Here is a 114,643-nt window from a genome sequence, read left to right as displayed (position 1 = left end):
TACACAATCGCTGTATTGCCGGGATGAATATTGTTTGACAGCTCTTCGATGAAATCAGCGACAATCTCTCCCTGCTCCACAGTAAGGCCGATCGATGTAACGGTCGGCAGCACCCTTTCAATGATTTCAAATTGCTTTTCCCTCATTTTAAAATAATGGTAGTAGGAGTTTTCATTGCGCAGGAAGTGATTTTCAACATCCCTGAAGGCAAGGGTCTTGGCTTCCGAGATCAGCCTCTCTGTACCGGTGATCTCCCTGCCGTCCCAGTCGCTTTCATTGGTTCGGAGATAGGTGATGATTTCATCAAATATCCTTTTGAAGTTATCTTCAATCTGAAGCTGATATTTTTCAAGCTTTCTGTCAAGGCTTGGCATATACAGATTCGCCAGCAGCGCCACTCCTATCCCGACAGTTATGATTCCAAGTTCATTCAAAAGCAGGCTGCCAGTAACCTCGCCCGCAGAATAAATATGCAGGGTGATTACACTGCTGGACACCACCCCTTCACTTGCCTTCAGCATCACAGCCGTGGGGATGAAGAATAACAGCAGCAGCCCGATCACAGCCGGATGATATGCAATGCCTTCAAAGAATACGATGGAAAAGACCATAGAAAGCAGACAGGCCAGGAATCTGGCCCAGGAAGCTGTAAGCGACCTTTTTTTTGTCACTTGGATGCATAAAATCGTCAATATGCCTGCAGATACAAAGTTATTAAGCCCAAGCATTTGTGCAATGATAATGGAAACAGCTGTCCCGGCAGCAGTTTTAATCGTTCGGTATCCTATTCTGAATTTCATATCATGCACTCCTATACAAAGCAGCCATTCAGCGGAAATGAATACCCCTGAAGGCTGTAAATAAACTTATGTAAAGCCTCCCCGATATGCCGTGGGAAAAGCCGGCCAATTGAAAAAGAAGATGATCTGGGACCATCTTCTTCCTAATTATACGTTTTAAAGCACTTTTTGCAAGAAGTCTCTTGCCCTTGGACTTTTAGGACTCGAGAAAAATTCTTCCGGAGGAGAATCCTCTACAAGAACCCCTCCATCCAGAAAGAGGACCCGGTCTGCCACTTCCTTGGCAAAGCCCATTTCATGGGTCACGATCACCATGGTCATACCGCTGTGGGCAAGGGATTTCATGACGTCCAGCACTTCCTTGACCATTTCGGGATCCAGGGCAGATGTCGGCTCGTCAAACAGCATCATGTCCGGCTGCATAGCCAACGCCCTGGCAATGGCCACCCTCTGCTTTTGTCCCCCTGACAGGCGGTTCGGATATTCATTCGCCTTCTCTGAAAGGCCAACCTTCTGCAAAAGCCCGGTGCCGATTTTTTCAGCTTCCTGCTTGGAAACTCCTTTTACTTTCATCGGGGCATATGTGAGGTTCTCCAGCGCTGTCATATGCGGGAACAGGTGGAAGTGCTGAAAAACCATGCCTACTTCCTGCCTCACCTTCATAATATCCGTTTTCCGGCCGGTTACTTCCTCTTTGCCGATGAATATCCTGCCATCCGTTGGCTGCTCAAGCAGATTCAGGCACCGCAGAAATGTTGATTTCCCGGAGCCGGAAGGGCCGATGACCGCCACCACTTCACCGTCCTGGACCGTTGTGCTGATCCCTTTCAGCACCTCCAGGCTGCCGAAATTTTTGTGCAGATTCTCTACCTTAATCACTTCGCCTCATCCTCCTTTCAACCGCTTTGCCGATGATCGTCAATGTGATGACCATTACATAATAAATCAGGCCCGCAATCAGAAGAGGCTCAAAGAAGGAATATTTCTCGGCGCCCACCTGATAGGAACGGCGCATAATATCCATGACTCCTATTGTTGTAACGATCGCTGATTCCTTCGTAAGTGTGATAAATTCATTCATAAGGGCTGGAAGGATGTTTTTCAGTGCTTGCGGGAGGATGATATCCCACATCATCCTTTTATAAGGAATCCCAAGGGCCATTGAAGCTTCCCGCTGCCCTTTGTCCACCGCCAGTATCCCGGCTCTGATGATCTCTGATATATAAGCTGCGGAGTTAAGTCCGAAAGACAGCACTGCTGCTGCATAAGGCTCTATTTGAAAGCCGAGGATCTGGGGAGATCCATAATAGATGAGCATCAGCTGAAGCACGAGCGGCGTTCCCCTGAAGATGGATGTATATGCATCCGCAAGCCAGCCGAGATACTTCATGGAGCTTATTTTAAATAGGGCAAGTATGATTCCGAGTGCAAAACCAAGAAGACCTGCAAGCAGCACAATTTGCAGGGTGACGCCAATCCCTTTTAATATATATGGCATTGATGGGATAAACTGAGCAAAATCCAAATTCATAATCTGTCTCATTCCTCTCTTTCTGAGGCGCATTCAATGGCAGCCTGCTTATCTTCGGCAGCTTGTCCATTCGGTTCGCTAGCCCGGACTGAAAGGCTGTCCATTCCAGCGGATGCAAAATGTCCAGCAGGAATTCCTGCTGAACATCAGCCACAAAATTACTCTTCTCCGCCAAACCATTTCAGTACTAATTCTTCAAGCTCGCCGCTGTCCTTCATTTCCTGAAGGGCTTTGTTGAAATCGTCTGTCAGCTCGCTGTCCTTCGGAAGGGCAATAGCAGATCCAAGCTCCTCTTCATCTTCAATGACAAATCCATTGAGATCTTCATTTGATTCAAAATAGCCTGTTGCTACTGTATCTTCAATGATGGCAGCATCAAAGCGGCCGGTCATCAGCTCCTGAACAATCTCAGGGATACGGTTGCGGTTTTCAACTTTGATATCGATCTCTTCAGCAATGTCGTTTGCTTTCCCTTCCTGGATGGATCCCAGCTGGACGCCGACTGTCTTGCCTTTTAGATCCTCAAGCTTTTCGATCCCGCTGTCCTTCTTTGTCACAATCATATGTCTCGCTGTGTAGTAGATATCTGTAAAGTCAATATTCTTTTTGCGTTCTTCAGTCGGAGACATTCCCGCCAATACAATATCTACCTGGCCGGATTTCAGCGCTTGAACGAGCCCGCTGAATTCAATATCCTCAACCTGAACTTTATAGCCAAGCTTTTCTGCCAATGCATTTGCAAGATCAACATCGAAACCGATAATATCATCGCCTTTTGCAGTATCGATGTACTCGAATGGCGGATAATCAGCCGAAGTACCCATAATCAGCACCTTTTCATCATCTGATCCTGAATCTCCCGCTTCACCGCCGCTTGAAGCCGGCTGTTCACTCGCCCCGCAGGCTGCCAGGATTCCAGCTGCCAATATACTTACCAAAAACAGCAACATACTCTTTTTCATTTTACTTTCCTCCTATAGTTTTTAGAAAATTAATTATTTTCATAATTAGTAGTATTTTATAGTGTTAGATCCTGTTATTTCAAGTAAAAACACTAAGTTAATACTTATTCACTACAATGAATTTTAACACATATTAATATTTATGCAATAATATAATTAAATATTAATATATATTTTAATTATATTATTACTATTTAATAAAAGTTTTATAGCTTTTTTTCGGAGAAATCAGGGTTTGCCGGTTTACTGAACGAAAAAAAAACCCCTGCGTTCAGCAGGGGTTTTCTTGTATGATACTTAAACTTCTTCGCAATATTTATCAAAAGCATCCTGAAGCTTTTGGACTACTGCCATTGGTTCGTGCCCTTCAATTTCATGACGCTCCACCATTGTAATAATTTCTCCGTCTTTCATAAGTGCGAAAGATGGTGATGATGGAGGGAATCCGGTAAAATAAGACCGCGCCTTTTCTGTCGCTTCCTTGTCCTGCCCCGCAAAGACCGTCACAAGCTGGTCAGGGCGCTTATCATAATGCAGAGAGTGAGCTGCAGCAGGGCGTGCAATCCCGCCGGCACAGCCGCAGACAGAATTGACCATTACAAGCGTCGTGCCTTTCTGGGACAGCGCATGATCAACATCCTCCGGAGTGGTAAGCTCTGTATATCCGGCTGCCACAATTTCCTGGCGGGCCTGGCGAACGACATCGTTCATAAACAAATTAAAATCCATATTCATTCTTTATCGCCCCTCATATAAATAGTTAGACTTATATCTCTTCTAATAATAGCAATTTCATGCTGCTTTTTTCAATGCATTCAACTCAAAGAAGCCTGCTTAGGCCAAGTAACAATAAAATCCGCCCACTAAAATCCAATAAAATTCTAAAATAAAGTTTATTAGCCAGATATTGGGGAATGATAACAGTACAGCTAGATCCATACCCCTAAACTCCCTAGATATGGCCGGTGTTCCGTTGAACACCGGCCGCTTTTTTATTCTCTCGCCTCTTTAAAAAGAGCAAATAAATGCTCAACCGCAGAAGCAACCGTCCTTCCGCCGGAGATCACTTCATTTTCCATTTGCGGCAGCTCTTTTCTGACCTCTGGATGCTGGAAGAAGCTATATTGAAGCTGATCCATGATCATGCTGTTTATCCATTCCTTCGACTGCTCCCGCCTTCTCTGGCTGAACACGCCGGAATGGGAGGCAGAGTCCTTAAAGCTTTTAATCTCTTCCCAAATTTCCAGGATGCCTTTGCCGGTCAGGGCAGAGCAGGAATGAGCTTTCGTTTCCCAGCCCTTTGTAGCCGGCTGAAGAAAATGGACAATGCGTGAATATTCTTCTCTTGTCTTCAATGCCTGGGGTTCATTAGCACCGTCTGCTTTATTGACGATGATGGCATCTGCAATTTCCATAATGCCTTTTTTCATCCCCTGGAGTTCATCCCCGGCCCCGGTCAGGACCAGCAGCATAAAGAAATCGACCATTTCCCTGACAATGATTTCGCTTTGGCCAACCCCGACTGTTTCAACAATAATCACATCATAGCCTGCCGCCTCGCACAAAAGCATGGTCTCCCGGGTTTTCCGGTGCACGCCGCCAAGCTTGCCACCTGCAGCTGATGGCCTGATAAAGGCATTTGGATTTCTCGAGAGATTTTCCATCCGCGTTTTATCGCCAAGAATGCTTCCGCCGCTGATGCTTGAGCTCGGATCGACAGCCAGCACTGCCACTGAATGCCCCTGCCCGCAAAGAAGGCTCCCAAACGCCTCGATAAAGGTGCTCTTTCCTGCCCCGGGCACTCCAGTAATGCCGATTCTGATCGAATTGCCGGTGTGGGGAAGAACCTCCTGCAGCAATTCCTGAGCAGTTCTGAAATGGCGCTCTGCATTGCTCTCAACCAGCGTGATTGCTTTTGCCAGAAGGCTCCTGTTTCCTGAAAGGATCCCCTTCTTCAGCTCATCCGCCGACAGAGGGTCCGACTTCTTTTTTTGGAATTTCGGGCCTTTCTGTACAAAAGGCTGGGGAGCAGCCATCTCCTTCCCCTCACGAAGGGAAGTGGAGAAAAGGTCTGGCGGCCTGCCATCATGCCAGCTCGGCTTCTTGTCCTTCATTATTCAGCCACTTCCTCATAGCCAAGCTTTCTGTAAATCTCCTGCACGACTTTCTGGGCAGCGGCAGGAATGACCGTCCCAGGCCCAAAAATGGCGGATGCCCCGTTATCGTATAAATATTGATAATCCTGAGCTGGTATCACTCCCCCGATAATGACGAGTATATCCTCCCTGCCCAGCTTTTTAAGCTCTTCAACCAGCTGTGGAAGAAGTGTTTTATGGCCGGCTGCAAGCGAGCTCATGCCAATCACATGAACATCATTCTCCACTGCCTGAAGAGCTGTTTCAGCCGGAGTCTGGAAAAGCGGTCCGATATCCACATCAAAGCCCAAGTCTGCAAATGCCGTGGCAATTACCTTCGCTCCCCTGTCATGGCCATCCTGGCCCATCTTGGCAATAAGGATTCTCGGGCGCCTTCCTTCATTTTCAAGAAACCCGTCCGTAAGGCTCTTCACCTCGGCAATTTCTTCTTCATTGGTAAAAGCAGAACTGTACACGCCGCTGATAGAACGAATGACTGCTTTATGGCGCCTCGCTGACTTTTCGATAGCAAAAGAGATCTCCCCAAGAGTCGCTCTGGCCCTGGCAGCCTTCACGGCAAGATCTAAAAGGTTCCCTTCTCCTGTATCTGCAGCTTTCGTCAGGGCTTCAAGCGCCGCGGCAGCTTTTTCACTGTCCCTTGTGTTCTTCAGCTTTTCAAGCTTATCCAATTGCTTAAGCCTTACGGCTGTATTATCAATATCAAGTATGTCGATCGGGTCTTCTTTTTCAAGCCTGTATTTATTCACTCCGACAATGGTTTCTTTCCTGCTGTCAATCTGGGCCTGCCTCCTGGCAGCCGCTTCTTCAATCCTCATTTTCGGAAGACCGGTTTCAATAGCTTTGGCCATGCCTCCAAGGCTCTCAATCTCTTCAATATGCTGCCACGCCTTTTGGATCAGCTCATTGGTCAAAGATTCTACATAATAAGATCCTCCCCATGGGTCGATCACATCCGTGATGCCTGTCTCTTCCTGCAGGTAGAGCTGGGTATTGCGGGCAATCCTTGCGGAAAAATCAGTCGGGAGCGCGATGGCTTCATCCAGTGCGTTCGTATGAAGCGACTGGGTATGCCCCATCGCCGCAGCATGGGCTTCTATCAGCGTCCTTGTTACGTTATTGAATGGATCCTGCTCTGTGAGGCTCCACCCCGATGTTTGGGAATGCGTCCGCAAAGCCATGGATTTCGGATTTTGCGGATCGAAGGATTTCATCATTTTCGCCCAGATATACCTTGCTGCCCGCATTTTTGCCACTTCCATAAAATAGTTCATCCCAATTGCCCAAAAGAAGGAGAGCCGAGGGGCAAAAGAGTCAATGCCGATTCCGGCCTTCAGCCCGGTCCTGACATATTCAAGCCCGTCTGCAAGCGTATAGGCGAGCTCAATGTCTGCAGGTGCTCCCGCCTCCTGCATATGGTAGCCTGATATACTGATAGAGTTGAACTTTGGCATATACTGGGATGTATATTCAAAGATATCCGCAATGATCTTCATCGACATGTCAGGCGGATAGATATATGTATTGCGGACCATATATTCCTTAAGAATATCGTTCTGGATCGTGCCTGACAGTTTTTCCTGGCTCACACCCTGCTCCTCGGCCGTTACAATAAAGAATGCCATAACAGGCAGGACAGCACCGTTCATCGTCATCGACACAGACATCTGGTCAAGCGGAATCCCGTCAAACAGGGTCTTCATGTCAATGATTGAATCAATGGCCACCCCCGCTTTTCCTACATCCCCCACCACCCGCGGATGATCAGAATCATAGCCGCGGTGTGTAGCCAGGTCAAAAGCAACCGATAGTCCTTTTTGCCCCATGGCCAGGTTTCTGCGGTAAAACTGATTGCTTTCTTCTGCTGTTGAAAAGCCGGCATACTGGCGGACTGTCCATGGCCTGTTGACATACATGGTCGCATAGGGACCCCTTGTGTACGGAGGAAGGCCGGGCTTATCATCCAGATGGTCCAGTCCTTTAATATCCGATTCCGTATACAGCGGCTTGATCCCAATATGTTCATTGGTCTCGAACCGCAGGCTGCCGGCCTCCCCTCCAGCCAGCCTGCCGGCCTCCTGCTTCCACTCATATTCCGCTTCCTTTTGGCTTGCGCCGAACAAACTGATGCTCTTGAAATCCGGTTTGTTAGCCATTCATTTTCACCTCTGTTTCTTCTAGCAGCTTTCCAAGAATTGAACAGACATTGCTCTTGGCAGTTATGAAGTCATGAATGCCAAGCTCCCTCCATTCTTCCGCCGGTGAATCGGGATGCCCCGCAAGGTAAACAACCGATTCCGGATACCTCTCCTTTAATTCTCTTAGCAGCTGTTTGCCAGCCGTCTCATACTGCTGATTGGTTCCGCAAATACAATAGCAGGTATAATCCCTTTTCAGGAGCGCTTCTGCATCAGGGAATCCACTGACACCCGGGCTGTGTTCAGCAGCAATTCCCCCGGCAGCGAAAAAGCCGGCAGCAAAGTCGGTTCTTGTTTTATGCTCCTTTAATTCCCCGAGTGAAATCAGCCCCGCCTGCAATTGCCCGCCGCCGCGTCTCAATTCCTGGGCCTTTGTCCTGATATTCTCAAATGTGGCTGATAGCCTCTCCTGGTGAAGCGGCCTGATTGTCCAGCCGGAGTTAGCCCCCTCTTTAAGGCTGCCTCCCCTGTCAGGCAGCTTATCCTCAAGATTCGCATAAACATTTGTGCCAACTATACTTTTCTTCCTCGTCTCGGCATCATGCTTCTTTTTCTCCAGGATTTCTCTTGTCTGCTCCTGGATCCATCCTTTCTCCAGCGCATCAGCCATGCCGCCGAAGGATTCAATCTGAAGGAAGAGATCCCACGCTTTTTCCGCCAGTTCATTTGTCAGGCTTTCAATATACCAGGATCCCCCTGAAGGGTCTGCCACCTTCAGAAGATGCGCCTCTTCTCTGAGAAGCAGCTGTATATTGCGGGCAAGCCGCTGCGAAAAAGATCCTGAACTCCCCAAAACTTCATCAAATGCTCTCACCTGCAGGTACTGGACTCCTCCAATCACCGCGGCAAAAGCTTCATTTCCTGAGCGAAGCAGATTGACATAAGGATCAGCCATCGTTTTTGTGAAATACGATGTTTCTGCCGCAATGACCATTTTTTGCATGTCTTTTGGTGCTCCGAAGGCAGCTGCGATTTTCCCCCATATAATTCTGGCGGCCCTCAGCTTGGCAATCTCCATAAAGAAGTTTCCGCCTGACGCGAAGCTGAAAACCAATTTTGAAAGTATATCCTCCAGGGAAAGATGGCGGTCCAAAAGTCTGCTCACATGCTCTGTCGCTGCAGCGGCTGCAGCTGCCACTTCAAGCGCAGCATGGGCTCCCCCATTATGATAAGGGACAGCATCGGCAAGAATCGTCCTAAGCTTCGGCATCTCAGCCCCCGCTTTCTCCAATGTAACCGCCCAATCATCATAAAGCCCTTCCACCATTTGATCTCCCGGAAGACCCTCTGATGCAGCTTCAGCCAGCGGGTCCCTTCCTATATAACCGTGTATCTCCTTAGATTGCGGCAGGTTTTCCAGAACAGCAAGCATGCTGGATTGGCTGCCCGCAGCATTGATGGCAAAAGGGTATTCTCTATATGCTCCATCCAGTATTCCCGCAAAGCTTTCAAGGAAATGCTCTTCAACAGGAAGAACAATAGCATTCTGGCCATTCTCCAGCGCCCGCTTTAACTCCTGCTTCAGGTCTTCTGCAGTTTCTCCGGAAATCCTTTGGGCAATTTTCCAATCAGCTTTGCTGTAGCCGAGAGGTTCAATGCCCCGCCGGAAATCCTCCTGCCCCGGATATTGCGATTTTGGAGTAAGGGCTGATGTTTCTGCAGAATAAAGCGGTTTCAATTTTATGTTTTCATATGTAAGCCGGTCTAATGACTCTGCCGCCCTTCCTTTTAAAGCGGATTCTGCTGCCCGCTTCCAATCTTCCATCGTTTTTTCGGGAAATGATATTTTCTCCATCTCTTGATAACTCATAGAACGCTGCTTGTGACAGCAGCTTCCCTCCTCCCAGGAACTGAAATTCATCAATATTCTAAATTATTTTTCTAATATTATTGTAGTATACAAGAGCTAAACTGGCAACGAAGGACAAAGGACGTTCTCCCTTTTCAAATAAAGCCAAAAAACGCTGCAGCTTGATTAAACTGCAGCGCCTTTCGTTCTTCTTAATACACAGATGTATTTTCTTTTGATGTGTTCTCAAGTATCTCTTTAACCCTCTGCAGAAACCGTCCGCACACAAGGCCATCAAGGACACGGTGGTCCAGCGACATACAAAGGTTGACCATATCCCGGACTGCGATCATGCCATTGTTCATGACGACCGGGCGCTTAACAATCGATTCAACCTGCAGGATTGCAGCCTGAGGATAGTTGATGATGCCCATTGACTGGACAGACCCAAATGAGCCGGTATTATTGACTGTGAATGTGCCGCCCTGCATTTCTGCTGAAGTCAGCTTGCCGCTCCGCACTTTGCCGGCAAGCTCTGCGATTTCACGGCCGATGCCTTTGATCGTTTTTTCATCAGCATGCTTGATTACTGGCACAAAAAGCGCATCGTCTGTTGCGACTGCAATGGAGATATTAATATCTTTTTTCTGGATGATCTTGTCCCCTGCCCACATTGAATTAATCTGCGGATATTCCTTAAGGGCCTGGGCTACTGCTTTGACAAAGAATGCAAAGAAAGTCAGGTTGAATCCTTCCTTTGTTTTGAATTCATTTTTGATGGAGTTGCGGTAGTCGACAAGATTCGTAACATCCACTTCCATCATTGTCCACGCATGCGGTGCTTCATGCTTGCTTCGGAGCATATTTGCGGCAATTGCCTTACGGACACCTGTTACCGGAATTTCTATATCACCAGGCATGACTGGAACATTCGGCGCAGCAGCTGGCTGCTTTGCTGCCGGCTCAGCTTGAACCTGAGTCTGTGCAGCAGGCTCTTGTGCCTTCTGTGAGGCTGCCGGCTCTTCCTGCCTTGCCTCAGCCTGAGGAATATCCCCTGAATCAATCAGCTTCTGGAGATCCTTCCTTGTAATGCGGCCTCCTGCACCTGTTCCGTTCACCAGGTTCAGGTCGATGCCGTGCTCTTGGGAGAGCTTTAGCACTGCAGGCGAATATCTTGCCTTGGATGGACTGCTTTCTTCCAGCTTTGTTTCTGAAGATGCCGCTTTTTCTTCTGTCTTGAAATTCTCTTTTCCAGCTGCCTCGTCAGTATTCCCGCCTTCAACCTCAATCGTCAGGATCACTTCACCCACTGCAAGTGTGTCTCCCTCCCCGGCAATCAGTTCTTTTATTACACCGGTAAAAGAAGATGGGACTTCTGCATTCACTTTATCTGTCATGACCTCAGCTAAAGGGTCGTATTTATTTACTGTATCGCCGACAGAAACAAGCCACTTGGAGATGGTGCCCTCTGTCACACTCTCACCAAGCTGCGGCATTTTTATTTGTTCAATAGCCAATTGGCATACCCTCCATTGCTATAGATATTTTATGGGCGGCGCTGCTAAGGCAGCGCCCTCCGCTTTTCTTCCTGTCCAGCTCCGGCTCCTAGGTGCTCGAGTCATAACCCAATCAGGCCAGAAGGTTAAAGAACAACCTTCCGACCTGCTCGTCTTATGCTTGTCGCACCTGAACAGTCGCCTCCGCTTTTCTTAGTACTCAGCGAGTTCTCTCATGGCTTTTTCTACTTTGTCAGGGTTGACCATGAAGTATTTTTCCATCGTTGGCGCATATGGCATTGCCGGGATATCAGGCCCTGCAAGGCGCTTGATTGGCGCGTCAAGTTCAAACAGGCAGTTTTCGGCGATAATGGCAGACACTTCGCTCATAATGCTTCCTTCTAAATTATCTTCTGTAAGGAGAAGCACTTTTCCTGTTTTGGAAGCAGCTTCAATGATTGCTTCCTTATCAAGCGGATAAACAGTCCTCAAATCAAGGATATGTGCAGAAATGCCATCCTTCGCAAGTCTCTCTGCAGCCTGGAGGGCAAAGTGAACACAAAGGCCATAAGTGATGACTGTGATGTCTTCGCCTTCCCTCTTCACATCTGCCTTGCCGATTGGAAGCACATAATCATCATCTGGGACTTCGCCCTTGATCAGGCGGTATGCCCGCTTATGCTCGAAGAACAGGACCGGATCTTCATCCCGGATAGCTGCCTTCAGCAGCCCTTTTACATCATAAGGAGTAGAAGGCATGACAATCTTCAGTCCTGGCTGATTGGCAAATACGGCTTCAACTGACTGGGAATGGTAAAGGGCACCATGGACTCCCCCGCCGTATGGGGCACGGATGACCATCGGGCAGTTCCAGTCATTGTTTGAACGGTAGCGGATCTTGGCAGCTTCCGAAATGATCTGGTTAACGGCAGGCATGATGAAATCGGCAAATTGCATTTCTGCAATCGGGCGCATTCCGTACATCGCTGCACCAATTCCAACACCCGCGATGGCAGATTCAGCAAGCGGGGTATCGATTACGCGTTCCTCGCCAAATTTTTCATACAGGCCTTGAGTCGCTTTAAATACTCCGCCTTTTTTCCCAACGTCTTCCCCTAGAACAAATACTTTTGAATCTCTTTCCATTTCTTCGCGGATTGCCATAGTTACGGCATCAATATAAGAAATTACAGCCATTTTCTTTCCCCCTTACTTCTCAGCATAGACATATTTCATCGCATGTTCCGGATCAGCATACGGTGCGTTTTCTGCATATTCAGTTGCTTCATTAACCAGTTTCATCACCCGGTCATTGATTTCTTTTTCCAGCTCATCATTCATGAGGCCTGTTTCCTTCAGATAAGCGCCAAAAGTGATGATCGGATCCTTTGTCTTTGCTTCAGCCACTTCATCCGGTGCACGGTAGCTGCGGTCATCATCGTCTGATGAGTGCGGTGTCAGCCTGTATGATACTGTTTCAACAAGTGTAGGACCTTCTCCGCGGCGGCCGCGGTCAGCAGCTTCCTTCACAGCCTTGTATACTTCAAGCGGGTCATTGCCGTCAACAGTCACGCCAGGCATCCCATAGCCGACAGCACGGTCGGCAACATTTTCGCATGCCAGCTGTTTTTCAATCGGGACGGAAATGGCATATTTGTTATTTTCACACATGAAAATGACAGGGAGCTTATGGACCCCTGCAAAGTTTGCACCTTCATGGAAGTCACCCTGATTGGAGGATCCTTCTCCAAAGGTAGTGAAGGTTACAAGGTCCTTTCCTTCCATCTTTCCTGCAAGGGCAATTCCTACAGCATGAGGAACCTGTGTTGTAACTGGGGATGAGCCCGTTACGATTCTGTTTCTCTTCTGCCCAAAGTGGCCCGGCATCTGACGGCCTCCTGAGTTCGGATCTTCAGCCTTTGCAAAACCTGACAGCATCAGCTCTGTTGCCGTCATCCCGAATGTAAGCACTACGCCCATATCGCGATAGTATGGCAGTACATAATCCTTATCAGTGTCAAGGGCGAAAGCAGCGCCTACCTGTGCTGCCTCCTGCCCCTGGCAGGATATAACGAAGGGGATTTTGCCTGCACGATTTAAAAGCCACATCCGCTCATCAATCCGGCGGGCAAGCAGCATGGTCTCATACATTTCCAATACCTTATCATCGCTTAGCCCTAAATCTTTATGACGATTTTCAGCCATTTGTTTGCCTCCTCAAAATTCAATATGTAGCAGGAGCGCGAGACTCCTTTTTGCTGTTAATGATCTTATAAAATCAGATATAAGCGGGCAAATATCCTCCGCTTTTCTTTCTGTCCAGCTCCGGCGGCTAGAGCCTCGAGTCATAAGCCACCCAAGAATTAAAGGCAAAGAACGCCTTTTATTCTTGGGCGTCTTATGCTTGTCGGCTCTGGGCAAGCCGCCTCCGCTTTTCTCTCTGTCCAGCTCCGGCGGCTAGAGCCTCGAGTCATAAGCCACCCAAGAATTGAAGGCAAAGAACGCCTTTTATCCTTGGGCGTCTTATGCTTGCCGGCTCTGTGCAAGCCGCCTCCGCTTTTCTCTCTGTCCAGCTCCGGCTCCTAGGCGCTCGAGTCATAAGCCAATCAGGCCAAAAGGTTAAAGAACAACCTTCCGTCCTGCTCGTCTTATGCTTGAGGCCCACAGGATGTGGGTCATGCAGACGTTGCCACAGGACGTGGCGCTCTTAGTCTGCGTTCCTTTATTGAACAGTCGCCTCCGCATTTCTAGCCATGTATAGCTTTGCCGTCTACTGCGAGGGCTGCTTCTCCGATGGCTTCGGAAAGGGTTGGGTGCGGATGGATGGTGTGAGCTACTTCCCATGGTGTAGCATCCAGCACCTTTGCCAGTCCGGCCTCGGAAATCATATCTGTTACATGAGGGCCGATCATATGGACACCAAGGATATCATCTGTTTCTTTATCAGCGACAATTTTGACGAAACCGTCCGATTCCCCGAACACAAGGGCTTTGCCGATAGCACGGAAGGAGAATTTGCCTGTCTTTACATCATGGCCCTTTTCCTTTGCTTCATCCTCTGTCAGCCCCACACTCGCAGCTTCAGGTGAGCTGTATATGCATTTGGATATCAGGCTGTAATCCAGCGGTGAAGGATTTTCATTTGCGATATGCTCCACTGCAGTGATTCCTTCATGGGAAGCCACATGGGCGAGCTGCAGTCCGCCGATGACATCGCCAATTGCGTAGATATGCGATTCTTTTGTCTGAAAATATTCATTGACCGAAATAAACCCTTTTTCAATCTGGATGTCGGTGTTTTCAAGACCGATGCCTTCCGTATTAGCCTGGCGGCCCACAGAAACGAGGAGCTTTTCAGCAGAGAATTCCTTCTTCTCGCCTTTAATTTCAGCAGAAATTTTCACTTCTTCACCTTTTTGGAGCGTTTCTGGAAGGACCTTGGCCCCAACAGCAAACTTAACGCCTTTTTTCTTCATCAGCCGCTGCATTTCCTTGGAGATCTCCCTATCTTCTGTTGGAATGATGCGGTCTGCATACTCGATGACTGTAACTTCTGATCCGAAATCGGAAAGCATGGAAGCCCACTCAATGCCAATTACTCCGCCGCCTACAATAATAATAGACTTTGGAATCTCGGTCATCTCGAGTGCTTCGTCAGATGTCATCACCTGGGTTCCATCTATTTCGAGTCCAGGGAGCGTCCGCGGGCGGGACCCCGTGGATACGATGACGTTTTTTGGGATCAGCATTTCATTCTCGCTGCCATTGTTCATTTCAACTGAAATGGTTCCCGGCATAGGAGAAAAAATGGATGGGCCCAGGATTCTGCCAAGACCTTCGAAGACATCGATTTTCCCTTGCTTCATCAGATGCTGGACACCTTTATGGAGCTGGTCAATAATCTTGTTTTTCCTTTCCTGCACCTTGCCGAAGTTGACCGAAACATCTCCTGTTAAAACGCCGAACTCTTCAGCATGGCGGGCGGTGGCATATACTTCTGCACTTCTAAGGAGCGCCTTGCTCGGGATGCATCCGTTATGGAGGCAAGTGCCCCCCAGTTTCCCTTTTTCGACAACTGCCGTCTTTAGGCCCAGCTGTGAAGCGCGGATGGCGGCTACATAGCCCCCTGTGCCTCCGCCGAGTATGACTAAGTCGTATTCTTGTGCCAATTCTATTCCTCCTAAACCGTTGCTTTATTTTTTTCCGAGCCGGGATAATTCTTTTCTGCTTCCTCGCCGCGCAGCACCCTCAGGGCTCCTTCTGCCAGTGCCTGAAGCTCGTTCTCACCAGGCTGCACAATGACATCCGCTATCCAATTGATCCGGCTGCTTATATCCTTGATGAATTCCTTCCCGTAGGCTAGTCCGCCTGTCAAAATAATGGCATCCACCCTGCCGGATAGGGCTGCACCTGCCGATCCAATCTCCTTGGCGACCTGATAGGCCATCGCGGAGTAGACCAGCTTAGCTTCTTCACTGCCCTTTTCAATCATTTTTTCGACCTCGACCGCATCGTTCGTCCCCAAATAACCGACAAGGCCGCCCTGGCCAACAAGCTTTTTCATGATTTCATCGCGATAGAAGTCCCCTGAAAAACAAAGGTCCACCAGATCTCCTGCCGGGACGGTGCCTGCCCTTTCCGGGCTGAATGGGCCATCTCCATGAAGCCCGTTGTTCACATCAGCGACTTTTCCCATCTTATGGACGCCCACAGTGATCCCGCCGCCCATATGGGCAACGATCAGATTTAAATCTTCATATTTCCTGCCCAGCTTTTTAGCGACCCGTCTGGCTACCGCTTTCTGATTAAGGGCATGGAAGATGCTCTTTCTTTCGATCAGGGCAAATCCTGAAATCCTCGCAATATCTTCAAGCTCGTCCACTACGACAGGATCTACTATATAAGAAGGAATGTTAAGGCCTGACGCTATTTCGAAGGCAATGATCCCGCCGAGATTGGATGCGTGCTGGCCTGAATAGCCTTCCCTCAGATCGCGGAGCATCTCTTCATTTACCCCGTATGTGCCCCCCTCGATCGGCCGCAGAAGACCGCCGCGCCCGCAGACGGCATCAAGCTTGGAAATATTCATGCCTTCTTGGTCCAGTGCTTCGAGGATTGTCCTTTTCCTGAAGGCATATTGATCGATGATTTTTTCAAATGAATTGATTTCCCCGGAATCATGGCGGATCGTCTTTTCAAAAATGGATATATCATTATCGAATACTCCGATTTTCGTGGAAGTTGAACCTGGGTTGATTACGAGAATTCGATGGTTGTGTACCTGCAAGATTAAACCTCCAATTCAGATTGTCTCTTTCTATCATTATAGCCGCTGGATATGCTGCTATATCATTAAAATCAAAGAGGCTGAATAAATTATTCAGCGCTCTTGTTGTCCTTTTTCAGCAGTCCCCGGGTTAGCGCCTGCTAAGGATGTGGTGCCCGTTCTGAAGAAATTGGCTCCGTGAATTACGCATTCTTTCAATTCTTTCCTCAGCCATACGGTCAGCGGCCTTATAAGTAGGAATAGCGTCTCTTTTGGCGATTTCAATTACTTTTTCAATATTGTTGTAAATGGTCTCAACTTTTTTCATAGCCCTGTCGCGGTTATACCCGTACAGCTCGTCAGCTACATTGATGACCCCGCCGGCATTGATGACATAATCAGGGGCATAGACGATTCCCATTTCATGGATCAGATCACCGTGAGCAGTATCTTTCAGCTGGTTGTTGGCTGCACCGGCAATTACCTTGGCCTTCAGCTGAGGTATGGTTGAATCATTGATGACAGCTCCCAGGGCACATGGTGCATAGATGTCACATTCTACTCCGTAAATCTCATCCGGATTCACTGCCTTTGCACCAAACTCATCGACTGCGCGCTGAACTGCCTCTTTGTTGATATCAGTCACAATCAGACTTGCGCCTTCTTCATGCAGATGGCGGCAAAGATTGAATGCCACATTTCCTACTCCCTGCACGGCAATGACTTTCCCTTCCAGTGAATCGCTGCCGAAAGCTTCTTTTGCAGCTGCCTTCATTCCGCGATATACGCCGTATGCCGTGACCGGTGAAGGATTTCCGGAAGAACCGAAAGCCGGTGAAATGCCCGTGACATAATCTGTTTCCTCATGGATCATATCCATGTCTGCTACCGTTGTGCCTACATCCTCGGCAGTAATATAACGGCCGTTCAGCCCTTGGATATAGCGGCCGAACGCACGGAACAGCTCCTCATTCTTATCCTTGCGGGGATCTCCGATGATGACCGTTTTGCCTCCGCCCAGATTCAGGCCGGCTGCTGCATTCTTATAAGTCATCCCCCTGGCCAGGCGCAGGGCATCTTCAATTGCCGCCTCTTCAGACTCATACGTCCACATGCGCGTACCGCCGAGAGCCGGTCCAAGAGTTGTATCATGGATGGCGATGATTGCCTTCAGTCCTGATTGTTTATCCTGACAGAATACAAGCTGCTCATAATCATAAGTCTCCATATATTTGAATAGTTCCATTTTAATATTCCTCCCCTGTTTTTCAAAAAAATTAAGATGATGCAGAGCAAAGGGCCAAAGCGAGTGAGTTCAGCTTGCTATCTGCCGAATCAGCCCGTGATGTCAGGACGATCGGCGCTTTGGCGCCTGCAATGACTGCCCCGACCTTTGCACCTGCGAAATACATAAGCGATTTATATAAAGCATTGCCTGTCTCAATAGCAGGGACAAGCAGTATATCTGCATTTCCTGCAACTTCGCTGCTGATTCCTTTATGCTCGGCTGCCGCTGGCGAGATTGCATTATCCAGTGCAAGCGGGCCGTCAACAATGCAGTTTCTGATCTGGCCCCTTTTATTCATCATGGCCAGAGCGGCAGCATCCAAAGTTGCCTGCATAGAAGGATTGACCGTTTCAACGGCAGCAATCGGAGCCACCTTTGGATTGTCGATGCCTATGCTTCTCGCAATCTTGACTGTATTATTAATGATTTGCTCTTTCTGCTTCAAATCCGGCGCAATATTCATGGCTGCATCCGTAATGATGATGAGCCTGTCGTAGCCAGGCACTTCAAAAACAGCTGCATGGGAAAGGACACTGCCCGTTCTAAGCCCATAATCTTTATTAAGCACTGCTTTTAATATGATCGAAGTTGAAAGATTGCCTTTCATCAGCACACTGGCTTCTTTTTGGCTTACTGCCCTTACAGCCATTTCAGCTGCTGCTTCTGCTGTTCGTGCATGGATAACTTCTATCCTTCCACCCGCAGCCGCAAGATTTCTATTATAGATCAGTTCTTCAATTGCTTCTCCGTCGCCGAATAATTTAAAATGAGCCAAATTGCGCTTGGCCGCTTCCGCTACTGCGTCCATTACTTCATGGTCTTCTGCTGCGGCAACTGCGACTGTCTGTTTTCTGTTTCCTGCTGCTTTTTCTATGAGCGAGCTCAACCTCAATTTGTTTTCAACCCCTTTAATCAAATGCTGCGACACCAATATTATACTATGCAAGAAATGTGCCAGCCTACATTTACTGAAAACGCTTTATTCATCCCACTAAAGAACCTGCAGAATTTTTCACGCTATGAAAATTATTGCACGCCATTATTTGCAAGGTTATATTTTTCAAGCTTATAATACAAATTCCGGACAGACAATCCCAGGCTTTTGGCAGCTGCCGTTTTATTGCCATTATGCTTATCCAGGGCCCTTTTAATCATGGAGGCTTCAAAGTTTTCGACAAGCTCGGCAAGCGGGGCGTCATTCCCGCCATATTCTTCCGGAACTGAACTTGCTGGCGTTTCACCCTTATGCTGCTTCAAAATCATTTCAGGAAGATGCCTTACTTCAATTTCCGTTTCATTATAGCCCATAAAAATAATGGCGCGCCCCAGAATATTATCCAGTTCCCTTACATTGCCCGGCCAGTCATAGGACATAAGTGCTGATATAGCCTCTTCCGAAGCCTTATCGACATTGCGCCCATATTCCTGATTGATCTTCTGGATCAGCCTGCTGCAGAGCTGTGGAATATCCTGCTTTCTATTCCTTAAAGGAGGAATATGTATCGGCATCCTGTTTATCCGGTAATATAAATCCTCACGGAAAGTGCCGGCAGCAATCCCCTTTTCCAGATTTACATTGGTCGCAGCAATGATCCTTACATTTATCGGAATCGGCTTAGTGCCGCCAACTCTTGTGATCTCATTCTCCTGCAGCACCCTTAGCAGCTTGGCCTGTGTATTGGCTGTCATTTCGCCAATTTCATCGAGGAAAATGCTGCCGTTATGGGCCTCTTCAAACAGGCCGCGCTTCCCTCCCCGTTTGGCGCCGGAAAAGGCGCCCTCCTCGTAGCCAAAAAGCTCGCTTTCCAGCAGGGTTTCCGACAAGGCCGCACAATTGACCCTTATAAATTTATTGTATTTTCTCCCGCTAGCATTGTGGATGGCATGGGCAAACAATTCCTTGCCCGTTCCGGACTCTCCCCTGAGAAGAATGGTTGCCGGCGTTTTAGCCCCCAGCTTTGCCTGCTCAATCGCCAATGTCATTTCTTCGGATGTGCCGATAATATCCTCAAAAGAATATTTTGCTTCAAGCGTACGGATAATTTGCCGTGCCCTAGTAAGTTCCCTGTTCAGGCTTTTGATTTCTGACATATCATGGATGACACCTACGCTGCCCTTCAGCTTGCCGTCCACAATTACCGGAGCGACATTGACAACCACTTCCTTTTTGCCGGGGCCGACTCTCATCGCCGCCCCCCTTACTGCCCTTCTCGACTGAAGGACCTTCATATGTACACTTTCTCCTTCAGAAATATCTGCCGTTGCCGGCTGTCCGATTACCTGCTCCTCTGTCAGTCCAGTGATCCTTGTATAAGCCGGATTGATCAGCAGCCCCTTTCCATTTTCATCCACCACCGAAATCGCTTCATCGCTTGATTGGATGATAGCCTGGAGCATGGTTTGTATTTCTTTCAGGTTTGTGATTTCTTCGGCGAGATTGACTACTTCGGTAATATCCTTAAAAACAGAGAACGCACCGATCAGCTCTCCCTTTTCCCCAATCATCGGTATCCTGGTCGTTATGATTTCCAGTCCATTCGCAAGCACAAGCTCCTGATTCAGCTCTGTCCTTTTCGTTTCCAGTACCCTCGGAAGGCAGCTGCCTGGTATCACATCAAGTACGTGTTTTCCGATTGCCTTTCCGCCTGGGATGCCTGTCATCCTTTCGGCGCTTCGATTAAAGAGGATGATCCGGCCTTCTCCATTGACAACGACCATTCCATCGTCCGTAGAATTGAAAATCAGGTCATGCTTATATGTTTCATTTTTGAATTCCTCAATAAGCTCTTCTTTTTCCTCAAGCAGCTTGCTGATAAGAAAGGCTACACTTCCGGGAATAAGCACTGTATTTTTCGACCGTGCTTCCCTGAGATCGATAAAAACCTTCTCTTCACCCGTCACTTCAATGATGATATCTGGATCTTCTTTTATGTATTCTCTCCAATCGGGACCGGTCCGAATCCCTTCCAGGCGTGCAAGCTGGATTCCCGGAGCATTGTCATTGATATCGACAACTGCCGATACATCAAGGACCGCCGTTTCTCTCAGGAGCCGCAAAATGGCCGTTCCGCCTTTTCCGGCACCGACTATCATAACTGTCTGCATGGCTATCCCTCTCTTAGTACGAAGATTTTTTCACTGATAGTCTGCAAGATCTTTCAATACTATTGTAATAATTTTCTCCATGCTTGACAAATTTCTTCTATAATTTATCATTACCGATGAAGAGACTTTTTTAAATAAGGGGCAAAATATGATAAGAATCGCTGCATTAGTTGTTTTATTGATACCCGGCTTTATTGCTGCCATTGGTGTTAAACTGATGAGGGATATGGTATTTGGCATTCTCCAAAGCCCTTTCCCCTATTTATGGCTTCAATTCCTGGCCGGCCTGCTTTTCTTTTTGCTGGGGCTGGGGTTTGTCGCCGGCTTCATACTGTACCGCGACCGAAAAAGGAATAAGGTGCAGGACCGTTTTAGAAGAGAGAGGATCCAGGCTAAAAAGGCTGATTGATTATTTACACAGGCAACCCGGGAGCACAGAATATTTCATTCCCGTTATATAAAGAACAGCACCCCGTTCGCTGCCGGGGTGCTGTTCTTTGCAGATAAGTATTATTATTGGAAATTTATCATTTGCTGCTGATATTCAGAAAGGAGGGACGGAGATGAAGCCATTGCAGATTTCCCCCGAAACGGCAATCAAGCTTGCCGAGAAGCTCAATGTTCCACTAGAGCAAATCATGCACATGCCCCAGCATATTTTAATACAGAAGATGATGGAACTTGAAAAAAAGAATTGATTGAGGACTATTCGAAATGCATGCTGTTCCTGACAGCATAGAAGGTGCCCCTGACTGAAGTATCCAGCTTTCTTGATTGGCTTTTAATCTGGAGCTGTGTTTCCGGATATGCGACCTGCAGGATGGATACTTCCCCTTCACCCTTCGTCTCAAGCAGGCCCGTCAATATCTTCCTTTGATGGTCAAGTACGGCGATTTCCTCCATCTGCCTCTCAAACAGGCTTAATGTCTGTTCATACTGCTTCTGCTGCTTGTCGCTCAGCTGATTTATGTATTGTTCGAAGATTTCAAGCTGCTTTTTGCCTTTTTCCATTTCAGCGGCCCTTTTTCTGTATGCAAGAAGGAGTGTCTCAAGCTCTTCGTTGACTGTATTTCTGTCAAATCCTTCAATCTGTATAATCGTTTTCCTTTCCAGCCTGTTTCCGATGATGCCGGCCTGCACCCTTCCTTTAGCCTCTATCAGGCCTCCTATCAGCTTTCCTTTTCTTTCATCCGCAAAGATGTTTCTTCCTTTCAGGATTCCGCCGATCGAATAATAGCCGATATGAATATCACCGCCTGCTGTCAGGCTGCATTCATTAGAGTGCTTTATATAAATATTCTTTCCCGCCTTTATCATGCCGGATCCCTGGCCGAACGCGCCTCCTTTAATGAAAATATCCCCTTTTTCCGAAACGATTTCTTTAAACCCGCTGATGCCGAGTTCTCCTAAAATAGAAATGTCAAGAGAAGCATTGACGCAGTAGCCCGGCTTGACAATACCCCTGACTGTAATGCTTCCATCAAATTCGATATTGCCTGTTTCAGGGCCTGCATCGCCTTCTATGACTAGATGGCGGCCTACAGATACCTTGCCGCCCCGGAATGTGACAACACCGTCGCATAACGCCCTCAGCACCATTTTACCGTCCTCTTCACAAGCTTTTACCGTTTTTTTGTCATAAAGCAGTTTTTTATCTTTTCCTTTTAACGGAGGAACCGGATCTCCTGTCAGCGTTTCACCAAAAACCCCTTCTTCTGCAGGAATTTTCTCGCCGAGCCAATCCCCTTCCTGAACCTCATCAATGAAGTTCATATCATAATAATTCGCGGTGCCGTCTTCCCTTATGGCGGGCTTCCTTTCACTCTGCTCAAAATAGCAGATGACAGCATCGCTTCCATGCCGGGGAGGAAGGCCCTTTGCAATGACAGCTTCCTTTTGCACAGGGACGCTTCTCAGCACATCCTCCTCAATCGCATGTTCCACCCCGAGTTCCTGAAGCTGTAAGGCTATTCGATCGGCTATAGTCTTAAATTCTGCATTGAAATAAGCTTCCGTGCAGTTCAGCCGGAGCTTTGCTTCCATCATGTCCTTGCTAAGGCTTACAGCTGCCAGGGGTTTCAGTTCGCCAATAAGCTTCCTTCCTGAATCGGCCAGTTCAAGCGCCTCTTTCAGTACCATAAATTTTGTAATTGAAATTCTCGGAAAATTTAACAGTTCTTTTTCCAGACTTTTTAAAGAATAGCCTTTTCTGAGAACAGTTATATAAACTTCATCTTCTTCACATTCAATTCTTAGCGACTCATCAGAAAATATCTCCATAGGACTTTTCCCTTTCCAGCAGGCATTTGTATTCATTATAGCGGAAAAATAGGCATTTTGGCAGGTTCCTTCATAAACTAACAGAATATTTGCCATTATCCTGTCCTTTTAGCCAAAATAAAAAGCACCCCAGAATGGAATGCTCTCCTTTAAAAGTATATGATTTCATTTTTAAGGCCTTCTTTCAGGCAGTCGCGGCATAAATTAAAAAAACCTTAAAAATGCCTAGCCCTTTCAAGAAGCTTTATGCTCCAGGCGCAGTTTATCAGCAACCATCGCGATGAATTCCGAGTTAGTGGGCTTGGCTTTTGTCATGCTTACAGTGTAGCCGAAAAGAGAAGAGATGGAATCGATATTCCCCCTGCTCCATGCTACCTCGATCGCATGGCGGATTGCCCTTTCCACCCTGCTGGCAGTGGTATTATACTTTTTGGCGATATCCGGGTAAAGAACCTTTGTAATGGATCCGAGCAGTTCAATATCGTTATAGACCATGGATATTGCTTCGCGCAAGTATAAATAACCTTTAATGTGGGCAGGCACACCAATTTCATGAATGATGCTTGTGATGCTTGCATCAAGATTTTTAGGCTTGGATTCTTGGCTTCTGTAGGCGGATGACTGGGACTTGCGGATGACCGGGTTGGACTTGCCGCTTACCTGGCGGATATGGCCGGCGAGATTCTCCATATCAAATGGTTTGAGGATGAAATAGGAAGCCCCAAGATCCACCGCTTTTTTCGTAACATCCTCCTGGCCGAAAGCTGTAAGCATGATGACATTCGGCATCGATGATCTCCGTGATTCACGCAGCTTTTCAAGCACTCCAAGCCCATCCAGATGCGGCATGATTATATCAAGGACTAGAACGTCCGGTTCAGTTTCTTCCAGTACCTCCAGGCATTCCTGGCCATTATGGGCCACCCCGCTCACTTCCATATCATCCTGGGATGCGATATATTCCTCCAGAAGCCCGACAAGCTCGCGATTGTCATCCACGATACATACTTTTATTTTTCTCACGTATTGTTTCCTCCTCAAATCCATTTGTGGTCTCTTTTTCTATCTAGTTCTATTCTAAATGACAAATTCGACAATGCAAACGAAATTCCTTTTGTTTTTTGAATTTTTCTTAAAAACCTGATAAAACCTTTATTTTTCTTCTGTTTTCTTCCTCATTCGACTTTATTCGCATATACATTGATCATTTGGCTGGTTTTTGTCGATTTTTCTTTAGAGCTCACAAAAGAAAAAAGAAGGCCCCGTGCACGCCTTCTTCCTCCACACATTTCAGCTTGCTTTTTCTTCGCTTTTTTCATAAATATCTATTCCTGCTTCATTGAGCATCCACTCGATATGGACTCCGTACCCGCTGGTAGGATCATTCACGAATACGTGCGTGACTGCCCCGACAACCTTTTCGTTCTGAATGATCGGGCTCCCGCTCATCCCCTGAACAATACCGCCTGTTTTATCCAGCAGTTCAGGATCTGTCACTTTGATGACCATCCCTTTTGTTGCAGGGAACTTCTGTGGTATAGTGCTGACAATTTCAATATCAAACAGGTCTACCTCGTCATCATCTACAACTGTAAGAATCTGGGCCGGCCCCTCTTTCACCTGATGCGAAAGCGCTATAGGCATCGGCTTGTCAAGCACGCCGTTTTTCATGCCCCTGTTCAGTTCGCCAAAAATGCCAAAGGGACTGTTTCTTTTAATATTCCCAATAACCTTTTTATCTGAAGAAAATCTTGCGAGCTTTTCGCCCGGATTCCCGTTGCTTCCTTTTTCAATGGATGTAACAGTCGAACGGACAATTTGTCCATCATCGACCACGATCGGTTTTTTTGTATCCATATCACTTATAACATGGCCGAGGGCCCCGTACTTCATAGAACCTGGATGATAAAAGGTCATGGTGCCGATTCCGGCTGCAGAATCCCTAATATACAGGCCCAGTTTAAAATTATTTTCCGCCTTATCTTTAAGGGGTGTCAGTTCGGTGCTGATTTTGCCATTTTCCCTTGTAAGTGTGATCTTCATTGCCTTGCCCGTCTGTCCGGCTTCCTGGACAAAGGGTGCCACATCGGACATCTTCTCAATATTTTGTCCGTTTATCTGCGTGATGATATCTCCTACTTTAATCCCTGCGGTTTCGCCGGGGGAAGCTTTGCCGTCTTTTGCATCCACAAGGTGATGGCCGACTACCAGCACCCCGACCGTATTCAGTTTAACCCCGATTGACTGGCCTCCGGGAATGACCTTAAAATCCCTCAATACATTCACATCAACTTTTTTAACTGGAAATCCTGCCAGTTCAAGCAGCATTTCGTCTTTTCCAATTTTCTTTCCCTTTACGGCAACCTCGCTTCCCTCCTGCTTGAGAGCTGCCGCCGCTTCTGTTTTCATTGTTGCAGACACAGGTGCCGCCTTGCTGAAATTGTATGTTTCACCTTCAAATAGGGTAATCTCTTTGGGAATGCTGATATATTCTTGAAAGGGTTTGGAAAACCCTGCTGCAATTAATGAAACAAGGAGAATTCCACCAATTATTCTTCTTAGTAGCTCTAAATTCAAAACCTTCACTCTCCTCGCTTCTAGTCCACACGTCAAATGGCTACATCTTTAATTTTGCCTCCTTAGTGAGAACTTATAACCTTTGGCCATATAAAAAAAGCTACCCTCTTTGGATAGCTTTTCAAGTTATTTTTATTTGCTGGGCAAGCTGGAGCAATTCCTTAGCATGCTCTTTCGTCAAATCAGTGATTTCCACCCCGGATATCATCCGGCCGATTTCCTTGATTTTATCCTCGGAATTGAGCGGTTTCACTGTTGTTTTAGTTCTTCCATCACGCGTAGACTTTGCGATGAACAGATGTGTATCTGCCATTGCAGCAACCTGTGGAAGGTGGGAAATACAGAGAACCTGTGAATCCCTTGAAACATGGTGAATCTTCTCAGCGATTGCCTGTGCGACGCGTCCGCTGACCCCTGTGTCAACCTCATCAAAGATAATCGATGTGACCCCCTGATGCTTCGAGAAGATGCTTTTCAAAGCCAGCATGATTCTGGACAGCTCACCGCCCGAGGCGACTTTGGAAAGGGGCTTGAGCGGTTCGCCCGGATTGGTGGATATATAAAATTCTATCTTGTCAGCACCGTTGCGATGGTAGCCCCGGCTGGACAATTCCTCAAATTTCACTTCGAACACCGTTTTCGACATATACAGCTCTTTCAGTTCCTTATGGATGAGAGAGGTCAGCTTTTTGGCGCTCTTTCTCCGAAGCCTGCTTAATTGCTCGGCTTCAAGGCTTAAATCCTTCTGAAGGGAAGAAAGCTCCTTTTGAAGCTGATCAATATGTGTTTCCTTATTCTGCAATGTCTCAATTTCTTCTTCTATCCCTGATGCATATTCAAGGATTTCCTCGATTGTCTTGCCGTATTTCCTTTTGAGCTGATTGATTTCTGTCAGCCTTTCTTCAATCTCATTCAGCCTGGCAGGATCATATTCAAGAAAATCAAGCTTGCTCCTCAGACTGCTTGAAACATCCTCAAGCATATAAAAACTGTTGGATACAGCATCTGCCATTTCCTTATATTCAGGATCCAGTTCAGCTGCTTCCTGCAGATGGCCCATAACAAGGCCGATCCAGTCCAGCCCCTTTTGCTCCCCTTGAAGAGCAGTATAGCCAGCCTGCATGCTGTCATAAATCCTTTCGAAGTTCCCCAGCTTCGTTTTTTCTTCATAAAGCTCTTCGTCTTCGTTGATTTTCAGCCCGGCTCCCTCAATTTCCTCCAGCTGAAATTGAATCAAATCAAGCCTGTGGGCCATCTGCTGTTCGTTCTCACTCAAATTCTTGAGCTTTTTGGCTGTTTGTTCATAAGATTGGAATACTTCCCGGTATTCATGCAGGGCCGGCATGATTTCCTCAGAGCCAAACTGGTCAAGCAAAGATAAATGCAGGGTTTCATCCATCAATTCCTGGTGCTCATGCTGTCCATGGATGTCGATGATAGTAGATCCGATTTCCCGGAGTGCAGAAATGGTCACCAGCTTTCCATTGACCCGGCATACACTCTTGCCTGTCCGTGAGATATCCCGGCGAAGGACCACCATCCCGTCCTCGATGTCAATCCCAAATTCCCTTGATTTTTTATAACAGGGATGATCCTGGCCGTCTATTTGGAAAAGACCCTCGATCTCAGCTTTCTGCTCGCCGTGCCGGACAAACTCCGAAGACCCCCGTCCGCCCACTAAAAGGTGGATGGCATCGATGATGATCGATTTGCCTGCGCCCGTTTCCCCAGTCAATACAGTTAAGCCCTTTTCAAATGAAACAGAAAGGGCTTCTATAATAGCGAAATTTTTAATGGATAATTCACTTAGCAAAGATTTTCACCCCAATTTAAAGCATATCGATGAAGCGGTTGGATATCACTTCAGTATCTTCAGGTGTTTTGCAGATGATCAGGCAGGTATCGTCGCCGCAAATCGTACCGAGAATTTCTTCCCAGTCAAGATTGTCTATCAGTGCGCCGATTGCCATCGCATTCCCGGGCAGCGTTTTCATAACAAGCAAATGGCCGGCAGTATCAATCCGGACAAAAGCATCCATTAAATTGCGTTTTAGTTTCTGCAGCGGATTGAACCTTTGATCCGCCGGCAGGCTGTATTTATATCTTCCATCCATTAAAGGAACTTTTACAAGATGAAGCTCTTTTATATCTCTTGACACAGTTGCCTGGGTCACATTAAAACCGGCATTTTTCAGCTCGTCCACAAGATCATCCTGTGTTTCAATATCATTATTGGCTATGATGTCTCTTATTTTGATATGTCGTTGTCCTTTATTCACTTTATCACCTCTATAGGCAGTCGAAACCTGATTTCTATCCATATGTTAGCCGATTTTCTGCTGAATGTACAATTTTTTCTGCAATAGACAGCACGAATAGCCAAGAACCGCCATAATTCGATGGTCCAGCGCCGAAAAAAAGGAATAAGCATGATGCTTATTCCTCTTCTTTCTGCTGCTTTGATTTCAGCTCGGCATGAGCTTCCTTGACTATTTCATCCACGGAAGCAGAAAGTCCGTTTATGCCTGTTTCCTTTTCCCCTTCCCACCTCAGGTGAAGAAGGAACTCAATATTGCCGTCCCCTCCTGTTATCGGGGAATAGGAAAGGTTTCTGACATCATATCCCTGTTCCAGGGAAAAGCGGATCATGCGGTCAATGACGTCGGCATGGACCTTGGGATCGCGGACAATCCCTTTTTTTCCGACCTGCTCACGTCCTGCTTCAAACTGCGGCTTTACAAGCGCAATAACATCACTCCCGGGAACCAGCAGGGTTTTTAGAACAGGCAGAATAAGCTTCAAGCTAATAAACGATACATCAATCGACGCAAAATCTGGCATCTCCCCTGCCAGATCGGCAGGAGTCACATAGCGGAAGTTGGTCCTTTCCATTACCTCCACCCGCTCGTCCTGCCTCAGCTTCCAGGCAAGCTGATTATAGCCTACATCCAATGCATATGACATTTTCGCCCCATTCTGCAGCGCACAGTCAGTGAAGCCGCCGGTTGATGCTCCTATATCAAGAAGCACCTTGCCTGAAATGTCGACATCGAACTCTTTGATCGCCTTTTCAAGCTTCAGTCCGCCGCGGCTGACATAGGGGATCAGCTTGCCTTTTACTGTGAGCGGAATATCGGCGCCTACCTTTTCACCAGGCTTATCGAGGCGGCTCTCGTTCGTATAGACAAGTCCGGCCATGATGGCGCGCTTTGCCTTTTCCCTTGTCTCGATAAGCCCTCTTTCTACGAGCAATACATCTAAACGTTCTTTCTTACTTTTCATCTGTTAAGCCCTTTTTTGTTTTTTTCTCGCCAATTTTGCGAGCTTTTGTACGGCCATCTCAGAGGTCAGGCCGATTTCTTCGAGCAGTTCCTTTACGCTTCCATGTTCAATATACTCATCAGGGATTCCCATGCGTTCGACAGCTGCCTGATGGAACCCGTTTTCATGGGCAAACTCAAGGACGGCGCTTCCGAATCCGCCCTGCAGGATAGCTTCTTCTATAGTTAGTATCGGCATATTCAAACTTAATATTTCTGACAGCATCTTCTTGTCAAGCGGCTTGATGAACCTGGCATTGACGACTTTTATTGAGTAGCCCTGCCTTTCCAGCTGATCTGCTGCTTCCATCGCCATCGGGATCGTTGTACCAAAGGTAAGGATTGCAGCATCGTCCCCTTCCTTCAGCACTTCCCAAGTGCCGATAGGAATTTTGATCAGCGTCTCATCCATCGGCACACCGATTCCGTTGCCCCTCGGGAAACGCATCGCAATCGGGCCGTCATCATAAGCAAGAGCAGTGTTGACCATATGCTGGCCTTCATTTTCATCTTTCGGCATCATCATCACCAGATTTGGCACATGCCTCATGAAGGCGATGTCAAATACACCCTGGTGGGTTTCACCGTCAGCGCCCACAAGGCCTGCGCGGTCGATTCCGATGAAGACATTCAGGTTCTGGCGGCATATGTCATGCACCACCTGGTCATAGGCACGCTGCAGGAAGGTCGAATAGATAGCCAGGAACGGCTTCATATTTTGTGTGGCAAGCCCTGCTGCGACAGTTGTTGCATGCTGCTCCGCTATACCCACATCAAACATGCGGTCCGGGAACTCGCTGGCAAAGCCTTCAAGCTTTGATCCTACAGGCATGGCAGGAGTGATTGCAACAATCCTGCTGTCCTTCCTCGCCAGCTTCCTTACGGTTTCACTGACAAGCTTGCTCCAGGCAGGCGGCGGGTTGATCGGTTTAACAAAGTCGCCTGTATCAATTTTGTATGGGCCTGTCCCGTGCCAGGTCCCGACTGTATCCTTTTCAGCAGGGGAATAGCCTTTCCCCTTCTTAGTGATCACATGCAGAAGGACAGGACCTTCTGTTTTCTTTGCATAGCTGAGCGTTTCAAACAGCTCTTCAAAATTATGGCCATCGATCGGGCCTAAGTAGGTAAAGCCCATTTCCTCAAAAAACATGCCCGAAACCAGAAGATATTTCAAGCTGTCTTTTACTCTTTCAGCAGTTGAAGCAAGCTTTCCGCCGACAGCAGGGATTTTTTTGAGGAGAAGCTCGAGCTCATCCTTCACCCACTGATACTTGCCGGCTGTCCGGAGTTTCCCGAGAACATTGTGCAGGGCCCCGACATTTGGTGCAATCGACATTTCATTATCATTGAGGATGACAATCATATTCTTTTGCTCGTGTCCGATATGATTGAGCGCTTCAAGCGCCATCCCGCCTGTCAGTGCGCCATCCCCGATGATCGGGACGATATGGGAATCCTCTTTTTTCAAATCCCTCGCAATGACCATGCCCATGGCCGCTGATAAAGAAGTCGAGCTGTGGCCGGTCTCCCAAACATCATGTTCGCTTTCAATCCGCTTCGGAAAACCGCACAGTCCTTTATACTGCCTGAGGGTATCAAATTCACAGGCTCTGCCTGTAAGGATCTTATGGACATAAGACTGGTGGCCCACATCCCAGAGAAACTTGTCCTTTGGGCTTTCAAAGCATTTGTGGAGGGCGATCGTCAGTTCAACGACTCCTAGGTTGGGTCCGATATGGCCGCCTGTCACTGAAAGTTTTTCTATAAGAAAATTCCTGATATCCTGGCTGAGATCTTCCAGTTCTTTATTGGAGAGCCCTTTTAAAAATGAAGGGTCCTTAATCGATAATAGATCCATGTCTTGGATCACTCACTTTCATTTCTTTTTAAATCACTGTTATTATTAATTCTCTTTTATTATAACGATATGACAATTTTCCACAACAAAATATAGCACATTCCCTGCATTGTACCATAAGAGTAACGCATTGCAGGCGATTTTCCAACTGATTTCCCTTATGGGACATCCAGATCTGCTGGAGGGCAGGAACCGTTTCACTAAAGAAAAGCATAGCTGCTGAATGCAAAAAGGGAATTCTGTCCTGTCTATAAGCTGAAAATCAATCACTTCCTGACCAAAGAAAAAGCCGTTGGCCCGATGCGGCAAACGGCTTCCTTCTCATATCCGGCAGCTGCAGGATCAGCAGAAACTGCCAATTAATCAGTGATCCCTGTTCGCCACCAGATTGGTTATCTCTTCCAGCAGCTGGATTTCAAGGCCTGTTTCCTGCAGCCGGGCCTTTGCCATCCCTATATGATGTTCAAGCGCCTTGTTTGCTCCTTCCATAGTGAGAATGGATGGGTAGGTGCTTTTATTGTTGGTTTCATCACTGCCAACCGGCTTTCCAAGGACCTCTTCATTTCCTTCCAGGTCGAGGATATCATCCCTGATTTGGAAAGCAAGGCCCAGATGGTGGGCAAATTCATTCAGGCTTTTCAGCCTGCTTTCCTCTGCACGCGAGAGGAGAGCCCCTGCTGCTACACTGAATGCAAGAAGCTTCCCGGTTTTGTGCACATGTATGTATTCAAGCTCTTCAAGATCAAGGTCTTTGTCCTCTCCCTCAATATCTGCCGTCTGGCCGCCTACCATGCCTTCAGCACCCGAAGCCCTTGCAAGCTCATTGATTAAAGCAAGCTTCACTTCCGCATCAGCATCCTCAGGAGCCATCTGTGCAAGAAGCTGGAAGCTGTATGTCAGCAGTGCGTCTCCAGCAAGGATGGCATTTGCCTCGCCAAACACTTTATGGCTGGTCGGCTTCCCCCGCCTGAGATCATCATCGTCCATGCTTGGGAGGTCATCATGGATAAGGGAGTAGGTATGGATCATCTCCACAGCAGCTGCAGCCTGCAGGCCTTTTTTTGTATCTTCCCCAAAAGCCTTGAGAGTAGCGAATACGAGGAGCGGCCTGATCCTTTTGCCCCCGGCCTGCAGAGAATAATGCATGGCCTTTTTCAGAACCTCCGGGGCGGCCAGTCTGCTGACACTTTCCTCCAGCTCACGCTCAAGCATCTTTATATGGACCTCTGAAAAAGAATCAAGCTGTACATTCGGCACCATTACTCCTCCTCCTCGATGACAAACGGTTCTTTCCTGCCTTCTTCTGTCAGAACCTCCGTCAGCTGTTCTTCCACTCTTTGCAGCTTATCATGGCACAGCTTGGACAGCTCCATGCCCTGCTTATAGATGGCAATGGCCTCTTCGAGCGGCACATCGCCTTCTTCCAGCTTTTCTACAATTCCTTCAAGCTTTTTCATCGCTTCTTCGAATGTGAGTTTTTCTTCTGCAGCCATTTCTATCACTCCTCTTTGCCTGTCACCTTGCAATTAAAAGTTCCATCAGCCAATTTCACCTGGACATCATCGCCCCTTTCAACCTGGGAGACACTCTTCAGGAGCTCGCCTTCCCCGCTATAGGCCAAGCTGTAGCCTCTGTCCATAATCTTAAGCGGGCTCAGCGCCTCAAGGGTTGAAACCATGCCGCTGAATTCCTTCTGCTTCTTGGTCAAAACTTCTTTCATAGCCCTGCCGAGTGCACGGCTGCCGCGTAAATGGGTTTCCTTCGCATCCTTGTACAAATCATTTGGATGATTCCTCAAGAGCCTTTGCAGCAGCCTGTCCCGCTCCTCGCGTTTCAGCTCTGCAAGCCTGCCTGCGCTCTTTTTCAGCTGTTCTGTCATCTTGTCTGCCTGTTCTAGCTTCTGTTCGTACAGCCGCTGCGGATAGCGGAAGGCATATGATTTCTGCAGTCTGCCCAATCGTTCCCGCTGCAGGACTGCTCTTTCCCTCATCGCTCTGATAAGCCTGGACTGGCGGTTTAAAATCCTTTCAGCCAATTCATCGATATGCGGAACCGCCATTTCTGCCGCCCCGGTTGGTGTGGGGGCGCGATGGTCGGCTGCAAAATCGGCAATTGTAAAGTCGGTTTCATGCCCGACAGCCGAAATGACCGGAATGTCCGATCCAACGATCGCCCTTGCCACCTGCTCTTCATTGAAGGTCCATAGCTCTTCGATCGATCCTCCGCCGCGCCCGACGATCAGGACATCAGCCTCGGCCTGCCGGTTTGCAAGTTTAATGGCGCCAGCAACAGAAGGAGCTGCCTGGGCACCCTGTACAAGTGCCGGATAAATCAATATATTGGCGATCGGAAAGCGCCTTTTGATTGTTGTGATGATATCTCTTACTGCAGCTCCTGTCGGGGACGTTATCACTCCAACAGTTTTCGGGAATTTCGGGATGGGCCTTTTGCGTTCTGAAGCAAACAGCCCCTCTTTCTGGAGCCTTTCCTTCAGCTGCTCAAAGGCCAGGAAAAGATCCCCTACTCCATCCGGCTGCATCTGCTTGACATAAATCTGATATTGTCCGCTCGGCTCATAGACAGAGATCTCACCGCTGATCAGCACCTTCATCCCGTTCTCAGGCTCAAACTTCACTGAACGTGCAGAACGGGAAAACATGACTGCCAGGATCCGGGATTTCTCATCCTTCAGCGTGAAATACATATGTCCGCTCGAATGCCTCTTAAAATTAGAGATTTCGCCTTTGACAAATATCTCCTGCAAATGCGGGTCATGGTCAAATTTTCTTTTTATGTATAGAGTTAGAGCGCCTACGGTCAGATAACGCTGTTCCTTCATAGCATACTCCTTTTAAAGGGCTGGGTATCCACATGCCATTTGCTGTTTGTTCTGTACAATAATCTAAACAGCGTAAAAAGCCCTTCCCTATTATAAGTTTAAATAAGGCCATCCGTCACGCCAAAACGGCTAAAACAGGCATATCGCACATTTAAACTGGATAGAGACAGGGCAATGAATGCTTTTGGTCCGGCCAGGACAGGCAGGACGCTTAAGACTCCAGGCTATCCTTCACTTTCGAGAGGACACCGTTGATGAAACGGCTGGAATTGTCATCGCCAAATATCTTCGCAATTTCAATCGCCTCATCAATGACAACATTGGCCGGGACCTCTTTGCTGTATTTCAGCTCATAGACTCCTTGGCGGAGAAGATTTCGATCAACTGTTGCAAGGCGTTCCAGCTTCCATTTTTCAAGATACTGCTTGATCAGACTGTCAATTTCCTCTTTATTTTCAAGTACACCGGTTACCAGAAGTGTCAGATATTCGTCCCCTTCTTCTCCCTCAAGCACATGGTCGATGGCTTCCGAAGGGTCTGCCTGGCTCACATCAATCTGAAACAGGGCCTGTAATGCTTTTTCTCTCGCTGTTCTTCTTTTCATTATATTCTTTAACTCCTTTTAGGCATCTTTGTCCAAATAACATAAGAAGATAATAGCATAACTAAAGCGGGTTCGCACTGTGTTCATCAATATTTTTGCCATTATGCCTTATATTCATAGGTGTTTTTTAATACTATCCGCAAGAAAGTTCCATATCCTTCTGCAGGTCCAGTAATGGAAAGAGCCAAAGACATTAGCTGTCTTTGGCTCTTCTGATCAGATTTCCTGTTCAATTTCAGGCTCAAGCTTCTGGTTTTCAAATAAGATGCCCACCACATGAATATTGATTTCCTGTGCTTCAAGAGCAGTCATGTTCAACAGGGCCTGGCGGATATTATCCTGGATTTCCTGGGCGACGGCGGGGATTGAGATGCCAAATTTCATCAGGCAGTACACCTCTACCTTGATGCCTTCCTCAGTCAATTCAACCTTGACGCCTTTACCATGATTTTTCTTGCCTAAACGCTCGACAACTCCTGAGGCGAAATTGCCGCGCATCTGTGCAACCCCTTCTACCTCAGAGGCAGCGATCCCTGCAATCACTTCAATGACTTCAGGAGCTATTTCTACTTTTCCATGCCCAGTATTCCCCTGGCTCATTTCCAAAATGTTCTCGCTCATTACAGCACCTCCGGTTAATCTTCAGACTTCATCACTTCGTACAACTCAAGGAACTTGGTATTGAACTGTCCTTCCACAAATTTCTCGTGGCTGAGCAGCTTAAGATGGAATGGAATGGTCGTGTGTACACCTTCGACCACAAATTCGCTTAAAGCCCTCTTCATGCGGGAAATGGCTTCTTCCCGGCTGCTGCCATAGGTAATGACCTTTGCAATCATGCTGTCATAATAAGGCGGAATCATATAGCCCGGATAAGCTGCAGAATCGACCCGGACGCCAAGGCCTCCTGGAGGAAGGTACATACTGATCCTCCCGGCTGAAGGCATGAAGTTCTTCTCCGGGTTTTCCGCATTGATCCTGCATTCGATCGCCCAGCCATTAAAAGTAACTTCATCCTGGCGAAGGGCAAGCTTTTCTCCGGATGCAACCTTGATCTGTTCTTTGATCAGATCGACCCCCGTCACCATTTCTGTGACAGGATGCTCTACCTGTATCCTTGTGTTCATTTCCATGAAATAGAACTTTCGGTTCTGATAGTCATATATAAATTCTACAGTGCCGGCGCCTGTATAATCAACCGCTTTTGCAGCTTTAACAGCGGCAGCTCCCATTTCTTCGCGGATTTCTCCGTCAAGTGCGGGAGATGGCGTCTCTTCAAGGAGTTTTTGAAGCCTTCTTTGAATCGAACAGTCCCTCTCGCCCAAATGAAGTGTATTGCCATAGTTATCAGCAAGCACCTGAATTTCCACATGGCGGAAATCTTCAATATATTTTTCAATGTAAACGCCAGGATTTCCAAAAGCAGTAAGGGCCTCCTGCTGGGTGATATTGATTCCCTTTACCAGTTCTTCCTCGGTGCGGGCTACACGGATGCCTTTACCCCCTCCGCCGGCCGTGGCCTTTATGATGACGGGATAATCAATCTTTTCGGCCAGTGCCTTGGCGTCATCCACGTCCTTTACGACACCCTGTGAACCAGGGACAATCGGCACTCCCGCTTCCCTCATTGTTTCACGGGCAATATCCTTCGTGCCCATTTTATTGATGGCTTCGGGAGTCGGGCCTACAAAGATGATGTTGCATTCGCGGCACAGTTCTGCAAAAGCAGCATTTTCCGCCAGGAATCCATAGCCGGGATGGATGGCATCACACCCTGTCAGTTTAGCAACACTAATGATATTCGTAAAGTTAAGATAGCTGTCTTTGGAGGCTGTCGGGCCGATGCAGTATGCTTCATCCGCCAATTGTACATGCAATGCTTCTTTATCAGCTTCCGAATAGACAGCAACAGATTCTATTTCCATTTCCTTGCAGGCACGGATGATCCGTACCGCAATTTCCCCTCTGTTTGCAATTAATAATTTTTTTATCATCGAAAGCTCTCCTTACTCAGGCTTCACCAAAAATAATGGCTGTCCGTATTCGACCAGCTGGCCGTCTTTCACCAGTATTTCCACAATTTCCCCATTCACTTCTGCTTCGATTTCGTTGAACAGCTTCATGGCTTCAACGATGCAGACAACAGAATCCTTTGATACCTTTGAACCTGATTTAACATATACATCGGCATCAGGCGATGGTGAAGCATAGAAAGTCCCTACCATAGGTGAGGTGATTTTATGTAAGTCTGCATCCTGTACAGTTTCCTTTGGAGCTTCCTGGACGGCAGCCGGAGCTGTTTCCTGAATAGAAGCCGCAGAAACTGCAGGCTGCTGGACAGGCACCTCAATGGGCCTTTGCACTGCCGCAGGCTGGACAACAGCAGCCTCTGCAGCCGCGCTTTTCTTCATTTTAATTTTAGATCCTTCGTGCTCATATTCAAATTCATCGATAGTAGACTGATCAACAAGCTTAATCAGCTCGCGTATTTCTTGTACTTTTAACATACCATTCGGCACCCCTTGTCCTAAATAAAATTATGACTAGATACTAATATCATACGATAAGACCACACCAAAGTTCAACCGGCTTCTTTCAAGCAGCAGGACCTTTTTGCATCCTGCCCTTCTATTTTAATGTTTTTTTCAATTTTTGTGAAATTCCTCAAAGGAAATATGCCTGTGCACAGCGAAACCTTACAGCATTAGACTTATTTCGACGGAGGACACCATAATGGACAAGCTTGAGAGCATAAAAAGGGAAGATTTGGCCCGAAAAAATTCACTGATTGTTAAATCGGCTTTTGTAAGCGTTATCTTAGCGGCTGCTGTAGATATTATAATGAAAAAGGAACTGGCTGTCATCCTTGCCATTCTGATTGCCGGGGGCATTGGCCTATGCATTGTTTGGTTGCTCCACCGCATTCCATCTGCCATTCATATTGTTCCGTATACAAGCATGATCCTGATTACCGCCGTCATGTTCATCATTATGGAAAACAGTGTCTCGCCAACAGCTTTTTTCCTCGCATACTTCATCATTGCCGCAGCAGCCATCTATATGGATACAGTCTTGCTCTGGCTGGCATTTTTTCTTGGAAACACACTCATTACAGCTTTTGCAGCACTTCATCATGGCACCCTTCCATTGGAAATGAAAAATTATGTGACAATTTATCTGCTTTACCTTTTAGTAACGGTACTCCTTTCATTTCAATTTTCTATATCGCGCAAGCTTGCCGAGAACATAGTTCTTTCTCAGGAAAAGACAGCACAGCTCCTGAAAACCGATCAGGAAATCAGGAGGGCCATAGACAAGGGCACAGCTGATATTTCTGAAATGATTGAACAGGTGAAAGAGAGAAGCGGCAAAAATTTTGAAGCTGCATACAGCATGTCCCGATCTATTGCCGAGGTTTCCGCCGGAATGCAGACCCAGTCTGAGGCAATCATGGGAATTAACCAATCCCTGTCAGTCGCAAACAAACAGGCAGAAGACACCACCCTGCTGTCAGAAAAGCTCCATCAGGATGCGGCTTCAGCCGAGCTGATCACCCGGACAGGCGATGCCCTGGTCGGCAGATTGGCGGAAGAAATGGGCGTTTCTTATAAGGAAATGCAGAACGCGATAGCGAAGATGAGCAGCCTCTCACTGCGGATACAGGATACCTCTGCGTTTACCGATTCAATCCAGGAGATAGCATCTCAAACAAATATGCTTGCATTGAATGCATCTATTGAGGCTGCCAGAGCAGGAGAACGCGGGAAGGGATTCGCAGTAGTGGCAGATGAAGTCAGAAAGCTCGCCGACCTGACAAGGAAAACGGCCATCATGATTTCTGAAAATCTGCAGGAGGTTATTTCGGAGACAGAGGCAGCAAAAGAAGACCTGGGAGCTGCAGGAAAAACCATTACCGGCAACCTGACGCTCACTTCGGACACCCAGCAGGCGTTTGAGGAAATCTTCACAGCCTTCATCAGGCTGAAAGAGGATATTGCCAGCTACAGCTCCATGACAAGGCAAATCAAGGAATCCTCCCATTCAATCGGGAATGCAGTCACAGAATTCAGCTCTGTGATCGAGCAGGCAAGCGCTTCACTCGAGGAGCTTTCTGCTTCTGTCGGAGAGCAGGCAAAACAAAACGAAGACATCTTCTCGTCGATAAAAAAGGCTCATCATTCACTGGAGGATCTGGTGGAGTTTCAGAAAAAGTAAGTGAAACCCGGCAGATTTATTATCCTAGTGTGCATCAAACATTAAAGAGGCAGTGCATTCAGTGATGCACTGCCTCTTTTCAGCATATCTGCAAGAGTGGGGCTGAACGAGCGCCCTCCGCTTTTCTATTTGTCCAGCTCCGGGAGCTAGCCCCTCGAGTCTTAAGCCAATCAGATCAGAAGGTTAAAGAACAACCTTCCGCTCTGCTCGTCTTAAGCTTGTCGGGGCTGAACGAGCGCCCTCCGCTTTTCTATTTGTCCAGCTCCGGCTCCTAGGTGCTCGAGTCATAAGTCACTTCGGAACTGAAGGCAAAGAACGACTTCAATTCCAAAGCGCCTTATGCTTGAGGCCCGCAGGATGCGGGTCATGCAGGCGTTGCCACAGGACGTGGCGCATTTAGCCTGCGTTCCTTGTTGGAACAGTCGCCTCTGCTTTTCTATTTCCCAGGTTCAAATTCTACTGATGCTACCTGCAGCTGCGGGATTTCGCCTTTTACCATTTGGATGATTTCGTTGGCAGCTGTTGGCGAGTGTTCTTTTGATTTGATGGTAATGCGGACTTTTTCTCCGTCTGCCCTTACAAGGACGTCTTCATAGTCCATGGCTTTAATGACTGTTTCAAGAAGGATTTCTTTCTGTGCAACATCTCTAAGCTGGTCGATTTTTTCCTTCGCTTCGTTTCGTTCTTCAGCGGAAAGATCTGTGGAGGCCATGACATTGGTGAGTTCCTCTTCCATCCGGCTGCGCTCATCTTCCATCTGCATGCGGAGCGTTTCGAACATTTCATCGCTGGAAACACCGGAGATGACTGTTTCGCCATCTTCAGAAGCAGTTTCTTCAGCAGATGACTCTTCTGCACCTGCGGTTTCTTCATTTGCCTTTTCCTCGACTGCGGCCAGATCATTGCTTTTTTGTTCAGGAGTAGTAATGTAGTAGACAGAGAGCACGACGACTAAACTTAGCATTGTTAAAAGCCAGACTGTTTGTTTTTTCAATAGCATTTCAGGATTCCCCCTTAGATTTTTTTGGCATTACAGCTACACGGTGGCTTGGCACATCCAGCGACCGCGTTACAGCCTCAATGATCCACTTTTTTACTTGTATGTTATCGGCCCCTTTAGCGACAACGAGTACTCCCCGTATAACAGGTTTCTTCGTTTCCACCACTATCGGAACCTCTTTTTCTCCATCTCTGATAATCACCAGCTGGTCTTCCTTGGACAAATCCTCCACTTTCCTTTTACCTCCCTCTCGATCGGTTTCATCGGTCGTTTGGGACTTGGTTGTGGAGTTCTTTTCCAATACCTTCTTCTCAGTTGCATCCACATTGACAACAACCGTGACATCATCGACACCAATAATGGAATCGAGCGCTTCCTTCAACTGGGCTTCATACGCTTTTTCATAATCAGTGATAGACCCGTTCCCGCCTGTCTTCTTTTGGCCAAAGGCCGGGACATCTTCAGCTTCCTTCCCTTCCTGGCTGCTGAAAGCCGGAAGCACCCCGCCAGCTTCTTCCTCCTTGAAAAAGGAGCTGCTGATGAGCATGATCGCTGCCCCGAACAATAGGGCGATCAGCAAATATTGATATTTTCCCTGCTTCTTATTTTCACCGCTTCCCATCAGGTGTTTCTTTATCCAAGCCAGCGGCCCCTTTTCATTGTCCATTAATCCTTGTTCCCCCCTTCTATCATGACTTCGATAGATTCTTCCTTGATATTCCATTTTTGAGCAAGAAGTGAAGCGATATCGTTTGATTCATCTGTTTCTGCGCTTGATGGAAAGGGTTGGTTCGTATTGATTTCTACCATGGAGACCACTTCGACTGCTTTTTCTTCAGGAACCTGCTGCTTTAGCTGGATGCTGACCTTCTCCAGATTCTCAGGGAAGGCACTCTGATTATTTTCATCCACGACTAGACTTACATCACTAATTTCCAATCCGTACTGTTCCATCAGCTCCTTTTCTGCGTCCGTTTTCAATTGGACAGCCATTTCTTCTAAAATATATGCACTGGTTGAAGCTTGTATTTCTTTTTTCTTCATTTCTATTAAATTTTCCATATTATGATCTTCCGCTGTTTCAGTGATATTTATTTTTCCAATGGCTTCTTCAAAATCCTGGGTGAACAGCTTGAGGACCGGGGACAGGATGATGGTGATCAGAAGCAGACCGGTCACCATCTTCGTATACTTCTGCAGGCTTGAATTCGGCAGGAGCATGTCCACAACAGTCGCCAGCAGAACAAATAATATGATGTTTGTAACCCACTCTTTTATGAACTCCATATCGGTCACCCCTATCTCATCATCATGGTCAGATTTCCTGCAGCGATTATGACGGTTATGCTTAAGAAAAACATAAGAGACACAAGGGCGAGTGCCGCAAATACGTAGATGACGCTCTTGCTGATGATGTCGAGGCAGGCGATGACCGGGCCCCCGCCGAGCGGCTGGAGGACAGCTGCTGCAAATTTATATATAAAAGCAATCATAAGAATCTTGATTGCCGGAAACGCTGCGATAATCAGCAGAATCGCGACTCCCGCGATCCCCACTGTATTTTTCAAGAGCACTGATGCACTGATGACTGTATCTGTGGCATCTGTGAACATCCTTCCGATGACGGGGATGAAATTTCCTGTGATGAATTTCGCGGTCCTCAAGGTCACGCCGTCCGTAATTGCGGCAGAAGCTCCCTGGACTGAGATGACCCCAAGGAAAATGGTCACGAACAATCCCAGAAGGCCTATGCTCCAGTTCCGCAGAAGATTGGCAAGCTGCGTCACCTTGTAATTTTCTGAAAGGACACTCACGATGCTGAGTACCGCTGAAAGAAATAGAAGGGGCAGCACAGCATATTGGATGAACAATCCGCTGATATTCATCAAAAACAGTATGACAGGATGGAAAAATGCAGCCGACACCAGCCCGCCAGACGAAGCGATCAGAGCCAAAAGGAGCGGTACGAGCGCCAGGATGAAAGAGGTCATTGTGCTGATGGCTTCGATGCTGTAATCAACCGCAACCCGGAAGCTGTTCAGTGCGATGATCACCAGAACCATAAAGATGATGGAATAAGCGGCTTTGCTGACAGAGCTCTTTTCAAAAGAATTCTGAAGGGACTGCAGAAACATGCTGAAGACCGTCAGGATGATGAGAGAGCCAAGAAGCTTTCCATTTACGAGAAACTCATGAAAGAGAAACTTCAGCCCCCCGAGCATCCATTCCTTCAAGGAGAATTCTTTATCTCCCTTAATAAATTCATATAAACTGCCTTTCTGGCTTTCCGGCAAAAAGCCGCCATATTCATTTGAAACTTTTTCCCAGAAACCTTTCAGCTCATCAAGCTCAAGGGTTTCAAGCTGGGCTTCAACCAGCGCCTCAGCTCCCTTTGGCCCGTTCTCTCCTTCGTTTTCCCCGGAGGCTTGTACATCTGGCATCACACAGAAGGTGGCGAGAAATAATACTAGAAAAATAAACGGCAGCCGCTGCTTCATCTATTCACCTCATTAAAAAAAACTGATTGCTGTGACTTTAACTTGGTATCAGCTGAATGATCGATTCAATCAGGACAGTCAGGATCGGGATGGCCATCGCCAGAATCAGTATTTTGCCGCCGAGCTCAATTTTCGAGGCAATTGCACCCTGTCCTGCATCCTTCGTAATCTGGGCCGCAAATTCCGCTATATAAGCGATCCCGATGATTTTGAGGATCGTTTCTACATAGACAAGATTCACTTTGGCATTTACCGCAATCTTTTCAAGCATATGGATGATGGCATAAATCTGGTCAACGAGAAACAGGAAAATGCTGCATCCGGTAAAGACAACGAGCAGAAAAGCAAAGTTGGGCTTCTGCTCTTTTACGACGAGTGCAAGGAAGGTTGCAACCAGCGAGATGCCTGCTATTTGAAAGATCTCAATCGCTGAGCCCTCCCTTATCCTTGAAATAAAAATACCGACTTAATTTTTTGAAAGAGGTCGTCCACAATCGAGGCAACCATAAACAAGATATAGATAAAGCCGAATAAAGTGACCCACTGTGCGTACTCTTTCTTTCCGACCTGGTCCAAAATGGTGTGCAAAAAGGCGACTACGATCCCTACTCCGGCAATTTTAAAAATAATATCAACCTCTAATCCCATCATTTCTCCTCCTATACGCTGCTTAAATATTCCTTGCATCGTGTGCGAGCCCTGGTTTAAATCAATAGAATGATCAACAGGAGACCTGACAGGAAGCCAAGGCTTTTTACCATTCGTTCGTATTTTGCCTGTTTTTCATAAGCATCGGCTTCTTCCCTTTCCAGATGAGAGAGTGCCAGCATGATTTGTTTCTGCTGGGAAAACCGGTCATGGCGGCCGAGGGTCTCCCCGAACTGCTTCATGATCTCAAATTCTCCCTGCTTGAAGGCCGTCAGCTTCCACACCTCTTTCAGGCTTTCTTCCCAGGCTGCCCTGACGGTTGTTTCCGAATCTGTAAGCTTCTTTGAAAAAGATTCAAAAAACCAGGACAGCGGCTTTGAAAGCTGGGCAGCCAGCCTTCTTGCCGCTTCGTGGAGCGGTGTATGCCCGTACATGATTTCCGCTTCCAGCGATTGAAGCGCTGACTTAAGCTGCCGCAGCTGGCGCGGTCTCTCATTCAAATGTTTTGATGCCTCAAATCCTGCCCATGTAGTGGCTAAGATGATGAAACAGGCGCCGATGATCTTCATCATGCCAGGTTCACCGCCGCTTCCCGATGGATTTCCCTGCCTGACTTGTCCAGAATTGATGCAATATTTCCGGGGCCGCCTGTCCGGTCCAAAATCACATATCTTTCAAAAATTCCGCTTTCAAGAATCTGCTTTAATGTCGGTCTGTTCTTTATTTCCTCCCATGAACGTCCATGGGTTGTCATCATCAGCTTGATTCCCGCATGGACAGCCTCCATGATGGCCTCCCCATCCTCCTGCCTGCCGATTTCATCAACGAGCAGGACATCCGGGCTCATGGAACGGATCATCATCATCATCCCTTCCGCCTTCGGGCAGGCATCAAGGACATCCACTCTTGGCCCAAAGGTCATCTGGGGAATGCCGCTGACACTTCCGGCAATCTCAGACCGCTCGTCCACTATGCCGGCCTTCTGTGCCGCAATAGCTGGATTCGCTGCACCAGAGGAGACAATCCGGGCAATATCCCTCAGCAGTGTGGTCTTGCCTGTCTGGGGCGGGCCGACTACCATAGTGTGGAGCCAGCCGCTGCTATATAAATAGGGTATCAGCCTGTCTGCTGTCCCGATCTTCTCTCTTGCCACCCTGATATTGAAGGAAGAGATATCACGGATGGCCTTGACTTTCCCTCCATCCAGAATAACTTTCCCGGCAAGCCCCACCCGGTGTCCGCCTTCTATTGTGATATAGCCCCTCTTAAGTTCCTCTTCCAAAGTGTAGATTGAAAAATGGCTGATTTTATTCATTAAGTGGACGGCATCTTCGGCTCCGACTGTATAGGGCAGGAAGCAGGGAATGCCTTTGGCTGTCACTTCAAGCGGCCTGCCGATCCGAATCCTGATTTCCTCCAGATGCTCCATCATTTCAGGAGGGACATTTTTCAGCTTGTCTGATAAATTTTTTGGCAAAAAGGCTGCAACTGTTTCCACAAAAATCCTCCTTATAGCTTTACTGTCTTTTATTTTCGCTACTAAGAAATGTATGTCGTTCCAGGAGCAATATGACAATATTTGTCCCTTTTCCATAAATGGTTTTTCGGATAGAAACAAAGGAAAAAGATTCTTTATCATGCAGAGAATATGGGTATCATGAATAATGACAGGGAAAGGAGAGGGATATGCTGTTTACCAGGTATAAAGAGGAAATTAAGAAGCTTCCTTTAAAAGAAACATATACAAAAGAAGACCTGCTGCATCCGGGATTGCTGATTGAAAAATATGGTGCTCTCCAGATCTATTACTCGCCCCATAATGAATATGTGAATAGCAGAGCTCAAGTGTTGATACTTGGCATTACGCCTGGATGGGCGCAAATGAACAAAAGCATCACACTCGCAAGGCATTTGATTGGAAAGGTTCCTGACTCAGAGATGCTGAAGAGGGTGAAAGCAGAAGGACGCTTTTCAGGACCCATGAGAAAAAATCTGGCGGAAATGCTGGACAGCATTGGCCTGGCCGAGTGCCTTGGCATCGATTACTCCATGAAACTCTTTCATGATGATGATTCTATCCTTCATACATCCTCACTTGTAAAATATCCTGTTTTCAATAAAGGAAAGAACTACACAGGCCATGACCCGGAATTAAGCCGGAGCCCGTTTCTGCTGAGCTATGCAGAAGAAACATTCAGAACGGATATACAGCCGCTGGATTCTCCCTTGATCATCCCCCTCGGCAAGGCGGCTGACAGCATATTGGAAGGATGGATAAACAGCGGGCTGATCAAACCTGAACTCTGTTTATCTGGATTTCCCCATCCCTCCGGGGCAAATGGACATCGTTTCAGACACCTTGAGGAAAAGAAGGAGGAGCTGGCAGGCAAAATCAGAAAGTATTTTAGCTGATGATTTTGTTCTGCTGCCGGCCGGAAACCAATAAATTAAAGCAAGAAGGATTAGGGGGAGGACAGTATATGTATAAAAATCAAGGCATTTCAGGGCAGCCCCTCCAGAAGCAGGGCCGGAACACCATCAGGGTCACAGGAAAGGGAACCGTCGAAGTAAAGCCAAGTAAAGCGGAGACCATCTTTGGCGTTTCGGCCGAGAGCAGTTCCCTGGCTGAGGCACAGGCGGAAGCGGCCCAGACGATCTCCAGGATTCAGGACGCTTTAATCAGGATTGGACTGCCGGAAGAAAGTATACAGACAAGCAACTATTCCGTTTTTCCGCAATACGATTTTCAGGATGGGAAACAGATTTTCAGAGGGTATAAGGCAGAGCATTTATTAAGGGTGATTGTTTCACCTGTGGAAGCTGCCGGCCGAGTATTGGATACCGCTGCAGAAAACGGAGCGAATATCATTTCTTCCGTCAGGCTTTTAGCCGATGAATCAAAGCCTCAGAAGCAGGCTCTGTCACTCGCGGTCATAGATGCCTATGAAAAGGCTTCTGTTATTGCAAAGACCCTTCATGTACAGCTGGTTAAAACACCAGCAGCAGTCACTGAAGGAATCATTGCCCCCGGCCAGCCAATACCAGGGGAAGCCGGCATGTTTGTAAAAAGCGCGGCCGCTGGTACTTCAATAGAACCTGGCACTATGGAAGTTACTGCCTATGTTACAGCAGACTTTGTATATTAAAAAAAGCAACAGCCGATTGGCCATTGCTTTGGGATAACATTTTAAGGGCCGCAGTTGCCGCCGATTTATATGGAGTTTCAAACCTGCTCCAACAGGTGGGTGTCCGCAGGAATTCTTTCCGGGTGTCCTCTGTATAGAGGCATGCCGTCCTGATTCCGATTTAGGGCTCCCTATTACTACATAAAGGTTGAAACTTCATATACAAACGAACAACGCAGCTTGTATTAATTATATTACAATAACATTTCTATAAAGGCAATAGCTTTAAGCCATTTTTTCATAAGCATGATTTTAAAAGCGCATACTAAAAAGAGTGCGGCAAAAAGAGTACCGAAGGGGTGGCTACCGAATGGTAAATGAAAATCACGAAAAATTTTTAAAAGAGCAGCAGGATCCCGACCAATATCTTGGCGGAACAAAAAGCAACAGCAAACCGGCATCCTCTGACCCGGAATATAATAATCCCGGAAATACCGATCAATCTCCGGGAACGACCGGAAGGAAGCTTTAACAGTTTAAATCAAAAAAATACCCGCTGGCATAATGCCACGCGGGTATTCCTTTTTTTCACCGATTAGGCTCTGGACACATAAGAGCTTTCAGTTGTGTTGATGATCAGGACATCTCCCTGGTTGATGAAGAAAGGAACCTGAACAATCAGGCCGGTTTCAAGTGTAGCAGGCTTGGTTCCGCCTGAAGCAGTATCACCTTTGATTCCAGGCTCAGTTTCTGTCACTTCAAGCTCAACAGTGTTTGGAAGTTCAACACCAAGCGTTTCTCCCTGATACATCATGATCTGGACTTCCATATTTTCTTTAAGGAACTTCAGCTCATACTCAATAGAGTTTTCAGGCAGTTCAATTTGCTCGTAAGACTCGTTGTCCATGAATACGTGCTGATCGCCGCTTGCGTATAAGTATTGCATTCTGCGGTTATCAATCTGCGCCTTGCCTACCTTCTCGCCGGCACGGAAGGTTTTTTCCTGGATAGCGCCGGTGCGCAGGTTGCGGAGCTTTGAACGAACAAACGCTGCGCCTTTTCCTGGCTTAACATGCTGAAAATCCATTACTCTCCAAATGCCGTTATCTACTTCGATTGTCAATCCTGTACGAAAATCATTTACAGAAATCATGTGTTATGTCCTCCTAATATGCAATTACAGAATGATTAGTTCTTTAGTTGAATGAGTGAGCTTTTCGTTATGGTCCTTTGTAATGATTGTATCATCTTCAATGCGCACACCGCCAAGGCCAGGGATGTAGATGCCAGGTTCGACCGTGACGACCATCCCCTCTTCAAGGATGACATCAGATCTGGATGCAAGCCCAGGACCCTCGTGGACCTCAAGACCGATTCCATGTCCTGTCGAATGCCCGAAATACTCTCCATAGCCTTTGCTGCTGATGTGGTCGCGGGTCAGGGCGTCTGCTTCTTTTCCGGAAATGCCCGGTTTGATGCCTTCAAGACCCTTAAGCTGAGCTTCAAGGACTATATGATAGATATCCTTCAGCTTGCTGTCCGGCTCACCCACAGCAAGGGTGCGGGTAATGTCGGATACATAGCCATTATAATAGGCGCCGAAATCAAGTGTAACCATATCCCCTTTTTCAATTACCTTATCGCTTGCCACTCCGTGCGGAAGGGCAGATCTATATCCGGATGCAACAATGATGTCAAAAGAAGAAGAGGCTGCACCTGCTTTTCTCATAAAGAATTCCAGTTCATTCGAAACCTCCAGCTCTGTCCTGCCGGGGCGTATATAGTCCAGAATATGAGTATATGCCTTATCGGCAATGCTCGCAGCTTCCTTTAATATCTTAATCTCTGACTCCGTCTTAATCAAGCGTAACTTTTCAATTGCCCCGCTTACCGGAACAAGCTCTGCTTCTGCTGCTGCTTCATAGGCTTTGAAGGAAGCAAATGATACATGATCCTGCTCAAAGCCAAGCTTCTGGATCCCCAGATTCCTCGCCTGCCTGGCCGCCTCTTCGACGATATTGCCTGAATGCTGAACGATTTCAAAGCCTTCACACTGCTTCCCGGCCTGTTCGACATAGCGGAAATCTGTGATGAACTGTGCTTTTTCCCCGCTGATCAGCACCACTCCAGCAGAACCGGTGAAACCGGTTAAATATCTTCTGTTATAATTGCTTGTAACCAGCATCCCATCGATTGAATGCTGTCCAAATGCAGCGCGAAGCTTCTCTAATTTCTCCATCCTAATTTCTCCCCTTTTCCAGTAGTGCGGATAATGCCAGCTCATATCCCTTGAGCCCCAGGCCGACGACCTGCCCCGCCGTAACCGCTGCGGTGACAGATACATGGCGGAAGGGCTCCCGGGCGTGGATATTCGATATATGTACTTCAATGACAGGCACGCTTATGCCTGCTATGCAGTCCCGAAGGCTGTAGCTGTAATGTGTGAAGGCTCCGGGATTAAAGATCACGCCATCGAACTCAGCCTCATTCGCTTCATAAAGCTTATCGATGAGCGCCCCTTCATGATTGGACTGGCAGGCTTCCAGTTCTGCCCCGTATTCGCGGGCCAGCTCTGCAATCCGCTCTTCCAGCTGCTTCAGTGTGGTCTCCCCATAAATACCGGGCTCCCGCTTGCCCAGCATATTCAGGTTCGGCCCGTTTAATAGTAGTATTTTTTTCATAAATAGGCTCCCGTGAAAAAAAGAATGTCCATAAGAACATTCTATCACAATTGAAATCGGCAGCACACCGAAACCATATTATGTTGCAGTTTCTTTTTCCTTATCTTCCCTGAACCTGATTTCATTTTCTTCATAAGAAATAGAGAAGCCGACGAATACTCCATAAAGAATATAAAAACAGACAGAGGCAATGATAGTATTTTTATCCAGATCCCTCAGCGGGCTGATGCCTGGAAAAATGGGATTCAGTACAAAAAAGACCAGCAGGAAAAGCGCAATTCCGTAGGCTGCCCCCGCAAAGATGCTTTTGATCTTTCTAAGCAGGGCATAATAGATGATGGCTGCCCCGATGGAGACAATCCCTATGAATACAAGCGAAATGACCGTCCCAAGCCACGTCTTCTTCCATCCGCCTATAGCCCATGGCTCCAGGATAACCCTTGGATGGATTTCAGTCAGGTTAAAGACGTAAGCCAGATAAGCCAGCCCGCTCCAAAGCACTCCCCCGACAAATCCAGTGATGATGACCATAGCCATGAAGGACATCGGCTTTTCCCTCTGATTTTGTTCAAGCTTTGCATGTTCTTCCTTCATTTTTCCACCTCCATTGCTTTAGTATGCCCATGGTTATTTTTTCAATTACATCAAAACCAAAAATTGAAGGTTCATCGGCTGCGAGGCTGAAATAATCTTACTTTCGCTCCGCTCTAGAGGTTTTATCCGTTTTTTAGTAGAATAAATATAGGTACATTCAGCTTATGCAAAAAGTGCCTTTCAGGCACGATCCACTTTTTTCAATATGCTGTTTCGGCCCAGTACACAATAGGTTGGTGTTACATATATGTCTAAAGACCAAAAGCCCGTTTATGGCGGCCAGGCGGTAGTTGAAGGCGTCATGTTCGGCGGCAAGCATCATTATGTCACAGCAGTCAGAAGGAAGGATGAATCTATTGAATACTTCCATCTGCCGAGAAAGTCCAATCCGTCTCTCCGGACGATCAAGAAAATCCCTTTCCTTAGAGGGATAGCAGCCATTATTGAAGCAAGTGCGAACGGTTCGAAGCACTTGAATTTCTCAACAGAGAGATTTGATCTTGATCCAAGCGAGGATCATACCTTAAAAGAACAGGAGCCATCCAAGCTGACCATGTGGCTCGGCGTGGCAGCCATAGGGGTCATTTCATTCCTGTTCGGGAAATTTATCTTCACCCTTGTTCCGGTATTCCTGGCGGCCTTGACAAAGCCGATTTTTTCGAGTGATTTTTCCCAGGTATTGGTAGAAGGATTTTTCAAGCTCATCCTTCTGCTTGGCTATATTTATTTCGTTTCATTGACCCCGATCATCAGGCGGGTGTTTCAGTACCATGGTGCAGAGCATAAAGTAATAAATGCTTTTGAAAACGGCAAGGAGCTGACGGTCGAAAATGTGCAGGCGCAGTCCAGGCTCCATTATCGCTGCGGCAGCAGCTTTATCCTCTTCACCGTCATTGTCGGCGTCTTCATTTATATGTTTGTGCCGACCGATCCGCTTTGGGTCAGGATTTTAAACCGCCTTGCCCTGATTCCAGTCGTTCTCGGAATCTCCTTTGAGGTCCTGCAGCTGACGAATAAGGTCAGGCATGTGCCTGTTCTGAAATGGCTCGGCCTTCCCGGACTCTGGCTTCAGCTCCTGACGACCAAAGAACCGGATGATAAACAGACAGAAGTTGCCATTCTTTCGTTTAACGAACTGCTAAAAAAGGAAAAGGAAACCGAGGACGCTAATAAAACAGAAGAAATTGTATAAAATATAGTTTAAAAGCAAGTGAAAATGCTCATCATGCTCATAGGGAGGTGGCTTTTTTGAATAACCGGACTTCATTGTACATTGTTGCCGGCCTCATCGGCCTCGCAATAATCGGAATAACAGGCAGATTGGTAAACGACCCTGCCGGTTTTTTGCAGAGTATAGCCGTAATGGCCCTCATTGGTGCTGCCGTATACTTTCTGTTTCGCCGTTTCTACAAAGCTGGCCCTATGAAAAAAGAGCAGCAGGCATTTGTTAAAGCAGCTAAGAAATCTAAAAGGAAATATCAGAAAGAACCTGCCAGCACCAGGAAGGCAAGTGTCGGTTCGCTCACATCCTTAAGGAAAACAAAAGCCCGCAAGTCTCCATCTCATTTAACCGTCATTGACGGAAAAAAAGGCAAAAAAAAGAACCGGGCCTCCCTTTGATGCCCGGGCAGATTAGTATTACTCCTGCTGGCTGTAAATGGCCGGCCAGCGGAAGCACTGCCAATATGGGGCAGTGCTTTTTAATTCCCTCAATAGGTCCATTGAGAAAAAAACTTCCTCGCTGACCGCCTCCCGAGCTCCAGCAGCTCTTCTTTTCTTTCAGCGGTAAGGCCAAATTCTGTAGAAACGATGCCCTCTGTCGGAACAAAAATGATATTCTTTGCATGCTTCCGGGAAATATAGCGTGCATCATGGGCATCCTTCATTGTCTCAAAGAGCGCCTCATAGAGCTGGATCGCATTATTGATTTTATTTTTCTCCCTGTTCAAGACATCATGGCTCAGCTTGATCCCAAGTACTGGCCGGAGCTTTTTGACATTTTCCTTGTCAAAGAGCCACATCGGAAAATTGCTCAGCACTCCCCCATCGACTAAGAGACTTGTTTCTCCTTCATAAGACTTCAGTTTGACCGGTTCAAAAAAATAAGGCAGGCTGCAGCTCATCCGGATAGCCTTCGCTACGGAGAATCGGCCAGGGTCGACCCCGTAGCTCATTAAATCATCCGGTAAGACGACAAGCCGGCCGTTGGTCAGATCTGATGCAATGACTCTAAGCTTCTGTGGTGCGAGGTCGCCAAATGTACGGATCCCCCTTGCAGCGAGCTTTTCTGCAATCCACCTTTCCAGCTCGTTTCCCTTGTACAATCCAAGTCGCCAATACAAGAGCAGCCACTTAGCTGCCGAAAATGGAAGCAGCGTCCTCCTGGCATCCAGCAGCTTTTTCAAGTCAAGTTCATTCATCAGATCGAACATTTCGCTGCTTGTGTATCCTGCAGCAGAAAGTCCGGCAACAATCGAGCCCGCGCTCGTGCCGGCCACCCTTTCAAAGCGGAATCCTTTCTGCTCAATGACCTCCAAAGCACCGATCAGCGCAAAGCCTTTAATGCCGCCGCCTGAAAAAACGCCGTCTATATACATGCAAGCCACCCCCGTCGATGATACCTGCTTGATACATCTTTAATCGGGCAGCTGCAAAAATAGTACGGCGGACAAATTAATTATTCAGGATAAAATATCAGGTTACGTAAAATACTGGACTTCTGCTTCCGGAAAAAAGGAATGGACATAACTTCGGATGGTTTCTTCCATTTCCTTTGCTTCATCGTTCTGGTATACATATTTTCCTATTCCGTAGCGGCCCCACTTATATTTCCGCTTTTCTTCATCCATTTCAAGCTTTGTTTTCGGATAGCGTTTTTCTATGACCTTCTTGGCAGGCTTAGTGAAACGGTGCTGAATAAGTTCAAAAGTAAGATCTTTAAGCTCTATGCCATCCAGCGACTGCTTCAGCCTTTCAAAAAGCTCATAATATCCTTCTTTCCAGTTTTCATGAAGATAGATTGGCGCCACGATAAAACCTAAAGGATATCCCGCCCCTGCAACCTTCCTGGCCGCTTCGAGCCGTTCATCGAAAGTGGAGGTGCCCGGTTCAAAATTCTTGATTACATATCGTGAATTGACGCTGAAGCGGAACCTTGTCTTGCCATTATGCTTGGCATCAAGCAGATGGTCGACATGGTGGTACTTAGTCACAAAGCGGAGTCTTCCATACTCTGTCCCCCCGATGAATTCAATCGTCTTTTTCAATGAGTGCGTCAAATGGTCAAGCCCTACAATATCCGAGGTACAGGCAGCTTCAAATCGGGTGACTTCAGGCGCCCGCTCCTCCATATATTTTTCAGCCTGAGCAAAGATATCCTCAAGGTTTACATATGTGCGGATATACGGCTTGCTTCCAAGGGTTGTCTGCAGATAGCAGTAATGGCAATGCCCCATGCATCCTGTTGCAAGCGGGATGGCATACTCGGCTGACGGTTTGGACGTATCGAATTTGAGCGTCCTCCTGATGCCTACTACAAGTGTCGATTTTGCATTCCGGTACTGCTGAAGCTCATTATTCCCCGGGATGCCGCGCACCTGGTTGTGGGAAGTGGTTTCGCGGATTTCGATGCCTAGCTCCTCAAATTTCTCCTTCAGCTCCTTTCCCAAAGGATATTCAAGCGCTTTCGGTTCTATATACACAAGCTGCGGCATGAATGGTTTCATCTTTATAACCCCGTTTCTATGTTTGCTTGGCTCAGGCATGTCGCCGGCACTTTTTTGTAGTATGAGCATTATTGGGGCAAAACCAAAAAAAAGAGGACGGAAAAATTTTTCCATCCTCTTTTTACTGTTTATGAAAATTTTACAAGCCGCATTTCAATTGGGCATTACAGTTTGTGCAGGTATTGCAGCCGCCGATTTCTTTTACCTTGCCTTGGCGGCATACCGGGCAGGTGTTGCCTACTTCAGAGCCGATGGTTACATCTGTCGATCTGAGGTCACTGATTGTGTCAACCAGCACAACACGCTGTTTCGGCTTTTCTTCTTTCGTTTCTTCCTCATCGAAGGTGTTTTCTTCCGCTTTCAGCGTAAGGACCTGCGAGTCGCGGGAACCGTCGACATATACTGTTCCGCCTTTCGCCCCGCCGCGGTACAGGCGTTCATACACACCTTCCACCTGTTCAACGCTATAGCCCTTCGGTGCATTGACCGTCTTGCTTATAGAACTGTCAATCCAGCGCTGGATGACACATTGAACATCAGCATGCGCTTCAGGGGAAAGCTCCATAGCGGAAATAAACCATTCCGGCAGGTTCTCAGGATCTGCGTCAGGGTTGCGGTCCAGATACTCTTGTACGATATCTGCCTTCACCTCAATGAACTTCCCTAATCGGCCGCTCCTGAAATAAGAGAAGGAGAAGTATGGCTCAAGCCCTGTAGACACCCCGACCATTGTACCTGTGGATCCTGTCGGTGCTACAGTCAGCAGGTGGGAATTGCGGATTCCTTTTTCAAGGATGGACTGTCTCACATCTTCTGGCATTTTCTGCATAAATCCAGTCTCTGTGAAGTTCTGGCGGAGCCTGCTTGTTTCTTCATCCGTTGCCCCTGTAAGGAACGGGAAGCTGCCTTTTTCACCTGCCAGCTCAACTGAAGCTTTATATGCGGTTACAGCAATCGTTTCAAATACTTTGTCGATCAGTTCGTTGCCTTTTTCTGAACCGTATTCTGTTTCACAGTAAATCAGCAGATCATGCAGCCCCATTACACCAAGTCCGACACGGCGCTCTCCCAGAGCCTGCTTTTTGTTTTCTTCAAGGAAGTATGGTGTCGCGTCAATGACGTTATCCTGCATGCGGACGCCAACTTCAACAGTGCGGGCCAGCTTTTCAAAGTCGACCGTTTTGTTTTCCTTGTCAGCCATTTCAGCAAGATTGACAGCGGCGAGATTGCAGACAGAGTAAGGCGCCAGCGGCTGCTCTCCGCAAGGGTTTGTCGCTACTACCTTCTGTCCGTAGGCTTGTGCATTTGTCATATCATTCGCATTGTCGATGAAGAAAATGCCTGGCTCCGCTGAATAAGTTGCGCAGATATTGATCAGGTTCCAAAGCTCTTTTGCCTTGATTTTGCGGTAGGTGCGCACTTTGTGGCCCAGCTTTTCCCATTCGCGGACATCACCGATTTTATGCCATTCTTCATTGTAGATCTTCATCGTTTCAGCATCATATGACTCCACATCAGGGAAGCGCAGCTCATACTCTGCATCTTTTTCAACGGCATCCATGAAATCCTTTGTCAGGCACACGGAAATATTGGCGCCAGTCAGGAACTCAGGATTATGGACAGTATAATTGCCTCCGGCAGCAAGCTTATTTTCCGCATCCTTGATGATTTTCTCGCTGAAGCCGCCAAGACCGGGGATTTGCTTATAGTTGATGATTCCCTGATACATATTGGTCTCCTGCTCAGTCAGCGGAGTGAACTTCAGCTTTTCACTGGCATAGCGCTTGATTGTTTCATCCTGTGTGTTTTCCAGCAGGAAACGGAGGATGCGCGGGTTTTGCATTTTTGAGATGATGAATTCGATGATATCAGGATGCCAGTCGGTGAGCATGATCATTTGCGCACCTCTCCTTGATCCGCCCTGTTCAACCAAATGAGTCAGTTTCGCAATATCATCAAGCCATGAAACCGAACCGGAAGATTTGCCGTTCACTCCGCGGGCCAGCGTGTTGCGCGGCCTTAAGGTCGATCCGTTTGTTCCGACGCCGCCGCCCCTGCTCATGATTTCCATTACCTGCTTGCGATGCTCTGAAATCCCTTCCCGGGAATCCTGTACAAACGGCATGACATAGCAGTTAAAGTAAGTAACATCCGTATCCGCGCCAGCACCGTAAAGCACCCTTCCGGCAGGGATGAAGTTCAGGCTCACAAGCTCGTGGTAGAATTTCTCAAACCATTCTTTGCGCTTCTCTTCTGTTGCCTCTGCAGCTGCCAGGCCTGTCGCATTGCGCTTTGCAATCTGCTCATAATAGATTTCAAGCGGCTTCTCAATCACATCCAGCGATTTCGTAATCACCGGTTCGTCCGGATTATCCAGTACTCCGCGGAATTCTTCCTCCACCAATACTTTGGCTGTCTTGTTCTCCCAGTCAATCTCCTGGATGAAGCCGAGGCCGCGGGCAGGGAATTTTGGATCTTCTTTGACCGTCAGGACAACGAAGTCCCCGTTCGCCAGAGTAATCTTTTCTGTATCCTTGAAAGTATAGCGGTCCAGCATGACCAGACGGGAAACCCCTTTATGGGTGATTTTCATATCAGGGGTGATCGGATGCACCTGGGGAAATAGGCGGATATCCTTGTTTAATTGTTCGATGTTCACTTTTGCTTTTTGTCCTAGAACGACAGACATACACACAGCTCCTTCAATGTATCTTTCTATTAATAATAGAAAGCCAAGCTTCTATTTGTTTTTTTGAATACCCTTAAGTTATCATATCTAAAACCTCAAAATCAATATATAGTATATAAAATATTTTCGACACCACTATATATTGTATTGGAGGTCAAATCAATTTGATTTTGTCAAACGCAGAAAAAACTAGATTTCAGAGATAAGAAGAGATATTGTCCGATTAATGACAGTAAACGATTATTTTCGGCAAATTTCGGGGCTTGCGTTTTATATGCGGACCCCTTGGAAAAATATTCATATTCTGAGTGTGCCAATTTCTGTATCAAACAGAAAAAAAGCGACAGGGCCGCTTTTTATCTTTTAAAGTTCCATTCATCGTTTTCATATCGGTCTTTTGCAATTTTGTTCACATATTCCATTTCTTCGGCGGAAAGCTCATAAGGTTCAAGATGAATGTCAAGACCTTCTTCAAAGCCCTTTCTGAAGGCTTCCTTGGCCTGCCCGATTGTAACTTTGTCCCGGCTCAGCTCGTTGATGGCAACGGCTTTGCTTTTGAACGCTCTCTGCATCCTTTCCTTCACACGGTCATTCGGATACTTGAACAGGCTGAAAAGCTTATCTTCATCAAGGTCGAGGAGGATGGATCCATGCTGGAGGATAACACCCTTCTGCCTTGTCTGGGCGCTTCCGGCAACCTTTCTTCCCTCAACAACAAGCTCATACCAGCTTGGTGCATCAAAGCAGACGGAGGAACGCGGGTTCTTCAGCGACTCCCTTTCCTCGGCTGTCTTCGGAACAGCAAAATAGGCATCCATTCCAAGATTGTGGAATCCCTTAAGGATTCCTTCAGAAATCACCCGGTAGGCCTCTGTGACTGTTTTCGGCATTTCAGGATGGTCCTCTGAAACGATGACGCTGTATGTAAGCTCATGTTCATGCAGGACGCCCCTTCCGCCTGTCGGACGGCGGACAAACCCCAGCCCGTGCTTTTTGACTGCATCCATATCGATTTCCTTTTCCGCTTTTTGAAAATAGCCAATGGAAAGCGTTGCCGGATCCCATCCGTAGAAGCGGATGACAGGCGGGATCTTTCCCTCGCTGTTCCACTCGAGGAGTGCCTCATCCAAAGCCATATTGAAAGATGGGGAACCATATCCCGAATCAATAAATCTCCAAGTTTCTTTTAGCATATGTAGCCCTCTTTTTCATGTTTTGAGTCTTGCACATGTTCTCTAGTCTATCAAAATGGGCGGAAAAAACAAAGCAAACAGCCCTTGCCTAATATTTCAATTTACGTCTCGCCCGCTTTGTCTCCAGCAAATCCGAAAACGTGAGAAATACGTGAATTTTGCAGGAATTCCTTTACTCACATGCCTGCCGGCTTATATAATAAAAGCTGGCGTAGCTATACGTGAAAGGAGAAGTCACATTGGATACACTTTATATTCTTTTAATCATTATCGGGGGCTTTGTTACCTACTCTGTCGTTACATGGCTCTATCAGCGCAAAGTCGTCAAGACCCTGACAGAGGATGAATTCCGCGCAGGATACCGGAAGGCTCAGCTGATTGATGTCCGGGAGCCGAATGAATTCGATGCCGGCCATATCCTCGGGTCCAGAAATATCCCGTTATCCCAGATGAAAATGCGCATGAAGGAAATCCGTCCGGACAAGCCTGTGTATCTGTACTGCCAAAGCGGGATGCGCAGCGGACGTGCAGCCCAGTTTTTATACCGCAGAGGCTATAAAGATCTCCACCAGCTGCAGGGCGGCTTCAAAAAATGGTCAGGCAAAATTAAAGCGAAGAAATAAGGGAGGCACTTCCCTTCTATACATGAGCAAGAAAGGGTCCAGCCTTAAGGCGGGACCCTTTTTCCGTGTGATCATATGAAGCATTACTCCATTTCAAGAATAAATATGCGTTAGAAACAGAGTTTCACACGAATGTGCCCAAAATCAGCAGGGAACATACTAAGCCAAAAGAGATAGGGCGAAGCACAGCGCTGATGCCGTGTTTCGCCCCTCAATGCCATGAAACTTAAGCTTCTTTCTTATACCGGAGGACCGGTTTTCTTGCAGCCAGGGTCTCATCCAGGCGGCCGATGACCGTCGTATGCGGCGCTTCCTGCACGATTTCAGGATTTTCCTCCGCTTCCCTGGCAATCTGGATCATGGCTTCAATGAAGCTGTCCAGTGTTTCTTTTGATTCTGTTTCAGTCGGCTCGATCATGATGCATTCTTCTACATTCAGCGGGAAGTAGATGGTAGGCGGATGATAGCCGAAGTCGAGCAGGCGCTTCGCAATGTCAAGCGTTCTGACGCCAAGCTTTTTCTGGCGCTTGCCGCTGAGTACAAACTCATGCTTGCAGTGCCTGTCGAATGGCAGATCGTAGTATTCCGCCAGGCGCCTCATCATATAATTCGCATTCAGGACTGCGAATTCGGTGACATTTTTCAAGCCGTCCGGCCCCATTGTGCGGATATAAGTATAAGCGCGCACATTGATGCCGAAGTTTCCATAATACGGTTTGACCCTTCCAATCGATTGCGGTCGGTCATAATCAAGGACAAATTCCTCACCGCGCTTAGCAACGATCGGTTTAGGCAGATAGGGTATCAGGTCTTTCTTGACGCCGACCGGACCTGACCCGGGTCCTCCCCCTCCGTGAGGTCCTGTGAATGTTTTATGGAGATTCAGATGGACAACATCGAATCCCATATCTCCAGGGCGCGCTTTGGAAAGGACCGCATTCAGGTTGGCACCGTCATAATAAAGCTTGCCGCCGGCACCATGCACAATCTCTGCCATTTCAAGAATGTTTTCTTCAAACAGTCCAAGCGTGTTCGGGTTCGTCAGCATCAGGGCCGCTGTATCGGATCCGACTACCCGTCGCAGATCCTCAAGGTCTACTAGGCCGTTCTCATTCGATTTAACGGTGACGGTTTCAAAGCCGGCGACCGTTGCTGATGCCGGATTTGTCCCGTGGGCTGAATCCGGGACAATAACCTTTGTCCTGCCGGTGTCGCCATTGGATTCATGGAAAGCCCTGATCATCATCAGCCCTGTCCATTCCCCGTGTGCACCTGCTGCCGGCTGCAGCGTCACTTCGTCCATTCCGGTAATCTCAATTAAATGCTCCTGAAGGTCATACATCAGCTCCAATGCACCCTGGACAGAGCTTTCCTCCTGCAGGGGATGAATATGGGCAAAACCGTTAAAGCGTGCTACATTTTCATTGATCTTCGGATTGTATTTCATTGTGCATGATCCCAGCGGATAAAAACCTGAATCCACGCCATGATTCCTTTTTGAGAGAGCAGTATAGTGCCTCATGATGTCCAATTCCGATACTTCCGGAAGCTCAGGCTCTTCTTCACGCAGGTATCCTTCAGGCAGCAATTCAGCCACATCCACTTCAGGTACATCGAGTTCCGGCAGGCTGTAGCCTGTGCGGCCCGGCTTGCTTATTTCAAAAATCAGCGGCTGGTCTTGATTATGCATGGTAATCCCCCAATTCTTTAACAAAAGTATCGATTTCTTCTTTCGTGCGAAGCTCTGTCACGGCAACCAGCATATGGTTTTCCAGTGAACGATAGCTTCTGCCAAGATCATAGCCGCCGATGATTTCTTTATCGAGCAGGCTCTTATTGATCTCCTTGACTGGTGCATTCAGCTTTACGACAAATTCATTAAAGATCGGGCCTTCAAAGGCAAGCTCGAATCCGGCCTTCTTGAACTGATCCCTGGCATAGCGGGCTTTCTGCATATTCTGGACGGCAATATCCCTGACTCCCTTTTTGCCGAGGGCTGTCATGGCGACAGATGCAGCAAGAGCATTCAAGGCTTGGTTGGAGCAGATGTTGGAAGTCGCTTTATCACGGCGGATATGCTGTTCCCTTGCCTGAAGGGTAAGTACGAAGCCGCGGCGGCCTTCTTCATCAATCGTCTGCCCGACAAGGCGGCCCGGCACCTTTCTCATCAGTTTGGAGGTGACGGCAAAATAACCGCAATGAGGTCCCCCGAATGCCGTAGGGATCCCGAATGGCTGCGCATCCCCTGCCACAATATCGGCGCCAAACTTGCCTGGAGGCGTTAATGCGCCCAAGGAAAGCGGATTGCTTGATACAACGAACATGGATTTTTGGGCATGGATGACTTCCTCAAGCTCTTTCAGCGGCTCTATGCGGCCGAAGAAGTTAGGGTATTGAACAATGACTGCAGCTGTATCGCTGTCCATCTGCTCTTTCAGCACATCCATATCTGTGATTCCGTCCTTATGCGGAATTTCAACAACCTCTATATATTGCCCCTTTGCATAACTTCTGACAACATCCTTCGATTCCGGATGTACAGCCTCGGAGATCAGGATTTTCTTGCGGCGCGTCTGGCCAGCTGAAAGCATGGCTGCCTCAGCGAGGGCAGTGCCGCCGTCATACATGGAAGAATTGGCTACATCCATGCCAGTCAGTTCGCAGATCATCGTCTGGAATTCAAAGATGGCCTGCAGCTCCCCCTGCGAAATCTCCGGCTGATACGGTGTATAGGCCGTATAGAATTCGGAGCGGGAAATGACGTGGTCCACAATCACCGGCATATAATGATCATAGACACCGGCTCCGAGGAAGGATGAATTGGACCTGAGGTCGGCATTCTTTCCTGCCAGCTTGGTAAGCTCCTTCAATAATGCCGTTTCCGGCTTTGCCGGTTTAATATTGTACTCTCCCTTAAACCTGACAGCTTCAGGTATATCACTGAACAGTTCATCAATCGAACTTGCCCCGATCTTCTCAAGCATTTCCTTTTTGTCTGTTTCTGTCATAGGCAGATAGCGATGCGTCATGTTTTTCCCCTCCGTCACTTCTTATCTCTTTTATAAAAAGGTGTGGCAGCTATAACTGCTTTCAGCCGTTTGCCGCGGATTTCAACTTCTACCTCATTGCCAAGCTCCGCATATTGGGTCTTGATCAGGGCGAGGCCGATGTTCTTCTTCAGGGTCGGTGATTGTGTGCCTGTCGTCACTTCGCCGACCTGCTCTCCATCCGCCAGCACCGGATATCCGTGGCGCGGGATTCCCCTGTCAATCATTTCAAGCCCGACCAGCTTTCTCGGCACACCATTTTCTTTTTGCTGCTTGAGGACAGGCTTGCCGATGAAATCAGCTTCTTTATTAATCTTTACAGCAAAACCGATCCCGGCTTCAAGGGGGGTAACGTCTGGCGACAGCTCCTGCCCGTACAGCGCAAGGTTTGCTTCAAACCTCAGGGTGTCGCGGCAGCCGAGCCCGCAAGGCAGCACACCTTCTTCTTTTCCGGCTTCAAGGATATCATTCCAGATGCTTGAGGCATCATCCGAATGGCAGTAGATCTCGAATCCATCTTCGCCCGTATAGCCGGTGCGGGAAACGAGCGCTTTCTTTCCATTCAGATCCACGTCACTGCTGAATTTAAAAAAGCCAATTTCGCTTAGATCCTTTTCGCCTGCAAGCTTCTGGAGAATCCCTTCAGCTGCAGGTCCCTGCAAAGCAAGCTGGGCAGTCTGATCAGATAGATTCCTGATGTCAGCGCCGTCAATCAGATGATCTTCAAGCCACTGATAATCCTTTTCTATGTTTGCCGCATTGACAACCAGCAGATAGTGATCATCCTCGAATTTATACACAAGCAAATCGTCAACAGTGCCGCCGCTTTCATAGCACATCGCGGTATATTGTGCACCGCCGCTTTTGAGCTTGGAGATATCATTGGTCATCATTTTTTGCAGAAAATCCTGGCTGGCTTGCCCTTTCACTTCTATCTCTCCCATATGGGATACATCAAACAGGCCTGCTTTTGTTCTTACGGCTTCGTGCTCATCTTTGATGCCAGTGAACTGCACCGGCAGGTCCCAGCCGCCAAAATCGATGGTTTTTGCTCCAAGCTTCCGGTATTCCTCATATAATGGTGTACGTTTTAGCTGCGACATTCACTTGTCCCCCTTGATCCAAATAATAAATACAAGATTGCTAACCATGAGGCTTGAACGCCTGAAGGTTTTGGGCACGAAAAAAGGACAGAGAAATCCCCCGTTCCTAACGAGGGTCTCTGTCCTGGCACCTGAAAGTTTACCTTTTACCGGTTTTCCCCTTTGGTGGCTTCCTAAATGAAGCACTCTCCAGAGCCGCGTCCAACAAGGGTTCTTTTGCCTGAGAGATTCACATGAATGCTTGCTCCTTCGGCGCTGTATACACAGTCTCTCCCCTTATTCTCATCCGCATTTATAATTTTTTCCAATATGGCCATACTATTCAATGAAGAATCCGCAGCATGCTGCTGATGGCCGTTCGGAGCCAAAATTTGTTTAATGACAAATTTCGAAACATTCAAAGCTATTATCATCCTACCATCCTATTTCAGATTGGGCAATATATAATTTGAGACGCTTCTTTTTACCCGCAGGACTCCCCGGGGGCATTGCCAAGAGGGGCTTAACTACAAGCGAAGGAGCTGTTTTACCATGCCAGTCCAGATCGATTTTGATTCTACATGGCAAACCGAGTTTCTATCAAGAATATCCAATGACGGACCTTGGGGGAATTGGGAGCTTTACAGACTTGCTGCAGAGGTCGAGCAGCATACCATCATCCCCGAATTCAATGGCCTCCAGGCTCCGGGGCACTTGCCGGACCTGACGCCGCTGCCCCACCAGCTGGAAGTTGCCAGGCAGGTAGTTGAGAATATGAACGGAAAAGCGATATTGGCCGATGAGGTCGGGCTCGGAAAAACAATTGAAGCGGGACTGATACTAAAAGAATATATGATTAGGGGTCTCGTGAAAAAAGTCCTTATCCTGGTTCCAGCCTCTCTTGTCACCCAGTGGGAAATCGAGCTGAACACAAAATTCTACATACCGGCAGTTGCCCAGCGCAAGGCTTATGTGTGGGAGCAGTGCGATGTGGTGGTATCTTCCATAGATACAGCCAAAAGGAATCCGCACCGCGACATCATTTTTTCACTTGATTATGATTTGATTATCATCGATGAAGCTCATAAGCTGAAAAACAGCAAAACGAAAAACTATGAATTTGTCCAGAGCCTGAAGAAGAAATTCTGCCTTCTCCTTACTGCTACACCGATCCAGAACAGGATAAGCGAGATTTTCAACCTCGTTTCTCTCTTGAAGCCTGGCCATCTGGGTAATGAAACAGCTTTTTATGAAAAGTATAAGAAGGATTCACGCTCGCTCGATGACAATGCCCACCTGAAAGAGCTGGTCAATAAAGTGATGATCCGGAACAGGCGGGCTGATACCGGGATTGAATGGACAAAACGGCATGTAGAAACCATCCCGATTGAATTTTCCAAGGAAGAAAGAGATCTGTACGAATCTGTTACAGAATTGAGAGGGGAAGGAGATTGGGTCAATTCAAGCCAGTTCTCCGTCATGACCCTGCAGCGCGAGGCCTGCAGCAGCCGGGAGGCAGTCTTTTATACGCTCCGCAATATGGTTTCCAGGCAGGAGGCCCCTTCTGATATGTTTCAGGAACAGATTCAGTTCCTGGTCAGCAAAGTGGAGAAGATTCAGAGAAATTCTAAAGCAGAAAAAGCGCTCGAGCTTATCAAAGGCATTGACGATAAGGTCATCATTTTCACAGAATACAGGGCGACCCAGCTTTACCTACAATGGTTCCTGAAGCAGCACGGCATCAGTTCTGTCCCTTTCAGGGGCGGTTTCAAAAGGGGTAAGAAGGATTGGATGAGAGAGCTGTTCAAGAACAATGTCCAGGTCCTGATTGCGACAGAGGCCGGAGGTGAAGGGATCAACCTCCAATTCTGCAACCATATTATCAATTATGACCTGCCATGGAATCCGATGCGTCTTGAACAAAGAATCGGAAGGATCCACCGTTTGGGCCAGGAAAAAGATGTGATGATTTATAATTTCGCAGTCAAGGATACAGTTGAAGAACATATTCTCAAATTGCTGTATGAGAAGATTCATCTGTTTGAAAAAGTCATCGGGGAGCTTGATGATATCCTCGCCAAGCTTGAGTTCGGAAGCATCGAGGACCATCTGACAGATATTTTTGGAAGATCGGCTTCAGAGGGAGAGATGAGAATCAAAATGGAGAACTTGAATAGCATGATACAGCTTGCTGAAGAAATGAAGGAGGGCGGCGCACATGCAGCAGCAGGAAATACGTAAATTCCTGGCACGCTATTTTACCGCAAACGGCTGTGATATCACTGAGGAGGGACCCGGCTATATGACAGTCCAGTTGACAATTGAGCTTGATAAAGAGCTGATGAACCGTCCTTTCTACTGGCATTATCTTGAAAAAACCGGAGGCATCCCGAACCCGATGAAGCTGACGTTCATTACTAACCGGCAGCTTGCGCCTTCCGACTTGAAGGGAGAAACGATCCATTTCGGTTCTCCGCGCCTGCATCAGATATTTCAATCAGCACGGAGCCTTGCAGGCTACATCCGTCTGTACGAACAGCATTCTTCCCCGCCGGGCAGGCAGACGCCTTTAAGGCCGTGGCTTTGCATGAATGTAAAAATTTCTTATCAATGCGACCGGAAAAGAGATGTATTCAAATCGATCGGTCTGCAGCTGCTCAATGGCCAAATGGTTGAAAACTTCCATGACCGCCTGCTTCAGCTGCAGCTTACACCGAAGATCCCCGACTATTCGTTTACATTGTCGCCTCTGATCATGCCAAAGAGCGGCATCAGCAGGATCGAAGGATTCCTGAAGTCGCAGATTGATTCAGAGGAGCACGGCTGGGCTGACGAGGCAAGGGAACGATGGAAGAAGGATCTTGATCTGCTTGAACATTTTTATGAAGATATGGAAGAACGGAACGAGACCTACGAAAATGAAAAAACCGCCCTGCAGGAGCAATATGAGCCAAAAGTCAATGTCAGCATCGTGAATGGCGGGCTTTTCTATCTGACAGATACGGCCGTTTAGGCAGAAACAGCATGGCTTTCACACATTTTCTATGCTTGTCCGGTATTCGCCGCTCCTCTTATCCTGCTGCAGCATAAGCTGGTACAAGATAAGGGAGTATCTTAAGGCTGTACTTCCTTATCATCACCCCTGGATAGTTTCCAGTATATACTTCTTCATCTCCCGAAAAAAAAGAGAAGTGCAGGCCCGGCCCGCACTTCTCTTTTTTTATTTCCGGCATATCATACTCCCCGCCGCCGGACTGGAGCATACACTCCTATTTCTCAGGCCAGGCTCCTCATAACGCCTTTTTCTATTGCCGTTTTGCCGCTTTACCTTTTTTCAGCCCAGCCAGCAGTGCATATGGGATGATTCCGAACCATTTGAATAGGAACGGCTCTTTTTCATCCTTGCGGCTTTCCTTCTGTTTTTTCCGCTCATCCTTCGGCTGGTCCATATACTTCACAAAAGTCTGGGTGACATATTTCACATAATCATTGGTTTTCATCGGACACACCTCTCTTTAGTCAAAGTATGTCCCGGCCGTCAGCTTTTCAAACACAGCTGCGCTTCTGCCGTGATGGAACCGATTGTCCTCCCATCAGTCTCAATAATATGGTCGGCAGCTTCCTTATACAATGGAAGCCTCGATTGATAGAGAACTTTTACTTTCTGTTCAAGCCCGCCCTCGAGCAGCGGACGTGCCGTATCAGCAGCAAGCCTTTTAATTGTTTCCTCAGGAGAGGCATGCAGGAACAGGACAGTCCCGGTGTTTTTTAGAAGGTCGCGGTTTTCCTTCCTTAAGACGACACCTCCCCCTGTAGTGACGATGATGTCCCTTGCCGACAAACGCTTCAGCATTTGCGTTTCCAGCTTACGGAAATATTCCTCGCCTTTCTGGGCAAACATCTCCTTGATGCTGATGCCTGCTTCCTTTTCTATTTCCTCATCCATATCAACTGCAGGCTTCCCAAGAACACAGGAAAGCTCTCTGCCGACAGTGGTCTTCCCCGCTCCCATAAAGCCGATTAAGTAGATTGTATTCATCAGGCGGATCTCCGTTCACTTTTTTTCTGTCCATTTTATCATTTTTCCGCGGTCTCTGTCATAAAACGCATATGAAACAATCGGTTTCTGGGATTCTATCGCCAGGGTAAAGGAGATTTCGAAGAGAGAGCCCGCCAGTTCTGTCATAGAATATGTCACAGTCCCTTCTTTAAATATAAAGCTGCCAAGCTGGAGGGTTTCATCCTCCTCCACATCCGCCAGGTGCCTCTCAAGCCTTTTGACAGAGCTGAGCAAATAATAATCCTGTTTGAGGATTTGTTCTTTTTCGTTCAGCAATTCTGCTTCTGACACATTCTGCCCCAGCAGGATAAGAAGCGATAAGCAGGAAGCCAGAAGAATGCTCAGAGACACAGGAAAAGCAAACCCTTTTTCATTCCGGAGCATTCTGGTTCACCTCTATAAATGGCACAATCACTGTGTGAAAATTTTCCCCGTTGCGGCTTTGCGCCTCTACGAGAAGGCTCTTGCCCTGAAAGGAAAACGAGGCCGCCTGGATATTCTGCAAAACCACTTCATGCCCTTGCCCGTTGACTCTCCTTCTTAGATTGCTGCCGTACCTTTCAAAGCTGACAGACTCACCGCTCCCCGCAAGCGTCAGCCGCCCTTCATTTACTTCAATATTTACGCTCATATGAACCTCTTTTTTCAGCTGTGCAGAAAAGATTTCCCATTCCATTCTTTGAAGCCTCATTTCCGATGCTTCCCCATCAGCCAGGTATCTGAGCGAAAGAGGGAGCAGTGAAGCAATGATGAGGAAGATGCTAAAGCCGAAGAGCATCTCAGCCAGCGTAAAGCCATTATTCCTTAAAATAAATGTCACAAATTCTTTCGTGTTTCCCGTTCTTTTTCTCATAGTGAACACAAACCTCCACACTCAGTCCATCCAATTCCATCTCCTCTATGGGATAGGCTTCATGGTGAAGCACAGAATGGGCCGATCCCGCAGCTTTCATCTGAAGATATTCATATAAGGCCTGCACCGCTTCAGAGCTTTTTCTGTGTTCCTCCGCCTGGTCTGAGGCATGGAGGAACAGCGGAAACAGCACACAGGCAGAAACGAGCCAGGCAGACAGGCTGAGGATAAGCTCCGCAAGAAAGAAGCCTTTATTCTTTAACAATATAAAACCTTCCTTTCCCTATTAAAAACGTGATCCTGTATGTTTCCCCGCCGGCTTCGGCATACAGTGAACCGAAGCTGCTTACATTCCCGCTTGGGAGAAAACGGAAGGATAACTTCATTGTATCTTCGTATATGGCGATATCCTCCTCATAGCTTCTGTCGATAATAGCGGCAGAATTGGGCGGGGTGGCGATATAACGGTTTTCGTCCGGAAATATATAAAAGGAAATGGTCTCCTGGCGGGAAATCGCATATTGCTGTGCGAAAAAGAGGTCTGATTGAAGCTGAGACAAAAACAGCCTGCTTTCAAGCCGGCTTGCCTGAGGGACGATATAAACAGCAGCCAGAGAAGAGACCAGAAGAAAAATTGAGAAGATAAGCAGTGTTTCAACTAGTGTGAATCCACCTTCACCTTTAGCCATTATTCAGCTGCGTGACCTCCCCATCCGCACTGATAGAGATGCTGCTGCCGTTCGGACAGGATGTTTCGCCTTCTTTTAAATATCCCTCGCTTACAAGCTCCTCTACTCCCGAAGGATACTGTTTATGCTCTATCTCATATGACTGGACCTGGGCCTGGACCATCTTGATGTAAGCCTCGCAGCCTTTGCTGTTGATCTTGGAATTATGCTTGGTGATATTCGGCACGGTTATGATGAGCAGGACAGAAATGACAAGCAGGACGATCATCATTTCAATAAGGGTAAAACCTTTTTCGTTTTTCACTATTTCATCTCCTTTATAAACCATTTAGTAAATGAAACATGGGGAGCATCACGGCCAGATACATGGAAATCACGAGGGCGCCGATGAGGGAGAATAATACTGGCTGGACGATTTTGAGGCCTGAAGTGACCTTCTGCTCGAATGCCTCCATGCAGTGGATGCTGTAAAACCTCAGCTCCTGTCCAAGCTTGCCGTTTCTCTCGCCATGGCGGATGATTTGGCACAGATCTTCCTGGAAAAAAGCAAAGCCGGACAAAATATCATCCAGTTTCTCCCCGGTTCTGAGCCTGATTTTTATGGATTCCCCCAATTCACTGTAAAAAGGCTGCTGGGGATTTCGCTGGAATAAGAGGAGAGCCTCAGAGACTGAGAGCCCCCCTCCTAGCAGATAGCCAAGCTGGGCCGTGAAATACTGGGTATAAAACAGCCGGAGCAGTGGGCCGGCTGCAGGGAGCATGGCAAGGCGCCGTTTCTGGTCCATCTGGGGAAGATGCCTGAACCTGAAAGAATAATACAATAATGAAGCTGCAGCGAAGGCAAGGAAAAGGACAGCAAAAATGGGGAACAGGGTCCCTGCAAGCATTACCGCTTCAGTAAAGAAATTTGTGTCTAAATCCATGGAAGAAAAAAGCGAAGTAAATCTGGGGAGAAGCGTCTGCTGGACAATGAAAAATAGAATAGATGTGGCTGACATCAGAAACAGCGGATAATAGAGGATTTTTCTCAGGCTGCTGATTTCCTTGCTTCTTTTCTCCATAATAGCGCTTCCGTCTATAAAGGCTTCTGCAAGGCCGCCATGCTGTTCGGCAAAATAGACATAGCCGATCAAAGTGGGGTTGAAATTGAGGTTTGTGAGGACCCGGTAAAAAGGATGGCCCTCTTTTAAATCATTGAGACTATTTGAAATTGCTGCTTTTCTGTAATCAGGCAAATGATAGGCCAGGGATTCGATTGCTTCGCTGAGCGGGTAGCCCTTCTGCAGAAGTTCGCCTGTCCTCTTCAGGAATCCCGCCTGTTCGTCCAGCGTCCATTTACGAGTCCTCATTATACACCCACCGATCCATTTCAGCCTCCTTAATATACCCCAGCGCAATTCCTTTGAGAATGGCGTTCTTCAGAGTAGGATACTGATAGGCGCTCCCTTCCCCTCTGGCCTCCTTCATGACCGCAGAAAGGGCTTTGCCTGTCAATAATTCAAACACACTCGCCCTTTTTCCCGCAGCGGCACCCCGGCAGTGAGGCGGACAGGTACCGCTGCAATACGGGCATGACAGCTCCACGAGACGCTGCGCTGTTACAGCTATCAGGGTCTGCTCAATTTCCTGCCATCCTACCCCGAACTCACCAAGCCGGTATATAGCACCCTTGGCATCCCTGGTGTGCATCGTACTCAGCACAAGATGGCCTGTTAGCGCTGCCCGTACGGCAATTTCAGCCGTCTCCGCATCGCGTATCTCACCGACCATAATGATGTCCGGATCATGCCTCAGGATGGCCTTCAGCCCTGAAGCATATGACACGCCCGCCTTTTCATTTACCTGCACCTGAAGTACGAGGTCGCTGTCCTTCTCGATCGGATCCTCAAGCGTGATGACATTTCTTTTGAATAAGGATGAAGTTTCATGCAGGAGGGAATAGAGGGTAGTTGTTTTTCCGCTGCCGGTCGGCCCGGTAAACAGGACCAGCCCATGGGCATGCTTCAGCAGTGCCAGAAGCTTATTCGACATAGCCGGAAACAGGGAGATCTTTGAAATGTGGATATTGTCTTCCTGGGGAAGGATGCGGATGACCAGACTTTCATGATGGGAAGAAGGAAGGGTGGACAATCGGAGGCCGATCAGCTTCTGATCAATCTCCAGCGAATACGCGCCGCTTTGCGGGCGCCTGCGGTCGCCGATATCCATTGAAGCAGAGAACTTGAAATGCGCAATCAGCCTCTCACAGTCATCAGTCGGCAGAACCTGCCGCGATAAGAGCCTGTCAGCGATTCTGAGCTGGACCAGGGTATCATGCCTGCGCGGGAGGATGTGGATATCCGAGGCATTTCTCCTGACCGCATCACATACGATACTGTCGGCCAATCTTTCAATTTTACTCAACCATATAACACCGCCTTTCTTTGGGATAATACTTATTTCGACAGTTCCTGCAAATGTCCTCCTGATATTTTTATTTTTTTGCATAGGACTTCCGTTTTTCCATATACTATCTTTACACAGCAGCATTGGGCTATAGCCAAGCGGTAAGGCAACGGACTTTGACTCCGTCATGCGTTGGTTCGAATCCAGCTAGCCCAGTTTTCAAAAGGAAGAAAAGAGGGGAATCAGCATGGCTGATTCCCCTCTTTTCTGTTCAGCTGTTCAGCTGCTCAGCTTCAGCGGTTCTTTCCTGCTGGCAATCCCCTTTAAAGCATCGGGATTATAGCCGACAACCAGTTTTTTCCCGTCAGTCAGAATGGGCCTTCTCAGCAGCTTCGGCTCTTCCACGATCATTTTGACAACCTCTGACAGGGAGAGTTCATTCACATCAATGTTCAGGTTTTTAAAGGTGCTGCTGCGGGTGGCCAGAACCTCATCAAGGCCTTCTGTTGTCAAAGACAGGATCTCAAGCAGTTCTTTGCTGGATGGAGTTTCGCGGAACAGATGCCTTTCTGAAAAGTCGATTGAGTTTGCCTTGAGCCAGCTTTTGGTCTTTCGGCATGATGTACAGCTCGGGTACGTGAAGAAAGTCAGTTCATTCATTTTTATCCCTCACTTTTCTGGTTTTTTAGTTAGTTAGTTTGTTGTTAAATGAATTGTACATCATTTGTATAACCTTTGTACAGTATTTTACACTCCTTATTTAATACTTTTTTGTGAACTTTTTTCTAACATTCATTTTTGCCTTACCTGTTCCTGCTGCCGCTGTATTATAATGGAATTGGATCGGTGGAGGTGATGAAATGGATCAAACGTTAAAGGTGACAAATGTGCTGGCAGATCCAACCCGCTATCATATTTATCAGTTCATAACAAAGAAGCACAGCGACGTCACTGTCCAGGAGATTGCTGAAAACTTCAGCATTCATGCGAATGTTGCCCGCCTGCATCTGTCTAAATTGGAAGATGCCGGTTTATTGGTTTCCAAATCCGGCAAGACGGGAAAAGGGGGAAGGCCAAGCAGGCACTATAAGCTCTCCGATGAATTGATCCAGATGAATTTCCCTTTCCGGGATTTTCAGCTGCTTGCAAGAATCTGCATTGAATCAATGATGGGCCTCGGTGATGCCGGCAAAAAAGCCCTGAAGGAGACCGGAAGAAAATTTGGCAGGGAGCTCCTTATACAAGAATTGAACAGGCAGGAAAAAAAAGAGGAAGACCTTTCTTTTGACGAAAGATTCTTCTTGCTTAAGGGTGCGGCCATGGCGGCCGGTTTTTTCCCGGAGTTCAGCATGAATCCGGAAAAAACTAAAATATACTTCCAAATTTACAACTGCCCTTTTAAAGAGGTGGCAGCCAAACATCCGGCAGATGTGTGCGACATGCACTTCGAATACCTGCAAGGGATGCTCAGCGCACTTTTTCCTTCTGCCGAACTGGCTGAAACGGAAAATATGATGAATAACTGTAAATCGTGCTCATACTATGCAGCGGTTACAAAGTAACAGCAAAGAGTTGTTTACTTTTTAATAAGAATTACTTTATAATATGGTAGTGATTGAACTGCTTGCTTTAAAGGAGGGATACATATGGATCGCATGTACAGAGTATTGGGATTCTGGACGGGCATTTTTGCTGTCATGTTCTTCTTGGGGGACATGTATACAACGTCTCTAATCTTCTTCGGCCAAACAGGATTTTTCCTGCTTCTAAGCTATTTAAAGCTTTCCGAACGTATGTATATTTATATTTTTGGCGCTTATTTAACCGTTTTCTTTGTTGGCTTCACCTACTGGTCAACTTTTATGATGACCCCAGGAGCCGGTGGGCACTAAAGTGCGCAAAAGAAAAAGCGATGGAATTCCCATCGCTTTTTTTATTTCAAGTAAAATTATATAACTCCGATTACTGTCCACAGCTGCGTTCCTTAACGAAGCAAGGCACTTGCACTCTTTCTATCCTTCACCCAGCCCTTTCGTCTGCACGATGCTATGAAAGGCAGCACTCATCCCGGAAGGCAGGATCAGCTGCCTGATCGCCCGGTTCCGCCTGCTGGCTGCAGAAAAGGGATCAGGATCGTCATGATTTAGCAGATCCTCCAGGATACCGCAGGAAAGTAGGAATTCATCCTGCCTGTACTTCCCTTCAAATTTCAAGTCCCGCTTCTCTCCCTCACGGATAAAAGAATCAAAATGGACATGGCTTGTTATGTCCATTTTGCCGGGGCTGCGCAAGAAGTCATCGATCAGCCTGTGATTGGAATAGCCCCTCAAGCTTCCTCTTTTCCTGGCAGGGTCCATCAATTCTTCATCTGTATATCCATAATCCACAGTCAGGACAATCCCCTTCTGAAGCATTTCAGAAATGGAAGATATTAATCCAATCATCCTTAAAGGGATTTCCAGTCGCTGATTTTCTTTTAGCTTTAAACCGTTTTCCCTTATGTAGGACAGCACAGAAGGATCCCCAAGGGGAACAGCTTCTTCCTTGAGCTCCCCGCTTTCCATTGCTACCATAACTTCCATCATACGCCCCTGCTGTTTTTCAACCACTCTGACCGGCAGGGCATCGAATAATTCATTAGAAAAAATCAAACCGCAAAAAGGCTTAAGTTCCTCGAGAGAATCGACCTGCTGCACACGGGCTCCTATAAGAGAAGACTGCAGGCCTTTATGATATGGGCTTTCTTCTTTGACAAAATATGTGACAGGATCCCCGGACAGTTTATTCCACTCGTCAATGAATGCTGAAGCAAAACGGCCGTCCCCTGCCCCGATTTCACAGACACGGGAAGGGAGTCCCCGCTCCTGCGTTTGGCGGAAGTACCATTTGGCTACCGCCCTTCCATATATATCAGAAATATTTGATGTGGTGATAAAATCCCCGTTACGCCCGATTTTCGGCTTGGGTACCATATAATAGCCTTTATTTTCGTCGTATAGTGCGATATCCATAAACTGCTCAGCCGTTATCCTTCCCGATGGGCTGCGGCTGATGATTTCAGTCAAAAGTTCCAGCACCCTTCATCCCCGCCTTTTACTTGATAGCTCAGAATCCATTAAGGAATGGATTGGAATCCATTTCCTGTCCAATGTAAGTGGCAGGCCCGTGGCCGGAGAGGACCAGGGTATCCTCCGGCAGTACCAGAAGCTTGTCGTGGATGCTCTTCAGCAGCTTTTCCTGGTTTCCGCCGGGAAGGTCTGTCCTTCCTATGCTTCCGCTGAACAAAGCATCACCTGAAGCTACCAGGCTTGCTTCCGGAAAGTAGAATGAAACACTTCCAGGCGAATGGCCGGGCGTCTCAATAATTTGGAACGAAAACGCGCCGATTTTCATTTCCTGATCTCCTGCAAGAAGATTATCCGCAGGCTTGGCAGTGACCTTGCCCATCCTGAAAAACTGTGAGCCGTTCAGGGAAGGATCACGCAGCCATGAGGATTCCTTTTTATGAAGATAAGCAGGACAGCCGAATTCTTCCCTGATTTCATCCAATGCACCAATATGATCAAAATGGGCATGTGTCAGCAGGACAGCAAGCGGCTTCAGCTTATTGCCCTTAATATACCCTGCCAGCTTTGACGCTTCACCACCCGGATCTATAATCAGGCAGGTTCCATCCTCTCTTGAGAGAACATAGCTGTTTGTCTGAATCGGTCCTAAAGGTATCTGTTTCCACTCCATTATATAAAGCCTCCAGTTGAACATTTATTTATGTATATTTTACACTATTACTAATACCACCTAAAGCTGATTGCATAAAGAGGATAAAAATAAACCGGGGGGATGCTGAATTGAAGATTTTTTATGCTGCTGAGGCTTCAAGCCTTATCGGGGAATTGCCTGAGTTTGATCTGCTGCTCAGAAATGAAACAAGCCTGAAGGATACAGCGGGCACCCTATATTTGTTCGAATCTGAACAGGATAGGGAGACAGCGGTCTTTTTGCTGAAAGAAGGGCATCTGTTCGAAGACCGGCACCTCCTCATATACCTGGAAGATGCCATTATGGGGGAACATTTTGATGATTGCGGAACCATTTCAGAAAATGGGGAATATTATCTTTGGATGGAGCTTGTTCGCCCATTTGCCATAACAGCCGGGGAGGCGGCCCAGCGGGAGATGGCCCTGCTGCAATTTGAAGAGCATCTGGCTGCATCGTCTTCTCTCACGTGCGGGCGCGTTTATTTTATCGGGGTACACCTGGAGGAGCTGGCTTTAGGGATTGCAAGGGCATACGACATAGAAGTGTCATTTTTAGACCTCGACAAATTGGGTATATAAAATATATAATAATAACGAATGTAAACCATTACTTACATACAGATTTTACTAATCTGATCATACGATAAAGGGGGCTTTTCAACATGGGCTTGGTCATTGTCTTTGCTTTAGTTTCATTGCTTGCAGCATACGGCACCTTCTCTGCGCTTAAAAATAAGAATCTCCTGGGAATTGTGTTCGGAGGAGGCTCTTTTGCCGTTTTCGGCTGGTTTGCAGTTATGACCCTTATCCACCACGGTTTTCCGGCGGCACACTAATGCATTGAAAAAAGCTTCTGCCCTGCAGCAAGCTTTTTTTATTTTCACAGAAAAACAGGACTGCTTGAAAGCAGCCCTGTTTTTCTGTTATTCCAATCCCTCCAGGCGGCTTTGCACCCTCGCTACCTTGTCTTCCATCTTTCTTGCAACATCCCGCCTGTCATCAATACGGATGTTGGTTGCAGCACGTGCAAGGCCTTTTTCAAACGGCACTTCATGCATGGCTTCGATAACCTTGAATAAATCCGGCAGCTCTCCTTCAATAAGCGTGCTCATAGGGGTCAGCTGAAACCTGATCAGCCCTTCGCTTTCAAACTTCTGCAGGACTCTTTGAATATCTGCCACATATGCACTGACACTTGGCGAACCAGTTCCGATCGGAATGATTGTTACATCTGCAATAGCCACTTACATCACTCTTTCAATCTTATTCAAAGCCTCTATAGCGCATAGAGGATTCATTTTGTATTGTAGACCTTTCCTTTTATAAACAAAAGGGAAAACTATTCTTTTTTCACAAGATCAACCGTTGTTTTATCAGCCATATTCAGAAGCTTTTCAAAATAAAACCCGTACAGGCACCAGCTGCCTTCGGGAGCGCAGCTCAAAGGCTCGTTTTCCATCTCCTCGAAAATGGTATCCTTTATCTGTTCATCAGGACTGTAGCTGATCAGCCTGAAACCTTCTGCGTATGCATCTGCTTCTGTACTGTAGAGCGGTTCAAAGGTATAAAAATGACCGGCGGATTGATCGTATGCATAGTAAGGAACCAGCCAATCTGAATATCTTGTTAAATGAGGCATCGAAAAAGAAGATACACGCTGGAAGCCCCCGTCATAGAAGGTATACTCAGCCATCCCTTCCTGTTCCTGATCGACAGAAAGCGCCACTATCCCTTCAGGCAACGCTTCTGCTTTAATCAGATCATCAAGGACAGTTTTGGCCTCTCCATTCAAAAGCCCCATCGTTTTCATAGGAGCAAAGAGAGAAGGGCTTTGCTCGCTCCAATCCAGATAAAACAAATCGTCCTTGGATATCCATTGGGCAAAAGGCTCTGGCAATCCGATTTTTTCAAGCAGATTCCCGCTGATTTGAAAATGGTAAACCTGGAATTCCCAATCCTCATTAAACACAGAGAGCAGGAGGCTGTTCTCATCAAAAGGATTCCATTCAACTGCAAGCTCATACAGCTCCATCGTTTCTTCAGCTAATTGGGCTCCTTCATGATCAATGATGGTAAGGGTGCTTTCATTGCCGGCCTGCGGTGACTGGATGAGCAGATATTTCCCTGATGGGCTGACTGTTACAGCCGCAATCGGTTCCTCATCCTCATAGATTGTTTGCTGCTTCCCTGTTTTAATATTATGGGTAATCACTTTTGTTCCTTCCTGTTCCGCAACAGTAAAGGCAAGTATGTTCTTTCCAACCCATCCGTTGATGGACTGGATTTCTCCCTCTTCGACGGTTACAGGCTTCACCTTAAATTTTTCTTCCTGGTCTCCCTGCCCCTTGCCAGCTGTCTGGGCCGAATGACCTTTCCCATTTTCCCCGCCATCCCGGCTGGCAGGCTCGGGGCTGCACCCGAATAGGATGAGTGTGGATAAAGCAAATATAAACAGGAATGGGCCTAAAAACTTAAAAAATGGGTGAGAGTCTTCATGTTTCATTCCACACATCCTTTTTCCCTTCTGAGCCATAAATGGTTTCAAGTAAATTTATCTTTTATATTACAAATATATTATATTTTAATAACAAAAATTTTTAAACCGATAATCGGCGAATATGTGAATTACATATATATGGAAGCGAGGAAGATACCGAGCGTCTCTTCATATATTTCATCAAACTGCGACAACGGAAGCGGGTTGATCCCTTTTCCCAGTTCGATCGTGAAACCGGGCCTCTGGAATTCTTTTATAAACCAATCCTTGTATCCTGCAAAACTGTCCACATACTGGATGGCCTCATAGCCGCTTACCCTTGCAAACTCGCTGGCAAGCGCGGCAGATTCAGGCGGTTCCAGACCCTCATATCCCCAATAGAACTCCTCTCCCTGGGTATGATAGGCAAGAATCCTTCCAAATTCCCGCTCCCTTGCAAGTGCTGCCATCGCCTGAGCCTCTGGCTCTGTTAAAGGGGCAGTCCCTGGAAAATCCCTTGGTGCAGGAGCCTTTTCTTCTGTCCGCTCTTTTTCTACTTCCCACTTGGCGGGAAATTGATTGTTCAGGTCCACTCCCTGGATATTGGCTTTCCAGCCTGTAAAATCTGTGCTGCCCCTGTTGATTTCTGCCAGTTCTGCTTCCATTCCTCCGGGAGGCCCTTCCAGGACCAGGTTTACCCCATCCGGGTTTACCATCGGTACGATGGATAGATCGACTGAATCATATAAAGGAAGTGTGCTGATGCCCCTTATGGGCGTGCTGTTGGTTAGAGATAGCAGGAATGTGTTCAGTTGGAGCATTAATACAGATGATGTGATCCATTCATTGGCATGGAATGAAGCATTCAGGTGCACCTTCTTGCTCCCATTGCCGAGCCTGATTTCATATAGGGTTTTTCCGAGGACGCTTTCCCCTGCTGAACCTATCTTTATGAAGGGAAAGATGTCGGCAAGCTCCCTGATATCATTTTCAAGCTGGTCAAATGTATATTTTATCCGCCCATTTACGACTGGGGAAACGGCCCTCACAGGAATCAGTATTTCCTCTCCGGGCTGTATCCTGTTTGGATTGACATCCTGGTTCAGGAGAAGCAGCGCATCCACTGAAAGGCTGCGGGACGCGCTTATTTTCCAGAAGGTATCATTTTCGCGGATTATATAGGATTGTACAGTAAAGCCGGGAATCGCTATTTCCTGGCCGATTTGCAGCATTGCCGGATCCACCCCAGGGTTGGAGTCAGCCAAAAGCCCTGCTGGAACCATAAAAAGACTGCTGTAATACCAAAGCGTATCGCCTGATCGGACTGCTACTTTCATGAAGATCCCCCTTTCCATCTTCTCATATGTATGACAGAAAGAGGCCCATCATTACGGTCTATAAAAGAAGGGCTGCATTTTTTCTTTGCAGCCCCTTTTTCCGTGTGATTCAGTTATCGCCCTTTTGTTTAATATACGGAGAATCCTCATAAAACCTCAGGAGGTCGCCATAAATAATTTTATCGGAATATTCAAGTTCATTTTTTGCTTTCTCTATATACGGCTCACAGGCTGCAGCGTCCGCCGGTTCAGCGGTTTCCTTGCTGTAGCAGGTGTCCCTTGTATAAATATAGTCTTTTGTAATGAAGCTGCCATCCCTAAGCACCGTAAACTCCTGGCGGTCATTTGCAAACAGATCTGATCCAAAATCGATGTCATCCCTGGTGTCTATGCCAAGGAGATGGAGTATAGTCGGCTTTATATCGATCTGCCCGGACACTTTCGAAATCGTTTTTCCCTCCTGGCCAGGAATGTGTATGATGAGAGGGACCCGCTGCAGCTGGGTGCTTACAAACGGAGTAACCTCTGTGCCAAGGAACTCTCCCATCGCTTTATTATGGTTCTCTGAGATGCCGTAATGGTCACCATAAAGGATGATGATGGAATCTTCATATATCCCCTCATCTTTAAGCTTCTGAATGAAATTTTTAATGGCTTCATCAGTGTAGCGGACAGTAGGGAAATAGTTATCAACCGTTTTGTTGCCGGAAGTATATGGTTCAATGAACTGATCTTCTTCCCCAAGCTCGAAGGGGAAGTGGTTGGTCAGCGTGATGAACTTTGCATAATAAGGTTCAGGCATTTCTTTTAAGTGCTGTATTGACTGTTCGAAGAAATCGATATCTTTCATCCCCCAGCCGACTGAATTGGTTTCAGTCACCTCATAATCCGGAAGAGAATAAAACCGCTGATAACCAAATGAATCATACATGATATCCCTGTTCCAGAAGCTCTTATTGTTGGCATGGAGTGACGCTGTGTAATATCCGTTCTGATTCAGGATTTCAGGAGCAGCGGCAAATTCATTCCCGGAATGGGTGAAAAATACTGCTCCCCTGCTGAGCGGATAAAGGGAATTATCCACAAGGAATTCAGAGTCAGATGTTTTCCCTTGTGCTGTCTGATGGTAAAAATTATTGAAATAGTAGCTTTCTTTTATGAAGTCATTCAGAAAAGGTGTGATTTCCTGCCCGTTGACTTTTTCATTTATGACAAAATTCTGGGTGGATTCCATTGAAATGAGAATGACATTCTTCCCTTTGGCAATGCCGAACATATCATCCGCCGGGGCAACGTAGCTGGCGCGCGCATAATTTCCTATGTCCGCCAATTCGCTCCCGTCAGCCAAGGCCCGCTGTGCTGAGGATTTTGACTGCAGGAACACATCGTAAATATGATAATTATAGGTGCCGATATTCTTGACCAGCATTTCCCTGTCAAAGGTACGTGTCAGCAGCTGGGGACGCTCGGTTTCTGCAAGCCCTAAATTAAAGAAGGCAATGGCAACGGCAGCCAGGAAGAATGCCCTCCGGTTCTTTTGGGAATGTTCGCGGTACACCAGTGCCTGGGGTCTGAACATCATGATGATGGCCAGAATAATAAAATCTGCAAAATAAAGCAGATCAGTCAAATTAAGCAGCTCGCTTACACTGCTTCCAAGATCGCTCATATTGCTCGTTTGGAATAGAACCGGGACTGTCAGGAAATCATTGAAAAACCGGTAAAAGACCACATTTGCAAAAAGGATGGCTGATATAATGAAACTGGAAATAACAACATACCTGACTTGATTTTTCTTCTTCAGAAAAAGTCCGAATCCCAGCACAAACATTAAAAAACTAAGCGGATTGATCAGCAGGATTATTTCCTGTTTGAAGTTCTCAATTTTTATATCGAAGCTAGTTTTATAGGCGATATAGGTTTTAAGCCAGAGCACTGCTACCGCAAATCCAATCAGGTTAAGCGCAGGCCATCTTTTATTCCCCATGATCATACCTCCCTGCATTGCCGATTGAAAGACAAGCGTATGCTAAATTATGGAAGATCAACAAAGATAATCTTAATGCTTTCTCAATAAAAAATCAATTTTACATTTACATTCTGAATGTATAATAGGTTATTGGCTGATTCCTTCTTACCCATCTTATTAGACGTTTCAAACAATGAAAGGTTTCCGGTTTGTCCTGTTCTGCCAAAAATGCTTCTATAGTCCGATGACTGTCTCCCGCCATAGGGGGACTTTTTACTATGCTATTATGGTTTCCTTTTTCCCAACCTTAAATCCTCTGGTTTTCTTCACAAAAAAAACCTTCTGCGCAGGCAGAAGGCTTTTTATAATCATTTATTTTTGATAAGCCAGGCAGCGCCAATGACTCCGGCGTCATTGCCAAGAGTGGCAATATCAATTGACGTGGACACCGCAACCCTTGGAAAAGCAAAACGGGCAAACTGAGCTTTGACAGGATCCAGCAGTATGCTTCCGGCTTTGGAAACGCCGCCGCCGAGCACGATCTTCTCAGGGTTGAGTGTATTGGCAATATTGGCCAGCACAAGCCCCAGATAGAAGGAAACTTCTTCAATAACCTTGCCGGCTGTATCGTCTTCCTGTCTGGCTGCATCGAAGACATCTTTAGCAGATAAGAATCCATTATTCCTGTGCAATTCATGCAGCATGCCTTCATCTTGTCCCTTTTTCATCTTGTCCAGCGCAATCCTCACAATACCAGTAGCCGAAGCGATCGTCTCCAGGCAGCCGGTTTTGCCGCAATTGCAGGGAGCCCCGCCTTCAGGAATAGCGGCAATATGACCAATTTCCCCGGCCGCTCCGCTTGTTCCCTGGACTATGTCGCCGTTGGCGATTACCCCTCCGCCGACTCCAGTTCCGAGTGTGACACATACAAGGTCTTTAGCGCCGTCCCCGGCACCCTTCCACATTTCACCCAGCGCGGCACAATTGGCATCATTATCTATGATGACCGGCAAAGAGGTTTCCACTTCAAGCAGATCCTTTAAAGGATAATTATCTTTCCAGCCAAGATTTACAGTATTATAAACGACACCTGAAGCAAGATCTACCGGGCCGGGCGCCCCCATTCCGATGCCGGCAACATTTTCCTTGCTGTGATCCAGTTCTTCAAGCTTCTGATCAATTGCTTTGGCAATATTAATGGTGATATTCTTGCCATAATTAGAATTATCAGTCGGTATCTCCCATTTATGAATGATTTCTCCGTAAAAATTCAAAAAAGCCAATTTGGTTGTCGTTCCTCCCAAATCCACTCCGATCAGCCATTTTTCAGCCATTATTGTCACCTTTTCCTTCTATCGTTTGTTTTTAAGCTGCAGCTGCCTTTCGTGCCTGACGAGCAAAAGAGCAGTCTGAAAATCCTTTGGATCAATCAGCTGGGACTGCCGGAGCTCCATCAGCTCCTCTTCCATCAGCTCAAGGTCAGCCGACCTGTCTCCAATATAAATGAAGGTCCCATACTTTTTTAGAAATTGCTGTACATCATAAATGCTTTTCATTCTCAACCCTCTTACTATTGGTTTGCTTTCATATTTTTGCAGCGGTTACATCAAAAGTATAATCGAAAAACATAGCTATCTCAATGGAAAACAGCAGCTTGAGATCTTTTTAAGGCTGAACAAGACAAACGGCTCAGCAGGCAGCAGCTCAAGCAGCCTTCCAGAACAGATGGGCCGGGGGATAAGCTTTTTCATATTGCACCAAACCAAAAATACCATGTTGATTCATCAGCAATGATAAATAGAGTTTCAACAAATAACCCAGCAATTTGGATACAAAAAAAACCCCTCAAATCAAGAGGGGCTTTGCCAATATCCAATGTATCTTTCAACGATCAGGATCTTTGGGATGAAGAAACCGCGGACGCCTGTTTTTCAGGGGAATCGGCGATCTTAGCAGCACATCCCTGAATGCCCTTAAGTTGAACGGAAGGAACGGCCAAAGGTAAGGGACACCAAATGAATTGATTCTCGCAAGCATAAAGATAAGGAATGTTACCGCAAGCATGAATCCATATTCATGGAATGCTGCTGTGGCCAGCAGCAGAAATATTCTGACAAGCCTGTTGGCGAGGCTCATTTCATAGCTTGGAGTTGAAAAAGTGCCGATCGCTGCAATGGCGAGGTACAAAACTACCTCATTGATGAACAGCCCAACCTCTACGGCCACCTGGCCGATCATCAGGGCGGCGACAAGCCCCAAGGCTGTCGCAAGGGCGGAAGGAGTATGTATGGCAGCCATCCGAAGCATATCAAGCCCAAGCTCAATGATCAAAAACTGAAGGATAAGAGGCAGCTCACCCACTTCATTCGGTCCGATATAGGCAAGTTTTTCCGGGAGCAATTCTGGCTTTACGGCCAGCAGATAATAAAACGGCAGCAGGAAAATCGACGCCCAGACTGCAAGAAAACGGACAAATCGCAGATACGCTCCAATCATCGGCTTGTTCCTGTATTCTTCTGCGTGCTGTAGATGGTGCCAGAAGGTGGTCGGGGTTATCATCACACTTGGCGAGCCATCGATCATAATGCATATATGGCCCTCAAACAAGTGGGTCGCTGCCGTGTCGGGGCGTTCGGTATACCTGACCATCGGAAACGGGTTCCAGTGCCTGCCTGAAATGAACTCCTCAATCGTTTTTTCAGCCATCGGGAGGCCGTCTGTATCAATCTTTGATAGAGCTTCCTTTATTTTCTTCACTGTATCCGGATCAGCAATGTCCTCGATATAGCTGACCACAATATCAGTCTTTGACCTTCTCCCCACCTGCATATATTCCATGCGCAAAGTACGGTCCCGGATCCGCCTCCGTGTTAATGCTGTATTGAAGACAAGGGTTTCAACGAACCCGTCCCTCGATCCCCTGACCACTCTTTCCGTATCAGGCTCCTCCGGCCCCCTGACAGGATAGGTCCGCGCATCAATCAGGATCGCTTTGTCCACGCCATCTGCAAATAATGCTGTGGGGCCAGACAGTACAGCATCCACGACCTTGTCAAGATCATCCAGAGTCTCTACCTCAACATACGGGATATAGGTTTTGACAAGCTTTGCCAGGGTGTCCCCTTCCAGCTGTTCTTTATCCAGGCTTGAAAGCAATTTCATCAGATAATGGAGAATATCATCTTTCACAAATCCATCAACCAGATACAGTGCCATTTCCCTTTCAGCATATTCCACATTCAGCTGAATCACATCAAAGCTCTTATCAACCCCGAGCGCTTCTTTCAGATAGGCGGTATTTTCCCGGAGAACGGGGCTGACATGCTTTTTCGTTCCTTCCATCATCAACACATCCTGACAGTATAAACATCTTATTCCAAATCAATAGTCTCATCATAGACAATGGATGGAAAAAACATACCATGCCGGGAAATTATCCAGTTCATCTTTGAGGAAGATATACTTGAGCAGTTAACCATTACGGACTGGCATACTAAAAAGGTACAGCTCTACTTGAGCTGCACCTCATTACCTGTGATTTCTTCCAGCAAAAGTCTATAACCCTCTTCAGAGGGGTTCAGTTCAATTGCCTGTTCTGCATATTCTTTGGCCTTTGCAGTATCCTGCTCATTATAGGAAATGACGGCAAGATAGTAATACGCCCCATCCAGATCAGGCTGTTCAGCGACAAGCTCTTCAAGCCTGTTCCTTGCCTTCTCTGCTTCTCCTCTCTCCAGCTCCAGATAAGACAGAAGCAGCCGCATTTCAGCAGAAGAACTTTCTGAGTTTTCCACCCTTTCACTAACAAGGCTGTACGCTTTATCATATTCCCTGTTCTTGGTGTATTCCTGCGCCATTACAAAAACAGATTCCTCATCAAGCTCCCTGTCAGGACTGAAGCCATAGGAGAGCCCTGAATAAATGACGGCAGATGCCAGTACAAGGAAAAGGAGCTGTATACCGAATCTTCTTTTTTTAGGCAAATGGACCATACCGGCTGCAAGGAAGCCTCCTGCAAGGCCGCCAAGATGACCGGCATTATCGATGCCCGGTACAGAAAAACCAAAAAGCAGATTGATGCCGAGTACAATCAGGATGTTCAGCCCCATGGTCCTGAAGAATAATTTGGGCTGAATCAGGCCGAAATAGAGAAGTGCACCGAAACAGCCAAAAATGGCTCCGCTCGCACCCGCAGAAACACTTGAGTTGAACAGGAAGCTGGCCAGGGCGCCCATGAAACCTGCCAGAATATAAATGAACAGGAACCGTGTGCTTCCATATATCCTTTCTACAGCTGTTCCCAGATAATAAAGGGCCAATGTATTCATGATCAGATGCAGCAGACCGATATGAAGCACAATCGGTGTAAAGAAACGCCACCACTCACCTTCTAGAATGAGCGGATTGTATTTTGCCCCATATTCAATCAGCACTGAGGTTATCTCGCTTCCTCCATTAGCTTCCAGCCAAAAGAACATGGCTACCTGGATAAAGATAAAAAGGTAGGTGAAAATCGGTCTGCCCTGATTAAAAACAGCCTTATCTGCTTTCACTTTATCAGCTGCATTTCCCAGGGCAGCACGCTTTACGTTTTCTACTTCTGCTTCTTCATACTCCTGCTTTAAGTCAAATGAAATGGAAGTGCCGAGAAAATCCCCTGCTTTCTTCAGCCCATCTTCATAGCCTGCCCGGTCAATCAGGATATTGGCCACCTTCGTTTTGCCCCCTGCACCGGAAGGCGGATCAAGCCTGAATGTATAATCATCAACCGGCGGATAAGCCGTTATATATATATTGAGGATAGTCAGCTCTCTTTTTCTGACCTGCTTCCTTATGTTTTCTCCATTCGCTGCTGTGAGGTCAATATCGCGCTGGAGCGAATTTCCCCAATCCAGATTTCTCCGCAGCAGCCTGACTACCTGTGTATCCTTGCTTTCCAGTTTTTCGAGCCAGATTTCGTTCTGGTTCTTCGACATCTGCACAAGCCTGTAGTCTTTTTCGGCAATCAAAAAATAGGCCAGCCTCCAAAATAAATAATCTTCCATATATACCAATGCTTCCCCTACTTTCTTTGGCAACTCCGGCGCATTTACCCTCTTACACTATAGGCAATGCCCTCTCCTTTTGTCTAGCACCTGCTCCCGAACGTTCAGCAGTTATACATTTTTTCCTTATTTGCGCCCATCCTAAACAGACTTAAACAAATTGAACGGCATTTTCCCAAAATAAAAAGGCCCTTACTGGACCTTTTTTCGGGCAATTCCGGCAAGCTTACCAGCCTGTGTTTCCGGAAAACACCGATTTCATCATTTTATTCCTTACGCCTGGCACATTCATCAATGAAGTAACAAACAGGCGGCGCAGGACAGAGCTTCCCAGCACTGTATTCACCACTCGAAAACGGTTTTGATAAAGATAATATCCCCCGATGCCAATGGCTAATATGGAAATAATCCGTGACATACATCATCCCTCCTGAGATTATTTTTAACGAAAAACTCCATATTATCCATCAGCATTAAATGTTGCAGCCGGGTGCCTGTATGTATCATGACAGCCAAAGCAGGCAGCCGATCCACAAAAGAGAAGCAGCTGACCCGCTTGCAAAATTAACAGCATCGTTGGTCATCCATCTGAACCCGGAAACCAATTCAGACCTGTTTCCGCAATGTTTGCTTTTTTCCATCTCGGCCCCGCAGAATCCACATCTGTATGAAGCCTGCCAATAGGCGCCGATAAAGGTATCCAGTATATTACCGATGCATCCGAACAGAAAGATGGCCATCATATGCTCTGAAGAAAAGGAAAAAAGCAAAGCTGCTCCCCCAGCTATAACCAGCGAGCCTGCTGCACCTGCTGCCGACCCAAGGACGCTTACTGCCCCGGATGTCCCTGCTGATGCTTTTCTCCATGTCCTGATGGAGATAGGGGAGGATTTGCTCAAAGCCCCTATCTCTGAAGACCAGGTATCCGAATTGGCGCTGGCCAGGGAAATAGAAAAGGCAGAAAGCCACAGGATCTGCGGATCAAAAGCGTATATGATGCTGAAGAGTGCAGCAAGCCCCCCATTGGCTGCGACCTGAAGCCAGTTTCTCTGCGCTCCCTTTCCCTGCTTTTCTTCCATCGCTGTTTTTTGTTTCTTTTTATATACCGACCAAAAGCTGGATGTTAAAAAAAACAGCCCCAGAAGAGCCAGCCCCCGCCAGCCGGTCCCCATAACTATGCATATTCCCGCTGCTGCGGCTGCAATGCTCCCTGACGGAGCCAGAAGACGAAGCTTCAGGCTTAGGAAAGCTGCGAGCAGCACAAAAGCTGCCGGCCATAAAAAATCAAACATCATCAGGAGCTGTAATAATCATATCAATTTTTTTGTCGTGGGGCTCAACAGGCATTTCAGGAACCATTTGCATGCGGAAGGCAAGGGAAATGGTGTCCCCGCCATATCCGGCTAGCCAGCGGTCATAATAGCCTCCTCCGAAGCCAAGCCGCAAGCCGCCGGAACAATAAGCAAGGCCGGGGACAATCATCAGGCCGAATTCCTCCGGCTCAATCTTTTCTGTCAATGCTTCAATAGGTTCCAATAAACCGTAATACACGGATTCCAGCTCGAGGAAGGAAGTCAGCCTCCTGAATTCCATCTTTCTATCCGCAGGAAAGCATTTAGGGACTGCGACCCTCTTTCCTTCCTCCCAGGCGCGGCGGATAATTTGCAGGGTATCCGGTTCAGGAAACCTGGAGACTGTTATCCCGATTGTATCTGCCTTTTTCCAGCTTTCTTCATTATATAGCCTTTGTGCCAGCTGATAGGACCATTGTTCATATTCCTGTTTCGTTATTTCCGAAAGCTTCTCTTTCACTTCTTTCCGAAGCTTATTTTTATCTGCCAAGTCATTTCCTTCCCTTCAGAGCCTTTTTCTTCATCATAGCATAATAGGGGATATGAAGAGGAATATACGGATGAAGAAAAAAAAAGCCCGGACAAGTCCGGACTCTAAAAATGAAAACAAAAAAACAGTGGAAGAATCCACTGTTTATTTTGTTTCGCGGTGCAATGTAACACGCTTCAATCTTGGGCTGTATTTCTTAAGCTCAAGACGATCTGGGTTGTTACGTTTATTTTTTTTAGTAATATAGTTACGATCACCAGTCTCTGTGCAAGCCAACGTAATGTTCACACGCATGTAATTTCCCTCCAAACTATGTTTCATCCTAGTTCGTTCATACGACTTTTCTATAATATCATTAATTCAGCTTAAATGCTAGTCCGTTTTTTCATGACTTTTAATTTTTGATCAAACATTCTTATCCAGCGGCCTTAGCGAAACAGAAGCCCCTCCATGGACCATATTTTTTGCTGGTATGGAAATCTCCAAAAGCAGCACACTGGAAGTCTCCCCCCTGATCATCGGGACATAATTCAATATTCCCCTTTTTTCATGCTTCCAGATTTGTCCGTCCAAAGCAGCACTCATGGACAGGGCCGAAAGCTGTGTCCGATTCCTGCAGGGTGAATCAGGAGTGATCAGGAACAGCTTGTTATTACATGCGTGATAAATCGCCTCTCTTGAAGGTGAAACAAATGAAAAAGCCTCGCCCGCTGCTTCCTGATAAAAAGCAAACAATAATTTAACAGAGATGGAAGATGCTTGTTCATTTGCCACTTTCGCAAAAAATAAATCAGATTCTGTTTCGGCCTTTTCTTGGCTAAAAGAGACCGTAACTCCTTTTTTAAGAAAAATCTCCCCGCCATATCCCTTTTCCTGCCAGCAGGTCCGGCCTTCCAGCCATACTCCCTGCCTGACGAGCAGCTTCCCGCCTGCCCGCCTGCTGTCTTGGTCCAAATCTTGCAGATTGGCTGATTGTCTCATTGCCTCGCACCTTTATCCCTTCTATATAGTCAGATGGCCCGCTAGATTCTGCAGCCCAGCACACAGTCTTCAATCACCCGTTTGGTTTCTTCAGCGATCCTGTCCCAGCTGAACAGCTGCAGAGCCGCAGTCTTTCCCATGCTTCCGATCACTTCGGCTTCTTGTTCATTGCAAAGGAGGAAAGCGGCTTGTTCCTTAAAGCTTTGAGCACTTCCCGGCTCCATCAGCAGACCTGTTCTTCTATGGCTGATAATCCCTTTCAGGCCGCCTGTGTCTGACACGATGGTAGGTTTGCCATGCATCATCGATTCCAGCGCCACTATACCAAAAGGCTCATATTCACTTGGAAAAACCGCAACATTACATAGTGAAAATAAAGCGTTGCGCTGCTCATCACCAATGAATCCTATAAAGAATACGGTCCCGGACAGCCCCATTTCTTCCGTTTTCCTTCTATAGAAATCCAATAGCGGACCTTTTCCAGCTATAAAATAATACACATCCGGAAACTCTTCTTTCATGAGGGCTGCTGCTTCCAATAGGGTATCAAAGCCTTTTTCCTTCACCATTCTGCCAAGGGAAAATACTAGCCTTCTGTGCGGGTCAACTGGCAGCTGGCTTAAAACATCTTTTTCCGGCTGGCGAAAATCACCAGGATGAATTCCATTGGCTATGATGTGAACAGGCTTTCCTTCTATATGAAAGATTTTCCGGATCTCATCTCTCATATATCTGCTGCAGACAATCAGCATATCTGCAGCCTCAGCCAGCCTGCTTTCCTTCTGATGAATGAACTTCTGTATTTCCGTATATATGCCCTTATTCCTTCCATATTCCGTTGCATGTATCGTTGCCAAGAGCGGTATGCCGAGCTCAGATTTCAGCGATTCTGAAGCTGGTCCTGCAAGCCAGTCATGTGCATGTATGAGGGAGAAGCGGTGGATACGTGCCAGCTCCAGCCCTTTTTCAGCCATAGCCAGATTCAGGCTCCCTACCCAGTACAGAAAATCTTCTTCTGCAGCAGCAAGCGGCTTCACCCGATGGACAGTGACTCCATCTGCACTCTCCTCCTTCGGCGCGCCGTCTGTACCGGCAGTAAGAACATGAACGTCGAAGCCTTTTCCTGCAAGGCTGGTGGCCAGTCCATGGACATGACGGGAAAGGCCTCCGACGATATTGGGCGGGTACTCCCAGGACAGCATCAGTATCTTTGGCAAACTGCCCTTTTCGGCAATATGCTCTCCTCTGCCTCCAATTGCTGCAAGGATGGGTGATTTCACCTCCAGTTCCTCCAGGAAGGCCTCTCCTCCCTCCCCAGCCGCAAAAAGCTTCTCCAGCTTCCGGAATGCTTCGGCATGCTTCTCTGATTCGCCCCGGTAATCGGGATGTGCTCCAAGGGTATTCAAGAAAAACATCCATTCTCTTGCCATTTGTTTATAAATCCTCAGCTCCCGGCTATTCATCAAAGATTCTGCAATCTTCTCAAGTTTCCTTTCCTGGAAGAAGCACTCCTCCCATAAGCCGGATATCTCTTCAAATGGAACTCCGCAATTTTCTAAAAATGATGAGGAAAGGTGCACCCTTTCCAATTCCTCAGCTCTTTCCTTGGCGGAGGAGACTGATACAGCGGATAGTTCTTCAAGGTTAGAAACATAGAGATCATGCAGGCTGACCGCCGGCATACCATCTTCCTTTTTTTCTGTCCCCTTAAAGTGATAGACAGGAATCATGATTACCCCGTGGGGAGATAAGACCTCTCTCTTCCTTCCATCCTGCGGCGCCGGGTCTGCATAGCCGATCGTCCTGCCGTTTATATAGCTGTGAAGGATACCTGCTTCAGCCAGATAAAGATCCAGCCCTTGCTCATAAGCCCCTTTTGGAAACCAGAATCCTGCCGGATGGATGGAAAAATAATCATTTATGATGGAAATCCCAGAATCAATCTGCATTCTTATTCCATGCTGAGTCGAAAGAAAAGGGAGGATCGCTGAACATGACGGAGAAGCAAGGAGCTCCAGCTGGCCGCTTTCGGCAAGCTGGCGCACAAAGATATTCAGCCTTCCCTGATGCTTCTCCCAAATTTGAAGCACCTTTCCAGCCCGCTTATCCTTGTTTAAATAGTCAGCCATTTTCTGCTGAAAATCAGGCTGATCGAGAAGTTCAAAGTAGATGGGAGTTACCGCCAGCTTAATCCCTTGTTTTTCCTGAACATTGTCGAGAAGCAGAACGAACTTCTCAGTAAAAGAAAAAACTTCATCCTGCATTTCCCGGTTCTCTGAATAAAAGTTCATGACAGGCGCTTCTGCGTATACGATAAATCCTTCTGTAGCAGCCAGTTTAAACGCCTCCCTTTTCATTTGTATAAAAGCTGTATGTGCTGACATGTTCAATCCAATTTGGCGGGGACCCATTTTCGTGTGCTTTTAGATCTTCCATAAGACGCCCTGCCTGTGCTTCGGAATTCCTCGGTATTTGAACTGAATTGGATCTCATAAAGGGTATGAATCTGCCGCGAATCCTGGCTCCTGCTTCAATGCAGTAAGACCGGTCAGGGGCCAGGTTTTTAAAAATGCTGGAGTTCTGCCCTTCAGCGAGGATATGTTCCTGGATACTGTGTGCATTGCTGCCATTAAAGATTATGCTGGTGATATCATAAAGCCTGATTGCATCCTCCAGTTCACTTACATGAACTTCAAAATATGACGCAGCAAGGGATTTCTTCATGGCTGCCGTCCTCCAGAAGGAATATATGCATCCATCCTGCACTTGCCAGGCAGCTATCCCTTCTTCTTTCATCAAACAATCCGGCGGTACCCGGCCCGCTTCTGTCACACTCTGTTTTTGCTCCTTTTCATCCTCTTTCTCCTCCGTCTCTTTCAAGTGTTTCATCCACTGATACTGAACTTTTCCCCGGGTTGTACCGAGCTCTTTTGCAATATTCCTGAAAGAGAGCCCTTTCTCCCTTAATCTGATAATTTCAGATTGCATGGTGCACCTCCTGCCGGCCAACCTGCCATTATATGCCCTGCCGGCCCGTCTTATTACTCTCATGTTATCACTGAACATGCGCCCCCACAATGAACGCATTTTGTCGTATTATGCAGGTCCTTTGAGCACTGGCACCGGAGGGCAAATTAATTTTTCTGCATGAGTTTAGAACCAGTCATTCCGGCCGGATTCTGTTTTAAACTCGGCCAAAAGTACGGATTATGCAGATAAACCTTCTTTTCCTGCTAGATGGAGTCGAATTTTGTCATCTGTAATGGTAAAATTACTAGGGCACTAAAAAATTATTATTGAGGTGAATATAATGGGTTATGTAATGATCGGCCTGATAGCCGCGGCAATATTGCTTCTCATACTCTCGTTTTTCCTGAAAGATCCATATAAAAGCATTCGTGAAGAAATCGACCAGGTATCAATCCATCAGATACAGGAACTTTACTTGATTAAGAAAAAGCTGAAGGTGCTTGAAGAAGAGCTATTAGTTGACGGAGCTGCTGCCAAACCGGCAGGCCAGCCGCTCTCTTCCGGGCCAGTCAATCCCATATTGAAGAATCAGGTTCTCTCCCTTTCACAGCAGGGGCTGTCCATCGACCAGATTTCAAAGCAGTCCTCCCTTTCCAGAAACTCTGTACAGGAGATCGTCAATGAATTTTCTGCAAGGAGAGAGTACTCATGAACAGACTGACCTTGCGGGCATTTTCACTTGGGATGCTGATTACAGCGTGTCTCATTGGTGCTTTTTATTTCTTTTCAAAAGACGATTATATCAGTCTCGCAGATGCTAAAGCTGCCAAGGCAAGCGTAAAGGAAAATGGATATGTCCTCTTAACGGAAAAAGAATACAATGAATTGAAGGGCAAACCTACTAATGAAACAGAAGGCAGCAAGGCAGAGGGCCAAGCCGCTGAAAAGCCATCCAATGAAGGCGATAAAAAGGCAGATGCAGAGGAAAAAACCAAACAAGATGAGCAGGAAAACGAAGCTGAACCAAAGGTGATTACCTATAAAATCACGATTTCAAGCGGAATGGATACCGGAGAGATTGCAAGCCAGCTGGCTGCAGCAAAGATCATCACCAATGAGTCAGCATTTAAGCAGTACCTCATTTCCAGCGGCATGCATACAAAGATCCAGCTTGGCACGTTTGAACTGAACAATGAAATGACTTCCCAGCAGATTGCAACTGTCATTACCAAAGGCAGATAAAGAAAGAAGCGGATGGAGAGGCACTTGCCCTCCATCCATTTTCATTCAAATAAAAGAGCCCTGCAGAATCCGGGATCCTGCAGGGCTCTTTGCTTTAGCTGTTCAAATCATAGTGCCTTCCTTTAACAAGATAAAACACGCTTTCGGATATGTTGGTCACATGGTCTGCGGCCCTTTCAAGATAGCGGCAGATAAAGGACAGCTGGGTGATCTGCGGCAGGTATTCAGGCTTCTGCAGATTGATCTGCAGGAGCTCCTGTATCGTCTGGCCGTACAAGTCATCAACCTGATCATCCATTTCTGCCACTTCTTTTGCTTTCCTGACATCTTCTTCATTGAAAGCCTCAAGCGACATCTTAAGCATCCTGGAAGTGATTTCGTACATTTCTTTAATATGGACGATCGGCTTAACATGCTCCTCGCTTCCAATGCGGATGGTTGATTTCGCGATGTTGACGGCAAAATCAGCTATCCTTTCAATGTCGGTGGCAATTTTGATCGCCACAATGATTCTTCTTAGATCAATTGCGACCGGCTGCTGCTTCGCTATCAGAAGGATGGCAAGATCATTGATTTCCTCATACAGCACATCAGCTTTTGTATCGTCCTCCATGATTTCAAGCGATGACTCAATATCCTTGCTTTCAAGGGCATTAATCGCCCGGAGCAAAGCCTGATCGGCAAAATTGCCCAGTTCCATCAATTTATTCTGCAGCTCTTTTAAATCATAATGAAATTTTTCGCGGATTGCCATTTTATAAGCTCCCTTCTTTTCCTGTAAAGTGTGTTTTCCTTTTTAACCGGGCATCAACCAAATCGGCCTGTAATATAATCTTCTGTCCTCTTGTCAACAGGATTCGAGAAGATCTTATCTGTATTGGAAAACTCGATCACTTCACCATTTAAAAAGAAAGCAGTCTTATCTGAAATACGGGCAGCCTGCTGCATATTGTGGGTAACGATGATGATGCTGAATTCTTTCTTCAGCTCCTGCACAAGCTCCTCAACCTTCAGTGTGGATATAGGGTCCAGGGCAGAGGTCGGCTCATCCATCAGGATGACATCAGGTTCAATGGCGAGGCAGCGGGCGATGCAGAGACGCTGCTGCTGGCCTCCGGACAGACCAAAGGCATTCTGGTTCAGCCGGTCCTTCACTTCATCCCAAATAGCCGCTCCCTTCAAGCTCTTTTCCACAATCTGATCAAGAATTTTTTTATCGCGGATCCCATGGATCCTTGGCCCGTAGGCGACATTTTCATAGATGGATTTCGGAAAAGGATTAGGCTTCTGGAATACCATGCCTACTTTTGTACGCAGCTCTTCCACTTTATAAGACTTATCAAAAATATTCCTGCCCCTGTAAGCAATTTCTCCTGAAGTCCTAACTCCGGGAACAAGCTCAATCATCCTGTTCAGCGTTTTGATATAAGTTGATTTTCCGCAGCCTGAAGGGCCGATGATGGCTGTCACTTCATTTTCATAGATATCCAGATCGATATTCTTCAATGCATTATTGTCGCCATACCATAAGTTCAGCTGGCTCGTTTTGTATACGATGCTTTTTTCATTAACAGACCCCTGGGTAATGCCTTTTCTGACTGCTGGTGCATTCACTTTATCTTTTGTTGCGTTCATTATGAAAAACTCCCCTTCATCCTATATTATTAGCCCGTCTGATTGGATGCCCATGAAAAATGGGCAAGCTGAAATCTGATCAAACATTTAAGAGCCTTAATATCTTTTCTGAAATTTATTTCTGATCAGGACGGCAACAGAGTTCATGCCGATCAGAAGCACGAGCAGAACAATGATTCCTGCAGCTGCAAGCGCCTGAAACTCCTCCTGCGGCCTTCCGGTCCAGTTATAAATCTGCATTGGCAGTACAGTGAACATATCAAACACAGACCTCGGCAGGAACGCCAGGAACAGCGGAAGTCCCAGGACGACGAGCGGAGCTGTTTCCCCGATTGCCCGGGACAGCGCCAGGATGCCGCCTGTCAGTATGCCGGGCACCGCAGCAGGCATAACAACACGCACAATGGTCTGCCACTTGGTGGCACCCATTCCGTAAGAAGCTTCTCTAAGCTCTTTGGGAACGGAACGGATCGCTTCCTGTGAGGCTACAATGATGATCGGCAAAACAAGCAGGCTCATAGTCAGCCCGGCAGCAATAACACTTGTCCCAAATCCTGCTGCTCTTACAAATACAGTCAGACCGAGCAGCCCGAAAACGATCGATGGCACACCTGCAAGGTTTGAGATATTCACTTGGATGAAATCAGTAAACTTATTTTTCTTCGCGTATTCTTCCAGGTAGATCGCCGTTCCCACTCCAAGCAGAAGTGATACCGGGGCAACGACGCCCATGAGCCAAATGGTTCCGATCAAAGCTGTTTTAACCCCTGCCAGTTCAGGCTTTCGGGATGGCAGGCTTTGAAGGAACTGCATATCAAGGTAGCCGGCTCCTTGAGTGAGTATCCGATACAATAAGATTCCTAAAATCAATAATCCAAACATGGTAGCTGCCAGGAATATCAATTTAAACAGTACATTCTTATACAGCCTTGGTTTCATTTTGTTAACGACAGATGTATGGTCAATCAGCTTCATCAGTATTCCTCCCTAAAGCGGCGGGAAATGAACTGGGCGAACAGATTCATTACTAAAGTGAACAGGAAGAGTGTAAATCCAACCGCGTATATGCTGTAATAGATCGTTGTCCCGTAGCCGGCATCACCCTGGCTGACCTGGACAATATAGGCTGTCATGGTTTGGATGCTGTTTGTCACGTCCCACGAAAGGTTCGGAGTCGATCCGCCTGCCACTGCTACAATCATTGTTTCTCCGATTGCCCTTGATACTGCAAGAACAACGGAAGCAATAATGCCTGATAATGCTGCCGGCAGGACTACCTTAAAGGCTACCTCCAGCTTAGTCGATCCCATCGCAAGAGCCCCTTCCCGCATCGCACGCGGAACCGAAGACATAGCGTCCTCCGAAAGGGAAGCTATCATCGGCGTAATCATGATGCCGATCACAATTCCCGGGCTCAGGGCATTAAAGATTTCAAGAGAAGGAATAATATCCCGAAGGATTGGCGTTACAAATGTCAGTGCAAAAAAACCGTAAACAATCGTCGGTATGCCGGCCAGAACCTCAAGGACCGGCTTAATGATCCTTCTTGTCCTGTCAGATGCATACTCACTCAAAAAGATGGCCGATGCGAGGCCGATTGGCACCGCAACTATAACAGCAATGGCTGTTACTTTCAATGTTCCTGAAACAAGCGGCAGAATCCCATATGAACCCTGTGATTCAGAGAAAGGATACCATTTCTGGGCGGTCAGGAACTCACCTATGCTCACCTTGTCAAAGAAGATGAATGTTTCTACAATAAGAGTCATGACAATGCCGATCGTCGTCAGCACTGAAACTGCAGCTGTCAGCAGCAGAAGCCAAGGTACGAGCTTTTCAATTATATTTCCTGCATTTTTCTTTTGCTTTTTTTCCTGAATCATTTCCTGGACGGAAAATGTGTCCGATGACTTTAATAGTGCCAAAATGAAAACCCCTTTCATCCGCATAGCAAGATGAGAAGCACAGGTGACGCGCTTCCCATCATAAAATTGTTAAATATTATTTAAGGCCTTCTAATGTCTTCATTGCCTCATCATACTCTTCATCCTTCAGCTTTACATAGCCTACATCTTCTGAAAGGACGCCGGCATTCTCGATCGTATATTTGACAAACTCATAAACTTCTTCATTTTTAAGAGATTCGTTTTTCACATAAGTGAAGAGCGGCCTTGACAATGGTGCATATTCTCCGCTTTCTACTGTTTCATTGTTCGGTTCAACAGGGCCGTTTCCGCCGTCAATCGGAACAACCTTCAGGCTGTCTTTGTTTTCAGCATAATAAGCATAGCCGAAGTAGCCAATAGCGTTTTTGTCGCCTGTTACACCTTGTACCAGTACGTTGTCATCCTCAGAAAGTGTGGCTTTTTCAACGATAGGCGCTTCTTCAAGGATTACTTCATCAAAATAGTCATATGTGCCGGAATCTGTACCTGGTGAATAGAATTTAATTTCCTCTTCAGGCCAGCCTTCACGGATATCGGACCATTTTTTCACTGATCCATCTTCAATCCACATTTTCTTCAGTTCTTCAACAGTCAGGTGATCAACCCAGTCATTGTCTTTGCTTACTACAACAGAGAGGCCGTCATTGGCAAGTTTGAATTCTGTGTATTCAATTCCTTTGCTTTCAAGCTCTGCTGCTTCTTCTTCTTTAATCGGACGGGATGCGTTGCTCAAATCTGTGTCACCGGCGATGAATGCCTTAAAGCCTCCGCCAGTACCTGATGATGCAACAGAAACTTTTACTCCAGGCTGTTCCATTCCGAACTCTTCAACGACAGCTTCCATGATTGGATATACAGTAGAAGAACCATCGATATTAATTTCGCCTTGAAGCTGCTTATCTTCATCACTTGCTTGCTCTGTGCTGTTGCCTCCGTCTGTTTGGGAACCATTTGTTGTTCCTTCTTCAGAGTTGCCGCAAGCTGCTGTGAATGCTAGCACTGCCCCGATCATTGCTGATAGTGCCAAGTACTTAAAGCTTTTCATTTCTTTATTCCCCCTAAGAGATTTGGTTGTTTTGTCCTACGAGTATTAGAATAAGGCTTTTCTATTAATCTGGTTTTAACTAAATGTAAAGCTTTTGTAAATGAGGTCTCCTTTTGTATTAAAATGTCGGATTTGAGGGAATGAAGATAAATTTGAACATAGAAAAGCCTGTCCCCGGAGGAGACAGGCTTATACTTATAATGAAAGATTTATATAGCTGCTGATTTATGTTCCAGGCACTTCGCTTTCCGCGGGGTCTCAAAAACTCTGCTGCCTCCTGCAGGACGTTGAATCTGCTTCTTCAAACTGCCCGCGCAGGAGAAAAATGCGCATGCATTTTATGATGAGTCTGCGTGCCTTGCTTATTACAGTCCAGCTTCCTCACGTTCAGCTTCCTGGCCTTCTTTTACATCTTCAATATTCTCCACTTTTTGGACTGCTTCTTCTTTATCTTTATTTTCTTCGGCACGCTTCTTCTTCAGATCGAAATAGGCATCCAGCACACGCTCGCCGATTTTTTTGTTGGCTCCATGATCGACGCTTCCCTGGTAGGCCCATGGGACTAGAACAGCCATGGCTACCTCAGGATTATCTGAAGGTGCATAGCCTACAAGGCTCAGGTTCATGGTTTCAGGCGGCTCCTTGCCGAAATCCTCTCTTCTTGGTCCATCGTAGAAGGCCTCCGCAGTCCCCGTTTTCCCTGCCGGCTTATAAGTTTTCCCTTTTCCGCCAAAGCTTCCGTAAGCTGTGCCGCCCGGCTCCTGCATAACCCTCCTGAAGCCTTCCTGGACGCGTTCAATCCAGTTTTCTTCTACATCAAGCCTGTTCAAGACCTTCGGCTTGATTTCCTCAAGAATCGGCCCGAGTTCACTGTTGTCCATCAGAGGCTCACGGATTTCTTTGACAATATGGGGCTCCATCCGGTTGCCGCCGTTGGCGATAGTGGAAACATATTGGGCAAGCTGCATATTGGAATAGGTGTCATACTGCCCGATTGCAAGGTCAAGCATAAAACCGGGCTTGTCGCTCATCCCCTTGAATCCGGTCTGCTCATTCGGCAGGTCGATTCCTGTCCTGACCCCAAGGCCAAATTGCGCGAAGGAATCCCGGATTGTATCAAACCCTTCCTCATTGAGCGGGAGCGGCCTGTCCGGCTTATAGACACCGTCCCCGATCCTTATGGCTGTCTGGAACATATAGACGTTGGAGGAATATTTCAGCGCATTGATATCATCTAGCGGCCCAAAGTTCTTCCATGATTTTTTTATTGGAGTGCCTTTGATTCGCAGAGGCCCGTCGAAGATGACTGACCCCGGCTGGATGACCCCTTCTTTATAGCCCGTAAGGATGGTGGCACCCTTTACAGCTGATCCGACATTATAGGTCGTCGTAATATTTCCCAGGGCATCATCCTGCATCTCGCCGTCAACGATTTTCTTGCCGGCCATCGTCAGGATTTCCCCGGTCATCGGATCCATCAGGACGGTATATGCCCTGTCTAGAAGTGCGGTTCCAGGGGAACGCTTGGCGGCCCTGAGCTCTTCCTCAAGGATCTTTTCCACTTCCTTCTGAAGTTCCATATCGATGCTCAGGACCAGGTCCTTGCCCCTTTGCCCTTCGCTGATCGTCTCAGTCTTCAGAAGGCTTCCGCCTTTATCGGTTATATTTTTAACCTTTGCTTTCTGGCCATGAAGGACATCCTCATATTGCAATTCGATATAGCTTTTCCCGACCCTGTCATTGCGGCTGTAATCTCGTGCCAGGTAATAATCCACCTTTTCCGCAGGCAGGCCTTCATCTGATTTTGAGATCCTTCCCAGCACCGATTGCAGCGTGCTGCCAAAAGCATAATATCTTTCCCAGTCAGTTGTCGTGTCCACGCCTGGAAGGAATTGAAGATTTTCACTGACAACTGCAAATTCTTCATTGGTGACATCTTTATTTTTCACGATTTGCGGAGTCAATGCATATCCGCTTGTGAAATCCCTGTAGATCGCCAGAATTTCTAAATCTTTATCTGTGAGGGAACTCAGCTCTTCCTCTGTGATGCGATCCAGTTTCAAATCATATACTTTTTTATTGAACTCTTTATCATCTTCATATTTTTCCTTTAAGGCATCAAGCTCTTTTTGTGTTACTTTTGCATCTGCCTTTTCCTGGTTCTTTATGATCCAGTAATCTTTCTTATCCCTCTCCTGGACTTTTTCTGTATCCTTCTGAATCAGGCTGGCCAGATTTTCCGCTACCTTAAGCATTTCCTCCTGGCTTGCGCCTTTATTTGTGTAAGTGATGGCATTCTGCGGCGTATTGTCCACAATTACCTTGCCAGTGCTGTCAAACATCTTGCCCCGCGGAACAGGGTTATTGACAGTCACGTCCTCCGTCCTCTCAATTTCCCTTTTGTAGTCATCCCCATACACAATCTGAACAACGCCAAGGCGAAGGATCAGCATGGAAAACAGCAAAAATACAGCAAAGAACAGCATGTTCAGCCTCATAGGCACATGGTTCTTCTTTTTTCTCTTTTTATTCAAAACAGCAGCACACTTCTTTCCTCATGAATTGTCTTCTTATATTGTAAAAGAAAGTAGAAAATATTTCTATAAACAGCCTGCTGGTTTTAACAGGAAATAATTAGCTTTCGGCACACAAAAAGAGGAGGGCAGGCTCCCTCCCCCTCCTATGCAGGCTTGATTTGAATTTTACGATAGAAGAAGTAAATCACTGAATGGCCTGCCCCCACGAACAGCAACAGAATGGGAATACTCTTTTCCTCGCTGAAAAAAGTTACTGCACCGAGGAAGCAGAGAATGGATACAACCCTGCCCATATTCAGAAATACTTCCCTGACGACAATATACTCAATCCTCATCTCAGCTGCTCGCCAGCCTGTTCCGATAACATCATAGGTCATGGAAACATAGGGAACAAGCAGCAGGGGATAAGCAATGGCAATCGAAGCCGCATACATGAGCAGCCTTGCGTACGTAACATCAATGATGATAAAAAAGATGCTGGCATATAGAATCAGTCCGCCAGCCAGGATCGATTTTATGCGGTATTTCTTTTTTATGAGCCTTGATGCAAGATAATACGCTACAAAGGCAATGCCCGAATTGATCAGCCCGAATGTCCCAAGAGCCATTTCACTGCCTGTCGATATAAAAACGAAGACAGAGATGACAAACACGAAGGTCCCCTCACGAAGCCCCTGAAAAAAATGTGCATTGGTGACAAGCTTCCAGTTGGGGTTATTATTTCTTTCTTTAAAGATGCGGACAAACCAATAGCCCCCTTCTGCAGGACGGCGCTTCAGAAAAAAGCTTAAAAAGACAGCAAGTGAGAACAGGACTAGAGAAAGTCCAAAAACAATCGAATAGCCTGTGAATTTTTCCAGCCTGGAAATGATGAAGCCTGCTGAAATGGGTCCAATCATCCCTCCGACTGAAGAAAGGATCCCAAGAAATCCGTTGAAAAAATCCCGCGTATCCGGCTCAGTAATTTCAAAGGTAAGCACATTAAACGCCAGCCAATAGAAACCATATCCCATTCCAAGCAGCGCTCCAAGGAGCAGCAGGAATTGGGATGCCTTTGTGCCGATGATCAGGACAGTCAAATAAAACAGAGCCAGGCATATGACGCCGATCCTCAGGACAATGACCCTGTCAATCTTCTTTGCCCATCTTCCTGCAAGTATAAAGGTAAGCGGCTGAATGACGACAATCGATAAATTATACAATCCCAGATCCTTGAATTCCCCTGATTGCTTCCATAAATAAATATTTACAAAAGTGTTTGAAAGAGCAACACTCAAAGAATAAAGCCCCCCGATTAATAGCAGCAGGGTCAGGTCTTTATTCAGCTCAATATTTCCGATCAGCTTATTCAATTTGCTCATTTTATAAAAACTCCCCTTTGTTTCTAAGGGTAGTCTTCTACAATGGGGACTTGCTTATTCATCCCTGAACGCTTTGATTGCATGCAAAAAGGCAGCAGACGAATCTGCTGCCTATCCTGGATGGAAAGATTATTTTGCTGAGCTGTAGCGCTTGGACACTTCTTCCCAGTTAACTGCATTAAAGAAGTTATTGATATATTCCGGACGGCGGTTTTGATACTTGAGGTAGTATGCATGCTCCCAAACATCAAGGCCAAGGATAGGCGTTTTGCCTTCCATCAATGGAGAGTCCTGGTTTGGAGTGCTAGTTACTTCAAGCTCGCCGTTGTTGACTACGAGCCAAGCCCAGCCAGAACCAAAGCGTGTAGTTGCAGCTTTTGCGAACTCTTCTTTGAAGCTTTCGAAGTTGCCGAATTTGCTGCTGATGGCGTCTTGAAGCTCGCCAGTCGGCTCGCCGCCGCCATTTGGAGAAAGGATCTGCCAGAATAAAGAGTGGTTGGCATGCCCTCCGCCATTGTTTCTTACTGCTGTGCGGACTGATTCAGGAACAGCATCAAGATTCGAAACGACTTCCTCAACTGTTTTTGAAAGAAGCTCTTCATTGCCTTCCAATGCATTGTTAAGGTTAGTTACATATGTGTTATGGTGCTTCGTGTGGTGGATGTTCATTGTTTCTTTGTCAATGTTTGGCTCCAGCGCATCGTAAGCATAAGGTAATTGCGGTAATTCAAATGCCATAATAAATTCCTCCCTATGTATCATTATTTAGCTTCCGAACGGCATCTATTCCATTTTTCAGAAAATAGAATCGTTCTAAAAGTCTTTAATGTTAGATTACCAAACTTGGGTAATCCTTTCAAACAAAATGCTTTGCCTGACAGATATACAATACCCTCTCTTCTCCCTTTTATGCATGCAGCGGTCATAAAACGAGAAACAGGAAGTACACAATCATGACTGTCTGAATGAAACCCTTTGCCGCAATGCTGCTGACAAAGCCGACAACCGATCCCATCCCGATTTTTGCAGCTTCCCTGATGCCCTTCCTATGGACAATCATTTCAGCGGCGATGGCGCCGATGAAGGGGCCGATCAGTATCCCTAAAACCGGGATGACAAAAGGGCCGGCCAGGATGCCGATCGTGCTTCCCCAGATTCCCGCCTTTGAACCTCCGTATTTCTTGATGCCAATCATATTGGCCGCATAATCGGCTCCGAACAGAAGAAGGACAAACATCCCCTGGACGAGCCAGAACAGCCACCCGAAGGGCTCAAAAGAATAGGACAGCCCATAAACAACAAATCCTCCGATGATGAAAAGGACGCTTGGGATGATGGGCAGAAAGAGGCCAATAAAAGCAATCGCAAATAAAATAATGATAATCGTCCAGTATACATATTCCATTAGACCAGCACCTTCGACTTTTTATTTTTCTATCCACTCTGAAAAAGGAAAAAGCAAGAGGTTTCCCTCTTGCTTACTATACACTAATTGTCTTCTCCTAAAACAGCCTCTGCAATGTTCACAGCATGATCACCGATACGCTCCAGATTGCTGATAATGTCCACATAAACAATTCCCGCCTGTCCGGTGCATGTCCCTTCATTCATCCTGATGATATGCTGCTTCCTCAGCTTTCTTTCCATCTTGTCAATTTCCTCTTCTTTTTTGACAACATGCCTTGCAGCTTCCTTATCATTATGGTCAAGCGATTCGAGGGATTCCTTTACCGTTGAAATCGTCAAAGCGAACATATCTTCAAGGTCATTCATCGCCGATTCAGTGATTTTCACTTTATTGGCCTGCTGATATTCAATCAGTTCAATGATGTTTTCAAAGTGGTCGCCGATCCGCTCGATGTCCCTTACTGTATCCATCAGGACTGTATGTTCTTCAGACTCATTTTCAGAAAGTGAGCTTGTTGATAGATTAATCAGATAATCTGTAATCTTGCGGTCAAGATTATTGATAGCTTCTTCAAGCTGATAGGTACTGTCTGAATGCTTTTTCAGCTTTGTCTTTAAGAACAGGTTTGTTTCTTCAAGGCCTTTAACCGCAAACGATCCCATCCTGAGCACTTCTTCTTTCGCCTGGCCAAGGGCAATTGAAGGAGACTGTTCTATAAACACCGGATCAAGATGCTTCGCTTTATAGTCAACAACTGAATCTTCGCCCGGAATCAGCTTTGTGACTATGAAGGCAAGCGCCGCTACAAATGGAAGCTGAATCAATGTGTTGGACGCATTGAAGATCCCGTGTGCAAACGCAATTGTCATTTCCGGATTGAGACTAAGCTTATCCTGTAAAGCTGAAATCAGCAGATTGAACGGATGAAGCAGTATCAGGAATATGGTTGTCCCGATCAGATTGAAAAGGACGTGTACAGCTGCCGCTCTCCTCGCTGCGACAGAGGCCCCAATGGCTGCCAGCACGGCAGTAATGGTTGTACCGATATTATCCCCGAAGAGGACTGGCAGAGCTGCATCAAGATTGATCAGATTCTCAGAGAATAAGCCCTGCAGAATCCCGATTGTCGCACTCGAGCTTTGGACGATGACCGTGAACAATGTACCGACCACTACACCAAGGATCGGGTTGGAGCTCATATTGACTGTTAGATCGTGGAATGCCTCAAGCCCCCTGAGCGGTTTCATTCCCCCGCTCATCAGTTCAAGTCCATAAAATAATGCCCCGAATCCAAAAACGATCTGGCCGGCATTATGTACTTTTTTATTTTTAAAGAAGAATAGCATGATCGAGCCCAATGCTATGATTGGAAGTGCATATTCCCCAACATCAATACCAATGATGAACGCCGTTACCGTCGTTCCGATATTTGCACCCATGATGACGCCAATTGCCTGGCGCAGGGTCATGAAGCCGGCACTGACAAGACCGACGGTGATGACTGTTGTAGCAGAGCTGCTCTGGATAAGGATCGTGACAATGATCCCCGCGAGAACACCCATGACCGGATTGGTAGTAAACTTGTCCAATATATCCCTAAGTTTATCACCGGCCGACTTTTGAAGGCCGTCGCCCATGAATTTAATACCGTATAAGAAAATACCAAGGCCGCCCAAAAATTCAAAAAGCATTTGCTGGATGTTTAGTTCCACCATTTTTCAACCCCTATAACTTTTTAGATTCGACATTAATCTACAAACCCCACATCATTATGTATGATGGGTAAATAAAAAGTAAAGATTCCTTCAGCCAAATTTACAATACCTTAACATTTAAGCCTAATGTTACAGTTGTGTTACAAATCTGTTTATGGATCATACTTGTACATATAGGGCTCTGCGGCTAAAATAAATGGTGAATCTTTTTAAGGGTGTGTCAAAATGAATGTATTTAAACAGTTTTTTAAAAGTCTTTATTCCCCAAGGGATATAGCAGCCTTCCGTTTTCAGGGAATCGGGAAGACAATTCTCTATGTTTTCCTCCTTACCCTCCTGTCTGTCCTGCCAACCATCTATTATTTCAGCACGGCCATCATGTCAGGAGCAGATGCTGCCCGTGAGAGCCTGGCAGAGGATATCCCTGACTTTACGATTGAGAACGGGGAACTGAATTCCGATCAAAAAGCTCCGATCATCATCAATAAAAACAGCTTTACCATTGTATTTGACTCAACAGGCACCGCCAATAAAGAAGAGCTGGCCGATTCCAATATGGCCCTCGCTATGCTAAAAGATGAATTTATGTTTGTTGCAGGCGGGCAGGTGCAAACGTATTCTTATTCAATGGCAGGCGATCTGACTTTGACGAAGGAAGACGCAGTATCCTTCCTGGATTCCATTGATTCAGTCCTGGTCATTTTCATCATTATTATGGCTTTAGTCATTTACCTGTTCAGCACCGCGGTTAAATTCATTGAGGTTTCCGTACTGGCGCTGATCGGCCTCCTTCTCCGCAGCATTGCCGGCCGCCGCCTGCAATACAGGCACTTATGGCGGATGGCCGCATACAGCGTCACGCTGCCGACTGTCTTCTTTGCGGTCATGGGCGCTTTGCAGACAAATGTGCCAAGCGGCTTCATGATCAACTGGTTTGTGTCCATCATCATCCTGATGCTGGCAATAAAGGAAGTGCCTATGCCAAAAAGCAAGCAATAAGCGTCAGTAATCAAGCTGTATTCTCAGCCGGATTACCCTTCCAATTTGCATATGAAAAAGGCGGACCATTCGGGCCGCCTTTTTTCATTCATTAATATTTAAACAATGATATGGTTTCCGCAAGCGACCCGGAAAGGGAGATAAGGCTCTCACCCGCATCATGGCTTCTTTTAGTCTTGGCTGCCTGCTCATTGGAAGCTGAAATCATTTGTTCTGCACTTGCAAGTGTTTCCTGGCTTACGGAGGCAAATCCTTCTGCTGCAGCCTCGGCTTCAGGCACTATCCCATTCAGGACGGCCAGTCCCTTCTCGGACTCTTTAATCATCATGCTTACTGATGAAATTTCCCGCATGAGTACATCAAATGTGTTCCTGCTTTTCTCCGCTGCCTCCAGATGAATCTCAAAGTTTTCCTGCATCTCCTGGAAGCCATCTGAAGCTTTAGCAGAAATACTCTCCATCTCTGCTATAGTTCCTGTTATATTTTCAGCAGCTTTTGAAGACTGCTCTGCCAGCTTCCTTACTTCATCAGCCACAACCGCGAAGCCTTTTCCTGATTCCCCTGCCCTTGCTGCCTCTATGGCCGCATTCAGGGCAAGAAGCTTTGTCTGCCCGGCAATATCCTGAATCAGCGTGACCACTTGTGCGATCTTATCTGAATAATCCCTTACCTCCTGTACAGAGGCAGAAACTGCTTTAAACTCCTTCTCATAGTTTCTCACGGTATGAACAAGATCCTTGATGCTTTCTTCACCTTCTGATGCGGATGTATTCATTGAGCTTGCGCTGGCAGTCATACTTCCCATCATCTGAGAGATGCTTTCGATTGAATTTTTCATTTCCTGAAAAAGCTGAATGCTTTTCTCTGAACTTCCTGCGGTTTCTTCTGCCCCGGCCCTTACCATGCGGATGGCTTCATTAAGGTGTTCCTGCTCTTCCAGAACCAGGCCGGAAATTTCCTGCAGATCAGCACCTGTCCATGTCAAATCCCTGGATGTATCCGAAATGCGGATGATCAGCTCCCTCATCTGGCTCATCATGCTATGAAAACTTTTTATCAGAGATGTAATCTCCGGGATTGTGGTTCGTGATTCTGCTTTTAAGTCAAGGTTACCCTTCCTGGCCTGCTTCATAATATCTCTTAACGTATTAAGCGGGCCTGTAATGCTTCGGACCAGCAGCAAGATGAGGAGGGCAGCAGCCGCTATACTGGCAATCGCTGCAATAAGTATGTATGTAGCCATGTCATAAACATTGTGCAGGTATTGCTCTTGCGGGATGGCTATTAAAAATACCCCATTAAGCTCCTGGACATTGTGATAGGAAAGGGTATATTCCTTTCCATTCAAATTTTCATGGGCAATCCCGGTTTTTGTTTCCTGGATGCCGGCCAAAAGCTTCTCCGGAAACTTCAATGAAGATTTTTTACTGACATCAAAAGCTTCCGCCTTTCCTCCCGAAATAAGAAAATATTCACCGTGCAGCCCATCTTTTGCCAGCTCCGCTTCCTGTCCCTTCAGCACCTGGTTTACCTTTTTGCTGAACTCATCTTCTTTTCCCACGTAAATGAACATCAAGTTCTGTGCAAGCTGGTAAAAGGTTTTTGTTTCTCTTTCCAGCCTTTGCTCCATAAGCTCTACCGCTGTATCTTTTGACTTTTCATATGAGATATAGGCAACTGCTGAAATGGCCGCAACAAGCAGCCCCAAAGTCAGGAACAGAAGCCTGAATTGCAGCGGCATCCTTGCCATGAGATTTTTCCCGGTTATTCTTAACTTCATACTCTGCAATGGCCTGGCAAAACGTTTGCCAGCCTTTTTAAGTTTGATGAAATACTGTGATGTTTTTGCCAAAATACATCTCTCCCCCTCTAATACCTTCAATTATAGAGAGGGATTGTTAAGCTTTTGTAAAAAAGCAGTAATATTTTCCTAAATCATTTTTCGTATGCATAGCTTGTTCTATCCTTGGATGTACAGGCATACATTCAGTATAAAAATACTGCGGATCGGAGGCTGTGCCCAATGAAACGGTTTGCTGCGCTGCTGATTGCTGTTCTTGCCATATATATTATATTTTATGATCTGAGCCGCGGGACCCTTCCTGCCCCTGACCAGGCCCCTGCCCTTGAAGCCTCTTCCATTGTGGAGCCGGATGAGGATGCTTTGGCCTATTTTGAACAAAAAGCAGTTCCCGGGGAGACTGTCCTGACAATCGTCGAGAGGCATCTGGACAGCTCAGTTCCCGTTTCTATCTCCCGGGTAGCAGCAGATTTTGAAAAGCTTAACAGCGGAGTGAAGGCCGGGAAGATTCAGGCAGGCAAAATTTATAAATTTCCGGATTACGCAAAAACTAGCAATTGAAAAGATAAATGCCAGAACCATCATTCTTGTCAATTCAGCAGGTTCATTGATACAATAGGATATAGTTTGACAGCGGCAGGACTTTGCAATGCGCTGCTGAAAATTCATTTTATATTGTTCCAATTCCATATTTAAAGGAGCGAATCACCATTGAGTGAAATTATACATCGTACCAAAACCCGCCCGGTCAAAGTAGGCAACCTGACCATCGGCGGCAATAATGAACTTGTAATCCAAAGCATGACGACCACTAAGACGCATGATGTGGAAGCTACTGTTGCTGAAATTAAACGGCTTGAAGAAGCAGGATGCCAAGTGGTCCGGGTGGCGTGCCCTGACGAAAGAGCGGCAAATGCGATCGCTGAAATAAAGAAAAGGATCAATATCCCTCTTGTAGTGGATATCCATTTTGATTATAAACTGGCTCTTAAGGCTATCGAGGGCGGAGCTGACAAAATCAGGATTAATCCTGGTAATATCGGCCGCCGTGAAAAAGTGGAAGCAGTTGTTAAAGCTGCAAAGGAAAAAGGGATCCCGATCCGGATCGGTGTTAATGCCGGTTCACTGGAAAAGCGGATCATCGAGAAATACGGCTATCCGACTGCCGACGGTATGGTGGAAAGCGCCCTGCATCATATTAAAATCCTTGAAGACCTTGATTTCCATGACATCATAGTTTCCATGAAGGCTTCTGACGTCAACCTGGCCATCGAGGCTTATGAAAAAGCAGCCATGGCGTTTGATTACCCGCTTCACCTTGGAATTACAGAATCAGGGACCTTGTTTGCCGGCACGGTGAAAAGCGCCGCGGGCCTTGGTGCCATATTAAGCAAAGGCATCGGAAATACTTTAAGGATTTCCTTGAGTGCCGACCCTGTCGAGGAAGTAAAAGTCGCCAGGGAACTTTTGAAGTCATTCGGACTTTCATCCAATGCTGCTACACTCATTTCCTGCCCGACCTGCGGCCGGATCGAGATCGATTTGATCAGCATTGCCAATGAAGTGGAAGAATATATCCAGAAGATCAAAGCACCTATAAAAGTAGCTGTGCTAGGCTGTGCTGTAAACGGCCCTGGAGAAGCCCGTGAAGCAGATATCGGTATCGCCGGCGCCCGCGGGGAAGGCCTATTGTTCCGTAAAGGGAAAATAGTCCGCAAAGTCCCTGAAGATACAATGGTCGAAGAATTAAAAATCGAGATCGATAAAATCGCTGAAGAATACTATGCTAAACAAGAAGCTGAAAAGCAGCTTCAAATGAATGATTAAGCGGCTTGCCGCCCCTTCAGCTGAAGCAAATAAAAGACCGGCTCAATTGTGAGCCGGTCTTTTTTCCCTTTTCCGCCTAAAAGAACGGAAGGATAAAGATTCCGATGATAATGGAGACGGCACCGATGCCGATTGCCCAGGCCCCGGTTGTGCGCGCCCCTCTTCTGCGCGCTATGAAGCCGAGAATGATGCCGGCAGCGCCAAACAGAATTGGCAGGACAAACAGTGAAAGAATCGAAAGCGCTAAAGCTCCATACCCCATCATACCGCCAGAAAGGTCCATCCCGGCATTTTCTTCCCCGCGGTAGTCCTCCCCGCTGCTGTCTCTTCCCAGCGAAACAGGTGCTGCGATTTCAGCGGCTGTTTCTTCTGTATAATTCCTTGATCCATATTCATTATTTTCGCCAAGCTCTTCGCTGTGACGAAGGTCTTGTTCTTGCTGAGAGCGTTCTTGATCTGCCAATATAATCCCTCCGCTTTCAGAAGCCTGATTTGTTAGTAATGGCAAATTAGCTGCCCCCTTCTATAGGGGCATTATTTATTATCTGCTCTTTCCCCCTGTTTTACGATGCTAATGTATGGATAAAAAAACAGGCATTTCTCCTGCAATCCTTTTTGGCGGGCACTAGTTCTGTTAAGATGGTATGAGACATCCATATAAGGAGAAAAAACATATGAAAAGATTTGGCATTGATATCGATGGGACAGTGACCTGCCCTTCCTCGATCATCCCCTATTTGAATGAAGCGTTTCAATTAAACCTGACCCTGGAGGATGTAAAAGAGTATGACTTAAATCCTCTGGTTGACATAAGCGAAGAAGAATTTGCAAAATGGTTCCTTGATAATGAACCAAAGATTTATGCCAACTCCCCGCTGGCTTCAGGAGCAAAACAGGTCCTGAAAGAATGGGAATCAAAGCATGAGCTGTACTTTATCAGTGCACGCGGCTCTACCCTTCAGAAATTGACCGAAGAATGGTTTCTTGAAAACGAGCTTCATTTCCATCATATAGAATTGATCGGCTCTCATGATAAAATCAGTACTGCAAAAAAGCACAAAGTGGATATATTCTTTGAAGACAAGCATGATAATGCAGTTGCGATCCATGAAGAATGCGGCATACCCGTCATCCTTTTTGATACACCTTATAATCGCGACCCGATCCCTGAAGGGGTTATAAGGGTGAAAGGCTGGTTTGAGGCGAAGGCAGCAGTTGAAAAGTGGCTGAAAGCTGAAAAATAAAAAACGAAAAAACCGGCCCCCAGGCCGGTTTTTCATTTATTAATGAACACAATCCGGGCAGCGGCCATAAATCTCGAATTTATGGCCGGAAACATCGTATCCCTTCAGGTTCTCCTGAAGCCCATTCATTGGGCAAGTATCAATCTCCTTTGTTTTGCCGCAATCAAGGCAGATAAAGTGATGGTGATGGTGATGGTGCGAGCATGTAAAACGGAAATGTTTCTCTCCGGACAGCTCGGTCATTTCAAAAATCCCCAAATCCACAAACAAAGAAAGGTTCCGGTATATAGTGTCAAAGCTTAACCCGGGATAATCGTCCTTCAATTTATCAAGTACATCTTTGGCAGTCAGGTATTTATTGCTGTCAGAAAAGAACTGCAGCATTTCCTCACGCTTCCCTGTATGTTTATATCCTTTTTCTTTTAAAAGAATCAAGGCTTCTTCCACATTCATTGCAATCACCTCTTTAAATCGCGCTGCCTTCTCCCGGCAGCTGTTCTTGGCCCTTCCTATGCCCCTGCTTTTTCAGAACCGGCTGCAAGTTTCAGGAGCAGGGATTTTATTAAAATGGTCAACACAAGAATTAGGACGGCAATCATTACAATCGTCCCTCCTGGAGCGAGATCCAGGTAATATGAAACCGACAGTCCCCCAAGGACTGAGATTTCACCAAAAATCACCGAGAAAAGAATGGTTTGCTTAAATCCTTTCGCAATGCGGATGCTGGCAGCTACCGGGAGTGTCATCAGGGACGAAACAAGCAAAATCCCGACAATTCTCATGGAGGCCGCAATGACCAGGGCAACCATTACGATAAAAATGAAATGGACACTTTTTGCGGCAATCCCGGATGCCTTTGCATGCTCTTCATCAAAGGAAAGCAAAAATAGCTCTTTATATAATAATACTATAAGAATTGCCACAACAGCGCTAATGATTAAAATTAACCACAGATCTGTCCTGCTGACCGCACTTACACTTCCAAACAGGTAGCTGAACAGATCTGTATTGAAGCCGTCCGCCAGAGAAATGAAGATCACTCCGATCCCGATGCCTCCTGAAAGAATGATCGGTATCGCAAGCTCCTGATAATGCTTATAAACAGCTCTCAGCTTTTCAATAAAAAGTGAGCCTGCAACTGAAAATGCCATTCCCATATACATCGGGTTCAGGCCGCCGGATAGCATAAGTTTCTTTTCCAGGAGGAGGCTGGCAGCAATCCCTGCAAGTGTAACATGGCTCAGGGCATCGGCTATCAGCGACAGCCTGCGGACAACAATGAATACACCCAGAATCGGGGCAATGATGCCGATAATAATGCCGGTCAAAAAAGCATTCTGCAAAAATTCATACTGAAGGATTGCGGAGATCATAATGTCCCTCCTTCATGGTGATGATGGTGATGGTGATCGTCATGATGAAGGACGTGAAGCCCGTGACCGTAAAACTCAGAAACCTCATTCCGATCGAATTCTTCAAATTCTTCTGTCCTTCCATGAAAATGAAGATGCTTATTCAGGCAGGCTACATGCGAAACCTTATCGGTTATCGTACCAATGTCATGCGTGACAAGAACAAGCGTAATGCCCAGTTTTTTATTTAAATCCTCAAGCATCTGATAAAATGACTGCACATTCTGTGCATCAACCCCGACAGTCGGTTCATCAAGGATCATCAGTTTTGGGCTGCTGACAAGCGCTCTCGCAATGAAGACCCGCTGCTGCTGCCCTCCGGATAGCTCCCCTATATTGCGTCCGGAAAAAGCAGTTAAGCCGACTGATTCGATCGCTTCCGCAACTTTTTCCCGCTCCTGCCTGCCGGCAAAACGGAACAGGCCAAGCTTTTTCGTAAGGCCGCTTGAAACCACCTCAAAAACAGTCGCAGGAAATCCGGTATTGAAGGAGTTCGCCTTTTGGGAAACAAAGCCGATTTTTGATTGGTCCCTGAATTTTCCGATTGGCTGTCCAAACAGAAAAATGTCACCTTTCTGCGGCTTAAGAAGCCCCAGGACCATTTTTAGGAGAGTGGATTTTCCTGAACCATTCGGTCCTACTATCCCAAGGAATGCCCCTTCAGGTACAGTTAAATTTATATTTTCCAGCACATTTTCTTTTTCATATCTATAAGTGAGATTTGATATCTCAATTATGGGAGTTTGGTCTTTCATTTTTATCACCTTTTTAATATAAGAATGATTCCGATTTAACTTAAGTAGTATAACGGAACTTTTCCCTAAAGTAAAGAGAACCGGGCTGAATGGTTTAATTTTATTCTGGAGGCAATTTTCAGTAACATTTCCGGGCTATTGTACATATGGTACAGAGGAGGTGGGAGAAAATGAAAATATTCGAAAACATCATCAATCATAAAGTCAGCACGATAACGACTGAAGAGCTTTTAAAATACGCTAAGCAATTCCAAATATCCATAAATCAGACACAGGCAAAGCAGATTGCCAATTACTTAAGAGGTAAACAGGTAAATATCTTCCAGGATTCAGAACGCTCCAAGATCATTAAGGAAATTGCCAAAATTGCCGGACCCGACACAGCAAGGGAAGTAAACAAGCTGTTTATGCAATTTACGAAATAGAAATGCGGAAAAGCCTTGCTCAGCCCCGACAAGCATAAGACGCTTGGGAATAGAAGGCGTTCTTTGCCTTCAATTCCCAAGTGGCTTATGACTCGAGGGGCTAGGCTTTGGAGCTGGACAAATTAAAATGCGGAGGCGGCTTGCCCAGAGACGACAAGCATAAGACGCCAGAGAATAAAAGGCGTTCTTTGCCTTTAATTCTCTGGTGGCTTATGACTCGAGTCTCTAGCCGCTGGAGCTGGACAAATTGAAATGCGGAAAAGCCTTGTTCAGCCCCGACAAGCATAAGGCGCTTAGGAATAGAAGGTGTTCTTTACCTTGCTGGACAAATAGAAATGCGGAAAAGCTTTGCTCATCAGAGGAACGTATACTCAAAACTTCAGTTTAGTCTGCAGCCTATACCCAATATAAAGAACCATAGATGTTAGTATGGGCTGTTGATTTCCGTTGCAGGCACTTCGCTTTCCGCGGGGCGAAGTTGAGCCTCCTCACGCTCCGCGCTGCGGGGTCTCAACTTTTTCGCTGCAATCCCGCTGGAGTCTACGTGCCTTCCACTGCAATCAACAGGGTTATTGTAATTCTTTTCTGCTTAACACCTAATCGGCAGGGAATGATTACCTCTTTAGCCTGAAGCCTCTCTCATAAAAAATACAGCTGCAGCACCCTGCAGCTGTATTTCATTTATTTGCCTTCCATGATGTCCGCAATAAGGTTTTCATTGAATTCCTTATTCCTGAGCATCTCAATTTCGTATTTGTATGGAGGCATTTTGCTGTTCTTATCTTCCCCGACAAATGGCGTCTCAAGGATTTTCGGGACTTCTGAAAGCTGCGGATGATGGACGATATAACTTAAAGCGTCAAAGCCGATATGTCCGTACCCGATGTTTTCATGGCGGTCCTTTTTCATTCCCCGCTCATTTTTGCTGTCATTGATATGAAGCACCTTCAGGCGGTCGAGCCCGACAATTTTGTCGAACTCATTCAAGACGCCATCAAAGTCTTCTACGATATTATAGCCGGCATCATGCGTATGGCATGTATCAAAGCAGACGGATAGATGATCATTATACTTGACCCCATCGATGATCATGGCCAGCTCTTCGAAGTTTCTCCCGCATTCAGAGCCTTTGCCTGCCATTGTCTCCAGAGCAATCTGGACATTTTCCTCGCCATTCAGGACTTCATTCAGCCCTTCAATGATTTTTTTGATGCCCTCTTCTGTTCCTGCACCAACATGCGCACCGGGATGAAGGACGATCTGTCGGGCGCCGATTGCTTCAGTCCGGTCTATTTCCGAACGCAGAAAGTTGACTCCCAGCTCAAAGGTCGAAGGATTTGTGGTATTTCCTATATTGATGATATATGGGGCATGGACAATGATATTGTCAATTCCATTGGCCTCCATATGGCGCCTGCCTTCCTCAATATTCAAATCCTCAATCTTTTTCCGGCGTGTATTTTGAGGGGCTCCTGTGTAAATCATGAAAGTGCTGGAGCCGTATGATACAGCTTCCTCACTTGCGGCAAGGAGCATTTTTTTCCCGCTCATCGACACATGCGAACCAATTTTAAGCATTTCATTCTCTCCCTCCGGCAGCCTGCCTTTATTTCTTTTTAAGCCTTCTTTGGCGTTTCTTGATGCTCTCTACTTCTCTTTGTATTTTCTTTTTATAGCCTGGCTTTACATTTTTCGGTTTTTTCACACGGGATTGAGCATGAGCATCAATCTCATCCGTCTGCCTTTGCCGCTTTTTCCGTCTATTGCGGTCGCCCAAATCAATCCATTCACCCTTTTGAAGATCAACATGCTTGAACTCGATCCCCAGCTTTTCCAGCCTGTTCAGCGCATCTTCATCTGACGTATCATAAATCGTGAGAGCGATGCCGGAAGATCCTGCTCTTGCCGTGCGGCCTACACGGTGGATGTAAAAGTCCAGATCGGTCGGCAGCTCATAATTGATCACATGGCTGATTCCCTGGATATCGATGCCTCTGGCAGCAAGATCGGTCGCAACAATATACTGGAATTCCAGATCCATAATCTGCTTCATCATCTTCTTGCGCTCACGAGGGCTGAGATCTCCGTGAATGCGGCCTACTTTTAAGCCTTTTTGCATAAGGGCATCTGCGACTTCATCAGCCTTTTTCTTAGTATTTGTAAAGACGATCGCCAAATATGGATTAAATGCCTCCAATGCACGAAAGACAATTTCCGTCTTATTTTTGTGCTTTGAAGGGAGCAGATAATGCTCAATTTTTGCAGCTGCAATCTGCTTGGGCTCTATTTGGACGAATTTTGGATTTTCCAGATACTTTTTCAGAAATGGCTTCAGCTTTTCCGGGATTGTTGCCGAGAATACAAGCATTTGAAGCTTTTCAGGCATCTTGCCTGCAACCTGGTCTACATCTTCAAGGAAGCCCATATCCAGCATCAGATCAGCTTCATCCACGACCAGCATTGAAGCGGTATGGACGAGAAGTGCATTTTCCTTGACCAGGTCGTTGATCCGGCCCGGTGTCCCTACTACTACCTGGGGCTGCACTTTCAGCTTCTCAATTGTCCTCTGTTTATCTGTTCCCCCTATAAACAGTTTGGAGCTGATTTCCTCATCGCCATCAGCCTGCTCTGTTACTTTAAGTACTTCCTTATGGATCTGGGTGGCCAGCTCCCTTGTCGGAGCAGTTATGACAGCTTGTACCCCCTGCCTCGAAGGATCAATTTTCTGAAGGATCGGCAAAATATAGGAATGAGTTTTCCCGGTGCCTGTCTGGGACTGTCCAATCGCACTATCCCCTTTAAGGATAATCGGGATCAGGCGTTCCTGTATTTCTGTGGGCTCATAAAACCCGAGCTTTTTAACAGCTTCTATAATAAATGGCTTAAGTTCGTAGCGTTCGAATTTCGTTTCCGTCATAATTAACTCCTTATAGTTAGTGGCCGCAGCCTGAGTGGACAACTTGCCTCACCAGTCTTTGTCCATCATATTATTATAATAAAGTTTCATGCAAAAGACCACCAATACCGCTGATATTATTATTTTAGCCATTCAGGGAGTTTTTAATAGGCTTTGGCATTGTTCCAACTTTATTTGGGACTCATCCAGCCCGATATTGTGCATGCCATGTGAAATCTGGATCACAAAAATAAGCACGGAATCAGCAGAAATGTTCCTCAACAGGCACTTACTAAATGCCCGGCAAACATGAAAATAGGGAAACATCCGCAGAAACCTAAACCAATTTCATGACAGGTGCATAGCTTACATAAGGAGAAACTTTTAAGTAAAGGAGGCAAATTATGCAGCCTAGACCCCGTTTTCCGATGCAGGGCGGAGGAATGCCGCCGCAATTTAGAGGCCCGATGCAGGCCAGGCCCAATTTCGGCCCCATGATGGGACCTATGCAGCAGACGCGCCAGGGAGGCGGAGGACTGCTGGCCAAGCTTCTGGGCAAAGGCGGGAATCCAGCATCTGCAGCCGGTGGTTTGAATAGCATGCGCGCCGCAGCTCCGGGCGCTGCCAATGCAGCCGGTTCAGGCGGATTCCTGAAGTCGATTGCCAACCCGTCCAGCATTTCGGGATTCTTGTCAAATACACAGAAAATGCTCAATACAGCTCAGCAATTCGGACCGATGGTACAGCAGTATGGCCCAATGGTCAAAAATCTTCCGGCCATGTGGAAACTGTACAGAGGATTGAAGAGCTCCGGAAATGAAGAAAGTGAAAAGGAGGCAGTTTC

General features: G+C 46.7%; 117 protein-coding genes, 1 tRNA gene, 1 other RNA gene and 2 riboswitches (2 of these 121 cut by a window edge). Of the genes, 24 read left to right on the top strand and 95 right to left on the bottom strand.

The window, feature by feature from the left end; genetic code table 11:
- From RBB45_RS01700 to RBB45_RS01625, 16 genes are all read right to left on the bottom strand, one after another.
- Window positions 1–800, bottom strand: partial view of an aromatic acid exporter family protein gene (locus tag RBB45_RS01700; protein ID WP_306009035.1) — the 5' portion only. The gene continues 169 nt to the left of window position 1, outside the view; 800 of the gene's 969 nt are visible here — the first part of the coding sequence; the start codon lies at window positions 798–800; the stop codon falls past the left edge of the window.
- 156 nt (window positions 801–956) lie between these two features.
- Complete coding sequence (locus tag RBB45_RS01695) at window positions 957–1,679, bottom strand: amino acid ABC transporter ATP-binding protein (RefSeq protein WP_009794988.1); 723 nt, start codon at window positions 1,677–1,679, stop codon at window positions 957–959.
- The gene (locus tag RBB45_RS01690) at window positions 1,672–2,331 is read right to left on the bottom strand and encodes an amino acid ABC transporter permease (RefSeq protein ID WP_248137398.1); all 660 of its coding nucleotides are present in this window, start codon (window positions 2,329–2,331) and stop codon (window positions 1,672–1,674) included. The genes RBB45_RS01695 and RBB45_RS01690 overlap by 8 nt, the downstream gene beginning before the upstream one ends.
- A gap of 158 nt (window positions 2,332–2,489) precedes the next feature.
- The gene (locus RBB45_RS01685; protein WP_022544173.1) at window positions 2,490–3,293 is read right to left on the bottom strand and encodes a transporter substrate-binding domain-containing protein; all 804 of its coding nucleotides are present in this window, start codon (window positions 3,291–3,293) and stop codon (window positions 2,490–2,492) included.
- Between the two features lie 297 nt (window positions 3,294–3,590).
- A complete protein-coding gene (locus tag RBB45_RS01680) occupies window positions 3,591–4,028 on the bottom strand; it encodes a BrxA/BrxB family bacilliredoxin (protein WP_009794984.1) in 438 nt (145 codons plus the stop codon).
- 257 nt (window positions 4,029–4,285) lie between these two features.
- On the bottom strand, window positions 4,286–5,407 hold the full coding sequence (gene meaB / locus RBB45_RS01675; protein ID WP_187445345.1) for a methylmalonyl Co-A mutase-associated GTPase MeaB: 1,122 nt from the start codon (window positions 5,405–5,407) through the stop codon (window positions 4,286–4,288).
- Window positions 5,407–7,602: a methylmalonyl-CoA mutase gene (gene scpA / locus RBB45_RS01670; RefSeq protein ID WP_306009034.1), complete on the bottom strand. Its 2,196-nt coding sequence runs from the start codon at window positions 7,600–7,602 to the stop codon at window positions 5,407–5,409. The genes meaB and scpA overlap by 1 nt, the downstream gene beginning before the upstream one ends.
- On the bottom strand, window positions 7,595–9,454 hold the full coding sequence (locus RBB45_RS01665) for a methylmalonyl-CoA mutase subunit beta (RefSeq protein WP_180827356.1): 1,860 nt from the start codon (window positions 9,452–9,454) through the stop codon (window positions 7,595–7,597). Before RBB45_RS01665 ends, scpA begins: the two co-directional genes overlap by 8 nt.
- Before the next feature lie 191 nt (window positions 9,455–9,645).
- Window positions 9,646–10,950 carry a dihydrolipoamide acetyltransferase family protein gene (locus tag RBB45_RS01660; RefSeq protein ID WP_094767095.1) on the bottom strand — a complete coding sequence of 435 codons (1,305 nt, stop codon included), beginning with the start codon at window positions 10,948–10,950 and terminating at the stop codon, window positions 9,646–9,648.
- 192 nt (window positions 10,951–11,142) lie between these two features.
- Window positions 11,143–12,126 (bottom strand): alpha-ketoacid dehydrogenase subunit beta, encoded by a 984-nt coding sequence (locus RBB45_RS01655; RefSeq protein ID WP_009794978.1) that lies wholly within the window; start codon window positions 12,124–12,126, stop codon window positions 11,143–11,145.
- A 12-nt stretch (window positions 12,127–12,138) separates the two neighbouring features.
- Window positions 12,139–13,134 (bottom strand): thiamine pyrophosphate-dependent dehydrogenase E1 component subunit alpha, encoded by a 996-nt coding sequence (locus RBB45_RS01650; protein ID WP_094767094.1) that lies wholly within the window; start codon window positions 13,132–13,134, stop codon window positions 12,139–12,141.
- Between the two features lie 542 nt (window positions 13,135–13,676).
- Window positions 13,677–15,098 carry a dihydrolipoyl dehydrogenase gene (lpdA, locus tag RBB45_RS01645; protein WP_009794976.1) on the bottom strand — a complete coding sequence of 474 codons (1,422 nt, stop codon included), beginning with the start codon at window positions 15,096–15,098 and terminating at the stop codon, window positions 13,677–13,679.
- 11 nt (window positions 15,099–15,109) lie between these two features.
- Window positions 15,110–16,216: a butyrate kinase gene (buk, locus tag RBB45_RS01640; RefSeq protein ID WP_009794975.1), complete on the bottom strand. Its 1,107-nt coding sequence runs from the start codon at window positions 16,214–16,216 to the stop codon at window positions 15,110–15,112.
- Window positions 16,217–16,346: 130 nt separating this feature from the next.
- Window positions 16,347–17,441 (bottom strand): branched-chain amino acid dehydrogenase, encoded by a 1,095-nt coding sequence (bcd, locus tag RBB45_RS01635; RefSeq protein WP_022544175.1) that lies wholly within the window; start codon window positions 17,439–17,441, stop codon window positions 16,347–16,349.
- Between the two features lie 31 nt (window positions 17,442–17,472).
- Complete coding sequence (gene yqiS, locus RBB45_RS01630; protein WP_035403056.1) at window positions 17,473–18,375, bottom strand: phosphate butyryltransferase; 903 nt, start codon at window positions 18,373–18,375, stop codon at window positions 17,473–17,475.
- A gap of 134 nt (window positions 18,376–18,509) precedes the next feature.
- Window positions 18,510–20,588 (bottom strand): sigma-54-dependent Fis family transcriptional regulator, encoded by a 2,079-nt coding sequence (locus tag RBB45_RS01625; RefSeq protein ID WP_306009033.1) that lies wholly within the window; start codon window positions 20,586–20,588, stop codon window positions 18,510–18,512.
- A gap of 148 nt (window positions 20,589–20,736) precedes the next feature.
- Between RBB45_RS01625 and RBB45_RS01620 the strand changes: the two genes are divergently transcribed.
- The gene (locus RBB45_RS01620) at window positions 20,737–20,997 is read left to right on the top strand and encodes a DUF2627 domain-containing protein (protein WP_009794971.1); all 261 of its coding nucleotides are present in this window, start codon (window positions 20,737–20,739) and stop codon (window positions 20,995–20,997) included.
- Between the two features lie 154 nt (window positions 20,998–21,151).
- Complete coding sequence (locus RBB45_RS01615) at window positions 21,152–21,286, top strand: YycC family protein (protein WP_009794970.1); 135 nt, start codon at window positions 21,152–21,154, stop codon at window positions 21,284–21,286.
- A gap of 7 nt (window positions 21,287–21,293) precedes the next feature.
- Here the strand turns inward: RBB45_RS01615 and RBB45_RS01610 are convergent, their stop codons facing one another.
- The 14 genes from RBB45_RS01610 to accB form a co-directional block, all read right to left on the bottom strand.
- Entirely contained in the window at window positions 21,294–22,868 is a 1,575-nt protein-coding gene (locus RBB45_RS01610; protein ID WP_240684000.1) for a flagellar assembly protein A, read from the bottom strand.
- Window positions 22,869–23,102: 234 nt separating this feature from the next.
- Window positions 23,103–23,891 carry a sporulation transcription factor Spo0A gene (gene spo0A / locus RBB45_RS01605; RefSeq protein WP_009794968.1) on the bottom strand — a complete coding sequence of 263 codons (789 nt, stop codon included), beginning with the start codon at window positions 23,889–23,891 and terminating at the stop codon, window positions 23,103–23,105.
- 267 nt (window positions 23,892–24,158) lie between these two features.
- Window positions 24,159–25,454, bottom strand: coding sequence for a SpoIVB peptidase (gene spoIVB, locus RBB45_RS01600; protein ID WP_371931540.1), 1,296 nt, complete (start codon window positions 25,452–25,454; stop codon window positions 24,159–24,161).
- 112 nt (window positions 25,455–25,566) lie between these two features.
- On the bottom strand, window positions 25,567–27,258 hold the full coding sequence (gene recN / locus RBB45_RS01595; RefSeq protein ID WP_009794965.1) for a DNA repair protein RecN: 1,692 nt from the start codon (window positions 27,256–27,258) through the stop codon (window positions 25,567–25,569).
- Between the two features lie 16 nt (window positions 27,259–27,274).
- Window positions 27,275–27,724 (bottom strand): transcriptional regulator AhrC/ArgR, encoded by a 450-nt coding sequence (gene ahrC / locus RBB45_RS01590; RefSeq protein ID WP_009794964.1) that lies wholly within the window; start codon window positions 27,722–27,724, stop codon window positions 27,275–27,277.
- A 157-nt stretch (window positions 27,725–27,881) separates the two neighbouring features.
- Window positions 27,882–28,727 carry a TlyA family RNA methyltransferase gene (locus tag RBB45_RS01585; RefSeq protein ID WP_009794963.1) on the bottom strand — a complete coding sequence of 282 codons (846 nt, stop codon included), beginning with the start codon at window positions 28,725–28,727 and terminating at the stop codon, window positions 27,882–27,884.
- A 3-nt stretch (window positions 28,728–28,730) separates the two neighbouring features.
- Window positions 28,731–30,623 (bottom strand): 1-deoxy-D-xylulose-5-phosphate synthase, encoded by a 1,893-nt coding sequence (gene dxs / locus RBB45_RS01580; RefSeq protein ID WP_253617967.1) that lies wholly within the window; start codon window positions 30,621–30,623, stop codon window positions 28,731–28,733.
- Between the two features lie 363 nt (window positions 30,624–30,986).
- Window positions 30,987–31,883, bottom strand: coding sequence for a polyprenyl synthetase family protein (locus RBB45_RS01575; RefSeq protein ID WP_009794960.1), 897 nt, complete (start codon window positions 31,881–31,883; stop codon window positions 30,987–30,989).
- Window positions 31,883–32,116, bottom strand: coding sequence for an exodeoxyribonuclease VII small subunit (locus RBB45_RS01570; RefSeq protein WP_009794959.1), 234 nt, complete (start codon window positions 32,114–32,116; stop codon window positions 31,883–31,885). The genes RBB45_RS01575 and RBB45_RS01570 overlap by 1 nt, the downstream gene beginning before the upstream one ends.
- 5 nt (window positions 32,117–32,121) lie before the next feature.
- Complete coding sequence (gene xseA, locus RBB45_RS01565; protein WP_306009032.1) at window positions 32,122–33,462, bottom strand: exodeoxyribonuclease VII large subunit; 1,341 nt, start codon at window positions 33,460–33,462, stop codon at window positions 32,122–32,124.
- Window positions 33,463–33,673: 211 nt separating this feature from the next.
- On the bottom strand, window positions 33,674–34,066 hold the full coding sequence (gene nusB / locus RBB45_RS01560) for a transcription antitermination factor NusB (protein WP_094767086.1): 393 nt from the start codon (window positions 34,064–34,066) through the stop codon (window positions 33,674–33,676).
- 216 nt (window positions 34,067–34,282) lie between these two features.
- The gene (locus RBB45_RS01555; protein WP_009794956.1) at window positions 34,283–34,687 is read right to left on the bottom strand and encodes an Asp23/Gls24 family envelope stress response protein; all 405 of its coding nucleotides are present in this window, start codon (window positions 34,685–34,687) and stop codon (window positions 34,283–34,285) included.
- Between the two features lie 14 nt (window positions 34,688–34,701).
- Window positions 34,702–36,060 carry an acetyl-CoA carboxylase biotin carboxylase subunit gene (gene accC / locus RBB45_RS01550; RefSeq protein WP_009794955.1) on the bottom strand — a complete coding sequence of 453 codons (1,359 nt, stop codon included), beginning with the start codon at window positions 36,058–36,060 and terminating at the stop codon, window positions 34,702–34,704.
- A 12-nt stretch (window positions 36,061–36,072) separates the two neighbouring features.
- Entirely contained in the window at window positions 36,073–36,573 is a 501-nt protein-coding gene (accB, locus tag RBB45_RS01545; RefSeq protein ID WP_306009031.1) for an acetyl-CoA carboxylase biotin carboxyl carrier protein, read from the bottom strand.
- Between the two features lie 226 nt (window positions 36,574–36,799).
- On the opposite strand from accB, the gene RBB45_RS01540 reads away from it, so the two are divergent.
- A complete protein-coding gene (locus tag RBB45_RS01540; protein WP_009794952.1) occupies window positions 36,800–38,281 on the top strand; it encodes a methyl-accepting chemotaxis protein in 1,482 nt (493 codons plus the stop codon).
- 436 nt (window positions 38,282–38,717) lie between these two features.
- Here RBB45_RS01540 and RBB45_RS01535 read toward each other — a convergent pair whose 3' ends face one another.
- Genes RBB45_RS01535 through spoIIIAA form a run of 8 tightly spaced genes read right to left on the bottom strand, consistent with a single transcriptional unit; the run spans window position 38,718 to window position 43,925 of the window.
- The gene (locus RBB45_RS01535; RefSeq protein ID WP_009794951.1) at window positions 38,718–39,281 is read right to left on the bottom strand and encodes a SpoIIIAH-like family protein; all 564 of its coding nucleotides are present in this window, start codon (window positions 39,279–39,281) and stop codon (window positions 38,718–38,720) included.
- 1 nt (window position 39,282) lies between these two features.
- Complete coding sequence (spoIIIAG, locus tag RBB45_RS01530; protein ID WP_094767083.1) at window positions 39,283–39,948, bottom strand: stage III sporulation protein AG; 666 nt, start codon at window positions 39,946–39,948, stop codon at window positions 39,283–39,285.
- Window positions 39,948–40,568, bottom strand: coding sequence for a stage III sporulation protein AF (gene spoIIIAF, locus RBB45_RS01525; RefSeq protein ID WP_101550265.1), 621 nt, complete (start codon window positions 40,566–40,568; stop codon window positions 39,948–39,950). The genes spoIIIAG and spoIIIAF overlap by 1 nt, the downstream gene beginning before the upstream one ends.
- An 11-nt stretch (window positions 40,569–40,579) precedes the next feature.
- Window positions 40,580–41,779 carry a stage III sporulation protein AE gene (gene spoIIIAE, locus RBB45_RS01520; RefSeq protein ID WP_101550267.1) on the bottom strand — a complete coding sequence of 400 codons (1,200 nt, stop codon included), beginning with the start codon at window positions 41,777–41,779 and terminating at the stop codon, window positions 40,580–40,582.
- Between the two features lie 37 nt (window positions 41,780–41,816).
- Window positions 41,817–42,206 carry a stage III sporulation protein AD gene (gene spoIIIAD / locus RBB45_RS01515; RefSeq protein ID WP_087944257.1) on the bottom strand — a complete coding sequence of 130 codons (390 nt, stop codon included), beginning with the start codon at window positions 42,204–42,206 and terminating at the stop codon, window positions 41,817–41,819.
- 14 nt (window positions 42,207–42,220) lie between these two features.
- Window positions 42,221–42,427, bottom strand: coding sequence for a stage III sporulation protein AC (gene spoIIIAC, locus RBB45_RS01510; RefSeq protein ID WP_009794945.1), 207 nt, complete (start codon window positions 42,425–42,427; stop codon window positions 42,221–42,223).
- Window positions 42,428–42,483: 56 nt separating this feature from the next.
- Window positions 42,484–42,999: a stage III sporulation protein SpoIIIAB gene (spoIIIAB, locus tag RBB45_RS01505; RefSeq protein WP_009794944.1), complete on the bottom strand. Its 516-nt coding sequence runs from the start codon at window positions 42,997–42,999 to the stop codon at window positions 42,484–42,486.
- A complete protein-coding gene (gene spoIIIAA, locus RBB45_RS01500; RefSeq protein WP_022544178.1) occupies window positions 42,996–43,925 on the bottom strand; it encodes a stage III sporulation protein AA in 930 nt (309 codons plus the stop codon). Before spoIIIAA ends, spoIIIAB begins: the two co-directional genes overlap by 4 nt.
- Window positions 43,926–44,113: 188 nt before the next feature.
- Between spoIIIAA and RBB45_RS01495 the strand changes: the two genes are divergently transcribed.
- Complete coding sequence (locus tag RBB45_RS01495) at window positions 44,114–44,839, top strand: uracil-DNA glycosylase family protein (protein ID WP_306009030.1); 726 nt, start codon at window positions 44,114–44,116, stop codon at window positions 44,837–44,839.
- A gap of 68 nt (window positions 44,840–44,907) precedes the next feature.
- Complete coding sequence (locus RBB45_RS01490; protein ID WP_165352521.1) at window positions 44,908–45,573, top strand: SIMPL domain-containing protein; 666 nt, start codon at window positions 44,908–44,910, stop codon at window positions 45,571–45,573.
- 41 nt (window positions 45,574–45,614) lie between these two features.
- Here RBB45_RS01490 and ssrS read toward each other — a convergent pair.
- Window positions 45,615–45,797, bottom strand: a non-coding RNA gene (gene ssrS, locus RBB45_RS01485) — 6S RNA.
- 125 nt (window positions 45,798–45,922) lie between these two features.
- Here ssrS and RBB45_RS01480 point away from each other — a divergent pair.
- Window positions 45,923–46,084, top strand: a complete 162-nt coding sequence (locus RBB45_RS01480) for a hypothetical protein (protein WP_165352522.1) — start codon at window positions 45,923–45,925, stop codon at window positions 46,082–46,084.
- Window positions 46,085–46,147: 63 nt separating this feature from the next.
- On the opposite strand, the gene efp is transcribed toward RBB45_RS01480, so the two are convergent.
- The 4 genes from efp to RBB45_RS01460 form a co-directional block, all read right to left on the bottom strand.
- Window positions 46,148–46,705, bottom strand: coding sequence for an elongation factor P (gene efp, locus RBB45_RS01475; RefSeq protein ID WP_009794939.1), 558 nt, complete (start codon window positions 46,703–46,705; stop codon window positions 46,148–46,150).
- Between the two features lie 24 nt (window positions 46,706–46,729).
- Window positions 46,730–47,791 carry a M24 family metallopeptidase gene (locus RBB45_RS01470; protein WP_101550273.1) on the bottom strand — a complete coding sequence of 354 codons (1,062 nt, stop codon included), beginning with the start codon at window positions 47,789–47,791 and terminating at the stop codon, window positions 46,730–46,732.
- Between the two features lies 1 nt (window position 47,792).
- Complete coding sequence (gene aroQ / locus RBB45_RS01465; protein WP_009794937.1) at window positions 47,793–48,233, bottom strand: type II 3-dehydroquinate dehydratase; 441 nt, start codon at window positions 48,231–48,233, stop codon at window positions 47,793–47,795.
- Window positions 48,234–48,311: 78 nt separating this feature from the next.
- On the bottom strand, window positions 48,312–48,827 hold the full coding sequence (locus RBB45_RS01460) for a YqhR family membrane protein (RefSeq protein ID WP_009794936.1): 516 nt from the start codon (window positions 48,825–48,827) through the stop codon (window positions 48,312–48,314).
- A 247-nt stretch (window positions 48,828–49,074) separates the two neighbouring features.
- Here RBB45_RS01460 and RBB45_RS01455 point away from each other — a divergent pair, with 247 nt between their 5' ends.
- Together RBB45_RS01455 and RBB45_RS01450 are read left to right on the top strand one after the other, a co-directional pair.
- Window positions 49,075–50,019: a DUF1385 domain-containing protein gene (locus RBB45_RS01455; RefSeq protein WP_094767077.1), complete on the top strand. Its 945-nt coding sequence runs from the start codon at window positions 49,075–49,077 to the stop codon at window positions 50,017–50,019.
- A 47-nt stretch (window positions 50,020–50,066) separates the two neighbouring features.
- Window positions 50,067–50,447, top strand: a complete 381-nt coding sequence (locus tag RBB45_RS01450; protein ID WP_009794934.1) for an SA1362 family protein — start codon at window positions 50,067–50,069, stop codon at window positions 50,445–50,447.
- 89 nt (window positions 50,448–50,536) lie between these two features.
- On the opposite strand, the gene RBB45_RS01445 is transcribed toward RBB45_RS01450, so the two are convergent.
- The 4 genes from RBB45_RS01445 to RBB45_RS01430 form a co-directional block, all read right to left on the bottom strand.
- Window positions 50,537–51,424 carry a patatin-like phospholipase family protein gene (locus RBB45_RS01445; RefSeq protein ID WP_009794933.1) on the bottom strand — a complete coding sequence of 296 codons (888 nt, stop codon included), beginning with the start codon at window positions 51,422–51,424 and terminating at the stop codon, window positions 50,537–50,539.
- A 102-nt stretch (window positions 51,425–51,526) separates the two neighbouring features.
- Entirely contained in the window at window positions 51,527–52,552 is a 1,026-nt protein-coding gene (gene splB / locus RBB45_RS01440; RefSeq protein ID WP_009794932.1) for a spore photoproduct lyase, read from the bottom strand.
- Window positions 52,553–52,691: 139 nt separating this feature from the next.
- Entirely contained in the window at window positions 52,692–55,241 is a 2,550-nt protein-coding gene (locus RBB45_RS01435; protein WP_148949103.1) for a vitamin B12-dependent ribonucleotide reductase, read from the bottom strand.
- A 356-nt stretch (window positions 55,242–55,597) separates the two neighbouring features.
- Window positions 55,598–56,434, bottom strand: a complete 837-nt coding sequence (locus tag RBB45_RS01430; RefSeq protein WP_009794929.1) for a lipoate--protein ligase family protein — start codon at window positions 56,432–56,434, stop codon at window positions 55,598–55,600.
- Between the two features lie 239 nt (window positions 56,435–56,673).
- Here RBB45_RS01430 and RBB45_RS01425 point away from each other — a divergent pair, with 239 nt between their 5' ends.
- A complete protein-coding gene (locus RBB45_RS01425) occupies window positions 56,674–57,057 on the top strand; it encodes a rhodanese-like domain-containing protein (protein ID WP_094767073.1) in 384 nt (127 codons plus the stop codon).
- Window positions 57,058–57,283: 226 nt separating this feature from the next.
- Here the strand turns inward: RBB45_RS01425 and gcvPB are convergent, their stop codons facing one another.
- From gcvPB to gcvT, 3 genes are read right to left on the bottom strand one after another with little or no spacing between them, the layout of a single operon-like run.
- Window positions 57,284–58,747, bottom strand: coding sequence for an aminomethyl-transferring glycine dehydrogenase subunit GcvPB (gene gcvPB, locus RBB45_RS01420; protein WP_009794927.1), 1,464 nt, complete (start codon window positions 58,745–58,747; stop codon window positions 57,284–57,286).
- Window positions 58,740–60,086: an aminomethyl-transferring glycine dehydrogenase subunit GcvPA gene (gene gcvPA / locus RBB45_RS01415; protein ID WP_101550281.1), complete on the bottom strand. Its 1,347-nt coding sequence runs from the start codon at window positions 60,084–60,086 to the stop codon at window positions 58,740–58,742. Before gcvPA ends, gcvPB begins: the two co-directional genes overlap by 8 nt.
- Window positions 60,087–60,100: 14 nt before the next feature.
- The gene (gene gcvT / locus RBB45_RS01410; RefSeq protein WP_009794925.1) at window positions 60,101–61,207 is read right to left on the bottom strand and encodes a glycine cleavage system aminomethyltransferase GcvT; all 1,107 of its coding nucleotides are present in this window, start codon (window positions 61,205–61,207) and stop codon (window positions 60,101–60,103) included.
- A gap of 117 nt (window positions 61,208–61,324) precedes the next feature.
- Window positions 61,325–61,402, bottom strand: a riboswitch (glycine riboswitch).
- A 3-nt stretch (window positions 61,403–61,405) separates the two neighbouring features.
- A riboswitch (glycine riboswitch) is annotated at window positions 61,406–61,493 on the bottom strand.
- A gap of 245 nt (window positions 61,494–61,738) precedes the next feature.
- On the opposite strand from gcvT, the gene RBB45_RS01405 reads away from it, so the two are divergent.
- On the top strand, window positions 61,739–63,427 hold the full coding sequence (locus RBB45_RS01405; RefSeq protein ID WP_306009029.1) for a DEAD/DEAH box helicase: 1,689 nt from the start codon (window positions 61,739–61,741) through the stop codon (window positions 63,425–63,427).
- On the top strand, window positions 63,405–64,199 hold the full coding sequence (locus RBB45_RS01400; RefSeq protein ID WP_009794922.1) for a YqhG family protein: 795 nt from the start codon (window positions 63,405–63,407) through the stop codon (window positions 64,197–64,199). The genes RBB45_RS01405 and RBB45_RS01400 overlap by 23 nt, the downstream gene beginning before the upstream one ends.
- 58 nt (window positions 64,200–64,257) lie before the next feature.
- On the opposite strand, the gene RBB45_RS01395 is transcribed toward RBB45_RS01400, so the two are convergent.
- The 10 genes from RBB45_RS01395 to comGA form a co-directional block, all read right to left on the bottom strand.
- Window positions 64,258–64,419 (bottom strand): hypothetical protein, encoded by a 162-nt coding sequence (locus RBB45_RS01395; protein ID WP_156917017.1) that lies wholly within the window; start codon window positions 64,417–64,419, stop codon window positions 64,258–64,260.
- Window positions 64,420–64,491: 72 nt separating this feature from the next.
- Window positions 64,492–64,686, bottom strand: a complete 195-nt coding sequence (locus tag RBB45_RS01390; protein WP_009794920.1) for a YqzE family protein — start codon at window positions 64,684–64,686, stop codon at window positions 64,492–64,494.
- Window positions 64,687–64,724: 38 nt separating this feature from the next.
- Window positions 64,725–65,225, bottom strand: a complete 501-nt coding sequence (locus RBB45_RS01385; protein WP_129612053.1) for a shikimate kinase — start codon at window positions 65,223–65,225, stop codon at window positions 64,725–64,727.
- A 15-nt stretch (window positions 65,226–65,240) separates the two neighbouring features.
- The gene (gene comGG / locus RBB45_RS01380; protein WP_306009028.1) at window positions 65,241–65,630 is read right to left on the bottom strand and encodes a competence type IV pilus minor pilin ComGG; all 390 of its coding nucleotides are present in this window, start codon (window positions 65,628–65,630) and stop codon (window positions 65,241–65,243) included.
- On the bottom strand, window positions 65,617–66,099 hold the full coding sequence (gene comGF / locus RBB45_RS01375) for a competence type IV pilus minor pilin ComGF (RefSeq protein ID WP_022544181.1): 483 nt from the start codon (window positions 66,097–66,099) through the stop codon (window positions 65,617–65,619). The genes comGG and comGF overlap by 14 nt, the downstream gene beginning before the upstream one ends.
- Window positions 66,044–66,364, bottom strand: a complete 321-nt coding sequence (locus RBB45_RS01370; RefSeq protein WP_253617977.1) for a hypothetical protein — start codon at window positions 66,362–66,364, stop codon at window positions 66,044–66,046. The genes comGF and RBB45_RS01370 overlap by 56 nt, the downstream gene beginning before the upstream one ends.
- On the bottom strand, window positions 66,351–66,788 hold the full coding sequence (comGD, locus tag RBB45_RS01365; RefSeq protein WP_009794915.1) for a competence type IV pilus minor pilin ComGD: 438 nt from the start codon (window positions 66,786–66,788) through the stop codon (window positions 66,351–66,353). Before comGD ends, RBB45_RS01370 begins: the two co-directional genes overlap by 14 nt.
- Window positions 66,781–67,116 (bottom strand): competence type IV pilus major pilin ComGC, encoded by a 336-nt coding sequence (gene comGC / locus RBB45_RS01360; protein WP_009794914.1) that lies wholly within the window; start codon window positions 67,114–67,116, stop codon window positions 66,781–66,783. The genes comGD and comGC overlap by 8 nt, the downstream gene beginning before the upstream one ends.
- Window positions 67,106–68,137, bottom strand: a complete 1,032-nt coding sequence (gene comGB / locus RBB45_RS01355) for a competence type IV pilus assembly protein ComGB (RefSeq protein ID WP_306009027.1) — start codon at window positions 68,135–68,137, stop codon at window positions 67,106–67,108. Before comGB ends, comGC begins: the two co-directional genes overlap by 11 nt.
- Complete coding sequence (comGA, locus tag RBB45_RS01350; RefSeq protein ID WP_306009026.1) at window positions 68,124–69,191, bottom strand: competence type IV pilus ATPase ComGA; 1,068 nt, start codon at window positions 69,189–69,191, stop codon at window positions 68,124–68,126. The genes comGB and comGA overlap by 14 nt, the downstream gene beginning before the upstream one ends.
- A gap of 126 nt (window positions 69,192–69,317) precedes the next feature.
- Here comGA and RBB45_RS01345 point away from each other — a divergent pair.
- Window positions 69,318–69,389 (top strand) — tRNA-Gln (locus RBB45_RS01345).
- Window positions 69,390–69,452: 63 nt separating this feature from the next.
- On the opposite strand, the gene RBB45_RS01340 is transcribed toward RBB45_RS01345, so the two are convergent.
- On the bottom strand, window positions 69,453–69,833 hold the full coding sequence (locus tag RBB45_RS01340; protein ID WP_009794911.1) for a Spx/MgsR family RNA polymerase-binding regulatory protein: 381 nt from the start codon (window positions 69,831–69,833) through the stop codon (window positions 69,453–69,455).
- Window positions 69,834–70,033: 200 nt separating this feature from the next.
- Here RBB45_RS01340 and RBB45_RS01335 point away from each other — a divergent pair, with 200 nt between their 5' ends.
- On the top strand, window positions 70,034–70,735 hold the full coding sequence (locus RBB45_RS01335) for a helix-turn-helix transcriptional regulator (RefSeq protein WP_009794910.1): 702 nt from the start codon (window positions 70,034–70,036) through the stop codon (window positions 70,733–70,735).
- Window positions 70,736–70,819: 84 nt separating this feature from the next.
- Window positions 70,820–71,065: a DUF2626 domain-containing protein gene (locus tag RBB45_RS01330; RefSeq protein WP_009794909.1), complete on the top strand. Its 246-nt coding sequence runs from the start codon at window positions 70,820–70,822 to the stop codon at window positions 71,063–71,065.
- 120 nt (window positions 71,066–71,185) lie between these two features.
- Here RBB45_RS01330 and RBB45_RS01325 read toward each other — a convergent pair whose 3' ends face one another.
- Together RBB45_RS01325 and RBB45_RS01320 are read right to left on the bottom strand one after the other, a co-directional pair.
- The gene (locus RBB45_RS01325) at window positions 71,186–72,250 is read right to left on the bottom strand and encodes a class I SAM-dependent methyltransferase (protein WP_009794908.1); all 1,065 of its coding nucleotides are present in this window, start codon (window positions 72,248–72,250) and stop codon (window positions 71,186–71,188) included.
- 28 nt (window positions 72,251–72,278) lie between these two features.
- Complete coding sequence (locus RBB45_RS01320) at window positions 72,279–72,911, bottom strand: MBL fold metallo-hydrolase (RefSeq protein ID WP_009794907.1); 633 nt, start codon at window positions 72,909–72,911, stop codon at window positions 72,279–72,281.
- Window positions 72,912–73,021: 110 nt separating this feature from the next.
- Between RBB45_RS01320 and RBB45_RS01315 the strand changes: the two genes are divergently transcribed.
- A complete protein-coding gene (locus RBB45_RS01315) occupies window positions 73,022–73,510 on the top strand; it encodes a hypothetical protein (RefSeq protein ID WP_009794906.1) in 489 nt (162 codons plus the stop codon).
- An 83-nt stretch (window positions 73,511–73,593) separates the two neighbouring features.
- The gene (locus RBB45_RS01310) at window positions 73,594–73,767 is read left to right on the top strand and encodes a DUF2759 domain-containing protein (RefSeq protein ID WP_009794905.1); all 174 of its coding nucleotides are present in this window, start codon (window positions 73,594–73,596) and stop codon (window positions 73,765–73,767) included.
- Between the two features lie 87 nt (window positions 73,768–73,854).
- On the opposite strand, the gene RBB45_RS01305 is transcribed toward RBB45_RS01310, so the two are convergent.
- From RBB45_RS01305 to RBB45_RS01235, 15 genes are all read right to left on the bottom strand, one after another.
- The gene (locus tag RBB45_RS01305; RefSeq protein WP_094767064.1) at window positions 73,855–74,175 is read right to left on the bottom strand and encodes an MTH1187 family thiamine-binding protein; all 321 of its coding nucleotides are present in this window, start codon (window positions 74,173–74,175) and stop codon (window positions 73,855–73,857) included.
- 95 nt (window positions 74,176–74,270) lie between these two features.
- Window positions 74,271–75,434 carry a YqgU-like beta propeller domain-containing protein gene (locus RBB45_RS01300; protein WP_224951502.1) on the bottom strand — a complete coding sequence of 388 codons (1,164 nt, stop codon included), beginning with the start codon at window positions 75,432–75,434 and terminating at the stop codon, window positions 74,271–74,273.
- Between the two features lie 122 nt (window positions 75,435–75,556).
- Window positions 75,557–76,744, bottom strand: coding sequence for a M14 family metallopeptidase (locus RBB45_RS01295; protein WP_224951504.1), 1,188 nt, complete (start codon window positions 76,742–76,744; stop codon window positions 75,557–75,559).
- A 109-nt stretch (window positions 76,745–76,853) separates the two neighbouring features.
- On the bottom strand, window positions 76,854–78,731 hold the full coding sequence (locus tag RBB45_RS01290) for an LTA synthase family protein (RefSeq protein WP_224951506.1): 1,878 nt from the start codon (window positions 78,729–78,731) through the stop codon (window positions 76,854–76,856).
- A gap of 350 nt (window positions 78,732–79,081) precedes the next feature.
- Entirely contained in the window at window positions 79,082–80,047 is a 966-nt protein-coding gene (locus RBB45_RS01285; RefSeq protein ID WP_224951508.1) for an ROK family glucokinase, read from the bottom strand.
- Window positions 80,048–80,065: 18 nt separating this feature from the next.
- Window positions 80,066–80,269: a YqgQ family protein gene (locus RBB45_RS01280; protein WP_009794897.1), complete on the bottom strand. Its 204-nt coding sequence runs from the start codon at window positions 80,267–80,269 to the stop codon at window positions 80,066–80,068.
- Window positions 80,270–80,597: 328 nt separating this feature from the next.
- Window positions 80,598–82,058 (bottom strand): spore germination protein, encoded by a 1,461-nt coding sequence (locus RBB45_RS01275; RefSeq protein WP_148949031.1) that lies wholly within the window; start codon window positions 82,056–82,058, stop codon window positions 80,598–80,600.
- Window positions 82,059–82,222: 164 nt separating this feature from the next.
- Entirely contained in the window at window positions 82,223–83,758 is a 1,536-nt protein-coding gene (locus RBB45_RS01270; RefSeq protein WP_022544189.1) for a rhomboid family protein, read from the bottom strand.
- Window positions 83,759–83,984: 226 nt separating this feature from the next.
- On the bottom strand, window positions 83,985–84,176 hold the full coding sequence (locus RBB45_RS01265) for a hypothetical protein (protein WP_009794893.1): 192 nt from the start codon (window positions 84,174–84,176) through the stop codon (window positions 83,985–83,987).
- An 85-nt stretch (window positions 84,177–84,261) separates the two neighbouring features.
- The gene (locus tag RBB45_RS01260) at window positions 84,262–85,053 is read right to left on the bottom strand and encodes a DUF92 domain-containing protein (protein WP_009794891.1); all 792 of its coding nucleotides are present in this window, start codon (window positions 85,051–85,053) and stop codon (window positions 84,262–84,264) included.
- The gene (locus tag RBB45_RS01255; RefSeq protein ID WP_022544191.1) at window positions 85,043–85,600 is read right to left on the bottom strand and encodes a 5-formyltetrahydrofolate cyclo-ligase; all 558 of its coding nucleotides are present in this window, start codon (window positions 85,598–85,600) and stop codon (window positions 85,043–85,045) included. Before RBB45_RS01255 ends, RBB45_RS01260 begins: the two co-directional genes overlap by 11 nt.
- Before the next feature lie 144 nt (window positions 85,601–85,744).
- Window positions 85,745–85,894 carry a 50S ribosomal protein L33 gene (gene rpmG, locus RBB45_RS01250; RefSeq protein ID WP_022544192.1) on the bottom strand — a complete coding sequence of 50 codons (150 nt, stop codon included), beginning with the start codon at window positions 85,892–85,894 and terminating at the stop codon, window positions 85,745–85,747.
- Window positions 85,895–86,005: 111 nt separating this feature from the next.
- Window positions 86,006–86,581: a hypothetical protein gene (locus RBB45_RS01245; protein WP_009794887.1), complete on the bottom strand. Its 576-nt coding sequence runs from the start codon at window positions 86,579–86,581 to the stop codon at window positions 86,006–86,008.
- 41 nt (window positions 86,582–86,622) lie between these two features.
- On the bottom strand, window positions 86,623–88,965 hold the full coding sequence (locus RBB45_RS01240) for a glycosyltransferase (RefSeq protein ID WP_224951511.1): 2,343 nt from the start codon (window positions 88,963–88,965) through the stop codon (window positions 86,623–86,625).
- Window positions 88,919–89,569, bottom strand: a complete 651-nt coding sequence (locus tag RBB45_RS01235; RefSeq protein ID WP_022544193.1) for a DUF4912 domain-containing protein — start codon at window positions 89,567–89,569, stop codon at window positions 88,919–88,921. The genes RBB45_RS01240 and RBB45_RS01235 overlap by 47 nt, the downstream gene beginning before the upstream one ends.
- Window positions 89,570–89,891: 322 nt before the next feature.
- Here RBB45_RS01235 and RBB45_RS01230 point away from each other — a divergent pair, with 322 nt between their 5' ends.
- Together RBB45_RS01230 and RBB45_RS01225 are read left to right on the top strand one after the other, a co-directional pair.
- Window positions 89,892–90,263: a hypothetical protein gene (locus RBB45_RS01230; RefSeq protein ID WP_009794884.1), complete on the top strand. Its 372-nt coding sequence runs from the start codon at window positions 89,892–89,894 to the stop codon at window positions 90,261–90,263.
- Window positions 90,260–90,793, top strand: coding sequence for an endolytic transglycosylase MltG (locus RBB45_RS01225; protein WP_224951513.1), 534 nt, complete (start codon window positions 90,260–90,262; stop codon window positions 90,791–90,793). The genes RBB45_RS01230 and RBB45_RS01225 overlap by 4 nt, the downstream gene beginning before the upstream one ends.
- A 94-nt stretch (window positions 90,794–90,887) precedes the next feature.
- On the opposite strand, the gene phoU is transcribed toward RBB45_RS01225, so the two are convergent.
- From phoU to RBB45_RS01175, 10 genes are all read right to left on the bottom strand, one after another.
- Window positions 90,888–91,547 (bottom strand): phosphate signaling complex protein PhoU, encoded by a 660-nt coding sequence (gene phoU, locus RBB45_RS01220; RefSeq protein WP_009794882.1) that lies wholly within the window; start codon window positions 91,545–91,547, stop codon window positions 90,888–90,890.
- Window positions 91,548–91,600: 53 nt separating this feature from the next.
- A complete protein-coding gene (pstB, locus tag RBB45_RS01215; protein WP_224951515.1) occupies window positions 91,601–92,428 on the bottom strand; it encodes a phosphate ABC transporter ATP-binding protein PstB in 828 nt (275 codons plus the stop codon).
- A 96-nt stretch (window positions 92,429–92,524) separates the two neighbouring features.
- Complete coding sequence (pstA, locus tag RBB45_RS01210; protein ID WP_009794880.1) at window positions 92,525–93,403, bottom strand: phosphate ABC transporter permease PstA; 879 nt, start codon at window positions 93,401–93,403, stop codon at window positions 92,525–92,527.
- Window positions 93,403–94,377, bottom strand: a complete 975-nt coding sequence (gene pstC, locus RBB45_RS01205; RefSeq protein ID WP_009794879.1) for a phosphate ABC transporter permease subunit PstC — start codon at window positions 94,375–94,377, stop codon at window positions 93,403–93,405. The genes pstA and pstC overlap by 1 nt, the downstream gene beginning before the upstream one ends.
- Before the next feature lie 52 nt (window positions 94,378–94,429).
- The gene (locus RBB45_RS01200) at window positions 94,430–95,419 is read right to left on the bottom strand and encodes a PstS family phosphate ABC transporter substrate-binding protein (protein ID WP_009794878.1); all 990 of its coding nucleotides are present in this window, start codon (window positions 95,417–95,419) and stop codon (window positions 94,430–94,432) included.
- A 365-nt stretch (window positions 95,420–95,784) separates the two neighbouring features.
- Window positions 95,785–97,905 carry a peptidoglycan D,D-transpeptidase FtsI family protein gene (locus RBB45_RS01195; protein ID WP_366160403.1) on the bottom strand — a complete coding sequence of 707 codons (2,121 nt, stop codon included), beginning with the start codon at window positions 97,903–97,905 and terminating at the stop codon, window positions 95,785–95,787.
- Between the two features lie 194 nt (window positions 97,906–98,099).
- Window positions 98,100–99,317: an MFS transporter gene (locus tag RBB45_RS01190; RefSeq protein ID WP_009794875.1), complete on the bottom strand. Its 1,218-nt coding sequence runs from the start codon at window positions 99,315–99,317 to the stop codon at window positions 98,100–98,102.
- A gap of 129 nt (window positions 99,318–99,446) precedes the next feature.
- The gene (locus tag RBB45_RS01185) at window positions 99,447–100,055 is read right to left on the bottom strand and encodes a superoxide dismutase (RefSeq protein ID WP_009794873.1); all 609 of its coding nucleotides are present in this window, start codon (window positions 100,053–100,055) and stop codon (window positions 99,447–99,449) included.
- A gap of 184 nt (window positions 100,056–100,239) precedes the next feature.
- Window positions 100,240–100,722 (bottom strand): DUF456 domain-containing protein, encoded by a 483-nt coding sequence (locus RBB45_RS01180; protein WP_009794872.1) that lies wholly within the window; start codon window positions 100,720–100,722, stop codon window positions 100,240–100,242.
- An 83-nt stretch (window positions 100,723–100,805) separates the two neighbouring features.
- Entirely contained in the window at window positions 100,806–102,440 is a 1,635-nt protein-coding gene (locus tag RBB45_RS01175) for a Na/Pi cotransporter family protein (protein ID WP_009794871.1), read from the bottom strand.
- Between the two features lie 225 nt (window positions 102,441–102,665).
- On the opposite strand from RBB45_RS01175, the gene RBB45_RS01170 reads away from it, so the two are divergent.
- A complete protein-coding gene (locus tag RBB45_RS01170; protein ID WP_101550312.1) occupies window positions 102,666–103,439 on the top strand; it encodes a DUF1189 domain-containing protein in 774 nt (257 codons plus the stop codon).
- Between the two features lie 91 nt (window positions 103,440–103,530).
- On the opposite strand, the gene RBB45_RS01165 is transcribed toward RBB45_RS01170, so the two are convergent.
- On the bottom strand, window positions 103,531–105,291 hold the full coding sequence (locus tag RBB45_RS01165; RefSeq protein ID WP_009794868.1) for a methyl-accepting chemotaxis protein: 1,761 nt from the start codon (window positions 105,289–105,291) through the stop codon (window positions 103,531–103,533).
- A gap of 171 nt (window positions 105,292–105,462) precedes the next feature.
- On the opposite strand from RBB45_RS01165, the gene RBB45_RS01160 reads away from it, so the two are divergent.
- Window positions 105,463–105,801 (top strand): hypothetical protein, encoded by a 339-nt coding sequence (locus RBB45_RS01160; RefSeq protein ID WP_009794867.1) that lies wholly within the window; start codon window positions 105,463–105,465, stop codon window positions 105,799–105,801.
- Between the two features lie 150 nt (window positions 105,802–105,951).
- Window positions 105,952–107,067 (top strand): flavodoxin-dependent (E)-4-hydroxy-3-methylbut-2-enyl-diphosphate synthase, encoded by a 1,116-nt coding sequence (ispG, locus tag RBB45_RS01155; protein ID WP_022544197.1) that lies wholly within the window; start codon window positions 105,952–105,954, stop codon window positions 107,065–107,067.
- A gap of 76 nt (window positions 107,068–107,143) precedes the next feature.
- Here ispG and RBB45_RS01150 read toward each other — a convergent pair whose 3' ends face one another.
- Window positions 107,144–107,575 (bottom strand): DUF308 domain-containing protein, encoded by a 432-nt coding sequence (locus RBB45_RS01150; protein ID WP_094767047.1) that lies wholly within the window; start codon window positions 107,573–107,575, stop codon window positions 107,144–107,146.
- 166 nt (window positions 107,576–107,741) lie between these two features.
- Here RBB45_RS01150 and RBB45_RS01145 point away from each other — a divergent pair, with 166 nt between their 5' ends.
- Window positions 107,742–108,311: a hypothetical protein gene (locus RBB45_RS01145; RefSeq protein ID WP_306009025.1), complete on the top strand. Its 570-nt coding sequence runs from the start codon at window positions 107,742–107,744 to the stop codon at window positions 108,309–108,311.
- A gap of 39 nt (window positions 108,312–108,350) precedes the next feature.
- Here the strand turns inward: RBB45_RS01145 and zur are convergent, their stop codons facing one another.
- Genes zur through RBB45_RS01130 form a run of 3 tightly spaced genes read right to left on the bottom strand, consistent with a single transcriptional unit; the run spans window position 108,351 to window position 110,478 of the window.
- Window positions 108,351–108,764, bottom strand: coding sequence for a zinc uptake transcriptional repressor Zur (gene zur / locus RBB45_RS01140; RefSeq protein WP_022544199.1), 414 nt, complete (start codon window positions 108,762–108,764; stop codon window positions 108,351–108,353).
- 56 nt (window positions 108,765–108,820) lie between these two features.
- Window positions 108,821–109,684 (bottom strand): metal ABC transporter permease, encoded by an 864-nt coding sequence (locus RBB45_RS01135; protein WP_101550318.1) that lies wholly within the window; start codon window positions 109,682–109,684, stop codon window positions 108,821–108,823.
- A complete protein-coding gene (locus tag RBB45_RS01130) occupies window positions 109,681–110,478 on the bottom strand; it encodes a metal ABC transporter ATP-binding protein (protein WP_224951523.1) in 798 nt (265 codons plus the stop codon). The genes RBB45_RS01135 and RBB45_RS01130 overlap by 4 nt, the downstream gene beginning before the upstream one ends.
- 170 nt (window positions 110,479–110,648) lie before the next feature.
- Here RBB45_RS01130 and RBB45_RS01125 point away from each other — a divergent pair, with 170 nt between their 5' ends.
- Window positions 110,649–110,903 (top strand): DUF2624 domain-containing protein, encoded by a 255-nt coding sequence (locus tag RBB45_RS01125; protein WP_022544200.1) that lies wholly within the window; start codon window positions 110,649–110,651, stop codon window positions 110,901–110,903.
- Between the two features lie 681 nt (window positions 110,904–111,584).
- Here the strand turns inward: RBB45_RS01125 and RBB45_RS01120 are convergent.
- Both RBB45_RS01120 and RBB45_RS01115 read right to left on the bottom strand, forming a co-directional pair.
- On the bottom strand, window positions 111,585–112,481 hold the full coding sequence (locus RBB45_RS01120; protein ID WP_224951525.1) for a deoxyribonuclease IV: 897 nt from the start codon (window positions 112,479–112,481) through the stop codon (window positions 111,585–111,587).
- Window positions 112,482–112,509: 28 nt separating this feature from the next.
- The gene (locus tag RBB45_RS01115) at window positions 112,510–113,820 is read right to left on the bottom strand and encodes a DEAD/DEAH box helicase (protein ID WP_009791420.1); all 1,311 of its coding nucleotides are present in this window, start codon (window positions 113,818–113,820) and stop codon (window positions 112,510–112,512) included.
- A gap of 383 nt (window positions 113,821–114,203) precedes the next feature.
- Between RBB45_RS01115 and RBB45_RS01110 the strand changes: the two genes are divergently transcribed.
- On the top strand, window positions 114,204–114,643 hold the 5' portion of the coding sequence (locus RBB45_RS01110; RefSeq protein ID WP_148949022.1) for a YqfQ family protein. Its footprint extends 133 nt past the window's final position; 440 of the gene's 573 nt are visible here — the first part of the coding sequence; its start codon is at window positions 114,204–114,206; its stop codon lies off the right edge, out of view.

This window comes from Bacillus sp. MMSF_3328, assembly GCF_030733525.1.
In the GTDB taxonomy this organism is placed as follows: domain Bacteria; phylum Bacillota; class Bacilli; order Bacillales; family Cytobacillaceae; genus Bacillus_AB; species Bacillus_AB infantis.
This window is presented reverse-complemented; position numbering and strand designations above follow the sequence as displayed.

Bases quoted from the DNA above. Each gene is read 5' to 3' on its own strand.
- RBB45_RS01690 (WP_248137398.1), bottom strand. From the start codon at position 2,331: ATGAATTTGGATTTTGCTCAGTTTATCCCATCAATGCCATATATATTA.
- RBB45_RS01685 (WP_022544173.1), bottom strand. From the start codon at position 3,293: ATGAAAAAGAGTATGTTGCTGTTTTTGGTAAGTATATTGGCAGCTGGA.
- RBB45_RS01680 (WP_009794984.1), bottom strand. From the start codon at position 4,028: ATGAATATGGATTTTAATTTGTTTATGAACGATGTCGTTCGCCAGGCC.
- meaB (WP_187445345.1), bottom strand. From the start codon at position 5,407: ATGAAGGACAAGAAGCCGAGCTGGCATGATGGCAGGCCGCCAGACCTT.
- scpA (WP_306009034.1), bottom strand. From the start codon at position 7,602: ATGGCTAACAAACCGGATTTCAAGAGCATCAGTTTGTTCGGCGCAAGC.
- RBB45_RS01665 (WP_180827356.1), bottom strand. From the start codon at position 9,454: ATGAGTTATCAAGAGATGGAGAAAATATCATTTCCCGAAAAAACGATG.
- RBB45_RS01655 (WP_009794978.1), bottom strand. From the start codon at position 12,126: ATGGCTGTAATTTCTTATATTGATGCCGTAACTATGGCAATCCGCGAA.
- RBB45_RS01650 (WP_094767094.1), bottom strand. From the start codon at position 13,134: ATGGCTGAAAATCGTCATAAAGATTTAGGGCTAAGCGATGATAAGGTA.
- bcd (WP_022544175.1), bottom strand. From the start codon at position 17,441: ATGGAACTATTCAAATATATGGAGACTTATGATTATGAGCAGCTTGTA.
- RBB45_RS01625 (WP_306009033.1), bottom strand. From the start codon at position 20,588: ATGCAGACAGTTATGATAGTCGGTGCCGGAAAAGGCGGAACGGCCATT.
- RBB45_RS01620 (WP_009794971.1), top strand. From the start codon at position 20,737: ATGATAAGAATCGCTGCATTAGTTGTTTTATTGATACCCGGCTTTATT.
- RBB45_RS01615 (WP_009794970.1), top strand. From the start codon at position 21,152: ATGAAGCCATTGCAGATTTCCCCCGAAACGGCAATCAAGCTTGCCGAG.
- RBB45_RS01610 (WP_240684000.1), bottom strand. From the start codon at position 22,868: ATGGAGATATTTTCTGATGAGTCGCTAAGAATTGAATGTGAAGAAGAT.
- RBB45_RS01585 (WP_009794963.1), bottom strand. From the start codon at position 28,727: ATGAAAAGTAAGAAAGAACGTTTAGATGTATTGCTCGTAGAAAGAGGG.
- dxs (WP_253617967.1), bottom strand. From the start codon at position 30,623: ATGGATCTATTATCGATTAAGGACCCTTCATTTTTAAAAGGGCTCTCC.
- RBB45_RS01575 (WP_009794960.1), bottom strand. From the start codon at position 31,883: ATGGTGCCGAATGTACAGCTTGATTCTTTTTCAGAGGTCCATATAAAG.
- RBB45_RS01570 (WP_009794959.1), bottom strand. From the start codon at position 32,116: ATGGCTGCAGAAGAAAAACTCACATTCGAAGAAGCGATGAAAAAGCTT.
- xseA (WP_306009032.1), bottom strand. From the start codon at position 33,462: ATGAAGGAACAGCGTTATCTGACCGTAGGCGCTCTAACTCTATACATA.
- nusB (WP_094767086.1), bottom strand. From the start codon at position 34,066: ATGAAAAGAAGAACAGCGAGAGAAAAAGCATTACAGGCCCTGTTTCAG.
- RBB45_RS01555 (WP_009794956.1), bottom strand. From the start codon at position 34,687: ATGAGCGAGAACATTTTGGAAATGAGCCAGGGGAATACTGGGCATGGA.
- accC (WP_009794955.1), bottom strand. From the start codon at position 36,060: ATGATAAAAAAATTATTAATTGCAAACAGAGGGGAAATTGCGGTACGG.
- accB (WP_306009031.1), bottom strand. From the start codon at position 36,573: ATGTTAAAAGTACAAGAAATACGCGAGCTGATTAAGCTTGTTGATCAG.
- RBB45_RS01540 (WP_009794952.1), top strand. From the start codon at position 36,800: ATGGACAAGCTTGAGAGCATAAAAAGGGAAGATTTGGCCCGAAAAAAT.
- RBB45_RS01535 (WP_009794951.1), bottom strand. From the start codon at position 39,281: ATGCTATTGAAAAAACAAACAGTCTGGCTTTTAACAATGCTAAGTTTA.
- spoIIIAG (WP_094767083.1), bottom strand. From the start codon at position 39,948: ATGGACAATGAAAAGGGGCCGCTGGCTTGGATAAAGAAACACCTGATG.
- spoIIIAF (WP_101550265.1), bottom strand. From the start codon at position 40,568: ATGGAGTTCATAAAAGAGTGGGTTACAAACATCATATTATTTGTTCTG.
- spoIIIAE (WP_101550267.1), bottom strand. From the start codon at position 41,779: ATGAAGCAGCGGCTGCCGTTTATTTTTCTAGTATTATTTCTCGCCACC.
- spoIIIAC (WP_009794945.1), bottom strand. From the start codon at position 42,427: ATGGGATTAGAGGTTGATATTATTTTTAAAATTGCCGGAGTAGGGATC.
- spoIIIAB (WP_009794944.1), bottom strand. From the start codon at position 42,999: ATGATGAAGATCATCGGCGCCTGTTTCATCATCTTAGCCACTACATGG.
- RBB45_RS01495 (WP_306009030.1), top strand. From the start codon at position 44,114: ATGCTGTTTACCAGGTATAAAGAGGAAATTAAGAAGCTTCCTTTAAAA.
- RBB45_RS01490 (WP_165352521.1), top strand. From the start codon at position 44,908: ATGTATAAAAATCAAGGCATTTCAGGGCAGCCCCTCCAGAAGCAGGGC.
- RBB45_RS01480 (WP_165352522.1), top strand. From the start codon at position 45,923: ATGGTAAATGAAAATCACGAAAAATTTTTAAAAGAGCAGCAGGATCCC.
- efp (WP_009794939.1), bottom strand. From the start codon at position 46,705: ATGATTTCTGTAAATGATTTTCGTACAGGATTGACAATCGAAGTAGAT.
- RBB45_RS01470 (WP_101550273.1), bottom strand. From the start codon at position 47,791: ATGGAGAAATTAGAGAAGCTTCGCGCTGCATTTGGACAGCATTCAATC.
- aroQ (WP_009794937.1), bottom strand. From the start codon at position 48,233: ATGAAAAAAATACTACTATTAAACGGGCCGAACCTGAATATGCTGGGC.
- RBB45_RS01460 (WP_009794936.1), bottom strand. From the start codon at position 48,827: ATGAAGGAAGAACATGCAAAGCTTGAACAAAATCAGAGGGAAAAGCCG.
- RBB45_RS01455 (WP_094767077.1), top strand. From the start codon at position 49,075: ATGTCTAAAGACCAAAAGCCCGTTTATGGCGGCCAGGCGGTAGTTGAA.
- RBB45_RS01445 (WP_009794933.1), bottom strand. From the start codon at position 51,424: ATGTATATAGACGGCGTTTTTTCAGGCGGCGGCATTAAAGGCTTTGCG.
- splB (WP_009794932.1), bottom strand. From the start codon at position 52,552: ATGAAACCATTCATGCCGCAGCTTGTGTATATAGAACCGAAAGCGCTT.
- RBB45_RS01435 (WP_148949103.1), bottom strand. From the start codon at position 55,241: ATGTCTGTCGTTCTAGGACAAAAAGCAAAAGTGAACATCGAACAATTA.
- RBB45_RS01430 (WP_009794929.1), bottom strand. From the start codon at position 56,434: ATGCTAAAAGAAACTTGGAGATTTATTGATTCGGGATATGGTTCCCCA.
- gcvPB (WP_009794927.1), bottom strand. From the start codon at position 58,747: ATGCATAATCAAGACCAGCCGCTGATTTTTGAAATAAGCAAGCCGGGC.
- gcvPA (WP_101550281.1), bottom strand. From the start codon at position 60,086: ATGACGCATCGCTATCTGCCTATGACAGAAACAGACAAAAAGGAAATG.
- gcvT (WP_009794925.1), bottom strand. From the start codon at position 61,207: ATGTCGCAGCTAAAACGTACACCATTATATGAGGAATACCGGAAGCTT.
- RBB45_RS01405 (WP_306009029.1), top strand. From the start codon at position 61,739: ATGCCAGTCCAGATCGATTTTGATTCTACATGGCAAACCGAGTTTCTA.
- RBB45_RS01400 (WP_009794922.1), top strand. From the start codon at position 63,405: ATGCAGCAGCAGGAAATACGTAAATTCCTGGCACGCTATTTTACCGCA.
- RBB45_RS01395 (WP_156917017.1), bottom strand. From the start codon at position 64,419: ATGCCGGAAATAAAAAAAGAGAAGTGCGGGCCGGGCCTGCACTTCTCT.
- RBB45_RS01390 (WP_009794920.1), bottom strand. From the start codon at position 64,686: ATGAAAACCAATGATTATGTGAAATATGTCACCCAGACTTTTGTGAAG.
- RBB45_RS01385 (WP_129612053.1), bottom strand. From the start codon at position 65,225: ATGAATACAATCTACTTAATCGGCTTTATGGGAGCGGGGAAGACCACT.
- comGG (WP_306009028.1), bottom strand. From the start codon at position 65,630: ATGCTCCGGAATGAAAAAGGGTTTGCTTTTCCTGTGTCTCTGAGCATT.
- comGF (WP_022544181.1), bottom strand. From the start codon at position 66,099: ATGAGAAAAAGAACGGGAAACACGAAAGAATTTGTGACATTTATTTTA.
- comGD (WP_009794915.1), bottom strand. From the start codon at position 66,788: ATGGCTAAAGGTGAAGGTGGATTCACACTAGTTGAAACACTGCTTATC.
- comGC (WP_009794914.1), bottom strand. From the start codon at position 67,116: ATGGTTTATAAAGGAGATGAAATAGTGAAAAACGAAAAAGGTTTTACC.
- comGB (WP_306009027.1), bottom strand. From the start codon at position 68,137: ATGAGGACTCGTAAATGGACGCTGGACGAACAGGCGGGATTCCTGAAG.
- RBB45_RS01340 (WP_009794911.1), bottom strand. From the start codon at position 69,833: ATGAATGAACTGACTTTCTTCACGTACCCGAGCTGTACATCATGCCGA.
- RBB45_RS01335 (WP_009794910.1), top strand. From the start codon at position 70,034: ATGGATCAAACGTTAAAGGTGACAAATGTGCTGGCAGATCCAACCCGC.
- RBB45_RS01330 (WP_009794909.1), top strand. From the start codon at position 70,820: ATGGATCGCATGTACAGAGTATTGGGATTCTGGACGGGCATTTTTGCT.
- RBB45_RS01320 (WP_009794907.1), bottom strand. From the start codon at position 72,911: ATGGAGTGGAAACAGATACCTTTAGGACCGATTCAGACAAACAGCTAT.
- RBB45_RS01310 (WP_009794905.1), top strand. From the start codon at position 73,594: ATGGGCTTGGTCATTGTCTTTGCTTTAGTTTCATTGCTTGCAGCATAC.
- RBB45_RS01300 (WP_224951502.1), bottom strand. From the start codon at position 75,434: ATGAAACATGAAGACTCTCACCCATTTTTTAAGTTTTTAGGCCCATTC.
- RBB45_RS01295 (WP_224951504.1), bottom strand. From the start codon at position 76,744: ATGAAAGTAGCAGTCCGATCAGGCGATACGCTTTGGTATTACAGCAGT.
- RBB45_RS01290 (WP_224951506.1), bottom strand. From the start codon at position 78,731: ATGGGGAATAAAAGATGGCCTGCGCTTAACCTGATTGGATTTGCGGTA.
- RBB45_RS01285 (WP_224951508.1), bottom strand. From the start codon at position 80,047: ATGGCTGAAAAATGGCTGATCGGAGTGGATTTGGGAGGAACGACAACC.
- RBB45_RS01280 (WP_009794897.1), bottom strand. From the start codon at position 80,269: ATGAAAAGCATTTATGATGTACAGCAATTTCTAAAAAAGTATGGGACC.
- RBB45_RS01275 (WP_148949031.1), bottom strand. From the start codon at position 82,058: ATGATGGAAGGAACGAAAAAGCATGTCAGCCCCGTTCTCCGGGAAAAT.
- RBB45_RS01270 (WP_022544189.1), bottom strand. From the start codon at position 83,758: ATGGAAGATTATTTATTTTGGAGGCTGGCCTATTTTTTGATTGCCGAA.
- RBB45_RS01265 (WP_009794893.1), bottom strand. From the start codon at position 84,176: ATGTCACGGATTATTTCCATATTAGCCATTGGCATCGGGGGATATTAT.
- RBB45_RS01260 (WP_009794891.1), bottom strand. From the start codon at position 85,053: ATGATGTTTGATTTTTTATGGCCGGCAGCTTTTGTGCTGCTCGCAGCT.
- rpmG (WP_022544192.1), bottom strand. From the start codon at position 85,894: ATGCGTGTGAACATTACGTTGGCTTGCACAGAGACTGGTGATCGTAAC.
- RBB45_RS01245 (WP_009794887.1), bottom strand. From the start codon at position 86,581: ATGAGACAATCAGCCAATCTGCAAGATTTGGACCAAGACAGCAGGCGG.
- RBB45_RS01240 (WP_224951511.1), bottom strand. From the start codon at position 88,965: ATGTCAGCACATACAGCTTTTATACAAATGAAAAGGGAGGCGTTTAAA.
- RBB45_RS01235 (WP_022544193.1), bottom strand. From the start codon at position 89,569: ATGCAATCTGAAATTATCAGATTAAGGGAGAAAGGGCTCTCTTTCAGG.
- RBB45_RS01230 (WP_009794884.1), top strand. From the start codon at position 89,892: ATGGGTTATGTAATGATCGGCCTGATAGCCGCGGCAATATTGCTTCTC.
- RBB45_RS01225 (WP_224951513.1), top strand. From the start codon at position 90,260: ATGAACAGACTGACCTTGCGGGCATTTTCACTTGGGATGCTGATTACA.
- phoU (WP_009794882.1), bottom strand. From the start codon at position 91,547: ATGGCAATCCGCGAAAAATTTCATTATGATTTAAAAGAGCTGCAGAAT.
- pstB (WP_224951515.1), bottom strand. From the start codon at position 92,428: ATGAACGCAACAAAAGATAAAGTGAATGCACCAGCAGTCAGAAAAGGC.
- pstA (WP_009794880.1), bottom strand. From the start codon at position 93,403: ATGAAGCTGATTGACCATACATCTGTCGTTAACAAAATGAAACCAAGG.
- pstC (WP_009794879.1), bottom strand. From the start codon at position 94,377: ATGCGGATGAAAGGGGTTTTCATTTTGGCACTATTAAAGTCATCGGAC.
- RBB45_RS01200 (WP_009794878.1), bottom strand. From the start codon at position 95,419: ATGAAAAGCTTTAAGTACTTGGCACTATCAGCAATGATCGGGGCAGTG.
- RBB45_RS01195 (WP_366160403.1), bottom strand. From the start codon at position 97,905: ATGCTGTTCTTTGCTGTATTTTTGCTGTTTTCCATGCTGATCCTTCGC.
- RBB45_RS01190 (WP_009794875.1), bottom strand. From the start codon at position 99,317: ATGAGCAAATTGAATAAGCTGATCGGAAATATTGAGCTGAATAAAGAC.
- RBB45_RS01185 (WP_009794873.1), bottom strand. From the start codon at position 100,055: ATGGCATTTGAATTACCGCAATTACCTTATGCTTACGATGCGCTGGAG.
- RBB45_RS01180 (WP_009794872.1), bottom strand. From the start codon at position 100,722: ATGGAATATGTATACTGGACGATTATCATTATTTTATTTGCGATTGCT.
- RBB45_RS01175 (WP_009794871.1), bottom strand. From the start codon at position 102,440: ATGGTGGAACTAAACATCCAGCAAATGCTTTTTGAATTTTTGGGCGGC.
- RBB45_RS01170 (WP_101550312.1), top strand. From the start codon at position 102,666: ATGAATGTATTTAAACAGTTTTTTAAAAGTCTTTATTCCCCAAGGGAT.
- RBB45_RS01160 (WP_009794867.1), top strand. From the start codon at position 105,463: ATGAAACGGTTTGCTGCGCTGCTGATTGCTGTTCTTGCCATATATATT.
- RBB45_RS01145 (WP_306009025.1), top strand. From the start codon at position 107,742: ATGAAAAGATTTGGCATTGATATCGATGGGACAGTGACCTGCCCTTCC.
- zur (WP_022544199.1), bottom strand. From the start codon at position 108,764: ATGAATGTGGAAGAAGCCTTGATTCTTTTAAAAGAAAAAGGATATAAA.
- RBB45_RS01135 (WP_101550318.1), bottom strand. From the start codon at position 109,684: ATGATCTCCGCAATCCTTCAGTATGAATTTTTGCAGAATGCTTTTTTG.
- RBB45_RS01130 (WP_224951523.1), bottom strand. From the start codon at position 110,478: ATGAAAGACCAAACTCCCATAATTGAGATATCAAATCTCACTTATAGA.
- RBB45_RS01125 (WP_022544200.1), top strand. From the start codon at position 110,649: ATGAAAATATTCGAAAACATCATCAATCATAAAGTCAGCACGATAACG.
- RBB45_RS01120 (WP_224951525.1), bottom strand. From the start codon at position 112,481: ATGCTTAAAATTGGTTCGCATGTGTCGATGAGCGGGAAAAAAATGCTC.
- RBB45_RS01115 (WP_009791420.1), bottom strand. From the start codon at position 113,820: ATGACGGAAACGAAATTCGAACGCTACGAACTTAAGCCATTTATTATA.